Source organism: Bombilactobacillus mellis (genome assembly GCF_000967245.1).
Taxonomy (GTDB): Bacteria; Bacillota; Bacilli; order Lactobacillales; family Lactobacillaceae; genus Bombilactobacillus; species Bombilactobacillus mellis.
The window spans coordinates 708,325-793,281 of record NZ_KQ033878.1; the positions used below are offsets into that span (position 1 = coordinate 708,325).

General features: G+C 36.9%; 67 protein-coding genes, 2 riboswitches and 1 other annotated feature. Of the genes, 24 read left to right on the plus strand and 43 right to left on the minus strand.

Features of this window, described 5'->3' with window-relative positions; all coding sequences use genetic code 11:
• Positions 1-16: 16 nt before the first annotated feature.
• From JG29_RS07560 to JG29_RS08790, 8 genes are all read right to left on the minus strand, one after another.
• Positions 17-1,558, minus strand: coding sequence for an ABC-F family ATP-binding cassette domain-containing protein (locus JG29_RS07560; protein ID WP_045923340.1), 1,542 nt, complete (start codon positions 1,556-1,558; stop codon positions 17-19).
• Positions 1,559-1,634: 76 nt separating this feature from the next.
• The gene (locus JG29_RS07565; protein ID WP_052696338.1) at positions 1,635-2,768 is read right to left on the minus strand and encodes an LCP family protein; all 1,134 of its coding nucleotides are present in this window, start codon (positions 2,766-2,768) and stop codon (positions 1,635-1,637) included.
• A gap of 39 nt (positions 2,769-2,807) precedes the next feature.
• Complete coding sequence (locus JG29_RS07570) at positions 2,808-3,551, minus strand: aspartate/glutamate racemase family protein (protein WP_045923341.1); 744 nt, start codon at positions 3,549-3,551, stop codon at positions 2,808-2,810.
• A 10-nt stretch (positions 3,552-3,561) separates the two neighbouring features.
• Complete coding sequence (locus tag JG29_RS07575; RefSeq protein WP_045923342.1) at positions 3,562-5,094, minus strand: UDP-N-acetylmuramoyl-L-alanyl-D-glutamate--2,6-diaminopimelate ligase; 1,533 nt, start codon at positions 5,092-5,094, stop codon at positions 3,562-3,564.
• Positions 5,095-5,106: 12 nt separating this feature from the next.
• The gene (locus JG29_RS07580; protein WP_045923343.1) at positions 5,107-6,174 is read right to left on the minus strand and encodes a sensor histidine kinase; all 1,068 of its coding nucleotides are present in this window, start codon (positions 6,172-6,174) and stop codon (positions 5,107-5,109) included.
• Between the two features lie 3 nt (positions 6,175-6,177).
• A complete protein-coding gene (locus tag JG29_RS07585) occupies positions 6,178-6,861 on the minus strand; it encodes a response regulator transcription factor (RefSeq protein WP_045923344.1) in 684 nt (227 codons plus the stop codon).
• Between the two features lie 65 nt (positions 6,862-6,926).
• A complete protein-coding gene (locus JG29_RS07590; protein WP_045923345.1) occupies positions 6,927-7,898 on the minus strand; it encodes a zinc ribbon domain-containing protein in 972 nt (323 codons plus the stop codon).
• 189 nt (positions 7,899-8,087) lie between these two features.
• Positions 8,088-8,246, minus strand: a complete 159-nt coding sequence (locus JG29_RS08790) for a hypothetical protein (protein ID WP_156961648.1) — start codon at positions 8,244-8,246, stop codon at positions 8,088-8,090.
• A gap of 957 nt (positions 8,247-9,203) precedes the next feature.
• Here JG29_RS08790 and JG29_RS07595 point away from each other — a divergent pair.
• Together JG29_RS07595 and kynU are read left to right on the plus strand one after the other, a co-directional pair.
• A complete protein-coding gene (locus JG29_RS07595) occupies positions 9,204-10,394 on the plus strand; it encodes an MFS transporter (protein ID WP_045923346.1) in 1,191 nt (396 codons plus the stop codon).
• Positions 10,391-11,662 carry a kynureninase gene (kynU, locus tag JG29_RS07600; RefSeq protein WP_045923347.1) on the plus strand — a complete coding sequence of 424 codons (1,272 nt, stop codon included), beginning with the start codon at positions 10,391-10,393 and terminating at the stop codon, positions 11,660-11,662. Before JG29_RS07595 ends, kynU begins: the two co-directional genes overlap by 4 nt.
• Before the next feature lie 131 nt (positions 11,663-11,793).
• On the opposite strand, the gene JG29_RS07605 is transcribed toward kynU, so the two are convergent.
• From JG29_RS07605 to JG29_RS07640, 7 genes are all read right to left on the minus strand, one after another.
• Entirely contained in the window at positions 11,794-13,713 is a 1,920-nt protein-coding gene (locus JG29_RS07605) for a copper-translocating P-type ATPase (protein ID WP_084232645.1), read from the minus strand.
• 168 nt (positions 13,714-13,881) lie between these two features.
• The gene (locus tag JG29_RS07610) at positions 13,882-14,256 is read right to left on the minus strand and encodes a cupredoxin domain-containing protein (RefSeq protein ID WP_045923348.1); all 375 of its coding nucleotides are present in this window, start codon (positions 14,254-14,256) and stop codon (positions 13,882-13,884) included.
• Between the two features lie 185 nt (positions 14,257-14,441).
• A complete protein-coding gene (locus tag JG29_RS07615) occupies positions 14,442-15,890 on the minus strand; it encodes a glycoside hydrolase family 1 protein (RefSeq protein ID WP_045923349.1) in 1,449 nt (482 codons plus the stop codon).
• A gap of 157 nt (positions 15,891-16,047) precedes the next feature.
• Complete coding sequence (locus tag JG29_RS07620) at positions 16,048-19,935, minus strand: pectate lyase-like adhesive domain-containing protein (protein WP_045923350.1); 3,888 nt, start codon at positions 19,933-19,935, stop codon at positions 16,048-16,050.
• Positions 19,936-20,213: 278 nt separating this feature from the next.
• The gene (locus tag JG29_RS07625) at positions 20,214-21,623 is read right to left on the minus strand and encodes a DHA2 family efflux MFS transporter permease subunit (protein WP_045923351.1); all 1,410 of its coding nucleotides are present in this window, start codon (positions 21,621-21,623) and stop codon (positions 20,214-20,216) included.
• 292 nt (positions 21,624-21,915) lie between these two features.
• Positions 21,916-23,133, minus strand: a complete 1,218-nt coding sequence (gene coaBC, locus JG29_RS07635) for a bifunctional phosphopantothenoylcysteine decarboxylase/phosphopantothenate--cysteine ligase CoaBC (protein ID WP_045923353.1) — start codon at positions 23,131-23,133, stop codon at positions 21,916-21,918.
• Positions 23,134-23,196: 63 nt separating this feature from the next.
• The gene (locus JG29_RS07640; protein WP_045923354.1) at positions 23,197-23,982 is read right to left on the minus strand and encodes a DUF4931 domain-containing protein; all 786 of its coding nucleotides are present in this window, start codon (positions 23,980-23,982) and stop codon (positions 23,197-23,199) included.
• A gap of 183 nt (positions 23,983-24,165) precedes the next feature.
• Positions 24,166-24,268, plus strand: a riboswitch (TPP riboswitch).
• A 57-nt stretch (positions 24,269-24,325) separates the two neighbouring features.
• Between JG29_RS07640 and thiM the strand changes: the two genes are divergently transcribed.
• The 4 genes from thiM to JG29_RS07660 all read left to right on the plus strand — a co-directional run bounded on the left by thiM (position 24,326) and on the right by JG29_RS07660 (position 27,363).
• On the plus strand, positions 24,326-25,147 hold the full coding sequence (gene thiM, locus JG29_RS07645) for a hydroxyethylthiazole kinase (protein ID WP_045923355.1): 822 nt from the start codon (positions 24,326-24,328) through the stop codon (positions 25,145-25,147).
• A complete protein-coding gene (gene thiD / locus JG29_RS07650) occupies positions 25,131-25,964 on the plus strand; it encodes a bifunctional hydroxymethylpyrimidine kinase/phosphomethylpyrimidine kinase (RefSeq protein WP_045923356.1) in 834 nt (277 codons plus the stop codon). The genes thiM and thiD overlap by 17 nt, the downstream gene beginning before the upstream one ends.
• Positions 25,951-26,607, plus strand: coding sequence for a thiamine phosphate synthase (gene thiE / locus JG29_RS07655; RefSeq protein WP_045923357.1), 657 nt, complete (start codon positions 25,951-25,953; stop codon positions 26,605-26,607). Before thiD ends, thiE begins: the two co-directional genes overlap by 14 nt.
• A gap of 63 nt (positions 26,608-26,670) precedes the next feature.
• Positions 26,671-27,363 carry a GTP pyrophosphokinase gene (locus JG29_RS07660; RefSeq protein ID WP_045923358.1) on the plus strand — a complete coding sequence of 231 codons (693 nt, stop codon included), beginning with the start codon at positions 26,671-26,673 and terminating at the stop codon, positions 27,361-27,363.
• Between the two features lie 94 nt (positions 27,364-27,457).
• Here the strand turns inward: JG29_RS07660 and JG29_RS07665 are convergent, their stop codons facing one another.
• Both JG29_RS07665 and JG29_RS07670 read right to left on the minus strand, forming a co-directional pair.
• On the minus strand, positions 27,458-29,923 hold the full coding sequence (locus JG29_RS07665; protein WP_045923359.1) for a YhgE/Pip domain-containing protein: 2,466 nt from the start codon (positions 29,921-29,923) through the stop codon (positions 27,458-27,460).
• Positions 29,920-30,519: a TetR/AcrR family transcriptional regulator gene (locus JG29_RS07670; protein ID WP_084232647.1), complete on the minus strand. Its 600-nt coding sequence runs from the start codon at positions 30,517-30,519 to the stop codon at positions 29,920-29,922. Before JG29_RS07670 ends, JG29_RS07665 begins: the two co-directional genes overlap by 4 nt.
• A 309-nt stretch (positions 30,520-30,828) precedes the next feature.
• Between JG29_RS07670 and JG29_RS07675 the strand changes: the two genes are divergently transcribed.
• Positions 30,829-33,300, plus strand: a complete 2,472-nt coding sequence (locus tag JG29_RS07675) for a glycoside hydrolase family 3 protein (protein ID WP_045923361.1) — start codon at positions 30,829-30,831, stop codon at positions 33,298-33,300.
• 77 nt (positions 33,301-33,377) lie between these two features.
• On the opposite strand, the gene JG29_RS07680 is transcribed toward JG29_RS07675, so the two are convergent.
• From JG29_RS07680 to asnA, 10 genes are all read right to left on the minus strand, one after another.
• Positions 33,378-34,127 carry a DUF1129 family protein gene (locus JG29_RS07680; RefSeq protein ID WP_045923362.1) on the minus strand — a complete coding sequence of 250 codons (750 nt, stop codon included), beginning with the start codon at positions 34,125-34,127 and terminating at the stop codon, positions 33,378-33,380.
• Between the two features lie 12 nt (positions 34,128-34,139).
• Positions 34,140-35,240 carry a redox-regulated ATPase YchF gene (gene ychF, locus JG29_RS07685; protein ID WP_045923363.1) on the minus strand — a complete coding sequence of 367 codons (1,101 nt, stop codon included), beginning with the start codon at positions 35,238-35,240 and terminating at the stop codon, positions 34,140-34,142.
• Between the two features lie 11 nt (positions 35,241-35,251).
• Entirely contained in the window at positions 35,252-35,503 is a 252-nt protein-coding gene (locus tag JG29_RS07690; protein WP_045923364.1) for a DUF951 domain-containing protein, read from the minus strand.
• A gap of 16 nt (positions 35,504-35,519) precedes the next feature.
• Positions 35,520-36,383, minus strand: coding sequence for a ParB/RepB/Spo0J family partition protein (locus JG29_RS07695; RefSeq protein ID WP_045923365.1), 864 nt, complete (start codon positions 36,381-36,383; stop codon positions 35,520-35,522).
• The gene (locus tag JG29_RS07700) at positions 36,376-37,140 is read right to left on the minus strand and encodes a ParA family protein (protein ID WP_045923366.1); all 765 of its coding nucleotides are present in this window, start codon (positions 37,138-37,140) and stop codon (positions 36,376-36,378) included. The genes JG29_RS07695 and JG29_RS07700 overlap by 8 nt, the downstream gene beginning before the upstream one ends.
• Positions 37,133-37,966, minus strand: coding sequence for a nucleoid occlusion protein (noc, locus tag JG29_RS07705; protein ID WP_045923367.1), 834 nt, complete (start codon positions 37,964-37,966; stop codon positions 37,133-37,135). The genes JG29_RS07700 and noc overlap by 8 nt, the downstream gene beginning before the upstream one ends.
• Positions 37,967-37,977: 11 nt before the next feature.
• Positions 37,978-38,694, minus strand: coding sequence for a 16S rRNA (guanine(527)-N(7))-methyltransferase RsmG (gene rsmG / locus JG29_RS07710; protein WP_045923368.1), 717 nt, complete (start codon positions 38,692-38,694; stop codon positions 37,978-37,980).
• Positions 38,695-38,927: 233 nt separating this feature from the next.
• The gene (locus tag JG29_RS07715) at positions 38,928-39,530 is read right to left on the minus strand and encodes a stage II sporulation protein M (protein ID WP_052696339.1); all 603 of its coding nucleotides are present in this window, start codon (positions 39,528-39,530) and stop codon (positions 38,928-38,930) included.
• Positions 39,531-39,543: 13 nt separating this feature from the next.
• A complete protein-coding gene (locus JG29_RS07720) occupies positions 39,544-41,478 on the minus strand; it encodes a cation:proton antiporter (RefSeq protein ID WP_232297103.1) in 1,935 nt (644 codons plus the stop codon).
• Positions 41,479-41,738: 260 nt separating this feature from the next.
• A complete protein-coding gene (gene asnA / locus JG29_RS07725) occupies positions 41,739-42,746 on the minus strand; it encodes an aspartate--ammonia ligase (RefSeq protein ID WP_045923370.1) in 1,008 nt (335 codons plus the stop codon).
• A 44-nt stretch (positions 42,747-42,790) separates the two neighbouring features.
• Positions 42,791-43,039 (minus strand) — a binding site (T-box leader).
• 271 nt (positions 43,040-43,310) lie between these two features.
• On the opposite strand from asnA, the gene JG29_RS07730 reads away from it, so the two are divergent.
• On the plus strand, positions 43,311-43,982 hold the full coding sequence (locus JG29_RS07730) for a type 1 glutamine amidotransferase (RefSeq protein WP_045923371.1): 672 nt from the start codon (positions 43,311-43,313) through the stop codon (positions 43,980-43,982).
• A gap of 99 nt (positions 43,983-44,081) precedes the next feature.
• Here JG29_RS07730 and JG29_RS07735 read toward each other — a convergent pair whose 3' ends face one another.
• Positions 44,082-46,625 (minus strand): TIM-barrel domain-containing protein, encoded by a 2,544-nt coding sequence (locus tag JG29_RS07735; protein WP_052696340.1) that lies wholly within the window; start codon positions 46,623-46,625, stop codon positions 44,082-44,084.
• A 265-nt stretch (positions 46,626-46,890) separates the two neighbouring features.
• On the opposite strand from JG29_RS07735, the gene JG29_RS07740 reads away from it, so the two are divergent.
• The 3 genes from JG29_RS07740 (at position 46,891) to JG29_RS07750 (ending at position 51,090) form a co-directional block, all read left to right on the plus strand.
• Positions 46,891-48,072, plus strand: coding sequence for a galactokinase (locus JG29_RS07740; RefSeq protein WP_045923372.1), 1,182 nt, complete (start codon positions 46,891-46,893; stop codon positions 48,070-48,072).
• A gap of 16 nt (positions 48,073-48,088) precedes the next feature.
• On the plus strand, positions 48,089-49,558 hold the full coding sequence (gene galT / locus JG29_RS07745) for a UDP-glucose--hexose-1-phosphate uridylyltransferase (RefSeq protein WP_045923373.1): 1,470 nt from the start codon (positions 48,089-48,091) through the stop codon (positions 49,556-49,558).
• A 95-nt stretch (positions 49,559-49,653) separates the two neighbouring features.
• Entirely contained in the window at positions 49,654-51,090 is a 1,437-nt protein-coding gene (locus JG29_RS07750) for an MFS transporter (RefSeq protein ID WP_045923374.1), read from the plus strand.
• Here JG29_RS07750 and JG29_RS07755 read toward each other — a convergent pair.
• Complete coding sequence (locus tag JG29_RS07755; protein ID WP_045923375.1) at positions 51,087-51,680, minus strand: ECF transporter S component; 594 nt, start codon at positions 51,678-51,680, stop codon at positions 51,087-51,089. The two genes, JG29_RS07750 and JG29_RS07755, sit on opposite strands and share 4 nt — an antisense overlap.
• Before the next feature lie 305 nt (positions 51,681-51,985).
• Positions 51,986-52,165, plus strand: a riboswitch (Lysine riboswitch).
• Between the two features lie 78 nt (positions 52,166-52,243).
• Here JG29_RS07755 and JG29_RS07760 point away from each other — a divergent pair.
• Positions 52,244-53,677, plus strand: coding sequence for an amino acid permease (locus tag JG29_RS07760; protein WP_045923376.1), 1,434 nt, complete (start codon positions 52,244-52,246; stop codon positions 53,675-53,677).
• Positions 53,678-53,732: 55 nt separating this feature from the next.
• Here JG29_RS07760 and treC read toward each other — a convergent pair whose 3' ends face one another.
• Entirely contained in the window at positions 53,733-55,391 is a 1,659-nt protein-coding gene (treC, locus tag JG29_RS07765) for an alpha,alpha-phosphotrehalase (RefSeq protein ID WP_045923377.1), read from the minus strand.
• A 12-nt stretch (positions 55,392-55,403) separates the two neighbouring features.
• The gene (treR, locus tag JG29_RS07770) at positions 55,404-56,120 is read right to left on the minus strand and encodes a trehalose operon repressor (RefSeq protein WP_045923378.1); all 717 of its coding nucleotides are present in this window, start codon (positions 56,118-56,120) and stop codon (positions 55,404-55,406) included.
• 338 nt (positions 56,121-56,458) lie between these two features.
• Here treR and JG29_RS07775 point away from each other — a divergent pair, with 338 nt between their 5' ends.
• The 4 genes from JG29_RS07775 (at position 56,459) to JG29_RS07790 (ending at position 61,835) form a co-directional block, all read left to right on the plus strand.
• Positions 56,459-57,154 carry a Bax inhibitor-1/YccA family protein gene (locus JG29_RS07775; protein ID WP_045923379.1) on the plus strand — a complete coding sequence of 232 codons (696 nt, stop codon included), beginning with the start codon at positions 56,459-56,461 and terminating at the stop codon, positions 57,152-57,154.
• Between the two features lie 63 nt (positions 57,155-57,217).
• Positions 57,218-58,396 carry an MFS transporter gene (locus JG29_RS07780; protein WP_045923380.1) on the plus strand — a complete coding sequence of 393 codons (1,179 nt, stop codon included), beginning with the start codon at positions 57,218-57,220 and terminating at the stop codon, positions 58,394-58,396.
• A 13-nt stretch (positions 58,397-58,409) separates the two neighbouring features.
• Positions 58,410-59,270 carry an NAD(P)-dependent oxidoreductase gene (locus JG29_RS07785; protein ID WP_045923381.1) on the plus strand — a complete coding sequence of 287 codons (861 nt, stop codon included), beginning with the start codon at positions 58,410-58,412 and terminating at the stop codon, positions 59,268-59,270.
• A gap of 228 nt (positions 59,271-59,498) precedes the next feature.
• Positions 59,499-61,835 (plus strand): ABC transporter ATP-binding protein/permease, encoded by a 2,337-nt coding sequence (locus JG29_RS07790; protein WP_045923382.1) that lies wholly within the window; start codon positions 59,499-59,501, stop codon positions 61,833-61,835.
• A gap of 55 nt (positions 61,836-61,890) precedes the next feature.
• Here JG29_RS07790 and proC read toward each other — a convergent pair whose 3' ends face one another.
• A complete protein-coding gene (gene proC / locus JG29_RS07795) occupies positions 61,891-62,655 on the minus strand; it encodes a pyrroline-5-carboxylate reductase (RefSeq protein WP_045923383.1) in 765 nt (254 codons plus the stop codon).
• Positions 62,656-62,830: 175 nt separating this feature from the next.
• Between proC and JG29_RS07800 the strand changes: the two genes are divergently transcribed.
• From JG29_RS07800 to cydC, 5 genes are all read left to right on the plus strand, one after another.
• Complete coding sequence (locus JG29_RS07800) at positions 62,831-63,787, plus strand: DUF308 domain-containing protein (RefSeq protein ID WP_045923384.1); 957 nt, start codon at positions 62,831-62,833, stop codon at positions 63,785-63,787.
• A 356-nt stretch (positions 63,788-64,143) separates the two neighbouring features.
• Positions 64,144-65,607 (plus strand): cytochrome ubiquinol oxidase subunit I, encoded by a 1,464-nt coding sequence (locus tag JG29_RS07805; RefSeq protein WP_045923385.1) that lies wholly within the window; start codon positions 64,144-64,146, stop codon positions 65,605-65,607.
• Positions 65,607-66,620, plus strand: a complete 1,014-nt coding sequence (gene cydB / locus JG29_RS07810; protein ID WP_045923386.1) for a cytochrome d ubiquinol oxidase subunit II — start codon at positions 65,607-65,609, stop codon at positions 66,618-66,620. The genes JG29_RS07805 and cydB overlap by 1 nt, the downstream gene beginning before the upstream one ends.
• A 3-nt stretch (positions 66,621-66,623) precedes the next feature.
• Entirely contained in the window at positions 66,624-68,354 is a 1,731-nt protein-coding gene (cydD, locus tag JG29_RS07815) for a thiol reductant ABC exporter subunit CydD (protein ID WP_045923387.1), read from the plus strand.
• On the plus strand, positions 68,354-70,087 hold the full coding sequence (gene cydC, locus JG29_RS07820) for a thiol reductant ABC exporter subunit CydC (RefSeq protein WP_045923388.1): 1,734 nt from the start codon (positions 68,354-68,356) through the stop codon (positions 70,085-70,087). Before cydD ends, cydC begins: the two co-directional genes overlap by 1 nt.
• 94 nt (positions 70,088-70,181) lie before the next feature.
• Here cydC and ubiE read toward each other — a convergent pair whose 3' ends face one another.
• Both ubiE and JG29_RS07830 read right to left on the minus strand, forming a co-directional pair.
• A complete protein-coding gene (ubiE, locus tag JG29_RS07825) occupies positions 70,182-70,892 on the minus strand; it encodes a bifunctional demethylmenaquinone methyltransferase/2-methoxy-6-polyprenyl-1,4-benzoquinol methylase UbiE (RefSeq protein WP_045923389.1) in 711 nt (236 codons plus the stop codon).
• A 66-nt stretch (positions 70,893-70,958) separates the two neighbouring features.
• Complete coding sequence (locus tag JG29_RS07830) at positions 70,959-71,930, minus strand: polyprenyl synthetase family protein (protein ID WP_045923390.1); 972 nt, start codon at positions 71,928-71,930, stop codon at positions 70,959-70,961.
• 68 nt (positions 71,931-71,998) lie between these two features.
• Here JG29_RS07830 and JG29_RS07835 point away from each other — a divergent pair, with 68 nt between their 5' ends.
• Positions 71,999-72,904, plus strand: coding sequence for a 1,4-dihydroxy-2-naphthoate polyprenyltransferase (locus JG29_RS07835; RefSeq protein ID WP_045923391.1), 906 nt, complete (start codon positions 71,999-72,001; stop codon positions 72,902-72,904).
• Here JG29_RS07835 and JG29_RS07840 read toward each other — a convergent pair.
• On the minus strand, positions 72,890-73,870 hold the full coding sequence (locus JG29_RS07840; protein ID WP_045923392.1) for a LacI family DNA-binding transcriptional regulator: 981 nt from the start codon (positions 73,868-73,870) through the stop codon (positions 72,890-72,892). The genes JG29_RS07835 and JG29_RS07840 overlap by 15 nt on opposite strands.
• 95 nt (positions 73,871-73,965) lie before the next feature.
• Positions 73,966-75,174, minus strand: coding sequence for an acetate/propionate family kinase (locus JG29_RS07845; RefSeq protein WP_045923393.1), 1,209 nt, complete (start codon positions 75,172-75,174; stop codon positions 73,966-73,968).
• A 205-nt stretch (positions 75,175-75,379) separates the two neighbouring features.
• On the opposite strand from JG29_RS07845, the gene JG29_RS07850 reads away from it, so the two are divergent.
• Both JG29_RS07850 and nagB read left to right on the plus strand, forming a co-directional pair.
• The gene (locus tag JG29_RS07850; RefSeq protein WP_045923394.1) at positions 75,380-76,567 is read left to right on the plus strand and encodes an NAD(P)/FAD-dependent oxidoreductase; all 1,188 of its coding nucleotides are present in this window, start codon (positions 75,380-75,382) and stop codon (positions 76,565-76,567) included.
• A gap of 124 nt (positions 76,568-76,691) precedes the next feature.
• Entirely contained in the window at positions 76,692-77,396 is a 705-nt protein-coding gene (gene nagB / locus JG29_RS07855; RefSeq protein WP_045923395.1) for a glucosamine-6-phosphate deaminase, read from the plus strand.
• Positions 77,397-77,466: 70 nt separating this feature from the next.
• Here the strand turns inward: nagB and mnmG are convergent, their stop codons facing one another.
• From mnmG to rpmH, 7 genes are all read right to left on the minus strand, one after another.
• Positions 77,467-79,368: a tRNA uridine-5-carboxymethylaminomethyl(34) synthesis enzyme MnmG gene (gene mnmG / locus JG29_RS07860; protein ID WP_045923396.1), complete on the minus strand. Its 1,902-nt coding sequence runs from the start codon at positions 79,366-79,368 to the stop codon at positions 77,467-77,469.
• Positions 79,369-79,389: 21 nt separating this feature from the next.
• On the minus strand, positions 79,390-80,775 hold the full coding sequence (mnmE, locus tag JG29_RS07865) for a tRNA uridine-5-carboxymethylaminomethyl(34) synthesis GTPase MnmE (protein ID WP_045923397.1): 1,386 nt from the start codon (positions 80,773-80,775) through the stop codon (positions 79,390-79,392).
• A gap of 130 nt (positions 80,776-80,905) precedes the next feature.
• Complete coding sequence (gene pgtP / locus JG29_RS07870; protein WP_045923398.1) at positions 80,906-82,252, minus strand: phosphoglycerate transporter protein PgtP; 1,347 nt, start codon at positions 82,250-82,252, stop codon at positions 80,906-80,908.
• Between the two features lie 138 nt (positions 82,253-82,390).
• The gene (jag, locus tag JG29_RS07875) at positions 82,391-83,050 is read right to left on the minus strand and encodes an RNA-binding cell elongation regulator Jag/EloR (RefSeq protein WP_045923399.1); all 660 of its coding nucleotides are present in this window, start codon (positions 83,048-83,050) and stop codon (positions 82,391-82,393) included.
• A gap of 28 nt (positions 83,051-83,078) precedes the next feature.
• Positions 83,079-83,918 carry a membrane protein insertase YidC gene (gene yidC, locus JG29_RS07880; RefSeq protein WP_045923400.1) on the minus strand — a complete coding sequence of 280 codons (840 nt, stop codon included), beginning with the start codon at positions 83,916-83,918 and terminating at the stop codon, positions 83,079-83,081.
• Positions 83,919-83,931: 13 nt separating this feature from the next.
• Entirely contained in the window at positions 83,932-84,282 is a 351-nt protein-coding gene (gene rnpA, locus JG29_RS07885) for a ribonuclease P protein component (RefSeq protein WP_045923401.1), read from the minus strand.
• Between the two features lie 60 nt (positions 84,283-84,342).
• The gene (gene rpmH, locus JG29_RS07890; protein WP_025085419.1) at positions 84,343-84,483 is read right to left on the minus strand and encodes a 50S ribosomal protein L34; all 141 of its coding nucleotides are present in this window, start codon (positions 84,481-84,483) and stop codon (positions 84,343-84,345) included.
• Positions 84,484-84,957: the final 474 nt, after the last annotated feature.

Consider the following 84,957-nt stretch of genomic DNA (forward strand, 5'->3'; position numbering starts at 1 on the left):
ACTTGTCAACAATAAATCAATATTTTTTTTCAATATTCAATATTTTATTAATCCAGGAATCATCATAAAAACTTGTTTCATGTGTCACAAGAATAACAGCCCCCCGATAATCTTTTAAGGCCTGCTGCAATGAAGCTTTACTATCATCATCTAAATGATTAGTTGGTTCATCTAAAATAAGAAAATTAGCCTGTTGGAGCATCAGTAAAGCCAATTTAACCTTTACTTGTTCTCCTCCAGACAATGTTTTAACAGCGGCCACCATTTGTTGAGCAGTCAAACCAGCTCTGGCAAGTGTGCGCCGAATAACACGTTGTGCCTGTTCAGAAAATTGCTGCTGCAAAATATCTATCGGGGTAACTAGCGGATGTGGCCAAAGCAAATCTTGTTGATAATAAGCCACCTTCGCTGTCTGTGCTAAATGCACACTGCCACCGAGTGAAGGGATTTGATTTAAAATAGTTCGAATTAAAGTGGTCTTTCCAATCCCGTTAAAACCTGTAATCACTACCTTTTCACCCATTGCTACTGAAAAATTCAGTTCTTTTTGTAACAGTGGTTGTTGATAACCGATTTTCAGATCATTAACCTCTAAAACGATTTGACTAGTATTATCTAAGTAAGGAAAGGAAAAATTTGGTTTATTGCGATTGGCAGGCGGAGCCAATACTTTCATTTTAGACAGTTGTTTTTCACGACTTTTGGCACTTTTAGAACGTGATCCGGCCTTATTTTTTTGAATATAGGCCTGCGTTTTAGCAATCTTTTTTTGTTGACTAGCATAGGATTTTAAATAAGTCTGTTGATTAGCTGCCTTTTGGCGTAGAGCTTGCTGCAAAGACCCACTATAACGTGTCAAACGACCTAATTCTAAATCGTATACCACATTAACAATTTTCCCCAAAAAATCAAAATCATGCGAAACCACTACAAAAGCGCCCGTAAAATTCTGTAAATAATCTGCTAACCAACTAATGTGTTGACTATCTAAATAATTAGTCGGCTCATCTAATAAGAGAATATCCGGATTTTTTAAAAGTAATTTCGCCAAAATTAATTTAGAACGTTGCCCACCACTTAGGTCCATAACATCATGATCATAACCTAAAGCATCTAAACCCAAACCTGTAGCCACTTGTTGAACTTTAGTATCTATTTCGTAGTAGCCATTTTCTTCCAACCAAGCTTGAATATTACCGGCACGCTCTATTAGATCTGCATTAGCATCAACACTCATTTGCTGATAAAGACTAGTTAACAATTGCTGTTGTATTAATAACTCTGCAAAAGCACTCTGTAAAAATTCTTTAATTGTCTGCCCTGCTTTCAAACTGGCATACTGATCCAGATAGCCGACTTTAAGTTTTTTCTTCCAAGTAATCTGCCCATTATCCGGAACTACTTGTTTAGTTAAAATTTTAATTAAGGTACTTTTACCGACACCATTTTGGCCGATAACTCCAACATGTTCCTGATCATTAACTTGAAAATTCGTATCATCATAAAGAACCTTATCAAGATAAGCATGTTGTAAGTGTTCGATTTTTAAGATACTCAAAATTTACTCCTATCAAATTCTTATTAATTAGAAAAAGACTAGGCAAGAATCTATCACCTAGTCCTTAGTCAACTATTTAATTATCATCATTGGTAACATATTCACTATTAATGTTGTTACCATAGATTTGATAATCCTGTTCGGCTTTAGAATCAAAGTCAAAGGAATTATAACGTTCGTTTAACTTATTTAATTTTGTTTCTTTATTAACTAAATTAATTGGTTCTTGACCGACACCTTGCCGCATTTTGGCTGAAACTCGGCGCAGTTCGGCAGTGGGAGCAATTTCATAAGAAAGACCATTAATCGTGGCACTATGGCCGTGTAAATAGTCTGATTCCATCTTTTTCGAAGCGCCTCGATAAGATTGCATTAAAGTCATAATGTCATCAAAAGATAAATCGGTACTCATCGAGCCCGAAATACTATTCAAGAGTTTTTGCATATTAGGCAAAGCACTCAAAGAGAGGGCTTTTTTAACAATTGCCATTATTACCTGACGTTGCCGTTTCTGGCGGCCATAATCACCTTCGGGATCTTCATAACGCATGCGGGCGTAAGACAAACTTTGTTTGCCGGTAATGACTTGCTTGCCTTTAGTGAAACTGCTGCCATCATAACTAAAAGGAAAAGGAGAATCAACTGTAATGCCATCTACTGCATCGACAATTTTAGGCAAAGAATGAAAATCCATCGTGACATAATGATCAATATGAATGCCTAATAATTTTTCTACAGACTTCATCGCTGCTGCTTCTTTACCTAAATTATAAGCAGAGTTAATTTTTTGAATAATTTTTTTACTGGATTTAATACCATAAATTTCAGCCAAAGTGTCTCGCGGAATACTCATCAAAATTGTCTTCTGCGTTTGCGGATTAACTGTTGCTAAAATCATAGTATCAGAATTACCCCGATCAGTTCTGCCCTCATCACCTGTATCAACACCCAAAAGTAAAACTGTCACAGGTTTTTTCTCAGCAATAGCATGAGAAATATGAGTCCTATCAGTAGGACGGTAAGCATTGCCTAAAGCGTTGCTAGCTTGTGAATATATACGAAAACCATAAGCTCCAGCAACAAATATAAACATTAAAGCGATCAATAAGATACTTTTTAGTACTGTATAATGATATTTTTGATGTTCATTGCGCACAAAAATACGTTGATTTCGGTGCAAAAATTCTTTATTTGGATCTTGATTATCCATTATCAAACCTCAATATATTACAGCTTTAGATTGCCTCTATTATTGGGCTAAGCCTTTTTCTATTACTAGTGGTCGACCTGCGCGGGCCTTGAGTGCCAATTCAATACTCTGGTCTACAATAATGCTTTGAGCATCAATGACACGATAAGGATGATTAAAAGCCTTCTCTTGTGCCAAAGACAGCTCGGTGCACCCTAAAATAACCGCCTGCGCTCCAAATTCATGAGTCATTCGTTTTAAAATCTGATAATAAAGTTGAGCGTCGACTTTACCACTGCGTTTAATATTATCATAAATTAAAGTCATAACATCACTTTGTAATTGAGCATCTCCCAATGTATAATCATAACCACTTTGTTGTAATTCCGCTTCGTAAATTCCATCAGCCAAGGTGCCTTGAGTTGCTATTAAACCAACTCTGTGAACTTGCGGATATTTTTTTTTCAAAGTAGCAATAGCTGTTCGGGGCATATGCAAAATCGGAACCGTAGTAGCCGCCTGTAAATCCTGATAAAAGTAATGGGCAGTATTACAAATAATAACCATAAAGCTCGGATGCAAAAGGCTTTGCTGCTTAATATCTTCTAATAAGGGCGGATAAAAACTCGGCTGATGATGATCTAGAATATAACTGGTACGATCAGGAATAGTTGCATGATTAACTAAAATATAGTTGAGATAATCTTGATCTTTACGAGCATGTGTACGTTGATTTAATAATCTTAAATAACTTTCAGTTGCTGCTGTACCCATACCACCGATTATTGTAAAGAAATTTTGCATAAGCTTCTCCCTATTCTAATTTCCGAACTACCTGTTGAGCTACATTAAAATCATTAGGATAAGGTGTATCGATACCTCTAATTTTTTGATAAGCATCCTCCCCTTTTCCTGCCAAAACTACTAAATCACCCGGTTGACTTTGACTAATAGCAGTCTTAATTGCCATTTTACGATCTAAAATGATTTGCACCTGTACCCGTTTATGATCGATATATTGATCGATTTCTTCGGCAATTTTTTGGGGATCTTCAAATCCGGGATCATCTGTAGTTAAATAAGCCGTATCCGCGTATTCACTTAAAGCCTTGCCAAAACCCGAGCGTCTTGATACGCCTTTATTGCCGGTACTGCCCACTACCACGATTACTTTAGAGTGTGGATTTTTACGTTTTAAAAAACTTAAAAGAGCTTTCATACTACCATAATTATGTGCATAGTCAATATAAATGGTCCCATGTTTTTGAGTAAAAATGGTTTCCATTCTTCCAGGAATATGCACATTATTAATCGCCGTTTGGGCTAATTGGTACGGCACACCGGCTAAGCCGGCTCCGATAATTGCAGACACAGCATTAGTTTCGTTGAAATCTCCTGCTAAATCTAATTCGTATTGACCATCAATATTCAGCTGTTTAGCTTTACTACTAATTCCCTGTAAGACAAAGGCACTTTGAGCCAGCGTACTTTCCGTACTATGATAAATAAAATCAGCCTGTTGGGACGCCTTATCTGTTTGCCGTTTAAAAGTATAAATATTTTCCGGATCAGTAGTAGTTTTAGCCGCCTGATAAACATCTAAGAACTGATCACTGTCAGCATTTAATACACAGATATTAGAGTTCACTAAAAGTTGCAACTTGCAGTGTAAGTAATCCGCAAAATTAGGATGTTCATTCGGTCCAATATGATCAGGCGTGATATTTAAGAAAAATCCGACATCATAATGTAATCCATAAACCCGATTGCGTTTATAAGCTTGTGAAGAAACTTCCATGACCAAATGCGTCATCCCATTATCCACTGCTTGTCGCATTTCACGAAATAAATCCAAAGATTCCGGAGTCGTCAAACTAGATTTAAAGGTTTGCTGCGGCTGCGGTCCCAAAATTCGATTAATGGTTGAAAAAAGGGCCGCTTTTTTATTAGTATATGCTTGCAATATTCCATGAGTAAAGTAGGCAGAAGTAGTTTTGCCCTTGGTTCCGGTGAATGCGATAATAAATAACTCGTTTTGGGGATAATCATAAAACGCTGCCCCTAATAAGGCCATCGCTTTTTGCACATCATTAACAATTAAAGCATTCATACCCTTAATTTCAGGATATTCTTGTTGAGCCACATAGGTTGAAGCACCATTTTGTTGAGCCTGGCGTAAATAATCTTCTTTGAAATGTGTACCTTTGCAAAAGAACATGCCATCTTTTTGAGCACGGCGTGAATCATAAGTTACAGCAGTAATTTCATTATCAAAGACAATATCTGCCTTTTTTAATAAATGATGTTCTTTTAAAAGCAAAACGCACCCATTTAAAATTAGTGCCATGTTTGTTCTCCTTTATTTTGTATCTTGGGTAAAATTTTTCGGTAAAATAATATCAAAAGCTGTCAAATTAGCATCAGATTGAACGCTGATTTTTCCACCATGAATTTTAATAAGACTCTGCGCAATGGCCAACCCCAAACCAGTACCAGAATGAACGGGGGATCGTGCTTGATCACTGCGATAAAAACGTTCAAATAAACGGGGTAAAGAGGCTTCCGGAATTGGTTCACCATCATTGGCCACCTGTAACCAAACGAATTGTCCGCGATCCTGAGCTTTTAACCAAATATGATGAGCACCTTGACCGTATTGCAAAGCGTTAGTAACTAAATTATTAAAAACCCGGCCCAGCTTCTCAGTATCAGCACGCATTACCAGTGTTTTTTCCGGACTAGTAACACTAATTTGAATGTGTTTTTGTTGAGCTTGCAGTTCAAATTCAGCATCTACTTGTTCGAGCATTTGGATCATATCAAATTTGCGATAATTCAATTTCGTACTAGCAGAACTGGCACGAACATATTCAAATAAATCATTGACTAATACTTGCAATTGTTGAGCTTTTTGAAAAGCAATATGCACGTACTTTTTAATATCACTATTAGAAGTATGCGGGTTCTGTTCGATTAAACCCAAAAAGCCTAAAATAGAAGTGAGCGGCGTCCGCAAGTCATGACTAACATTAGTAATTAATTCATCTTTACTTAATTCGCTATTTTGTTCTTGTTGAATCGTAGTTTGCATGGCTTTGGTAATCAGCAATAATTGCTGTAATACTCGGTGCAACCAATGATTATGCACCTGCAAATGTCCCAGTTGTTGGACATGGGCCGGTGTTACATCCTGAAATTGAATTAAAAGCTGCAGCACTTGATAGCGCAAATATTGCTGATAGGTGACAATTGCCCATAAAATTAAATTTAAAACGGTAATGATCAAAAAATATTTAGAATCAGCAGTAGAAAAGTGGGCGCCATATAAGACTCCTACTTCCAAGATCAGCAGCACTATTAATACCAAAAGTCCTCTGGCTGCTATTTTCAACCACTGTCTAACATTTAATTTTATTTTATTTGCCATTCATTAGGCCTCCACCTTGTAGCCTACACCCCAAACTGTTTCAATAACCTTTTCGCCATTAGTAGCTGCCTCTAATTTGTCCCGCAAATGACTCACATGCACCATCACGGTTTTAGCAGAGATAATACTTTCCTGTTTCCAAACCCGTTCAAAAATTTCATCTGCAGAAAACACTTGATTAGGATGACTAGCCAAGAGATATAAGATTCCAAATTCTAATGCGGTTAATTGTACCTTTTGTCCACTCGCTGTTACTACTTCATGAGATTTTTTGTTTATAGTAAGGGGACCAATGGTTAATTGATTAGGAATATTCTCTTCTCCAGCATGTGTCCGGCGCAAAAGTGATTTAATTCGCGCCATTACTTCCAGAGGATTAAAAGGTTTGACAACATAATCATCAGCACCGGAAATTAGGCCCTTAATCTTATCCAGATCACTAGTTTTAGCCGAAACAATAATAATAGGTATTTGTGAAGTTGCTCGAACTTTCTCCAAAACCTCAATCCCCGACATATCCGGCATCATAATATCTAAAATCATCAAGTCAATATCAGGATTTTGTTCGAGCTTTTGCAAAGCGGCCGTTCCCGATGTTGCCGCAATTGCCTCGTAGCCTTCATTGCGAATATAAATACTTAGTAATTCTACAATATCGTGATCATCATCTACCACCAAAATTTTCATAATTTCTCCCCCAAAGCATTACACTTTCCATTATACTAAAGAGAATCGCGAAAAACCATTCACTCTTAATGCCGTAAACGAGCCACAATAGTGAAAACCAATAATAAAATAATACAAAATAATGCGGCATAACCACTGCTGCCTAAAGCTAACGGTGGTAATTGAGCATAATGGCTGCCCCAGTCCAAAGCGATTTTTAAGACAGCAAGACCGCCAAAATAGATGACAGCACTAATTACCGCCCCCCGAAAAGCTAACTTGCGGCCAAAATGACTGGGCATTAAAGAACCTAAAAGAATAATAATCGGACCTAAAGCTAAAAGCCATAGACCTAAAGACGGATTAATCTGTAAATGAAAAGTAAAATTCAAATACATAATTCCCTGCCGAATCATTTGCGCTAAAGAAGGTACCGTGGGGCTATTCCAGCCAATGGCCGTGCCCAGCAGATTATTAGCAAAAAAACCAGGCCAAAAACTAGTACTCCAAGTTATAATTGCTAAAATCATCACTATCCAAGAACGCTGTCCAGTGGTTTTGGCAGGTTGGTATTTTTGAACGGGCCGCTCTATGACTACCGGCCGTGGTTGTTGCCTTTTTATTTGTGGCTGCGCTTTAATCACGCGCTGCACTTTTGTCTGTTCTTCATATTCTACATGACGAAACATTGCCTTAATTTTTTTATCCAAGGGGGTTGCTTGGCGGTTAGTAAATACATAACCCCAAATAAGCATGACTAAGGCCACAATAAAACTAATAATCTTACCCACATAAATATAAGTCAAAATTACTAATAAAACTACTAATAAAAAGCTAATGGGATTGGATTTTAACCACATTAAATATTGAATTATTGAATTATGCTGCTTCAAACGCGTATCCTGATGCGACTGCACACGTGATAAATGTTGCTCTTGCTTATCGCCACTTTGAGCAGATCTTTTATCTGCTAAAGAGGTATTCAACTGATAACCACAATTAGGACAGACTTTATAATCCGCTGCTAATTTAAAGCCGCAGTTGGGACAATATTTCATGGCTGATTCTCCTTTAAACAACCAATTTCAATTTAGGGAAACTATAGTATACCCTAATTCTTTGCAAAATTATACTATAAAGTATGTTAGCCTAAACATGTGAATTTTTTATGATAATTAGTATTTATCTTTACAAAAAAGCTGGGATTTTATCCCAGCTAATCAAATAATTAATTACTATTTTAGTAATCAATTCCGATTACTCCATAAGTAAAAAATTGTAGTTAAAGCTAAACCTGCATTACTAACAATGAGCGCGATCGACTGCTGGCGTAGAACCCAACAAATTAAAGAAACTACTAAACATAATATCGCAATCGTTCCTATCAAAAGGTTTCTTCTCTCCATTATATAGTTCCCCCCATTTATTAAAACTTTGCCAATTTTTTTGGATTTTTGTTAATTCTCGAGCATCATAATTTTGATAGCGACTACTTACAGACAAAATTTTTTGATTTCATGTAAAGCTGATTTTTCAGCAAACCCTTTTCATTTCATGTTGAGCTGTCACCGGCTCTTTTAACTGTGCGATCTGAGTTAGGTTTGTTCTAAAAATAGCCTGCACTTGGCCTGTATTGGCCAGTCATCATATCCCCCCTCTGGTTTCTCATTATACAATAGATGCACTCTAATCTGATAAATGCTGAAATGATAATGCACTTGTTATTTTGCGATCACGAATATTCTATCAGTACTAAGCCCCAGCAAACAAACTACAAATAGCAGTTTCCCCTCAAGCTGCAGTCACGACATGAAACAAGCTTTTAAGCTAAAAATAATTTAACGTTTAATCAATTCCAGATCTTGATGATAATTTTCCACTTCAGATTGAAATAGTTGATTTTGGAAAATGTAAACTATCATCGCACCCCAAAAATCCTTAATATCTCCAGCGGACTCAATTGCTGATTAATCTCCGAAAAATTATCTTTTAATTTTTGTAAATCAGAAAAAATGCCTTGCTAATCGTTAAGAATATTGTCTAAAATATCTGTTATCGAACTTTGAATTAAAACCTCTTGGATAAATAATTGAAACAAGGAAAATTATTAAAGACAAATTACACCAGATCTTCCACAAAAAATGAGACCAATTCTGTTAAATGTTGATCATAAATAATAATTTGGCTCAACGTAGCTCCACTCAAAATCTTACCAATTTGCTTAATAGATAACGACTGCCAAAAAGCACCACTTTCTACTTTTGAAATTGGCGATAATACCTGCCCTTAATAAATAAAAACTGTTGTCCAATTATGCACCATGATGATAAAATATAAGAAAACGATTACTTGAGGACAGAACAATGAAACAAAAACCTTGGTTTAAGTTCTTTTTACTTTATTTGGGAGGCGTGACAATTTCTTTAAGCCAACTCAAAATTGTTCCTATTTTAACTACTATTAATCGTAATTTTCATTTATCTCTTTCTGCTTCCGCTTGGTTGATGTCTATTTTTACTTTTTCCGCTGTTTTTTTGGCCTTACCCGGAGGCAGTATTATTGATAAATTAGGTCCTAAAAAATTACTGCTGGGACTTTTCGGCTGTTTAATTTTGGGTAATTTTTTAGGAATTATCGCTCACAATTATTTCTGGTTATTATTCTCTCGTTTCATTGAAGGAATACCTTTTGCTTTAATTATTATGGTGGGTATTGTTTTGATTAATAAGTGGTTCCCAGAAACAGGCAGTGGTTTGGCTACTGGTATTTGGGGTACTTTTTCTGCCGCCGGTTCTTTAATCGCTATGAATATCTTTCAACCACTGGCACAAAAAGGCGGCCTGAAGGCTCCTTGGATATTTACTTTGTGCTTAGCTCTGTTGTTATTAATCCTTTATGCCTATTTTATTGAAAGCGATTCAACCAATATCCAAGCAAAGCAAAAAATTTCTTTTCACCAGCAGCTCCAACCTTTATTAAAGAATACACGTATTTGGACTTTAGCCCTCGCTCAAGGTGCAATGGCTTTTGTTTTATATGCCTTTATTACTATCTACCCTTTATTATTTACTAGTTTTTACCATCTGGCGAATAGTCAAGCTAACTTTTTAGCCAGTTTATTTGGCCTGTTCGGAGTTCCTTTTGGATTATTAGCCGGTTATTTAATGGATAAATTTCCCCATCATGGTCCCGTAATTACTTTAACCGCCTTTATTTTAATGACCCTCTCCTGTTTACCTATGCTGAATCTGCAGGGTTTTGCAAGCTATGTACTGCAAGTCTTTTGTTTATCAGCCACAATTATGATGGCTTCCTCTTGTGTCATGGTATTGGTGCCGAAAACGGTCAACAGCAATCAACTAGTGGGCTATGCGGTATCTTTTGTCAACTTTTTATATTACATTGGTATTATCATCGGCACACCCATTGTTACTAAAATGATTGAAATTTCATGGTTAACAGCATGTTTATTGTTAGGAGGTGTTTGTTTACTAGGGACGATCAGTATTTTCATATTTATAATTTTGACAAAGAGAAAGGAATTAAATTCATGAATTATCAATTTACTAGTAATCTACAACAGGCTCAACAATTAGATCAAGAAGATCCTTTAGCTAAAATTCGTGATCATTTTTATATTCAACCTGGTCAAATCTATATGGATGGTAATTCTTTAGGACTAGCTTCCAAAGAAGCCGAAACGGCTCTTTTAAAAATGATGAATATTTGGAAAACTCAAGGGATTAATATGTGGGATGAATATTTTCATTATGGCCTGGAATTAGGCGCTCAATGTGCTACTTTAATTAATGCCCGAGCTAACGAGGTTCTCATTACCGGCAGTACTACTTCTAATGTGCACCAATGTATCAGTACTTTGTATCAACCTACTGCCGAGCGTTATAAAATCTTAGTAGATGATTTAAACTTTCCTACTGATCGCTACGCAATTGATAGTGAAATTCGTCTACGCGGCTACAATCCTGAAGAAGCAGTAAAAGTTATTCCTAGTCCCGATGGCAAATATATTGATGAAGATGCAGTTATAGCAGGGATGAGCGATGATGTTGCTTTAATTCTGTTGCCCACAGTTTTATATCGTAGTGCTCAAGTGCTAGACATGGAACGTTTAACCAAAGCAGCTCATGAACGCGGCATTATTATTGGCTGGGATCTTTGTCACGCTATTGGTGCAATCACTATGGACTTTCAAAAAATCCAACCCGATTTTGCTATTTGGTGCACTTATAAATATTTGGCTGCTGGTCCTGGTTCTATTGCCGGTATGTACCTGAATCAAAAACATTTTGATAAACAACCAGGTCTTGCTGGTTGGTGGGGTAACCGTGATGATACCCAATTTCAATTAAAGCAAAATTTTGAACACCAAAAAGACGTTAGCGGTTGGCAAATCGGAACGCCTTCCATGTTATCTATGGCTCCTTTAGAAGGAACATTAAAATTAATCAATAGCATCGGCATGGAAGCAATTAGAACGAAATCGCTGAAAATTACGGCTTATTTGATGTATTTAATTGATGAAAAATTGACTCAATATGGTTGTAAAGTAGGTAATCCACGCGAAGACAGTAAACGCGGCGGCCATGTTTGCTTGGAACATCCCCAAGGTTATCAAATTTCTTTAGCCCTCAAAGATCGTAACGTGATTCCTGATTTCCGTGAACCTGATGTCATCCGCTTAGCCCCAATTGCACTTTATACTTCTTATGAAGAAGTTTATCAAATGGTAGATATCTTAGAAGATATCTTAAAAACTAAAAGTTATGAAAAATACAGTGCTAAACGGGGATTAGTAGTTTAAAATCTTAAAAAAATAGCCAAAAATGTCGATCAAAAAGACCGACATTTTTTATTTACCTAATTTTTAAAAGTAATACATCCTACTTCAAAACGCCACCAATTTCAATGCAAAATAATAAGAGCAATAGAATTCTAATCTACTGGTGTGAGTTTTACTTTATTTAACAATAAGGAGCTCAGCACGACCGAAATAGAACTTAAAGCCATCGCTAAACTGGCTAATTCTGGACTTAAAACCAACCCCCAACCTACAAATACTCCTGCCGCAATCGGAATTCCTAAAGCATTATAAATAAAGGCCCAAAACAGATTAAATTTAATTCGTTGAAAAGTTTTGCGACTCAATTCCAAGGCTTGCACTACGCCGCGCAAATCATTCTTCACTAAAACAATTCCTCCCGCTTCAATCGCGATATCTGTCCCTGAACCCATAGCAATACCAACATTAGCCAAGGTCAAAGCTGGGGCATCATTAATACCATCACCAACAAAAGCTACATTATTATGTCGCTGTAATTGTTGCACAATCTGGGCTTTATCGTTGGGCAAAACATTAGCAAACACTTGATCAATACCTACTTTTTGAGCAATAGCTTGTGCGACTTGTTGATTATCGCCCGTAAGCATTACGGTTTTTAAGCCCTGACGTTTCAAAGCTGCTATTGCTGCAGCTGCACTGCTTTTTGGAGTATCTTGAATAGCAATTAAGCCTTGCGCAGCTCCCACTTCACCGACGATTACTACTGTTTTAGCCTCATTTTGCAATTGTTCTTTTTGCTGCCTTAACTTCTCCGATATAGAATTTTGAGAAAAAAGTTGCTCGCTACCAATATAAAACTGTTTATCTTGTAACTGGGCGCGGACCCCTTTACCAACAATTGTTTGAAAATCAGCTGCCGGAATTAAAGATAGTTCCTGCTTTTGAGCAGCTTGAACAATGGCCTGTGCTAAAGGATGTTCCGAAGCAGTTTCTATAGAAGCTGCTATTTGGAGAATTTGCTTGGGCTTTGATCCCACAATATCAGTAACTTGCGGTTGACCGTGAGTAATTGTTCCGGTTTTATCGAAAACTACCGTTTGAATATTATCGGCTGCTTCTAAAACCTCACCATTTTTTATTAGTATTCCAGCTTTGGCACTACGTCCTGTTCCAACCATTAGAGCAGTTGGAGTAGCTAACCCTAAAGCGCAAGGGCAAGCAATAATAACCACTGATACCGCAAATAGCAGCGCCCGCACCGTAGATGCTTGTAAAAATATATTCCAAATGACAAAAGTCAGAATAGCAATAATTAAAACGGCAGGTACAAAAATATTAGAAATTTTATCCGTTAGTTTTTGAATAGGGGCCCGGCTGGTTTGCGCCTTTTTAACCATTTCTACAATCTGCGATAATAAGGTATCAGGTCCTACTTTTTGGGCTTGAAATAGAAAAGTACCGGTTTTATTAATAGTAGCCCCAATTACTTGATCACCGACCTTTTTAGTAACCGGCATACTTTCGCCAGTTACCATGGATTCATCAATACTAGAAGTGCCTTGAGTGATGACACCATCTACGGCAATTTTTTGTCCCGGCTTAACCCGAAGAATATCATCAACTTGAACTTCTTGAAGGGGAACTTGCACAAACTGGCCAGCGCGCATAACTTCTGCTGTTTTAGCTTGTAAATTGATCAGTTTTTTAACGGCACTTGAAGCATTAGTCCGCATTTTTTCTTCTAAAACTTGCCCCAATAAGATAAAGGTTATTATAAAAACCGCACTTTCAAAAAATACTGCTCGGTGAGTAAATAAGGCATAGACACTATATAAATAAGCCGTCAGCGTACCAATCGCCACTAAAGTATCCATATTGGCTTGATGGTTTTTAAAAGCCGCCCAGGCGCTATGCAAAAACGGACCTGCGGCAACTACCATTTCGACAGTTGCTAAGCCAAACATCAGCCAATCACCGCCAGGCAGCATCCATCCCCAAGGCATTAATATCATTTGCACTAACATCGGTAAAGAAATAATTAAAGAAAAAATAAAACGATTTTTTATACTCATTAGTCAACAATCCTTCTCCATAAGTTATTTCAGATTTTCATTAATTATTTAAAAATATTTTAGATTAGTTCAAACTAATTAATGAAATTAAAGATGGCTTCATAGTAAATCCGTCATTGACAATGAAGAACTCTGCAATTAAAAAAGTGAATAGTGCTTCTAAAGTTTTTATTTCACAATCACTTTACCGTGAAACATATTCATACCACAGGCATAATCGTATTCACCAGTGTGGCTGGTATCAATGGCAATTATCTGATCCTTTTTTTCTGGTAAAAATTCATCTATTCCTAAATCGGGAAATACTACTCTTTCTAAACAGCTGGAAGGATCCTGGCGATGAAAAATCACCTGCGCTGGAATATTCTTTTTTAAAATAACTGTCTGCGGCCGATAACCACCGTCAACAATAACCTTAACTTGTTGTTGTTTGTTATTTTCAGTTTGAGCTTCACTCACAGATTCTTGATGCTTACCAAAAAACCACCAGAGAATAAAACCAATTAAAAGAACTGCGACTATTAACACTAGAATCTTAGTCATTATATCCTCTCCTTTTTGTTTACAAATGTAAACTTTAAAATCAGTATAACACTTAATTTACATTTGTAAACATTATTATCCTTATTTTATTTTTATAATTTCTATTTCTTTAGTAAAAACAAAATTTATTCCAAAGTAAAAGGATGGAAACTTATCTAAGTTTCCATCCCTTATCGATTACATTTTTAATCTAAATTAGCACCATTGGAAGCAATAACTTGTTGATACCAATTGAAGGATTTCTTTTTATAACGTTTGAAAGTTCCCTGACCTTGATCATCAACATCAACATAAATAAAGCCATAACGTTTAGACATCTCTCCAGTAGAAGCACTGACTAAATCAATACAGCCCCAAGGAGTATAGCCCATCACATCTACTCCATCAGCTAAAGCTTGGCCAATAGCTTGAATATGTTGTCGTAAATAATCAATCCGATAATCGTCAACCACATAGTTATTAGCATCTAATTTATCATGCGCTCCTAAACCATTTTCCACAATAAATAATGGTTTTTGATAACGATCATAAAGCTGATTTAAAGCTATTCTTAAACCATCGGGGTCAATTTGCCAGCCCCAATCACTTGTTTTAAGGAAGGGATTGCGAACACCGCCCATTAAATTACCGTTAACACTCTCGTGGTCTTTTTGTGTTACTTCTTCCACTGAAGACATATAATAGCTAAAGCCAATATAGTCTACCGGATAATGAGCCAATAATTCCAATTCTTCTGTCGTGTAATCAAGATCTGTAAACTGTAAATTATATTTAGCTAATAAACTCTGAGTATAAGCCGGATAATGACCGCGAACTTGCACATCTGCACAGAAGAAATTATTTTCCTGATTAGCCTTCATTGTAGCTACCTGATTCACCGGATTAGCATCATAACTATAAGTAGTAGCATACAAAATCATGCACCCAATTTGTAAATTGGCATCTAATTCATGACCAATTTTAACAGCCTTAGCACTAGCGACAAATTGATTATGCCAAGCTTGAAAAATATTCTTTTTATCATTAGCCCCATTAGCTGCTGCTAAACCTTGACTCATAATAGGGAAATGAGCCGCACTATTAATTTCATTAAAAGTCATCCAATATTTAACCTGTTTATAATAACGGGTTAAAACTGTCCGAGCAAATTTTTCATAAAAGTCGATTAATTTCTTATTTTTCCAGCCGCCATATTGCTTAACAAGATGAAGAGGCATTTCATAATGAGAAATAGTGATAACTGGTTCAATTTGATACTTCAAACATTCTGCAATTAAGGCATCATAGAACTTCAAACCTGCTTCATTTGGCTGAGCATCATCGCCATTAGGAAAAATCCGTGACCAAGCAATTGAGAAACGATAACATTTAAATCCCATTTCTGCAAAAAGAGCAATATCCTCTTTAAAGTGATGATAATGATCAATGCCAAGATGATTAGGATAAAAATATTTCTGCTCATCAATGGAAAAATCAAAATCAGGCTGATTAACAATTTGCATCCGCTGTTTGCCAGCGGGTAAAACGTCTGGTAAAGATAGACCCTTACCGTCAGTTTGATAAGCTCCTTCTAATTGATTAGCGGCGGTGGCACCACCCCATAAAAAGTTAACTGGGAATTGTTGTGTTGTCATAATTAACCTCCTTATATTACTCTAATAGTATACAGCATTTCTTGTTTCTTCGTCACATCTAGTACTAGTGAACAATTACCTTATTATACTGACAAGCCAATACTTAATTATTGCAAAAGCCTAAGAGTTTTGAGCTCTTAGGCTTTGAAAACTAAACTTAAATACTATTAGTAACTGTCCAATCTGCAATCGTATCAAATTTGCCCCAATGGGGTTGATCTTTATTGGTACGTAAAAACATTCCTCCTACCTGTTGATCTTTATCATTCCACCAAGATGTTGTTAATTGCCTGTGAACATCTTCATTAGATGTGATCACATCAGGTACTGTATCATTAAAAATTGTCGTTTCAGATAGCAAATTCTGCTCCATACCTGTAGCTGGATCTTTGTATAATAACCATTTAGTTAGAGGATTATCAGTACTATTTTCCCGTAATTGGATCGTTACTTTGATATTGTTCTTAGCTATCGGTGTATAAGTTAAATTCAAACTATTTCGGACCTCTTCTTTATTAACTATCGGATAATCTTTAGTTACAAATTTTCCAAGATGATGTTGTCCAAAATCAATTTTAGAAGGTATCATAAGTTGCAAATTATAAACATTACCAATTTTAATGGCTCTACTTTCACCTAGTGCCAGACTTTCCAAAGTATTATCTGTATGTTGATATTCAGTGCTCATATGCATTGATGCCAGATTTAATTCTTTGGCTGCCTTTAAGACTTGTACATTGGTATCAACTTCAAAACGAATACCGGAATTAAAATGCCCTGCACTTGCTAGCTCCGGAAAATCTTTTGGTTCAAGCTTAAGCGTATTATTTTGAAAAGAAAAACTTTTAGTCTGACTATTATTATTCTTATCCGTCGCAATAACTTGTACTTGCGGATCAGCTTTAATTTCTGGTGAATCATAATCACCTGCTCCAGGATCTCCTCGGGTAAAAGTAACGTTAGAAATAGTGGCTGACTCTTCTTTCGGTTTGAAAAAATTCTTTTCTTGATACTTACCCATACCCAAATTATCAGGATTAGTGAACCCAGCCTCATTACTAAAGTGCAAACTATTCTTTTGCCATAATTGCTTATATCCAGAATAACTCGGCACGTTGAAGACCTTATAACTATATGATAATAAATATTTAGGTATTAGCTGGCCTTGTTCATCAAAAGCATTAGTGGGACTTTGGCTGCCTGCTTCATCAGTCCCATAGAATTTAATTGTATAATCTTTTGCATCTGCTGTAACTTTATTAGTTGGTTGAGCAGGTATTTTCCAGACAGTATTACGAAGTTTATTGTCATTTATCATTTTTAATTGGCCATTAACATCGGCAGCTTTTGGATCTAAACTGGCTCCTATAGGATTAATATAGCCTTTAACATTTAACATCTTATTAGTAGACTGATTATCTTGAGGTAAATTATCTTGATAAATTAAAGGAATTTCAATATCATCACCCAACAGATAATATTTACGAGCTTTTGGTTGATCCAATTGCAGATATAAACTGCTAATTGAGATATTTCTAGTTGCTGAAGCCTGATAATTATTGACCGCTGTCACCTGAATCTTATCACTGGGTACAAGTGTTCCGATCTTTTGCTCATGTTGAGCATCATAATTTTTTAATAATTGATCAATATCAATTGTAAATTCATTTTTATTCCAGCTGATCACTTGAGCGTCATTAATATAACGCCAAGGCAAAGTTAATTCACTTCCGGGTCCGGTTAATGTATTTAAAACTACCCCTTGCTCGTCATGATGATCTGCAAACCAGGTATCATTATCTGGTGCAACAGCTGTTAGAGCTGTTTGTGTTAGATCTGTATTTACATCTTTCAGATAAACAGCATCTAATTTCCCATCTAAGGGATCATTATTATTTCCCTTATCTCCCAAATCTATAGCAGTTGCAGAATCAGCTCGTTGTAAAGCAACATGTAATCGAGCATCTGTCATAGGATCTCCACTTTCAATATCAGTAACCTTACCCGTAATTTTTCTTTGTTGTGGATCCAAAGCCGTTAAGTTTTTATTTAATTGTGGGCCATTATCAATAGCAGTAAAATTAACGCTATCAAACTGATTAAATTGTGCTTTATTAGAATTATCAACTAATTTATTTAATTCCCTCTGTAAAAGTGCCGTGTATTGTTTCCCTGTCTGTGCTTGTAAAGATGCAGCAAGAATATGATTCCCGCTAAAAGGAAAATTCAAATATTGAAAAGGAATAGATGTTGTACTATCAAAAATTTGCTTTACACCATGAAGTTCTACTGTTCCATTACCAAAGATAATATTGGAATCCTTATTCGGACGTGTAATTTTTAAGGATTTAGGTTTATACACGTTAACTTTAAAGGTCTTGCCAGAACTATAAACCATATTTACCACCCCAGTTGCACCAGGGGCAGCCACGTTAAAAGTTCCATTTTTATTAACAAAAACTTGACCATCAGAACCCAATTGAATTAAATTAGCCGGCTTAGAGTCAAGATTATTTGCTTTAGCTATCAGACTACCTTCACCAATATCGACAATGCCTCCTTGAACATATGCTAAACCGTATTGAGACAGGGGTCCTTCAGAAGTAAGATTGATTTCGGAATTGGAATGATCAACATATTGGATTTTACTAGCCTTACTACTCAAAATTAAAGCAGTTCCTGGTGTATAATACCCCGTTTTCATGGGAATATCATCGGCAGCATCTTTGATAACGTCAGGCTGAATTTTATTTACCTCTGATTTAAACGAATCTAAATTAGTTTTTACATTTAAAGTAGCGTTTTTTCCAATCTTTAAAACTGGCTCTGCATTTGCGTCGGTAGCCCCTCCTCTTAAATAAAGACCACCAGCAGTAGAACTGCCATAAGAATTTTCTGGGTTATTTCCAATATCTGTACCTTTTGTTCCTGTTACGGTGTGTGGATATAAATTAACGGTAGCCCCATTATGAACAGTTGCACTACCAGTCAACTCTAATACATTACCAGAATAAGTATATCCGTTATAGATACAATCTTCACCAAAGTCGACATTTTGCGCCTGCATATTTTGTTGATTGCCATTACCTTGACAGTTATATTGTTTATTATCATTTGGAACGTAATAAGAACGCAGAGAAAAAGCATTAATAGTTCCATAGGTTTCAATATTGACATCTCCCCTGCTATAAAGAAATTGGGCCCCAAAATAGTTTATATTTTTATAAATCTCTGTGGTAGTGCCATAACCTTTGATGAAACCATAATAGCTACTATTATAAATAGTGGCATTTTCCAAACAAATAGTGGTTTGAAACCCTTTTTTATTTATAGTTCTAATATTCAAATTGCCCACATTAATATAATGATTATTAGCATCAATAGTTAAAGTATTATTATTAGAAGGGCGTTTTATTGCTAGATAACGATCTAAGGTTGTCCCCGAATACGTCCCATTAGTATTTATACTTGATGCAACTGCACTCAGAATCTGTGACCAAGCGGGCACCTCAGACGTTCCATTAGCCGTGGTAACTTTAATTGTAGGATTAGACACAGAATTTTCTTGGGCATTTACTAAATCAATATTGTTCATTAAAACTATTTTAGTAATATTTGAATCCTTAATGTTATTTATGGTATTACTAGTACTCAAACCATCATAATTGCGGGGATAAGCATCTCCCGTTGTGCTATAGCCATAAATAGCATGCAAATATTGATTAGGAGTTCTAACGTAAGCTATGTAACCACCTGGAACATCTGGATCAGGCTCCAATGCGTAGTCATTATTTTTTGGCCAAATAATAGTGTCGGATATTTTAGTTAAGAAATTAAAATTATTAGCAGAATTAGAAGCTGAAAAAACTGAAAAATCAGCCTTCTGTGATGTCTTAGGCTGTGACAATGATTCGATACTAGGGTATTGACTCATTAAACTCGAAGCAGCTTGTACATTCTGCTTTAGATTAAAAAACAAAGTTATAAAACTGATAATTATTAATACACCATATTTCCAAATCCTATTTTTATTTAATTGGATCATTTTTACCTCCCCCGGTTTTCCAAAATACAATTATTATGTCGCCAATTGTATCATTCCTTTTGCAAAATTAGTTTAAACTTATCATATCTTTATTAATTTTTATAATAATATGCTTATTATAAACATAATAATAATTATTTAACTATTAAATTATTCTTATAAATAACATTAATTAACACAAATAAAAAAGCTTGAACTTCATGTTCAAACTTTTTTAATTGTACATTGAATCAGATTAACAATTTTTATAAATCTATCCATTTAATTCGTGACTATTATTAAAGATCTTCAGATTTAGCTTCAGGTTTTAAAGTTACAGCTATCAAAAGCCCAATTATCGCTAAAATCAAAGTAAAGTATAAACCAAAATGGACGCCATTAGTAAATCGAGCTGCCTGATTGACGCCATGATAAGAATGCTGTCCCCAGCTTAAAAAACTAGTGGCTAAAGCTGTTGCCACCGCCCCAATAATCTGCTGCATAGTATTTAAAATCGTACTGCCATCAGCCGATTGCGGCCCTGATAAAGCATTTAAAGCATGTGTTTGTGCGGGTGACATCGCTAAAGGGCATCCAATCATGAGAATGATATGAGCCATAATAATATAACCCACTGCGGAATCATTATGTGAAAAAATCAGCATCACAATTCCTATAATAGCAATGATAAAGCCACTAATAGCAGGTTTTTTAGCTCCCCAAGAATCAAATAAACGCCCGGCAAAAGCTGAAACACAAGCGTTAATTATACCTCCCGGCAGCATAATTATACCAGTCAAAGCGACAGGTAAGAGCAAACCCCGTTGTAGATACTGCGGCAATAAATACATGGCAGACAGAATAATCGCAAAATCCAACATCACACATAAAGCCCCTTGTGTGAAAGCCGCTTTCTGAAAAACACGCAGGTTAATAATCGGAGTTGATAAATGTAATTGCCGGTAAACGTAAAAAATGAGAACTACTATTCCTAACACCAATAAAATTAAAACCAACGGTGCTTGCCAGCCGAAATCTGAAGCAAAACTAACTCCCATTACTAGGCAAGCAAAACCAATAATAGATTCTAATAAGGACAGTAAATCAATTTTCGGCTTAGTAATCTTCCCAACATTTGGTAAACCAGTGATGGCAAATCCCAAAGCAATAACTAAAAACGGAATAAACAACCAAAAAATCCATTGCCAGGATAATTTACCTAAAATAATCCCTGTCATGGTCGGACCAATTGCAGGAGCTAACATAATAACCAAAGCACAGACTCCCATAGCACTGCCCATTTTATGAGGCGGAAAAATTAACATAGCCACCGTAAACATAAGAGGTAATACTAATCCTGTACCTAGGCCCTGTATCATGCGGCCGAGTAATAAAATTCCGAAACTGGGAGCCAAGGCAGCGATCAAGGCCCCGATAATAAAACTAACCAATCCGGTAATTACAATTTGACGAGTAGTAAACCATTTAGTTAATAAACTGGAAAAAGGTAGAATAATTCCGATAACTAACATATATCCCGTGACTAACCATTGAACAGTACCAGAATTAATCTGAAATGCCTGCATTAATTGAGGTAAAGCAATATTTAAAGAGGTTTCTGAAAGCATTCCTACAAAAGCCCCGATCATCATACTTAACATCGCTAACCAAGGTTTTTGGACTTGAACTCTTGCTTGATTCTTATTCATTAAGATTCACATCTCCAATTTTATTTTTGAGCAACCTGATTATCTTAGCAAAATAAAAATGGTGACGTAAGTCTTTTAATAACTTTTCTGAAAATTTTTTACTATAAACTCCAGTATAATAAATAAAAAATGTAAATGATCCTTTATTCTTTCTGTTTGTTTTCTTAAAACGGCTTCCAGTAAACACCGCCCTTAATGATCTTGAGGTAGAGTAAAACATTGCTGTTACAACCGCTTTTACATAAAACACCATAAATTCATTAAATTTTTTATTGCTTCACTAAAATTATTCTTATTTTATAATTGATTTTTGCTGCATTAAAATCTCTAATTGATCGACAATTTGTTCTGCAATTTGCACTTTAGGTAAAATAGCCGTCGTCCAAGGCTTTTGTCCCTGTTTAATAAAGGTAACTTGATTATTATCGCTATTAAATCCTACATTAGATTTAGAGACATCATTAGCAACTACTAAATCCAGCTTTTTATTTTCTAACTTCTGCAATGCATTAGTCATGAGGTTTTGAGTCTCAGCAGCAAAGCCGATCGTTGTTTGTGAAGAATGTTTTATTTGGGCCACTGCTTGAAGAATATCGGCTGTTTTAACTAATTTGAGGTCCCAAGCACTATCAGTGCTAGTTTTTTTGATTTTTTGCTGTGCTAAATGTTCCGGTCTAAAATCTGCGACCGCCGCGGCCATAATTAAAGCCGCACTAGACTGAAATTCTTGTACAACTGCAGTTAGCATTTGTTGAGCACTAGTGATGGGAATTCTTTGAACTCCTGCAGGCGGTGTTAAATTGGTCGGTCCGGAAATCAATACCACTTCGGCGCCACGCTGTTGTAAAACTTGCGCTATAGCATAGCCCATTTTCCCGGAAGACTTATTAGCCAAAAAACGGACTGGATCTAGGCGTTCTCTAGTTCCTCCAGCAGTTACAACAATTTTTTTATTTTTCAAAGTGGAAGATACAAGTAAATTAGAAAACAGTTCGGCAATAATGTGATCAGGTTCTGCCATCCGACCAAGCCCTTGAGAACCTTCCGCTAAAAAACCAGTTCCCGGTGCAATTATTTGCGTGCCATCATTTTGTAAACTATGTAAATTTCTTTGCACAGCTGCATTGGCTAACATATGATTATTCATTGCCGGAGCAATGAACTTCGGCGCGACAGTGGCCAATAAGGTCAAACTAGCAAAATCATCTGCTCGCCCCTGCGCCATTTTAGCAATAAAATCAGCACTCGCCGGAGCTACGATAGCTAAATCTGTCCACTCGGCCAATTCGATATGTTGAACTTCAGGATTTTCAGTGCTAAAAGTTTGGGTTAAGACCTTATGTTTTGATAAAGTTTGAAAACTTAGCGGTGTGACAAATTTCTCAGCAGCTGCTGTCATAACCACTCGTACATCTGCTTGAGCTTGGACCAATAATCTGGTCAGGATCAGAGCTTTATAAGCCGCAATACTTCCCGTCACATATAGTGTAATATGTTTATTTTGCAGCAATTTTTTACCTCCAAAAACCGTATTTTTTACCTGAAAGAATTAATTAAAACTAAAATACTAGTCTTATTCTAATAAATCCGCAGGCAAAAGTTGTCGCAATTCGTGCCTAATTGTCTGCATCTGCTGGTGATCATTAATTTGCGGAATTAAATAACCGACAAAATAAGGAGAAGTCACAAAACGCGGCACAATTTTCACAGCAATTTGTGAACCAAACTTATAGAAAAATAAATTATACGAATTGCAGCGCCCCTGCAAATAATCATTTAACAAGTACCGCACTACAACTTGGATGATATCAGCTAATTCAAAAAGCTTGGAATCATTAGATAGAAGGACATTAATTTCTACAAAGCCAATCAGCGGTTGAGTGGAGATATTGACTGTTACAAAATCATTTTGCCCGACTGTTAGTCCTAAAACATTTTCGCGACTGACATTATCTTGAACCGCAATGTTTTGTAAGCCGACAATCTGCATGTGGGGATGACTTAAGCTGCCTCCTGATAACGGGCCAAAATTTTTATATAATAAAACACTACGATATTTTTGAGTAGCTATAACTTCTTGCCACTTATTAACTGCAAAACTAATAATTTGTCGATTTTGTTTAGGAGAATAATTGCTAATATCACCATTATGTTGCTGAGATTCAATAATAATAGTTTGCCAAGTATCTTGTAAAGTCCGATATTTATTAACTAACCAAATTCGATCTTGCTCACGAGCTAAAATATTAGTTAAATTCTCAACATCACAAAAGGGACAATAATTATTTTGATGATGAATCGTTTCTGGTTTATTTTGCGCAATCTGAGGATGAAATATTAGATTTTTCGTTGGTTGCATAGTCTACCCCGCTTATTATTAAATTAGCTAATTAGCTGCCATTTAGCTAGCCACTAATCACTTTACTATTATTATAGGCAATTTTTTTAATCTTAACACTAGAAGCAGATTGACTAAATATTTTTGCGTGCCTAACTTTCTTTTATTTAACAATTGCTTTATACTGAAAGCGTATACCTATAAAGATTACGCGAGGGGTGCTTGCCTAGCTGAGATTAAGCGTAAGCTTAAAACCCTTTAAACCTGTTAAGTTAAGACTTGCGAAGGGACGTGTACACAGCTAAAGGCAATTTTTTGGCAACCATCTCTTAGTAGATGGTTTTTTTACTTTAAAGGAGGAAAAATGAATTTTCAACTTTTGGATACTTTACGTCAAATCAAACCAGTGGTGCTCAATATTTCTAATTTTGTTACTGTTCAAGATGTTGCAAACGGTTTAAGTGCGCTTGGAGCTTCCCCCATTATGTCTGAAGAAAGCGCCGAAACTGAAGATATAGTTCAAATTAGTCAAGCTATTCAGTTAAATTTTGGCGCTTTTACTACTGAACAAGTAGCCCACATTAAAAAGACGGGACAATTAGGTAACCAGTATCAGCTGCCGGTAGTAGTTGATCCGGTAGCTGTGAGTTCTATTAACTATCGTCACCAAATTATTCCGCAGTTACTGCAGGAATTTCATGCAGATATTATTCGGGGCAATACTAGTGAAATTGCCACTTTAGGCGGCTTTTCTTGGCAGGCTAAAGGAATTGATTCTGCTGATGGTAAAGGTGATCGCCGTTTTATAGCCATGCAAACCGCCCAAAAATATCACTGTATCATTATTATGAGCGGAGCAACAGATATTATCACTAACGGAACAGCCGTTACACAAATTACCAACGGGACTCCGCTTTTACAAGTGCATGTCGGCTCTGGCGACCTGCTTTCCAGTATTAGTGCTGCTTTTGCCGCCGTATCTCCCCATAACCTTTATCAAGCAGCCCAAATGGCTGCTTTGGTAGTAGCTGTTAGCGGTGAATTAGCAGCTCAACAGCAATCAACTTTGGGTCCGGGAACTTTCACCGCAGCTCTTCTAGATGAATTAGCCAATATTAATATTCAAGATTTACAACAAACAGCTCATTACCAAACACAGGAGGAAAATAATGCCGCAACAAATTAATTCATTTCCCCAAGTAGCAACCATTGCTGGTACTGATTCCGGAGGAGGTGCCGGAATTATGGCTGATTTAAAAACCTTTCAAGCCCGTCATGTTTTTGCCACAGCAGTAGTTGTCGCAGTAACGGCACAAAATACTTTAGGTGTCCAAGCCTCTAAATTAATGCCGCAAACTTTAATTGACGCTCAATTCCAGTCTTTAGCAGCTGATTTTCAAATCCGAGCTTGTAAAACCGGAATGTTAGGTGATAGTAACCATGTCCGTGCAGTAGCAGCTAATCTTAAAAAGTATGACTTCGGTCCGATTATTGTTGATCCAGTAATGATCGCCAAAGGTGGTGCTACCTTATTAAATGCTGAAGCCATACATACTTTAAAACATGAACTGGTACCTTTAGCCACTTTAATTACTCCTAATGTTCCTGAAGCGCAAACCCTAACGGGACAAAAGATAGAAAAGAAAGCTGATTTTATTACTGCTGCCCAAATGTTACAAAATTTAGGAGCCAAAAATGTTTTAATCAAAGGAGGCCACCTGGATCTTCCCCAAGCTAATGATTACGTCTTACTCTCTGATCATACCGGCTTTTGGTTAACCGCCCCTAAAAGTGCTACCAAAAGAACCCACGGCACTGGGGATACTATTTCGGCATGTATCACTGCTGAATTAGCCCGCGGTGCTGATCTTGCTACAGCCATTAGTATCAGCAAAAAATATGTTACAGCAACCATTGCTCATAGTATTCAAGTTGGACATGGACATGGTCCTTTAAATCATTGGGCCGCACAAAAGGAGGGGCTTAGCTTTGAAAACATTTAATCCTGCAATTTTACAGGCGTATTTTATTTGTGGCAGTCAAGATTTGCCGCATTCTAATCTTTTTCAAGTTGTTCAAACAGCTTTAGATGCGGGAATTACTGCTTACCAATTTCGGGACAAAGGTCCTAATTCTCACTTGTCGCCACCTCAAAAATTAGCAGCTGCTAAGCAGCTGCGCCAAATGTGTGCTCAGGCTGGAGTTCCCTTTTTTATTGATGATGATGTGCAGTTAGCCCAAAAAGTTCAGGCTGATGGTGTTCATATTGGACAAAATGATCAGAATATTCATCAGGTGATTCAAGAAGTGGGTTCGCAAATGCTGATCGGTTATTCTTGTTCTAATATGGCTGAGGTCCAAGCGGCTAATCAAATTAAGGGTATTAATTATTATGGTTGCGGCCCTGTTTTCACTACTAGTTCCAAACCTGATGCCAGTCCCGTCATTGGTCTTTCCGGACTGAAAAAATTAGTCCAAGCCGCCCAGCGCCCGGTAGTAGCTATCGGTGGTATTAAAGCTTCGGATCTCCCTGCGATTGCTCAAACACAAGCATCGGGAGCGGCAGTTATTTCACTTTTAACTCAAAGTAATGATCGCTTTGCCATCATTCAACAATTACTCCAAGCCGGCTGGTCGACTGATTAATTAATATTTAGCTCCAATTCTTCATCAAATCCAGTATAATAGTTATTATACTTGGAGGTTATTATGATTTTAGAACGCAATAATTTATTCAATGTTACACAGTTAGAAATCCAATTACGCAATTCTCCTTTACAAGACCGCATTCAAGATCTCAAACAACTAACTTATTTATATATGCTTAGACGAGCAGCAATTAAAGAAATCGGCACCAAACTAGAAAATTTAGATGACGAATTTTCCATTATTCATCAACATAATCCGATTCATTTAATTGAAGAACGCATTAAAAGCCCCGCAAGTTTATTTGAAAAGTTACAGCGTAAAAATCTCGACTTTACTATTGAAAGTATTAATAAAAATATTCTGGATATTGCCGGTATCAGGGTTATCACTAATTATCTGGATGATATTTTCCGCGTAGTTCAGGTCTTGATTGATCAAGATGACGTCAAGCTAATTAAACGCAAAGATTATATTAATCATCCCAAAGCTAATGGCTATCGTAGTGTTCACATCGTAGTATCGGTTCCCGTCTTTTTATCTAATAACACTCATAAAGACGTCCCCGTAGAAATCCAAATTCGGACTGTAGGTATGGAAATGTGGTCGAGCCTTGAACATAAACTCCGCTATAAAAACTTCCACAGTAAAGACACTGCTAATCAGCATGCGGCCAAACTCAAAGAATATTCTCAAAAACTCTATGATATTGAAGTCGGCATGCAACAAATATCCAAAGATATTGAAAAAAATTAAACTAATTAACTATCCAAAAAACCACTCTACAAAAGTATTCTCTAAATTGAGAAACCTAAGTGAGAGTGGTTTTATTTATTATCTATTTGTTATTTTAACTTTCAGTTTTTAAATTCTTATCAGCACCTGTATCCAGAGCATGTTTTGGAGTGCCATAATATTCTTCTACATCTTGTAATTTTTGATTATCATCTAATTGTGAAATTCCATCCAAATGAATTTTCTGTAAAACAATCATCGTTAACCACAGTAATAAAAGGGCCCCGATCATTACAGCTAACAAAATCACAATTGAATTTACAAAAGTAGCGGTGCCTAAACCGGAACTAATAGCTTCCCGGAAACTTAAAATCGAGTAAGTCATCGGTAAATACGGATGAATAACATTAAAGAAATGATTCGTAATTTCCATTGGGAAAGTACCGCCTGAACCACCTAATTGCAACATTAAAAGTACCATTGCCACAAAGCGGCCGGGGTTATCAAAGGCCATTGATAAGAACATGATGATAAACATAATACATAGTGAAAAGACAATGGCAGTAGTGAAGAATTGGAAGACATGATCAATTTTCAAGCCTCCCACCATAATCAAACCGGCTTCCATCACACCCATTGCCACAGCAACTACAGTGCCGACACAAACCTTACTTAAGAACCATTCTGTTGCTGATTTACCAGCTTCAGAGACTTTGCGAATTGGATAAGCAAAGTTAAAGACCAAAGCGCCAATATAAAGAGCTACTGATAAAACATAAGGTGCTAAAGCATGGCCATAATTAGGCACATAACTATAATTGCTGTGCTTGAGTTTGGTTGGAGCGGCAAACATCTGAGCATTTTTGCGACCGGATTTGATGCTATTAACTTGCTGAGCTCCATCGGTTAAAGCCAAACCTAATTGGTCACTGCCATTGGCTAATTGCTGAGCTCCACTAGTTAAAGTACCTGAATTTTCTTGCAGGGCTGAAGCACCGGCAGCCAATTGTTGAATTCCATCAGTTAATTGAGTACTACCCGCACTTAATTGATCAATTCCTGAGGTCAAAGTAGGAACCATTTGATTCATTTGATTTAAACCAGTTGATAACTGTTGGGCTCCACCAACTAAGCCAGGTTGCGAACCGCTGCCGTTAACAGCCACTTGAATATTACTTAAACCTGAATTCAATTGGTTAATAGCCTGATTAGCACCAGGTAAAGCCACGTTAGAAGCTTGAGCTAACTGAGCCACACTGGATTGTAATTGTGCAATTTGACCATTAAGTTGTTGTAATTGCGGAGCTGCTTGTTGAATAGCTTGTAAATTAGCAGCAATTTGTTGATCAGCCGCACTGGCAGCCTGTAAATTAGCAGCTACACTTTGCAAAGCACCGGCAATATCTGCTTGGCCGCCTTGACTGGCTGATTGTGCTACTGCTTGTTGTACAGTGCTAGTAATAATCTGTTGTTGTTCTGCCGTTAGACTATCTGGTCCTAAAGCATTAATGACCGCTTGGGAAATACCATTGGCCACAGCAGTAGGATCTGTTTGTGTAGCACCAGCGGCCTGACTGACATTTTGTAAAGTTGCTCCAGCCTCTTGTAAATTAGCGCCAATAGTTTGGGCTTGCGTACCAATCCCAGCAACTTGACCCATCAGACTATCCATACTACCTAAACTGCCGCTGCTGGCTTGTAGTTGTTGATTTAACTGCTGTAAACCACTATTAATTTGTGGTAAGGCAGCTGTTAACTGATTTAATTGTGCTTGCTGATCGCCAGAATTGCTGGCCGCCAAAGCTGCTTGCAATTGTTGTAAACCACTACTTAATTGATTAGACCCATTGGCTAATTGATTAACACCAGAAGCTAATGGTTGAACACCCTGTTGTAATTGTTGAATCCCACCAGCTAAAGGTGCTACTTTGACATTCAAAGTTTGAATCCCATCATTAACTTGAGAAACGCCTGCCGTATATTGGTTTAATCCATCACTAAGCGTAACTGTTCCATTATTTAATTGATTAGCCCCACTGGCAGCTTGCTTCATTCCTGCGCCTAACACATGCAGCTGCTCAAACATTGCACTGGCGTAGGCATCAGTGACAGCAGAACGAATTTGCTTTTCCAAACCGCTGGCTCCTACCTGACTAATAACTTCTCCGATATAATTTAAAGAATCATTAGTCTTATATTTGAGCTGCATTTTCTTTGGATGTTTCGATAACACCGTGGCTGCATTTTTCGAAAAATTCTGCGGAATAGTGATTACTGTATAATATTTTTTATCTTTTAATCCCTGTTCAGCCTGTTTTTTAGTCACAAAGTGCCAATCCAGCTGGTGATTCTTTTTTAATTTTTTAACTGCTTGCTTGCCGACATCTAATTTTTTACCTTCATAGTGTATCGGGCGATCTTCATTAACCACAGCTACAGGTAAATCTTCTGTACTACCATAAGGGTCCCAAACTGATTTTAAGAAGAAAATTGAATATAAAAAAGGAATTATAGTCATGACCACAACAGAGATTAAGAGTAGTCGGTTGCGGCCAATGAATTTCCATTCTTTTTTGATCATTGTGTTGCTCTCTTTCTTTCCATTTTATTTGGTAATTCGACAATTTCACTGAGCTGCAAATCTAACAACTCTTCAAATTGTTGTTGTCGTTTGACGCTATCTAGTGGTAAAAATCCCATAATTTCAATGACTGTAAATCCTAGAACTGAACTAATTAGAGTCTGCACATATGAATCATTGTGCATATGCCGCAAATGAACACTTGCAACCAATTTATTGAGTAAATCCAACACTCGGGCCATTGCCTGGTAAAATTGACTATCATGGCTAAAATTATGCACATCATAAATCAATTCCACCATTTTGCCTTGGCTCTCAAAATAGTTATGGGCAATTTCAGCATAACGACGAAAGGCAGCCTTGCCAGAAAGTCCTACTAATCCTTCAATTACTTGCTGATAAAGATTATCCATAAAAATAGTCCCTACCTGATCAATCAAATCACTTAAATTACGGAAGTAATTGTAGAGTGATTGTGAACGAATTTGGAGAGCCTTAGCTAAGCTTTGAAATGTTAAAGATTTTACCCCCTTATCAAAAATAATTTGCTGTGCTGTTTGCAGAATTTGCTCTTTACTAATTCGCTGATTACTCATGTTCATCCCCCCTTTAGCTTGTAATCTCAAATCTACAAGTTGTAATTTTAGTACGATCCAAAGTAGTTTTCAAGTGGAAATGCTTATTTTTTTCAGAAAATTTTGATTAAAATAAAAATTTATTTTTCACTGCTTTTTCAAGCTATTACAGCCTACTCCAGAATTTATTATTGCTGAATAAATTGAAAATTTTTTAAAACTACTCTTAGTAAAGTACCTAAACAAAATTATCTCTACTCTTATTTTTTAATGATATTATTACTTTAATGTAGTAAAGAAATTAATAGAGATTATTTAGGAGAATAAATAATGAAACAAAAAATTAGTTCTTTTGAGCCCCAACCATTTGAACAAGCTCATATTGACACAGTGCGCCAATTAGCTCCTGAATGTATGGTTCTTTTAAAAAATGACGGAACACTTCCTTTGTCCCAAGTCGGACCTTTAGCCTTATACGGTAACGGAGCCAGACAAACCTTAAAAGGGGGCAGTGGCTCCGGCGATGTCAATGTCAGACACTTTGTAAGTGTGGAAGAAGGCCTTGAAAATGCAGGTTTTCAAATCACCACCAAAAAGTGGCTCAATAGTTACGAACAACTAATTAATAAAGTGCAACAAGATTACTCTGCTTCCTTAAAAAAGGAGGCCAGGCAAAAAGAAATTGATCCTACCTTTTTTCTTTTAGGTAAAAAGGCTTCAGAACCGGAATATAATTTTCCTTTAGATGGAGCAGGCGACACCGCCGTCTATGTCCTAGCAAGAAGTTCAGGGGAAGGAACAGACCACAAACCTCAAGCTGGGGATATCAATCTGACTACGACAGAAATTCGCGATATTTTAAATTTAAATCACAAGTATAAACACTTTATCCTAGTGCTTAATGTCGGCGGCTTGGTTGACCTCTCTCCTGTGCAAGAAGTTCAAACTGTTTTATTATTAGGACAATTAGGAACTCCTACAGGTGACGCTTTGGCTGATGTACTCTTGGGTAAGAGTTATCCTTCAGGTAAACTAACTATGACTTGGGCTCCCATTAATTCCTATCCTTCAACTAGAGGCTTTGGCGCGGCTGATGAAACTAATTATAGAGAAGGAATTTATGTTGGCTACCGCTATTTTGATACAGTCCAAACAACAGTGACTTATCCTTTTGGTTTTGGACTTGGTTTCACTTCTTTTCAAATTCATGTGGATCAAATATCCGTAAATATGGACATCATCTCTGTAGATGTCAGTGTTCATAATTCTGGCGCTAAACCGGGTAAAGAAGTAGTTCAAGTTTATTATTCAGCCCCTCAAGGTCAATTAGATAAGCCTTATCAGGAATTAGCGGCCTTTGCTAAAACTCCTGAGTTGCAAGGTGGTCAAAGTACGAAACTTCATTTAGAGTATAATCTGCGTCAAATGGCTTCTTATGACTCGCAAAATAATAATTGGCTTTTAGAAAAGGGTAAATACCTTATTCGCGTGGGTAATAGTTCTCAAAATACTACAATTGCTGGAGTAGTGATCTTAGATGAGAATATAATTAGTGAACACGACCTCCAAATCAAAGGGACAGATTACTTTAGCGACTGGAAACCAGAAACAAATAATATGATACCAGCGACTTCTAACTTAGATTGTCCAACTTTCACAATCAAAAATATCAATTTAAATAAGAAGACCGCTACTGCTGTTCATACACCCGCTGCATCAACTTTTCACTCAGTTGCTACTTGGGCTGACCTCAAACAAAAGCGGGTTACCTTCGAGGAATTTGTGAGTGGTTTAAGCGATGAAGAATTAATTCAAATCTGTCTAGGAGCCTATAAAGAAAGCCACTCCCAGAGTGCTTTAGATGTTATCGGTAATGCCTCTTCTCAAGTAGCGGGAGCTGCTGGCGAAACTACTCATGCTCTACAGCACTTAGGGGTCCCAGCCTTAGTGATGGCCGATGGCCCGGCGGGTTTACGGCTTAGTCCGCAATACTCCATGACTAAAAATAATGCCCAAAGTATTACCACGGACTCCCCTGTAAAAGCTGACAAAAAGCAACCTGTCTATTATCAATATTGTATTGCCATCCCTATTGGAACTGATATCGCCCAAAGCTGGAATGAACAATTAGCAGAAACCTGCGGTAATATTGTGGGCCAGGAAATGGAAATTTTTGGTATTGATATTTGGCTTGCACCTGCACTTAATATTCAGCGTTCGCCACTATGTGGTCGCAATTTTGAATACTTTTCTGAAGATCCTTATGTTAGTGGAATTATGGCAGCCGCTATCACTCAGGGGGTTCAAAAACATCCCCATAAAGCTACTACGATTAAACATTTCGCTTGCAATAATCAAGAAACCAATCGTTTCTTTTCCAATAGTAATGTGAGCGTGCGGGCCCTTCGGGAAATTTATTTAAAAGGCTTTGAAATCTGTATTAAAAAATCACAACCACACTTTTTAATGACTTCTTACAATTTAGTTAATGGTGAACATTCCTCGAATAGAAGAGATTTACTCACCAACGTCGTTCGCCAGGAATGGGGATTTCAAGGAGTTATTATGACTGATTGGCTGGCTACCGGCGGCACAGGTGAAAAGAGTACTAAATGGCCTAGTGCTTCTGCTGCTGGTGATGTTAAAGCCGGTAACGATTTAACCATGCCCGGAACTGCAGCTGACAAAGAGAATCTGGTTCAAGCCCTAAATAATGAAAATCATCCTTATAGTTTAAACAGAGCTTATTTACAACAAAGTGCCCAAAGAGTACTTGCTATGATTTATCAATTAACTGCTTAGCTACTCAACTAATATTAGTATAAAAAATACCCCATCGTATTTTCCTGATACGACGGGGTTATTTGTTATCTTTTCAATTATCTACCTGATAATGTATTAATAGTAATATGATAATAATAACGGAAAAGCCATCTGATACCATAAACTACTACTGCTAGAATAATATTAACAATCGGCGGCAAGATTGGATTAATAGCTGGCGGTAAAATATAAGTTAATAAAGAAACCATCCAAATAACAACCAAAGCTAAGACAGAATAAAGAATAATTTGCCAAGCAGATTTACGTTTCTTTTTGGTTTCCATCATTTGCTGATTAAACCAGGCAAATAAAATACCCCACAAAGCGCAAATCACAATTGTGGTTAGAATACCCATTTGGTTACTACGGTCAGGATGCTTGGTAAAAAAGCCCATAATTCCAAAAACTACTAGAAACATGGCGCCCCATAACAGCGCCCCATCAACACTTAATTTCCAAAATTCCACTTGCTTATTAGAAGTTTCTTTTTTATGGAGCAGAGTATCAACTTCAGTCGCTACCGTTCCATATAATTGCCGGGCCGGAATTCCCTTAATTTGATTATCGATGACTTCTGACAATAAATCATCTACTTGTCGTTGAGCCTGCTGATCACTTTTACCATTTTCGACCAACGCTTTATGCAGTTTAAATAAATAATCTTCATTACGCTTGCTCAATTTTGCTCGCAGCTGTTCTGGTGATGCCGCTGCTACTTGTTGAGCTACAAGGGCTTGTTCGTGCCTTTTAGCTGCTTTAGCTTGCTGTTTTTTTTGTGCTTGTTTATTTTTTTGGCGTGGATCCATTCTTTCCCCTTTCTAGACATTAAACCTAAATTCAATAATGTCGCCGTCTTGTACTTGATATTCTTTGCCTTCTAAGCGCAAGCGCCCAGCTTCACGTACGGCTTGGACGCTACCATATTTGTCTAAATCGGCAAAAGAAATAGTCTCTGCACGAATAAATCCCCGTTCAAAATCAGAGTGAATAATCCCGGCTACTTGTGGCGCCTTCATTCCCTGATGAAAAGTCCAAGCTCGAGTTTCCGGACCACCAGCAGTAAAAAATGTGGCTAATCCTAATAAATGATAGCTAGCCCGAATTAAACGATCCAAGCCTGACTCTTCGACTCCCTCAGCTTCTAGGAAATCCTGCCGGTCGCTATCGTCTAATTCTGCAATTTCTTCTTCAGTTTTAGCCGAAATAGCAATAACTTCTGCGTGAGCCTGTTTGGCATAATCTTGCACTTGCTGATAATAAGGAGAATTTTCAGGATGGGCCATATCTTCTTCTGCAATATTGGCTACATATAAAACCGGCTTAGAGGTTAATAAAAATAAATCATGAACAATCTTTTTCTCAGCCTCATTAAACTCAATATCCCGGACAGCTCCTCCCGCTTCTAAAACAGGCTTAATCTTTTGTAAAACTGCCAGTTCTGATTGGGCACTTTTATCTTTAGTTCGAGCAACTTTTTCTACACGAGCATAGCGTTTATTAACACTATCCAAATCGGCAATACTTAATTCCAGATTGATTGTCTCAATATCATCTACCGGATCAATTTTTCCGTTAACATGAGTAATATTATCATCAGCAAAGGCCCGCACGACATGAACAATAGCATCTACTTGACGAATATTTTCCAAAAATTTATTGCCTAATCCCTCGCCCTGACTGGCACCTTTGACAATACCGGCAATATCAGTAAATTCAAATGTTGTATGAACAATTTTTTTGGCGGGAATTAATTCATCAATCCGTTGCAAACGTTTATCAGGAACCTCAACCATCCCGACATTAGGATCGATCGTGGCAAACGGATAATTGGCCATTTCTGCGCCAGCTTTAGTAATTGCATTAAATAAAGTAGATTTTCCGACATTGGGCAAACCCACAATTCCTGCTGTTAGTGACATAAATAAACTCCTTAATTCATTAAATGTGGTAAACGCAGCTTCTGCGGATCCAGATAAAATTTTTCCTGTTCCGTTTTCACTTCATGCGCTTGGGTAATTATTTTTTTAAAGCGCTTATTAAAATAGGCGCGCTTAAGCATTACGTCATGACCACACCCCAAACAACGCACTTTAATGTCCGCACCTAAGCGAGTTACTTCCCAGCGATTTTGTCCACAAGCATGCTGCTTTTTCATCATGACAATATCACCTAGATTATACATCGTAATCGGGCCTCCTTTAATTCAGTGAGATATCTAACAAATCTAAAATCCGGTTCAAATCTTGAGTGGAAGAAAAATCAATTTGAATTTTACCCTTCCCATCTTTGGAACTAATGACGTGGACACTCGTTCCCAGTTTTTCAATCAACTGCTCTTCTGTCTCTTGAATAAATGGAGACTTTTTTCTCTTATTTGGCATCGTAGTTGTTGTTTGCGGATGAGATACCATTTTTTCTAACTGACGAACAGTTAATCCTTGATCCACCACTTTTTGTGCCACTTGATCAATTTTACGGGGATCTTTTAAAGTCAACAATGTCCGGGCTTGCGCCATTGTTAATTTGGACTCCATTAATAATTGTTTTGTTTTATTGGGTAAGGATAATAAACGTAAATAATTTGCAATATAAGGTCGACTTTTGCCTAATTTTTCTGAGATTTGTTCTTGTGTTAAATGCAGTTTTTCAATTAAAGTTTGATAAGCTTGTGCTTCTTCAATTGGGTTTAAATCTTCCCGCTGCAAATTCTCTAAAACCCCGATTTCCATCATTTGACTTTCATCTAAATTACGAATAATTGCGGGAATAGTAGGCCTTTGAGCGATTTTACTAGCACGAAAACGCCGCTCACCTACCACTATTTGATAACCATTAACACTTTTACGAACAACAATAGGTTGAAACACACCATTTTCCTTAATTGATTGAGCTAACTCATTTAAAGCATCTTGGGAAAATTCTTTCCGTGGTTGATAAGGATTAGGCCGAATATCATTTAAATTAATATCAACAACATTTTCTGAATTAATTTCATCAGTCTCAAAATCTGAAAAAATCGCATCAATTCCGCGTCCTAATCCACTACGCTTTTTGTCAGGCATCGTTTTTTACTACCTCCTCAGCTAACTGTAAGTAGGTCTCCGCTCCCCGCGACTTACGATCAAAATCAATAATAGGTAAACCATAACTAGGGGCCTCTGCTAAACGTGTATTACGGGGAATGATAGTTTTGTAGACCCGATCGCCAAAGTAGCTTTGAACCTCTTGGACAACTTGAGTGCCTAAATTGGTCCGGGCATCAAACATTGTCAACAATACTCCTTCAATAGCTAAATTGGGATTAAAATGTTTCTGGACTAGTCGAATAGTATTCAATAACTGGCTTAAACCTTCTAAAGCATAATACTCACTTTGAACCGGAATAATAATAGAATTGCTGGCAGTAAAAGCATTAATGGATAACTGACCCAAAGAAGGTGGACAATCAATTAAAATATAGTCATAATCTTTTTGAATCGGTAAAAGAGCTTCCTTTAAACGCGTTTCGCGCGCCATCATAGAAGTCAATTCCATCTCGGCTCCGGCTAGTTGAATAGTAGCAGGTACAATATCTAATCCAGAATGCTCTGTTTTCATAATTGTCTTTTGTAAAGGCAATTCATTAATAATTACATCATAAATATCTTGAGCAACATCTACTTTTTTAATTCCCAGACCACTAGTAGCATTACCTTGAGGATCAATATCAATCACCAGCACCTGTTTACCGATTTCTGCTAAACAAGCTCCCAAATTGATTGTTGTCGTGGTTTTACCCACGCCTCCTTTTTGATTGGCCAAGGAAATAACTCTAGCCATGTTGATCCTCCTTTTTTACTGTAATGATCATTTGATATTGTTGATCGGTGTCAATTTCTTGATAGTTAAATTGGGCTCCATTTTGTTGGGCTAAACTAACTGATTTACGAATCGTATTAATACTTAACTTTGCATTCTTAGATTTCAGTGCCCGGATTTGTCTTGTGGCGGAAGTTGGGGGTTGCTGCAATTGCTGTACTAATTTTTCCGTAGCTTTAACAGTTAATTTCCGCTTCATAATTTTCGCCAAAACTTCTTCTTGTTGTTTTGCCGATAATTTTAAAAGAGCGCGTCCATGACGCTGAGAAATTGTCCCGGTAATAATCGCCTGCTGCACCGGTTGTGCTAATTTCAGCAATCTTAACTTATTAGCCACGTAGGACTGACTTTTACCTAATTTACGTGCCAGATCTTTTTGCGGCAACTGCTCCATTTGTTCTAATTGCTGATAAGCTTGCGCTTCTTCAATCGGATTTAAATCTTCCCGCTGCAGATTTTCAATCAAAGCCAAGGCCGCGCTCTCTTGATTAGAATAGTCCCTAACAATGGCAGGAATTTTTTCCCAATTTAAAAGTTCGACCGCTCGAAAACGTCTTTCTCCGGCAATAATTTCATACTTTTGATCGTCATTCAACCGTACAATAATGGGCTGCAGCAGTCCGTTGACCTGAATTGATTGGGCTAATTCATTCAATTGAACATCATCAAACTGCCGGCGCGGCTGATAAGTATTAGGAATAATTTGTTTTAGTGGAATCTCTTGAATTTGATCTTGATCAGAGGCCATTGCAGACTTATCATCTACGAATCGGTCGAAAATTGACATAACTTTTCCTCCTAAAGGGGCTGACGGGTTGGAGTTCCAGGCTTTCTGGGAAACTTAGCAGGTGTTTCCTTTATTTTTTTAATAAAAAGCAATTGCCGTTCTCCTGCCTGCTGTGGCAGCATTAGCTTCTCCACATGCTCAATCTGTCCCCCTAATTTCTCTAAAGCTACTTGAGATGCTGCTACCTCAGCGGTGGCCTGACTACCCTTAAAGGCAATAAAATATCCTCCTAGTTTCACCGCCGGCAAACAAAGTTCTAATAAAACCGGCAAACTTGCTACCGCCCGCGCAGTAACGTAATCAAATTGCTGGCGATATTGACTCATCTGCCCAAATTGTTCTGCTCTGGCATGTACTAATTGTACGGAAGATAATTGTAATTGATCTACAACTTGCTGTAAAAAATTCAGCCGCTTATTTAATGAATCGACTAATGTCAGCTGTAGTTGAGGATTGACAATTTTTAACACCAGTCCCGGAAAACCAGCTCCGGTACCAATATCAGCTAAACAAACTGAATGTAATAACTGCCGATCATAAAATAAAGGCGTTATGGAATCATAAAAATGTTTCACATAGACCGCAGATTGCTCGGTAATATTAGTCAAATTCATGACCTTATTTGTCTGAACTAATAGTTGGAAATACTGCTGTAACTGCTGCATTTGCTTAGTTGACAAAAAGATATTTTGGGAAATCAAACTTTCTTGTAATTCTTGGGGACTCATCTTAACTCCTTACGTGAAACAGTAATATTGTTTCACAGTTAATCCTAACTTAAACTTAGGTGCAAAGCAATAATCTAACGGGATAATTTTTGGCTTCTTAGTTTTTGTGGTTAGTATAAAAATTTTTTCCCAAATTACAATTATGAATACAATCTGGTAGCAGCTGCTTGATTATTTTTGAACACTCAGCCCAAAATGCACCATCACTTTTAACAATTTTTATAGTTGTATGATTAAAATCCACCCCATTTAATCAAGAGAGGCGTAATAAAACTTTCGATCATAGCTGCTACTGCAATTAAGGGAACTACTAAAATGACATATTGTAAGAGGATACTTTTAAGACTAGTATTATCATGAGTATGTTTTTTAGAAAATAAAAATCGACGCCACTGTTGATTCAGCTGAGCTGCTAAAGCTACTGCAATTAACAAAGCCGACATTTCTATAATTCCATGAGGTAAAATGCCTAACACAAAGGCTTTAACCGCTAAAAACCAATTACCGTTTTTAACAGTCAAGCCTAAAACAAGGCCGACAGAACTAGAAGTTGCCAGAAAAGTTAACCAATAAATTCCAGGTATAGGAATTAAAGCCAAAAACAAAATCATTAAGGCCACTTTTTCATTATTTAATAAAATAGCTCCAAATAATTGAACATTATTCCTACTAGGCGGCAACATCTGCCTGATTTCAATTAACAATTGCCGCACCAGCTGGGGCTGTTGGTGTTGCAGTTGGATAGTTAAAAGAGTAAAAACCACGGTAATCACAATAAAAGCCAGCCAGCCCCATTTTAAATACTGCTGTAAAATTTTTTGTTTCTCTTTTATCATTGTTGCTCCTTTATTAATCAGAAGTCATATAAACAAACTGATCTGTAGAAATTTTTTCATTGAGCGCTTGAATCAGATCTAAAGGCAATTCTTGTTTTTGGGAAATTTGCTGTAAATAAGAATATTCATATTGAAAAGCCGCAATTAACAATTCACTTTCATCAGTAGTCTCTTCAGCTGGTCGGTTAAAGCGTTGATGACGCAGTTCATAGTAATGTCGTAAAATTCTAATTTCTGCTTTGTTATCTGAACGCCGCATCCGTCGTAAATATTTTAAAACTGCATGATAACCCCAATTTTCCATTTTTTTAGCATCCTGATGATAATTCTCCGGTTCAGGCAATTTATTTTTCTTTAATTGATAGGCTTTTACTAATAATTGCCGGTTATTTTTAATTAAACGCCACAAAATATCCCAACCTAATTTCAAACGCATTCCGGGACGGAGCATAATCCGTCGCAAATAAAATAATTGCCGCAATTCATAACGTTGGGCACTGGCCCACTTTACTTGACCATTATGAGCATAGTCATTAATAATAGCTATTTCTAAGCTTTGTGTCCGCTGAAATAAATGGGAAATCTTTTTTACACTGGCATGTTCACGATGCCCTCTTTGCGTATTTAATAAGGAAATTACTCGGCTTAAAGTTAAATAGTCTTGATCATAATGGGCTTTCAATTGTTGAATCGCATAATCTACCATACTTGATAAGGTCCGATTAAATTGTTGTGTAGTAAAATTATTTTTCTTACGAGGCAAAATGCGTGGCAGAATTAAAGTTGGAACAATTAGACTAATCACAATCACGGCCTCAGCGATAAAAATAAGGTCAGTACGAAAAGGTAATAACTGCGTTTTTACCACTAAAGGTAAACTAAAGGCCATTGCCAAAGTAATAGTTCCGTGCACTCCGCTTAAGGCTAGGACCCAGCTGTTACGCCAGTGCTGTTGCGAAGTTTTTGCAGGTACATGTACTAAATTACATTGTGCCCAAATAAGACGTAAAACTGTCATTACTACATATAATCCAATAGCTAATACCAATAATTTTGAAAAATGACTATTGCTAAAGTCGGCCAAATCAGCCATATTTCTTGGTAAAGTTACACCTAATAAAACAAACACAAAACCATTTAACAATTGGGAAACAATTGTCCAGCCTGTCGAAAGAATCACCTGATTCCCGGTGGAAGTCAAGCGTAATTGTTTTTGGTAGATCCCATGTATAATCCCCGCAGCCACTACTGCTAAAATACCTGATAGATGCAATTCTTCTGCTACTAAATAAACTAAAAAGGGAGCTAATAAATTTACCGGCAATGTTACCGAAGCCACACTAAACAAATGTCTTTGGAAAAACAACTGCAGCAAAACTAATAAGCCACCTAAAATAATTCCGACTAATACGCCGCCTAAAAATACTACGATGAAACGACCGACGCTCGCAGTCACAGAAAAATCTCCGGTACTAAAAGCGGCCACTGCTAAATTTAAAGCCACGATACCAGAAGCATCATTAAATAAAGACTCATTTTCCAATGTTTCCATTACGTTTTGCGGAACTTGGACGTTGGCCGTAATCGAAGAAACGGCTACCGCATCAGTCGGAGTGACAATCGCAGCCAAACTCATGGCCAAAGCAGTAGGTAAAGCCGGCCACAGCCAAGAAGTTAATCCTCCGGCTATAAAAATAGTAAGAATAGCTAGAACAATTGCTAAGGAAATAATAGCTTTAAAATGGCGTCTTAAACTTAAATAAGAGGTATTTTGCCCTTCATTAAACATCAGTGGTGCCAAAATAATTAAAAAGAAGATTTCCGGTTCTAGTTGAAAATGATTAAATTGAGGTAACCAAGACAAAATAAAACCCGCACCAATTTGATAAAAAGCCAAGGGAACTCGGGGAAATAATGAATAAATAATATTAGCTACTACTGTTGCCATAACAAGTAGTAACACACTAAAAAATAATTCCATAAAAATATCCCCACTTTCACAACTATTCTTTTTAATTATAATTTAAATCCTGCTTTTCGTCAGCTTTGATGATAGCCAGTGTCCGAGTTTGGCTTCTAAATTACAGAAACAGCAAACCGTAAGAGAGAAATTATTCATAAAAAATGAGAACAAAATTTGTTCTCATCTTTATTTTAAAATAGTAATTATTATTTAATAATTTTAAAACGTCTAGCAAATTAACTAATCTATAGAATTTGAATCTGATGAGCTAAACATTCATCAATCATGGTCTGCGGCCAAGCACTAGCTTGCACTTCACCAATATGGGCTTTGCCTAATAGCAACATACAAACGCGGGATTGACCAATACCACCGCCGATAGTGTAAGGCAGTTCTTTTTTCATTATCATTTGGTGATAAGGGAATTTTAAGCGCTCATTAGCGTGAGCGGCCTCCAATTGTGATTTCAAAGCCACAGCGTCCACACGAATTCCCATACTGGAAACTTCTAAAGCACACTGCAGCGGTTCATACCAAAACAGAATATCCCCATTTAATTGCCAATCATCATAATCGGGAGCTCGACCATCATGACGCTGGCCACTTTTTAGAGGACCACCAATTTTCATTAAAAAGACTGCTCCCAACTTTTGACAAATAGCATTTTCCCGTTCCGCCGGTGACAATTGTGGATAACTATCTTCCAACTCTTGCGTAGTTATAAAATGAATTTTATCCGGCAAACGATAGACGGCTTGCGGATATTTATACCAGACTTCATGCTCCATATGCTTAATTACTTTAAATACTTTTTGAACTGTAGCTTTTAAAGTCTGTTCATTACGTTCATCTTGAGTGATGACTTGTTCCCAGTCCCATTGATCGACATAACTAGAATGTAGATTATCTAAAGTTTCATCTTTTCTAATGGCATTCATATTAGTATATAACCCTTCGTGGACACCAAAGCCGTATTTCTTTAAAGCGACTCGTTTCCATTTGGCTAAAGAATGAACAATTTCTAAAGTTTGTCCAGGTAAATCATGCATTGTAAAGGCAACTGGTTCTTCCACACCATTTAAGTTATCATTTATGCCGGTAGAACGTTCGACAAACATTGGCGCTGAAAGTCGAGTTAAATTCAATTCTTTCCCCAACTCATCTTGAAATGTTTCACGAATAAAGCGAATTGCTTCTTGGGTTTGACGAACAGTCAATTTAGGATCATAGTGTTCTGGAATTGTTAAATGCATAATTAGTTCCTCCCTTATAATAAAAAAAAGTCCTTCATCCCTGAATCAGGGACGAAAGACTTCGCGGTACCACCCTAGTTGCTTATCAAAAATGATAAACCACCTCCTCAGCGTACAAACATACACTGTCGTTAGTAACGCTGCGATGGCGTCTTAGCTTACTAATAATTAACGTTCGGCCAAGAAACTTCAAAAAGTGTTATTCAAATGATCGTTTTCTGTTATTGAGTTCTCACTATCCTCAATTCACTGTCAGAACAAATCATTTTACTAGTCTTTTTGTTTGTTTTTAATTTATTAAAAGTTATCTTACCATATTTATTTAATTTTTCAACTATGAATTTTAATTTTTTCTCATTTTTATAATCTGGGGACAAATAGCAGCAGCCTGAACCCAGGTATTAGGAAAAATTATTATCTGACAGCCCTTGCCAAACTCTTTGGTTTATCTATTTTTCTATTAGCAAGAGCTCACAAAAACAGACCGAGAAACTAGACTTTTTCCCCTAGAGCGTTTAAACTGAGTGCAGTCAAAAGAAATCGTTTAATGAGGAATTATTAATTATGACAACCATTAAAATTGCTTATCTCTACGAGGATTTAATGAATACTTATGGTGATTGCGGCGATGTGAAAATTATCCGCTATCTTTTACAAAAAAAAGGTTATGACTGTCAAGTCGTGAATATCAGCCTAGAAGATGATTTACCAGCTTTTGATTTTGATTTCATCTTTTTTGGTGGCGGTCAAGACTTTGAACAATCTGTTGTCGCCCAAGATATTCAACGTCACCGATCAATTCTGCAGCAATATTTAGAAGCTGGTGGGCCTATGTTATGCATTTGTGGCGGTTATCAATTTTTAGGTAGTTATTATCAAACCAGCAGTGGTCAAACTATTAAATGTTTAGACTTACTACCGTTACACACGGTTTTTAATCCCGATAAGCGCATGATTGGTGATACGAGATATCAAACTGAATTTGGGGAAGTAAAGGCTTTTGAAAATCATAGCGGCCAGACTTTTTTTGATGATCCCCACAAGTTAAAACCTTTTGGCAAAATGCTGCAAGGTTATGGTAATAACCCGACCGATGGTATCGAAGGTATGCAATATAAAAATGTTATCGGCAGCTATTCTCATGGACCACTCTTAAAAAATCTTAACGTGGCCCAAGCCCTTACTCAAAGAATTATTACTTGGCATCAGCGGCCAGTCAAAGTTCCTAGCGTGTGATGATAAAATTTTTATACAAATCATTTGTCTCAATTTCATAAAAACTCTTGCTTAAATTATCAATACAAAAGCAAGAGCTTTTTTGATACTAAATTTTACTTAAGAAATAATAACAATGTCTAATGCAGTTTGGGTTATATCCTGCCGAGCAATTTGAATAGTCAAAAAATTTCCTAAATAAACTGTCACACTGGGCTGTAATTCAACAAATGCGGGCAAAATTTCTTGAGCATATTGATAATTTGTTGTCGCTAATAATTTTGAATTAACGAAAATTTGCTGCGGAGCTTGGGCCAGCTGAACTTTAAGAAGTGTTTGTTTATAGGGATTGAAGCCCTGATAGTTGCCTGTGGTGGGTTGAATTTGAATCAGAATTTGGTTGTCTTTTTGCTGACAACTCACCACAGTATGGATACCGTTGCCTTGTAAATAATCTTCGCTGACACCATCATCATCATAAATATCAGTTTGGGTTTTTTGTTTTCCCGGATAAAAACGCAATATTCGCAGTTGTTCATTAATCTCCTGAGGATTGTTGTTTAAATTATTTTCCGGAATAATGGCTCCTTGTTTAACAAAAACTGGAGTTTTCCAAAGCGGCGCTGCAAAATTATTCAATACTTGCCCTCCCTGATAGGTCTGGCCAGTAAAATAATCCTGCCAAAGATCTTTTTCCCCGGGAAGATAAATCCCGTTTCGAATATCATTACCGTGGACGTCCATATTGGTATTTTGATAGATAGGAGCCACCAGTAAATTATCTCCTATCAAAAATTCATGGTTCAAATCGGGAGTTTTGGTGAGATGCAAATTATCTGTATAGGCAGCCGGTCGCAATAAGGGTTTTCCCGCAAAAGTATTTTGATAAGCTGCTGTATAAAAATAAGGTAATAACTGACTTTTTAATTTTAAATAACAGCGATTAATTCGTTCATAGCGCCCGCCAAACGTGAAAGGAGTTTTATTTTCCGTACCCCAACCGTCCATATTTAATTGTAAAGGTGTAAAAGATTTCCATTGTAAGTCTCTTGTTTGAATAATAGGATGGCCTCCGCCATAAATCCCATCAATATCACTACCAACATTAGCTAATCCTGATAAAGAACTACTCAGGTAAGTGGGAATTTGATAACCAATATTCTCCCAGGTCCCTCCAGCCTGATCTCCTGTCCAAACTGCTGCATATTTTTGCGTGCCTGCCCAGCCATCAACGGTTAAAACTAACGGTCGTTGATTATGACCATATTTGCGCAAATAAAAAATAGTATCATATAAAGCATTAATTCCCGCCTGATAACCGCTGCCTACCCAAGCCACATCAGTCTTAACTGCAGCAATCTGGGCTTGGTCTACTTCTTTTTGCAGGTCCCGTTCATCGGCTGTGGGATGGAGCGGATTTTGGGGATGCAAATTTTCCTGTGTCCATAAACCGGTTTTTACACCGTATTGGCTGGCAAATTGGGAAAATTGTTTTAAGTTAAAAATATTTTGATCTAAACTCTGGGTCTGACCATAACCGGCCCCATAACCATCATTGGGTATAAACCAGCCTAAAGGCATCTGATGTTGACGATAGCGTTCAATAATTTGTCGAGCCGAAAATTGATAATTATCCTTTTCCCCATTTAAAGATTCTTTTTTCCAGTTGAGCTGACCTTGGCTATCTCGAATAAAATTGACTTCCCCATTCCCCCGAACAGCAGGTACCAAATTTTGTTGGCCAATCTGAATCTGCCCAGCACGCTGTTCATTAAAACTTTTCGGGTTCACTGGCTGATATTCTTTATAATATTTACCATCTTCAAACAGCCGCGCCCCGGCCGAATTGGCCGTCACCTCCACCCAAATATCACGATTATAGGCATTCAAATGTGCTGGATACCAGGCAAATTTGGGTAGTAGCAGCGGTAAGCCGGTTAATTGAAAATAGGACTGTAAAATTTCTTGGGGATTTTTTCCCAGCAAATAATAAGTATCCAATTTATCATCAACAAAATTGACAATCATTGTTTGAGGCTGTTGCAAATCATAATAACCTTTACTATAAGTATTGTTAACAATACCAAAACCCGCAGTTGACCACACAAAAGGCACTGGCGAAGTTATTCCCCGCTCCAGCCAATCATTGAGATTTTCAATCTTTAAAATCCGACCAGTTTGGTCATAATGACCATTTTGCATACCGCCACCAAAATAATGTGCCGCAGCATCATTTACCTTAATTACTGCTTGCAGATGATCGCACTGTTGTTGCGGTGGCAATTGCGTAAATAATAACTGGTGCTTGGGCTCAGTGAAACAAGTAATCTGACCTGTAGTAGTAATTTTTAAAGTAAGAGTTTTAGTTTGTAACAGATAACCATCTTTTTGAGACTGTACTTGAAAGTGTTGCAGAGGTAAAGTTTCAATAAAGGGAATTACTTTTTTCGTATCTAAATGACCGGTAGCAATAGTTCTATCACCGCCAGTATCGACTACATTATTTTTTAAAATGGAAGGTTGATGACTGGGATAAGGACCTTGATAGTAAACCACATGAAAAATATTCGCCGCTTTAAAAGATACTTGTACAGACCACTGATTCCTTAATTGTAAAACCAACGAGGAATGATAACGATTAACTGAAAGAGTCTTTTTTTTCATCTTAGTTTAACTGAATTACCACTTTTTTGGGAGCGTCACTCAGTTGTTCTCCTTTCTAATAATTAAGCAATAGCATTACACTTACGCTTATTCTACCTTAAAAATCACCAGATCACAGTTACAGATAATAAATTTTCATTAAGTCTCACATCAATAATTTTTTAAAAAATACAGCATTCTTGCAAAATCTTGAATTACTTATCCGTACAATAGCTATAATGGAGATTGTATTGTCATATTATTTTATTACAAGGAGAATTTCATTATGAATACGGCTAAACCGGAACTCACGCTTTCGGATCTCCAAACAGAGTTTAGTAAAATCTATCACACCCAACCCTGTGCCTATTATTTTGCCCCCGGACGAATTAATCTCATCGGGGAACATACAGATTATAACGGCGGTAAAGTCTTTCCCTGTGCCATCAGCCTTGGCACCTATGCTGCTGTAAAACCGCGCTCTGATCAAACTATGCGGCTTTATTCGGCCAATTTTGCAGATCAGGGTGTTGCTTCTTTTAATCTGAAGCAATTACATTACCAACCTAATGCTTGGATCAATTATCCGCAAGGAATGTTTAATTTTTGGCAAAAACACGGCTACAACTTAACCCATGGTTTTGATATTCTTATTGCGGGTAATATTCCAGCAGGTGGAGGCTTATCTTCTTCAGCTTCAATTGAAATGTTATTTGGCAAAATTCTCAGTGACTATTTTCCCAATTCGGCTACCGCTTTAGAATTAGTACAGATGGGACAAGAAGTAGAAAATGATTTTATTGGTGTTCAATCAGGAATCATGGATCAATTTGCTGTCGGTTTCGGACAAAAAGACACCGCTATTTTATTAGATACTAATACTTTGAAATATGAAATGATACCGCTTAATTTACAATCATATCAAATTGTGATTATGAATACTAATAAAAAGCGAACCTTAACCAATTCAAAATATAATCAGCGCCGTCAAGAATGTGAAGAAGCACTGCATCGTATTCGACAAGTTATTCCGTTGGCCAATCTAGGAGACCTAACTAAAGATCAATTTGATACTTATACTTATACGCTTCAAGATGAAATCTTAATTAAACGGGCTCGACATGCCGTTTTTGAAAATCAGCGCACTGAACAGGCAGCCTGTGCTTTGAAAAATAAGCAGTTACGGACTTTTGGACGTCTTCTCAATGCTTCTCATATTTCGTTAGAATATGATTATGAAGTAACAGGTCGTGAATTAGATGCTCTTGTTCATAGCGCTTGGCACCATGGTGCTTTAGGCGCCCGTATGACTGGGGCCGGTTTTGGGGGCTGTGCTTTAGCTTTAGTTCAGCAAAACCATTTGCAAGATTTTATACAAGCAGTCAATACTGATTATCAAGCACAAATCGGCTATCCTGCTGCTTTTTATCCTGCCAAAATTGTTTCTGGACCACACAAACTTAATTAAAAAGAAGACTGGAATATTGAAAAATTTAGCTCAACTTTTTGCAGATCAAATTATTGCCCAACATCGTAACTTTGAACCTTTAGACCGTACTTACTTAATTAATAAAATCTACGCTTTAGTCGGAGAGAAGAATTTGCAAGCACTGACCGCGCAGCTTAATTTACTAGAATTAGTGCATGCCTTAGTTCAAAGTGCGCAAAGTAATCATAAAATTAATAAAACTAAGGCGGCAGCAGATATTTTAGCCGCTCAACTCACAGACTTATATACTCCCCGCCCCAGTCAGATAAATGCTGCTTTTTGGAATTTTTATCAAATCAGCCCACAAGCAGCTACTGATTATTTTTATCAAATTTGTCAGCAGAATAATTATATTCAAACTGCAGCCAATGCTAAAAATATCTCTTACAATACGCAGACTAAATATGGAGAACTAGAAATTACTATTAATTTAGCCAAACCAGAAAAAGATCCTCAAAAAATTGCCCGCGCCAGCCGGCAAACCACCCACACTTATCCTGCAGATCAACTGTGTATGGATAACGAAGGTTATTTAGGCCGCGCCGATTTTGCAGCTCGTACTAATCACCGCATTATTCGCTTAAACTTAGGAGGAGAAATTTGGGGTTTTCAATATTCTCCTTATGCTTATTTTCCCGAGCATTGCATTTTCCTCTCACAAACGCAACGGCCGATGCATATCGATAGTCTGACGTTTTCTAATTTATTTGAAATAGTCCAATTATTCCCGCACTATTTTGTCGGCAGCAATGCTGATTTACCCATCGTAGGTGGTTCAGTATTAAGTCACGACCACTATCAAGGCGGGCGCCATGTTTTCCCGATGATGCAGGCTCCTCTACGAAAAAAATTTCACATGAACGCTTTTCCCAATATTCAAGCAGGCATTGTTCAGTGGCCTTTAAGTACGATTCGTTTAACTAGTGACGAGATTAGTCCTCTGATTCAAGCCAGCCAGCAGATTCTCACCCAATGGCAGCATTATAGAGATGAAACAGTAGCAGTGCGCGCGTGGTCCGGTAATGTAGCCCACCATACCATTACACCCATTGTTTATCGCTCATCACAACAATGGGTGATTGATTTAGTTTTGCGGGATAATCAAACTTCAAAGCAGTATCCAGATGGTATTTTTCATCCCCATGCAGATGTCCAACATATCAAAAAAGAAAATATTGGTTTGATTGAAGTTATGGGTCGGGCCATTCTTCCTGGGCGCTTACAACCAGAATTATTAGAAGTGAAAAAATTTTTGTTACAGCAGCCTAATCAGATTGCCGATTACCATTTACCATGGGCGCAACAATTGCAGCAAACTACTTTAATTACCCCGAATAATGTAGATGAAATTATTAAAAAATCTTTAGGGCAAATTTTTGCTCGGGTTCTAGAAGATGCTGGTGTCTTCAAAGACGACAAACGCGGGCATTTAGCCTTTGCACGTTTTATCCAGGCTCTTAATTAACGATAATTCAGCCAAATAGTAACAAAAATACTTTTTTTCCGGTTGCAGTGTGTATATAATAAGCGTTAACTTTCCAACGTAAAGGAGTCAAGTTAATGACGAGTTCAACTCCCAGCTACCAAGATAATGTCTCAGTTCAAAAACATCGCTGGCTTATTTTAACTGCGGTGGGTTTGTTTACTTTTATGTCTACTTTAGATGGCAGTATTGTTAATATTGCTTTGCCCATAATCAGCCGTGATTTGCATATTCCGATGAATCAGGCTGAATGGGTAGTTTCACTTTATTTAATTATTATTTGTTCTCTCTTACTGTTCTTCGGTAAACTCAGTGATAATTGGGGTAAAATTAAAATATTTCGGTGGGGAACGCTTTTATTCATTTTCGGATCTTTATTATCCGGCTGGCGAATTAATTTAATCTTTCTACTGATAGCCAGAATCATCCAAGCTATTGGTGCCGCTATGACGATGGCCACTAATAATGGTATTATTACCGAAATTTTCCCGAAAACTCAACGGGGTAAGGCTTTAGGACTTATCGGCTCTTTTGTGGCCTTGGGTTCAATTGCCGGACCCGGAATTGGCGGTTTACTGCTAGCCCATTTTAATTGGAGTTTTATTTTTTGGATTAATGTCCCTATTGGTTTAATAGCAATTATCGTTGGTTATTTTGTCTTTCCGCCAGATATTACCATCAATCACGGCGCACTAGACAAATTAGGCGCTGCGAGTTTTGCCATGACGATTATTGCTTTTTTTGGGGGGATTTTTCTGGGCCAACAAATAGGTTTTAAGCAAATTAGTATTCTGCTCTTGTTTATTTTTGCTTTGATTATGTTCGCTATTTTCATTAAGAATGAACTTCGCCAAACTTCTCCGTTACTTTCCTTTAGTCTGTTTAAAAATCTCAATTTTTCACTTAGTTTACTCTGTGCTCTGCTTATTTTTATTACTAATTTCTTCTTTAATGTAGTAACACCTTTTTACTTAGAAAATGCCCGTCAATTACCACCCAATCAAACCGGTTATATTTTGATGGTTTTCCCTATCATTCAAGTCATTGCTGCCCCATTAGCCGGTAGTGCTTCGGATAAAATTGGTCCTAAGCTGATTACTTTTATCGGTTTAATTTTTATTCTGCTCAGTCAAATCGGCTATACTCTCTGTAATCTGCACACTTCCATCTGGCTGTTCATAATTAGTGTTGCGCTAATGGGTTTAGGCAATGGTATTTTTAGTTCACCAAATAATTCATTAGTTATGAGTTCGGTAGCACAAAAAGATTTAGGCATTGCTGGTAGTATTAACTCGCTTGCCCGTAATTTAGGAATGGTAATCGGTATTTCTAGCGCCACCACCATTTTATTTGCTGCTATGAGTCACTATCGGGGTATGCATGTTACTAATTACTTACCCAAACATCCGGAAGTTTTTATTTATGGCATGCATACAGTTTTCTTTATTTCTTGCCTTATTTGTGTCATTGCAACTGGAATTACCGGTTGGCGACTTTTCACAAAAAATAATTAATTTTCTAAAAATCTATTAGCCCGAAAAACTGCTTTACAAATTAAAGGCACCAACACCGCAGCAGCTAAGCATTCCGGAAGGCCATTAGTCGCAACTAAGGCCAGCAAAATTCCGTTTAGAGCACTCGAAGCTACTTTATAGACGCTGACTAATGCAGAGGCAAAAAATACACGCATTAAAACTAAGACCGTTATTGTATTAGTCAATGATCCGATCACAGCAGCTACAGCCATCCTTACTGTTTGAGAATTGATGTGCGCTTTGGTGGATCGATAAACTACTCCTGCTAAATATCCTACTAAGACTCGTGGCAAAACAGCGATAACCGGATTAGTAAAAATCATAGTATCAAGAGGACTCGTTGGCGCCGTATACGCCCTAATAATTGTCCCAATTCCCCAAATTAGGCCAATTAAGGCTCCATCTGCCGGTCCTAAAATAATTGCCGCCACAATTACTGTTAAATGAATAATAGTAATATTCACTAAACCTAAGGGAATAAAACCAAGAAAAGGAGTTAACGATTGAATTAAAATAATAGCAATCAAAATAGCGCGAATAGCTAATTTATAAGCTTGTGTTTTTTTCATAGTTTCACCTAAAATAATTATTTAGTTAATTATATTATAAAAATTCCTTTCAATAATATAGCCAAAATCTTGCTTAAGCAAAACTTAACACATAAAATAGGTTAAAAATAAAATTGGCCGGTTATTTTAATCAAGGCCAGCTTTATAAGTCAGAAGAAAATCAATGAAGTGATAAAGCTGGCATTGTAGAAAAACTGATTAGAGCTAGCCTCAGTACCAATTTATTAAGGATAATTTTCGTATACAGGTGCTCTTTGTAATACAATCTTGACTTTACTCAGAATTACTTTAAAATTATTTTGTATAATCTAAGAAGAGGTTGCCTAACTTATTAGTAGATTTGTGAAGATAATGCTATATCTATGAAGCAAATTCAAAGGATTTTAGGCCGAAATTAACAACTGTAGCATCAGTAGTTAATTGGGACTAGACTAAATAAGCCTAGGACTGTCGCAACTAAAAGGTTGCGGAGCGCTATCGACGATTGTTTTACACGGCCTCTTAAATAAAAGAGGCTTTTAATCGTTTTTAGAGTTCTTCTTATCGAAAAGGGAGAATGATACATGTCGCAAACAAATTCAGTTCAACGTAATTTAAAAACCCGCCATGTCACAATGATTGCTTTAGGCGGTTGTATTGGAACCGGGTTATTTATGACGTCAGGTTCTACTATTTCCAAAGCGGGTCCTGGCGGCGGTTTAGTCGCTTACATCGCAATGGGATTAATGGTTTATTTTTTAATGACTAGTTTAGGCGAACTAGCGACTAACTTGCCGGTTTCGGGTTCTTTTGCTACATATAATGCCCGGTATGTTGATCCGGCTTTAGGCTTTGCCATGGGTTGGAATTATTGGTTTAACTGGGCAATTACTGTTGCCGTGGATATTTCTACAGCAGCTTTACTGATTCAATATTGGCTGCCGAAATCTCCTGGGTGGATCTGGAGTTTATTAGTTTTAATAGTAATTTTTCTCATTAACGCCCTTACAGTCTCCACGTTTGGAGAAACGGAATACTGGCTTTCTATCATTAAAGTGACGACCGTCATTATCTTTTTAATTATTGGTTTTGCCATGATTTTTGGGATTATGAATGGTCCTGCCGTTGGTTTAAAAAATTTCACTTACAAAAAAGCCCCCTTTGTTGGTGGTATTCCTGCAATTATTAATGTCTTTTTAATTGCCGGGTTCTCTTTTCAAGGAACTGAATTAATTGGTGTAACAGCTGGTGAGTCGGAAGATCCGACAAAGGCTGTTCCTAAAGCCATTAATGATGTTTTTTGGCGTATTTTATTATTCTACATTCTTTCCATTTTTGTTATTGCTGCTCTGATTCCTTACACCAGTCCTAATTTACTGAGTGCTGCTAATGGAAATATTGCCGTTTCACCTTTTACTTTAGTTTTTAAAAGAGCCGGATTAGCTTTTGCTGCCAGCTTTATGAATGCTGTGGTTTTAACTTCCGTTTTATCTTCAGCTAATTCTGGAGCTTATGCTTCGACAAGGATGCTATATTCTTTAGCTCAAGATAAATATGCTCCACAAATTTTTGCTAAGACCACTAAAGGTGGTATTCCTTTTTATGCCTTATTAGCAACGATTCTTGTTTCTCTGCTGACTTTTACTACTAGTATTTTTGGGCAAAAAATTTATATGTGGTTGGTAGCTGCCTCAGGCTTAACTGGTTTTATTGCTTGGGTAGGGATTGCTCTGAGTCATTATCGCTTTCGGCGCGCCTTTATTAAACAAGGCCATCAATTAAGCGAATTAAAATATCATGCAAAATTATTCCCTTTGGGACCTATTATTGCCTTAATCCTTTGTATTATTGTCATCGGCGGCCAAAATATTGAAGCTTTTGTTAAATGGGATTGGCAGCAGATTGGTATTACTTATATTAGTGTTCCGTTAGTTTTAATTTTGTACTTTGGTTATAAATGGAAACATCATACTAAAATTATTCCGTTAGATGAAATTGATGTATCAAGTGAGATCTAACCTATATAAAAAATCCCGTAATTAATATTATGGGATTTTTTATATAGTCATAGTTTTAATTAGAAATCAAACAGGCTACAGCTTCATAAGGACGTAACGTAATTTTTGAAGGTATTGTAGTTAAATGCAAGTGATAATTACTAATTAGTACCTGTGCTGGTTGTTGTTGATACAGAAGAGGTATTTTAAAAACCGTCTGTTGAGCAAAAAAATTATTGAAAACTAAAAGGACTTGTCGTTGATATTTACGCACATAAGCAAATACTTGTGGATGATCCAAATTTAAGGGGTGATAATCACCCTGAACAATTACAGGATAAGTTTTACGTAACTTAATTAATTTTTGATAATAATTAAAAATTTCCCCATGAGCTAATTCTGCGGCAACATTTATTTGCTGCTGTCCAGTAGGACGTAACCACGGCTGTCCCTTAGTAAAACCAGCCTTAGGACTGGCATCCCAATGCATGGGTGTGCGACTATTATCGCGTGATCTTTCATGAATAATTGCTAATGCCTGCTGTTTGGAGCAGCCCTCTTTTAATAATTTTTTATAAGCATTTTTGGTTTCTACATCAACGTAGTCTTCGATAGTCCGATAATCAGGATTAATCATCCCAATTTCTTCACCTTGATAAATATAAGGCGTTCCACGCAATAAATGTATACTAGTAGCCAACATTTCTGCAGATTTCTCTCGATAATTTATTGGATCACCAAACCGGCTTAAGGCCCATGGCTGATCATGATTATTCCAAAATAAAGCATTCCACCCGCCTTCTTGATTCATCCGGAGTTGCCAAGTATTAAGGGTTTTTTTCAGTTTGGAAAAATCAAACAGAGGTTTCGTCCATTTTTGATTATTTTGATAATCAGCTTTTAAATGATGAAAGTTAAAGACCATATTTAATTGATGTTGATCAGCTCTGGTATACATAATAGAAGATTCGATATTAGCTGAAGACATTTCTCCAACGGTTACTATCTGTTTGTCTTGGCCAAAAGTTGCTTGATTTAATTCCTGCAGATATTGTTGCACAATTGGGGTATCCGTATACATAGTTTTGTTATCAATTCCCGCAGGTGCATCCTGAAGTTTTTCGTCTTTACCAATAACATTTATAACATCAAAACGAAAGCCCTTTACTCCTTTTTGCCGCCAAAAATTGACAACTCGGAATAATTCTTGACGTACTTGGGGATTATGCCAATCAAGGTCTGCCTGAGATGAATCAAACAGGTGTAAATAATATTTACCTGTATCTCCGAAAGAAGACCAAGCAGGACCTCCAAATTTGGAAGTCCAGTGATTAGGTAAATCACCGTTGGCCTTGGGTTCGCGGATATAAAAGAATTTTTGATATTTTTTATCTCCTGCTACTGCCTTTTGAAACCACTCATGCTCTGTAGAACAGTGATTTAACACCATATCTAGCATTACTCCGATGTTATGAGCGGACAATCTACGCACCAGCTCTTCAAAATCAGCCATAGTCCCAAATTTAGGATCGATGGCATAATAATCAGAAATATCATAGCCGTTATCATTCTGGGGGGAAACATAAAATGGATTAAACCAAATCATATCAATATTTAATCTGGTTAAATAAGGTATTTTAGCAATAATTCCCGGTAAGTCACCAATACCATCATTATTACTATCATAAAAAGACTTGGGATAGATTTGATAAATGACTTGCTCTCTAAAATCCACAGAAAAACCTCCTTACAATTTTTTACGATGTGCAAAATCCACAAATTTAAACTTATCAGGACGATGCATGGAAATAGTATATTGAAAAAAGGATGTATCTTGTAAATAAGTAAGACTTCGAACAAAAACTACTAAATCTGTAGTCGCCAGTTTTAAAAGCTTAGTAATATCTGCTGGGGCAGTTTCTACAGTAATCATTTTCGTTGCATACGCTATTTTTAAGCCTAAATCATTTTCAAAATAAGAATATAATGAATTTTGTGCTTGCTCTTCAGTAATTACAGGCACAAATTTTTTTAAGATATAATCTTCGTCCACTATTACCGGTTCTTCATTAACAATTCGCAAACGCTGGATAAAAGTAGCTGGCGGCTGCCTTAAACGCATTCGTGAACTGATGTCTGCAGGTAGTTGCTGATTTTTTAGCTGTAATACTTTAGTTTGAGCGCGCATTTGCTCACTTTGATTCAATTCATTGAAAGTTACAATATCAGAAACGGGAAAAGCAAAACGCGCCGTATTCAAAACTATAGAGCCTTTACCTTTAACTTTTTGAATCAGACCAGCTACGCTTAATTCAGCAAGCGCTTTTCTGATGGTTTCACGTGAGGTGTTATAAAGGCGGGTTAAATCAGTTTCACTAGGCAGCAATTCCCCCGTAGCATATTGTCCATGCTTTATTTTCTCAGATAAATCTTGTGCAATTTGCCAATACTTGCAAACTACCATATATCAAGCCTCCTTTTTAAATTATTATATCATACTTGTATATACATGTTTAAATAATAAAATTATTGCTATTTTAAAGCTAATGTGCCATTTATTTAACATATATGTACATGTAATCGATGATTAATCAACACATTTTCTAAACTGTTAACATCAAAAACAACTGTAATTAGACAGCAATATTTTTTAGTGATAAATTACATTGCAAAAGACTTTCTCGCCTTTTCATTAGTCTCACAAGCTATTTTCTTTGTAAATTGAAGTAAATATGATTTAATGGAAAGAAGAGAATTTTCTTTGGAAATTATTATTTTGTTGAAATTGGAGGTAATTTTTGTATGCCGGCAATAGAACGAGTGAAAGATAAGGCTCTTTCTAAATTTACATCATTAGTTTATCTGTATACGGGATTAGGAATTACTTTTTGGCTCTTAGCTGCTTTCGCTTTGGCTAAAAATCAAGCATTCACGGTTCCGCTACTATCTTGGGGCGCTCAGCACCAGATTCTCTTTACTATTTTAGCTGTTGCAGTTCCTTTAGTTTTTTTAAGCCTCTGTCAACGTTTTGCTCAACGTTCTTATTTTTTAACTTTTGTCTGTTATTTGGCCTTTTTAGCTGCTTTTTCGATACTAGGCGTTCCTATTTTCTATTCTTATTCTGCTAAAAGTATCGTTCAAGCTTTATGTATGAGCGCCATTGCTTTTATAGTGATGGCTGGTTACGGCTATGTAACAAAAACTGATTTAATGACTTGGAGCAGAACATTAATGACAGGCTTAATTGCTGTCATTATTGTATCTATTTTAAATTTGGTACTATTTAAAAGCACTATTATGATGTTAATTATTAGTGCTGTGACCACAATTTTATTTCTTGGTTTAATTGCTTGGGATTCGCAAAATTTAAAAAGAATTTATTATCAAAGTCAAGGAGCTAATTTAGGAGCGATCGCATTAGTAGCTTCTGTCAATTTGGTACTAGATTTTATTAATTTATTCTTAAGTCTGTTATCTCTTTTCGGCAATGATAACTAAAAAATAAAACTTAGAAACTGCTCTTTTTTAAGGGCAGTTTTTTTAATTTAAGGAGGAATTTTCTTGTCCCGTAAATTAAAAAGTTGGACAACTTTAGTCGGTATTATCGCTCTTACTAGTGTAACTCGGTTAGATTCAATCATGGCCCCTTCGCTAGTCAAAATTCAGCAATCATTTCCACAGGCTGATCCTACTCAGGTAGAATCGATTGCTTCCATTGGTGATGTAGCTTCTATGGTAGCTTCTTTTATTTTTGGCTTTATTCTAACGCGCATTACCTATAAACAAGCTGCTGTTTTGGGCTTATCACTCTTAGCTGCGGGCGGCTTATTACCTCTGTGGATTCATCAAAATGTTTCGCAATTAATTATTTTTGCCTTAATAGTGGGCTTAGGTAGTGGTGCTATCACTACTGTTTTGCCTAGTTTATCAGCTGCAGCTTATCAAGGTGAACGGCGATCGGATCAATTTGGCTTTAACGTAGCTTTAGAAGATGGTTTTGCGATGGTTTGGATTGTTATAGGCGGCTATTTAGCCAATATTAGTTGGTTGCATAATTACTATGTCTACACTATTACCATTATCGCGTTAATTTTAGCAATTTTATTTGTACCCAATATTCACCCGACTGATAATGAGGTCACTAATAATAAAATGAATGTTTCCCAAAAGAATCAATGGGGTTTAATCATTGCTTTAGTTATTATCTCTATGTTGGTGGAAGTTTTGGTTGCTGTCATGACCAACAAAATGGCGCTGTATCTGCATTACTATCATATTGGTGGCCCTAGTACTGCTGGCAAAGCTTTATTATTCGTACGCGCAGCTTCCATTGTCGCTGGTATTGGAATTAGTGTTTATCGTAAAACTTTTGGTCATTATCTTTTAGCTGCCGGTTTTAGTTCAATTATTTTAGGAGCAGTAATTCTAATTTATGTGCATACTTTTTGGACCAGTGCGCTAGCGGCATTTTTGATCGGTACCGGTGGATCTATTGCTTTAATTACTATTCCTTTTCTTCTATCTAATTTAGCTTCCGCGAAAGTTTACCCCATTGTCATGGGAACTTTTTCGGCTTTAACTAGTTTAGGCTTTGCCTTTTCTGCTTGGTTCTTTAAATATACTGCTCCAATTTTTAGCAGCAATAATTTAATAGGAACTTTTTGGGCAATGATCACTTTGAGTGTTATTATTATCTTAGTATTATTGTTTTCTCAAATTCAAAAAAAGGCAAGTGTATAAGGAGGGTTTTTAAATGAAACTGGGTTTTATTGGAACTGGTGTTATGGGTAATGCCATTGCTTCTAATCTGCAAAAAGCTGGTTATGAGCTCTGGGTTTATAATCGAACTAAAGCTAAAACTGATAATTTGGTTGCCGCTGGAGCTACCTGGTGTGCTACCCCTCAAGAAGTAACTGAAAAAACTGATATTATTTTTACAATGTTAGGCTTTCCCCAAGATGTCGAACAGGTTTATTATGACAGTCAAGGTATTTTTCAAGCCGATGTTCAAAATAAAATTCTGGTAGATATGACTACCTCTAAACCCCAATTAGCGCAAAGAATTTTTCAAACTGGTCAAAAAAAGGGTGCTCAAGTTTTAGATGCTCCAGTATCTGGTGGTGATATTGGTGCCAAAAACGGTACTTTAACCATTATGGTCGGTGGCCAACAAGCGACCTTTGACAAACTTCAACCCTTATTTCAAGCTGTCAGCTCTAAAGCCCAACTCTTTGGTCCTGCCGGTGCCGGCCAAAATACCAAAATGGCTAATCAGATTATGATTGCCGGTACTATGACTGGTATGAGTGAGATGTTAGTGTACGCTAAAGCTGCCGGCTTAGATTTAAATAAAGTTTTAGAAACTGTTGGTGCCGGCAGTGCAGCTAATTGGAGTTTAACTAACTATGGCCCCCGGATCTTAAAGGGTGATTATAACCCGGGATTTTTCAGTAAACATTTCTTAAAGGACTTACGGATTGCCCTAGATACAGCTGCGGAAATGAAAATTGATTTACCAGCTACAAAACAGGCGAAAGAACTCTACGAAAAATTAGTTGATGACAAGAAATTAGGCGATTTAGGTACTCAGGCCTTAGTAAAATTATGGTGGTAATTAGTTTATATCCGTTTTAATTTAAAAATTATATAAGATAAATTGGTGATAATTTAAGAAAGTAGCGCAAATCAAAAAGATTTTGCTACTTTCTTCTTTTTTAGAGACAGCTGTATAAAATGTCATTAGTTGGAAATGGGAAAATTTTGTTTTCACAACTTTATTAACTCTCTTTTTACCCTCTGGTCTGTTATGATATTAACTAAGAAGTGTATGAGGTGATCAGCCATGCTGAATTTACAACATTTAAAAAAATATTATCAAGTCGGAGATACTACCACTAAAGCACTCGATGACGTCAATGTGAATTTTCGTGATCGTGAATTTGTAGCGATTTTAGGGACATCAGGTTCTGGAAAAACTACTTTGCTAAATGTCATCGGTGGCTTAGATCGCTATGATTCAGGTAATCTCATTATTAATGGCAAATCCACCCAAAACTTTCAAGAACAAGATTGGGATGCTTACCGTAATAATACTGTAGGCTTTATTTTCCAAGATTATAATATTATCAGCCATTTAAATATTTTGGACAATGTTACTTTAGGCATGACTTTGAGTGGTGTTGATGCAGCTACGAAAAAAAAGCGGGCACAAGAAGCTCTCACCCGCGTTGGATTGAAAAATCACATCCATAAAAAACCTAGCCAATTATCAGGTGGTCAATTGCAACGAGTTGCCATTGCCCGGGCTTTGGCCAACGATCCTCAAATTTTACTAGCTGATGAGCCGACAGGTGCTTTAGATACTAATACTAGTCAAGAAATTATGGCTCTAATTAAAGAGTTGGCTCAAGATCGTTTAGTTATTATGGTTACCCATAATCCACAGTTAGCAAAACAGTATGCTGATCGGATTATTAACTTTTCCGATGGTAAAATTTTAACTGACTCTAACCCGGAACAAACAGTTCTGGACTCGGAAAGTTTCCATCCGCGACGTACAAAAATGAGTTTTGCTACTGCTTTAAAACTCTCCTTTACCAATATTATTACCAAAAAAGGGCGGACCTTTTTAACCATGTTGGCTTCCAGTATTGGTATTATCAGTATTGGTATCGTCTTAGCTTTGTCTAATGGTTTTCAAAAACAAATTGATAAAACTCAAGCTGAGGCCTTGTCTCAATTTCCGGTTACCATTTCTCAAGTCACTTCAGATTCCAAGCAGTATCAAAGTGAAGCTAATCAAAACAGCAATAAATCATTTCCTAAAAATAATCGTGTCATCGCCAAAGTCAATCCGGTTAACGCCGCACAACATTTTAATCAGATTACTCCTGCTTATGTACGTTACGTTAATCAAATTAATGCAACCGATGCGCGCAATATTGCTTTGACTTATACAACTGGATTTAACTTACTGCGGCAAGTTCACGGCAAGTATCGTCCCATAACTTTTGCAGTTTCTCGTAACGACACTATTAATAATTCGCAAAATCTCATGTCGGCTAGTGTCGGTGTCGGCGGCAGTGTTTATCCGGTAAATCGCAATGGTCGCCAAACTTTTCTACGCAAAAATTATCATGTCTTAGCTGGTCGTTATCCGCAGAAAGCAAATGAAATTGTCCTGATTGCCAATAAACAAAATGCGGTTAACTTAGATGCACTGAAAAACGCTGGTTTTACTTTTCAAAATAAAGAAAAACTAGACCCTGATCAAATTCTCAAAACTAAAATCAAACTAGTGGCTAATGATGATTTTTATACAAAGCTGCCGACAGGAAACTTTATTCCTAATCAAAACTATCAACAGCTGGCCCAGGCTCCAAAAACTAAAACTTTAAAAGTAGTTGGTATTTTACGTACCTCCAATAAAAATTCCGACGGCTTATTAGCAGGTGGTTTCGCTTATTCTGACCATTTGACTAAAGAAGTAATGCAGCTTAATAAAAATTCCGCTATCGTGCAAGCCCAAAAAAGCAGTTCGATCAACGTTTTAACTAATGAGCAATTGAACAGTGAGCAAAAAGCCCTTTTGTTAACCACTTTAGGCGGCCGCAAAACTCCTAGCATGATTCAAATTTATCCTAACAGCTTCGATGAAAAAGATCATATTACTAGTTATCTTGACCGTTACAATCGTGGAAAATCTAAAGCTCAAACTGTCATTTATAACGATTTAGCTGGTAACATTACCAGTATTACCGGCGGCTTAATGAACGCTATTACTTACGTCCTTGTAGGCTTTGCAGCTATTTCTTTAATTACATCAATTATTATGATTGCTATCATTACTTATACTTCCGTAATTGAACGTACTAAAGAAATTGGTGTTTTAAAAGCCTTGGGTGCTCGTAAAAAAGATATTACCCGTGTCTTTGACGCTGAAACTACTATTCTGGGCTTAGGATCCGGCATCCTCGGTATCGTTATTGCTTGGCTTTTAACTTTTCCAGCTAATGCTATTTTATATAATTTAACCAACCTGACTCACGTTGCTCAACTTAATCCGCTCCATGCTGTTATCTTAGTTATTATTAGTACGATCCTAACTGTTTTAGGCGGACATATCCCTGCGCGAATGGCCGCTAAGAAAAATGCTGCTATTGCTCTTCGTTCTGAGTAATAAAAAAATAAATCCCACAATGCAGTTCTTCTTATCATTACGGGATTTATTAGAATTATTTATTAGCAGCCTCAACTGCTTGAATAAGAGCATTACGAAAACCTGTAGCTTCTAATTCTGCGACCCCTCTAATAGTGGACCCGCCCGGAGTTGTAACTTCATCTTTTAATTGCCCCGGATGTTGTTGGGTTTTCTGAGCCAATTGAGCTGTTCCTAATAGCATTTGTGTAATAATTTGATAAGATTGCTGTCGGGGTATACCATTAATTACAGCAGCATCACTCAAAGCTTCCATCATGATATCTACAAAAGCTGGTGTACAACCGGCAACTGTTCCGTAAATTCCTAATAGCTTTTCGGGAACAACGTAAACCTGCCCTAATTTTTGAAAAAGATTAATTACTAAATTACGATTGGTTTCTGATTCTTGATCAGCAAAACTTAAAGCCGTGATTCCGGCATTTATTTGCACCGGAGTATTCGGTACCGCTTTGACAAAACTGGTATCTACTGGTAATTCAGCATTAACAGCCGTTAAGTCTCCTCCAGAAGTAGAAACGATTAAACCATGATAATGGGCTTTTAACTGTTCTAAAATGGCTTTTAGTGCACTTTGAGGAACAGCCACAATTACTATTTCATTAACATTTAAAGCGGAATAATCATTGGCTAGGAAAAGATGATACTTTTGAGCAACTTTTTGTGCTGTATGATGCTGACTTTTCAAAACCATGATATCCTGATTATTCACTTGGGAGCTTAACAAACCTTTGATGATAGCTTGTCCAATTTTTCCCACACCGATAAAACCAATTTTCATAATATTACACCTCTTTATAATTAAATCTAACACATTTTTTCTCAATAATTTACGGATAATTCAGGCCTTTTTCTTAAAAATTTATTAATTATTGGTTTCAAAGCGGCTAATGCGTTAAAATGCTAAGTAGTGATATATGAATTTTTAAAATGTAGTTTCAGGGGGTTTTCCACGTATGAAAGTAACTAAATTATTAACTGGTGGAGTCTTGGTAATTATGTCAATTATAGTTGTTATCCAATTTAAATTTGACAGTTTTATTCAAGCGCTCTTAGGTTATGCTGATCTAGGGGCAACTGCCAGTATTTTATTGGCAATTGCCTTATTAGTAGCTGGAGCTATTTATATTATCTGTCATTCCAGCACTAGTATTGTGCCCCCGATTATTAGCTTCATTATTTTACTACTGGGCGGTATTATGGGTATTTTTAATGCCACCCGTTTCCCAGGGCTAATGTTGTGGTCTTGGGCGGCAATCGCTATTGGTTTAATAATGGCTATTATTACGATCATTATGGATTATTTCTTTGAACCGGCAATCGATCAATATGGCAATTCCCATAGTAATAGTTACTATGACAATAATTACCAGGCACCTAATAACTTTAATTCCAATAATTATCCTAATCAACAGTCCAATATGAACCCGCCTGTCGCCCCACCTAATAATCAAGCCCAGGCCTATAATAACAATTATTCTAACAACTATCCTAATAATCAGAATTCTTTAGACGCGGCTAATAATTCTTATAATAACTACGCTCCTAATTATAATAACTATCAAAATCCTTCCGCTACCCCCGAACAGCAACAATCACCCCAGGTGCCGCCGCAAAATAATTATCAAACTCCCCCCCAGAATTCTAATAATTATTACCCGCCGCAGCCTCCAGTGGACTCTAATCAGCCTAACTATGCCCCGAATTCTAATTATGAAAATAATATTCCATCTTCTCAACAATCAAACCCGGGCAATAATGGTTACCCATCGAACAATTATGGCAATACCCCTTATCCGCCGCAAAATCAGATGCCTGCAGCTCCCAACTCTAGCCAAAATGTTCCTCCAAAAGCGCCGCAACCTCCTAAAACCTATAAAAGACAATTTAAGGCTCGTGATCGCCAGCGTTAATTTTTAAAAAAATACCAATTTAAAGCAATTTTTCTTCACAATTTCATCATAATTTATTACTATACTAGCGCTGTAGTCAATTGAGAGATTGATTATAACATATAAATTGTATTCACATCCTTACTCCTCCGAAAGTGCCAGTGTTACTGGTACTTTTTTTAATCGAACAAATAAGCGGTTTCATATTTTGTTAAAGGTTCTAAAGCGAATTAAATATTTTTATTAATTTATTTTCAAATTTGTTTTAAAATGTTGCTCTGTCGGGATTCTTTCTTCGGTTTTAATTTGTAATTCCCACCATTTACAAGTATGATAAGAGATGTATAAGTACATAAATTTAAGGAGTGTGAGTATTTATGTGGAGTATGGGAATTTCACTGCTGTCTCTGGCTCGTTTTCAATTTGCCATGACAACAGTCTTTCACTTCTTTTTCGTACCGCTTTCTATCGGCCTCGGTTTTTTAGTTGCTATTATGGAAACAATTTATGCGGTTAAAAAAGATGAAACTTATAAAAAAATGGCTCAATTTTGGGGCAAAATTTTTCTTTTAAGTTTTGCTGTTGGTATCGTTACTGGTCTGATCCAGGAATTTCAATTCGGAATGAACTGGTCTAACTATTCTCGGTTTATGGGTGATATTTTCGGAGCACCTTTGGCTATTGAAGCATTATTAGCCTTCTTCTTAGAGTCAACCTTTATTGGTGTTTGGATGTTTACCTGGGATCGTTTTAAACCAGGCATTCATGCATTGTTTATTTGGTTAACTGCTATTGGAACAATGTTATCAGCAATTTGGATTTTGGCAGCTAACAGTTTCATGCAGCATCCGACAGGTTTTGTCATTAATTCACAGACTCATCGGGCACAAATGAGCAGTTTTGCTGAATTAGTCGGTAATCCGCAACTCTGGAAAGTTTTCCCACATTTAATTTTGGGTGCCTTTTGTGCAGCTGCATTTGTTGTAGCCGGAATGAGTGCTTGGGCGTTATGGCGTAAACAAAAAGATGGCACTTTCTTTCAAAAATCCTTACGGTTTGGTCTATGGGTTGGTCTAGTAGCATCTGTCGGCGTAATTTTAGCTGGAGATTTACAAACCCAAGAAATAATTAAAGACCAACCAATGAAATTTGCCGCTACTGAAGGCGAATACGATGATACCGGATCCCCGGCTTCTTGGAAAATTGTAGCGACTTTTGATACTAAAAATCATAAAACGACCCACGAAGTCTCAGTTCCTTATGTACTAAGTTTGCTTACTTATCATAAACCTAGTGGCTCTGTAAAGGGCATGAATACTATTAATAAAGAACTTAAACAAAAGTTCAGCAATAATCAAAGTAAAAGCATTCGCAACATTAAAGATTACTATGTGCCGGTCAATACTCTGTTTTGGAGCTTTAGATTCATGACTGGTTTTGGGGGATTAATGTTGTTGGTATCTATTCTTGGATTAATTTGGACTCGGCCTAAGAAAAACACCATTACTAACAAGCGCTGGTTCTTGTATGTCTTGGGATTAATGATCTGGGTTCCATTCTTAGCTAATACTTTTGGCTGGTTTATTACTGAATTTGGACGCTATCCATGGATTGTTTACGGACTTTACACGATTGCTGATGCGGTTTCACCATCAACAACTGTTGGCCAATTAATCTTTAGTAATATTGTTTACTTCTTATTATTTACCATTTTAGGGGGCGTGATGATTTATTATTCACGGCGGACCTTACATCATGGATTAGATGCAATTGCCGGCCCAAGTGCTACTGCTGGTTCTCATCTGGGGTCTGATCCATTTGCAAAGGAGGCTTTTAACTAATGAGTGCCTTACAATTTATTTGGTTTGTTTTAATTTGTGTTCTGTTTGTTGGCTTCTTCTTTCTCGAAGGCTTTGACTTTGGTGTGGGGATGGCTAGTGGTATCATCGCTCGAACTGATGAAGAAAAGCAAACCATGCTTGATATTATCGGCCCGCACTGGGTTGTTAATGAAACTTGGCTGGTAACTGCGGGTGGAGCTATGTTTGCTTCTTTTCCAATGTGGTATGCCAGTTTATTCTCCGGTTACTATATTATGTTTTTCTTGGTCTTAGTCGGCTTAATCATTCGGGGCGTATCATTTGAATTTGCCAACCATGCTGAAACTGCTCGTGGTCGCCATCTTTGGTACAATACCTTTGTAATCGGCAGTTTATTAGCTCCTTTAATTTTGTGTATGATTTTCTTTAGCATGATTCAAGGAGTTCCTATTAATGCTCATGGTGATTTGAGTTTAGGCTTCTTTGATATTGTCAATTGGTTATCATTAGTCGGCGGTATTGCTGGAGTGCTAATGTCCTTAATTCATGGTTTGAATTATGTCCGTTTAACTACCACTGGGATTCTCAGAGAACGTGCTGAAAATCTAAACCGCTTCTTGTATCCAATTTTATTTGTCGGTGAAGTTGTCTTTGCTTTATTAGTTTTCTTCCAAACCGATTTCTTCCAAAACAAATTAGTATCCAGCACCATAATTACTTTACTGATTGTTGTTATGTCGCTTTTAGGCGCTTGGGGAGTTTACAAACATCACGAGGCTTGGAGTTTAGCTGGTAGTGGATTGTCATTGGCTTTTGTGGTTATTTTAATTTTTAATGGTTTATTCCCACGAGTTATGATAGCTACTAATCCTGCCCATAATATTCTGATCAAAGATGCTTCTTCATCACCAACCGCTCTAAAAGTCATGACGATTGTAGTTTGTATCCTACTGCCAATTGTTTTAATTTACTTTATTTGGTCATACATTATTTTTGCTAAAAGAACTCCTTCAACAAAGAAAGCTATAGGTTAAACAATGATCGATAAGCGTCTATTTCAATTACCAGGAATTAAATCACTATTTCCAATGCTTGCAGGACTAACGGTCTTGCAAGCATTTATGATTTTATTACAAGCCAAATTTTTAGCTACAGCATTAGTCATTTCTTGGCAGCGGCAAAGCTTAAGCCACATCATTCAACCAACAATTTTTTTCATAATGGCCTTTTTAATGCGCCACTTTTTGACGTGGGTGAAAGATGCTATTTTGGATAAATATGCCACACAAACTACTGAAAACATCCGAGCAGACTTACTGGATAAGATCTATACCACCGGTCCGCAAATGATTGCTCAAACTGGCTCGGGTAACATAGTAACCAATGCTTTAGATGGAATGGATGAGATTAATAATTATTTCAATTTAATTCTTTCTAAATTTATGAACATGATGATCATTCCTTGGATCATTCTCATCTACATTTTTTTCAAAGATGTCACTTCCGGAATTGTTTTAGTTCTAGTATTTCCGATTATTATCTTATTTATGATTATCTTGGGCTATGCTGCTAGAGACAAGGCTAACTCACAATATGCTGAATATATTGTGTTATCCAATCATTTTTTAGACGCTTTACGCGGCTTGACGACTTTAAAGATGTTGGGCTTAAGTAAGGAATATGCTCATAATATTTATACTGTGAGTGAACAATACCGAAAAAAAACTTTAAGCACTTTAAGAATTGCTATTTTATCAACGTTTGCTTTAGACTGGTTTACAACTTTATCGATTGCTATTTTAGCAGTATTTTTAGGCTTAGCTTTAATGAAGGGGGATATGCCTTTATATCCGGCTATGGTGACATTAATTTTGGCTCCGGAATACTTTTTACCCTTACGTAATTTTGCCAATGATTTTCATGCTACCTTAAATGGTAAGAATGCCTTCAATGCCACTATGGAAATCTTGGCTTTGCCGACCACCAAGCAAAAGGAACTCTTAACTGATTTTACTTGGCGTCAGGACAGTACTTTACAGTTAAGTCAAATTAATTTTCAATATGAAGGGCAAAAGCAGCCTAATGATCTGCGTAATATTAGTATTGATATTCAAGGTTACCAAAAAATTGCTATTGTCGGGCAATCAGGTGCTGGTAAATCTACCTTATTAGATATAATTAGCGGCTTTCTCATTCCTCAAAGCGGTGAAGTGATTCTCAATGGACAAAAATTGCCGCATCTAGGACAAAATAATTGGCAGACACAATTTACCTATTTACCGCAAAAGCCTTATTTATTCAGTGATACCATTGCCAATAATATTCGTTTTTACTCGCCAACGGCCTCCAACGAGGCTGTCATTCAAGCGGTTCAACAAGCGGGTTTAACTGAATTTATCCGTTCTCTGCCGCAAGGGCTGGAAACTAAAGTAGGTCAAGGAGGCCGCGGTATTTCCGGTGGACAAGCGCAAAGAATTATGTTAGCCCGGTCTTTTTTAGCGAGTGAGCGGCATGTTTTACTTTTTGATGAACCTACTGCTCATTTAGACATTGAAACTGAATATGCTTTAAAACAAACTATGTTACCTTTGTTTGATGATCATTTGGTTATTTTCGCCACTCATCGTTTACACTGGTTACAACAAATGGATTATATTTTAGTCATGGAACATGGACAAATCGTTGAACAAGGACCTGTTGAGCAACTATTGCAAGAACAAGCGGGACCATTTTATGAATTAAGTGCCCATATGCGAGGTGATCAATAATGTGGCGTCATGATACGTGGGTTAAACCTTATCTAAAACAATATAAATTTTTATTAGCAACCGTTCTTATTCTAGGTGTCTTAACCACTTTTTGTGGTGGTGCACTGATGTTCACCTCTGGATATACGATTGATAAATCGGCCACTCATCCCTATAATATTTTAATGATTTATCCAGCCATTTTGATGACTCGGGCTTTTGGTATTGGCCGTCCTGTTTTCAAATATGTTGAACGGCTTAAAAGTCACAATTGGGTTTTACGGGTGACTTCGCAACTACGTACTCGTCTTTATCAAACTGTCGAACAAGATGCTGCTTTTTTTAATGAGAAATATCAAACCGGCAACATTCTGGGATTATTGTCCGAAGATATCGCTCATTTACAAAATCTTTATTTACGAACCGTGTTCCCAACGGTTGTCGGCATTTTACTTTGTTTAATTATGGTCATTGGCATTGGCTACTTTGATGTATGGTTCGGCTTACTAATATTATTATTGTTGGCAATTGAAGTTTTAGTTGCCCCTTTAGTCTCAGTAGCAATTGAGGCGGCACGCAGACAAAAGCAAAAAAATCTTAAAAATCAACTTTACATTAGCTTGACGGATAATATTCTGGGAGCCAATGACTGGATTTTATCTGGTCGCAAAAATGACTTTAAACAAGCAACACAACAAACAGTTGCCCAATTAAATACTTCCAAAAATTTTAGTAAACATTTTCGCTGGCAACGGGATTTTTATTTACAAGCGGTCTTAGGAATTATTTTTATTTTATTATTAGTTTTTACTAACATTTGCTTTACCACGAGTGCTGAACGGGCGAATTATGTTGCTTCATTTGTTTTAGCTCTGGCTCCAGTAGGAGAGACTATCATTCCAATCAGTCAAGGTTTCGAAGAATATCCTACTTATAAAGACTCAGTTATTCGTTTGAATCAATTACATCCTACTCCCATGAAATTACCGCCACAACGACACTTGCAACCACAAGATTTTACTACCTTACAATTAAAACATTTACAGTTTGAATATAATGCTGATGCACCCATTCTTATTAAAGATTTTCAACAAACTATTCATCGTGGTGAAAAATTAGCCTTAATTGGCCCCAGTGGTACCGGTAAAACTACTTTATTACAGCTCATTAATGGCGATTTGGCTCCGCAACAAGGCCAAGTGCTCCTAAATGACATCAACGTTCTGGCTTTACAAGAAGAACGTCAAAAATTATTTGCCTTTTTAAATCAACAGCCTTTTTTATTTAATACTTCTATTATCAATAATGTTCGACTTGGTAATGAAAATAAAACCGATGATCAAGTTAAGGCCGCTATTCAAGCAGTTAAAATGCAAGATTTAATTGCTGCTTTACCCAAAGGATATGATACTTCAGTACAAGAAGCCGGTCGGCGCTTTTCTGGGGGCGAACAGCAGCGTTTAGCCTTAGCCCGCATCCTGCTGCAGGATGCGCCGATTGTGCTCTTAGATGAGCCGACAGTGGGATTAGATCCCATTACCGAAAATGATTTACTTCAAACCATTTTTCAGGTTTTAGCTGACAAAACTATTATTTGGGTAACGCACCATTTACAGGGGATTAAAAATGTTGATCGTGTAATTTTTTTGAATCAAGGACAAATCGAAATGCAGGGTCAACCACAGGAGCTTTATCGTACCAACGAACACTTTCGAGAATTATATAAAATGGATCAAGGCTTTAAACTTAATTAGTTTAAAAATAATTTTTTAGTAATAAATCCTCTAAAAAAGACACTCTTAGGTGTCTTTTTTTATGAAATAGTTAAATTACTAGTGAATAAATATCTTATTTTCTCCCTAAATGTAAGGCTGCTGCGCCCCAAGTTAACTGAGTATAATTACAATGTTGAAAGCCTACTTTCTGCAGCAACTGCAATAATTGGGGTGCAGACAAAAAAGATTGCGTAGTAGTTTGTAAATATTGGTAGTCACGATAATTGCCCCCGCAAATTTGAGCCAGCCGTGGAAAAATTTTTAAATAAAGCTGCCAAAAGATTTTAATAACAGCTGTTGACGGCTGAGACATCTCTAAACAAGCAAATTGACCCCCCGGTTTTAAAACCCGATAACTTTCTCGTAAGACCCGCTCGGCGTCGGGAACATTCCGTAAACCAAAGCCTATGGTTATAACATCGAAACTCTGTTCAGTAAAAGGTAAACTCATCACATCAGCATATTGTAATTTTACGGGAACGTTTACGGCCGCTTGTTGTATTTTCTGCTGAGCAATATTTAACATTTCCTGATTAAAATCTAAACCAACCACAAGTCCCTTAGGCCCAAGCTGCTGTGCTGCTTGAATAGTTAAATCACCCGTGCCGCAACATAAATCCAAACAATGAAAATCGTCCCGAACAGATAATCGTCGCCATAATTTTTGACGCCAGGTTTTTTGTAAACCTAAACTAATAACATTATTTAAGGAATCATATTGGGGAGCAATTCTAGAAAATAGTTGTTGTACTTCTTTTTCGGAATGTTGATTTGTTTTAACCATAGCTTGCGCCTAGTTTCTTTCTAAGATTAAGGTTTTAAAAATTCCAAGAATCAGCTGTGCTGTTGTTTATTGTTGTCGCTTTAATAATCTTTGTGTCAGCTCCTGCAGATAAGAGCGGGCCGGAATATCCGGTAATTGCTTAATTAATGCTAAGGCCTTGGAGCTGTATTTATAAGCCAAATTTTGCGCTTGTTGTACTCCACCGGCTGCAATTACCATCTGAATTACCTGCTGGACTTGTTCATTATTTAACTGTGGATGTAATTCTAAAAAGCGTTTTACTTCGTAAGAAGAATTTAAGGCATAGATTAAAGGCAAAGTATAAATACCATTTTTTAAATCTTCTGATTGTGGTTTGCCCATTTTGGTTGAACCCAAATAATCCAAAACGTCATCTTGAATCTGAAAAGCCATCCCTAAATTATGCCCTATAAAGCGGGCCTTATGCACAATATGTTCATCTGCCTGAGCCAGAATTGCTCCTAGTTGCGCACTCAATTCAATTAATTGCGCTGTTTTGCCCGAAATTTCTCGTAAATACATTTTCACGCTTGCTTGTAAATTATGATTAATTTGTAGTTGGTCCAATTCTCCCTGCAGAATTTTTTTAATACTTAAGGCATTAAATACCACATCGTTTAAATTATTGGCCACTTTACTAATTAATTCAAAATATACTGTTAATAAATAATCACCGGCATAGATAGCATTGCGGTCACCTAAGCGAACTTGAATTGTAGGAACGTTGCGGCGCAAATTAGAACCATCAATAACATCATCATGGATCAAAGTAGCTAAGTGTAACACTTCCATGGCTGCGGCAGCATGTAATTTTTGAGTTAAATTATTATAAGAACCAAACTGATTAAACAATAATAAACAAGCCGGACGAATCATTTTACCGCCACTAGTAACTTGTTGCCGAATTAATCCCGATAGTGGTTCTTTTAAAGGTTTAATTTGCTGCAAAATAATCTCTTGAACCTGTTCTAATTGCTCATTTAACTCAGGAATATTGACCCACAGAGAATTAATCATTGCTACACCTTTTCTTTTAATATTATAATTATAGTATATCAAAAACAGAAACGAGGATTGAAACAATTTTGACACTCTCAGTTTTTTTAGAACTAGTAGAAATTAAAGCCAAAACCGCCAGCATTTTCCCTTTTTTGTTAGGGACTTTTTATGCGCTTTATCATTTTCAGCAATTAAATTTGCTTAATTCCTGTTTATTTTTTATTGCCATGCTGCTCTTTAACATGTCCGTTGATATTAATGACAATTATTGGGATTATAAAAATGCCACAGGACAGGAAAAATTTCGTCAACAAACGAACGTTATTGGTGTTAATCATTTAGATATCAATAAAGTTGGTTGGCTGGGTTTGAGTATGGCCGTAGTAGCCGCTTTAATCGGTATTTATTTAGTGAGTCGCGTAGGTTGGATTCTCTTATTTTTAGGAATTTTTTGTTTTGCAGTAGGATTTTTATACGCTGGGGGACCTTTTCCTTTGGATTCATTGCCTTTAGGAGAATTCTTTTCCGGATTTACGATGGGTTTTGTTATTTTCTTAATTGCAGTTTATATTAATGTAGTACCCACAGTTATTTTTAACTGGCAATTTGTGACTCCGATTTTTATTGCTTCTGGTCTTTCACAATGCGCCATTGGCTCCTTATTATTAGCTAATAATATTTGTGATTATCAAGAAGATATTGACTTAGGACGTCATACTATTGTCCGCTTTTTAGGAGTTTCGAATAGTCTGTGGTTCTATGCCGCTTTATTAATATTAGGTTATGGACTTTTACTTATTTCTATGTTTTTGCATATTTTACCGTGGGCAATGCTTTTAACCTTCTTAGTCATACCCTTGATCTATCAAAATACTAAAAAATTCTTTCAGGTTCATATTAAAAAACAAACCTTTCCTTTGGCTGTGAAAAATCTTTTTATTATTACCCTTACACAAGTCATTAGTCTGGCTATCGGCTTAATATTTCGGTGATAACGCTGTCGCAATCGCATCTAAACTATCATATTTAGTAATAAAATCTGCCGTCAGCTTTACTTTTTGGGTCTCATAGGGTTGAGCGCAAACTAATTGAAATGCTTGGCGGCCTAGTTCGGATAAATGGTAATCAATAGTTGGTAAATTTGCCAAAAAACTTGATATTTCATGGCCTTGGCCAATAATTCCCGGCAAAGATTTTTGATGATCTAAATAATATTGTCGAACCGCAATCGCATTACTATCGCTATTGGTAAAGATATATTGCGTTTGCGGATTGACTTTTTTTACGGCTTGATAAGCACTAGAAGCATCCCTAATATTAGTTAAAATAAAATCTTGTGCTAATTCTTGCTGATAAACTTTTTGATAAGCAGCCAAGGTTAAACGCGTAGTTGCACTAGCTTGAGCATTACGATAAAACATGCAAGTTATGGATTGGATTTTTTGTGCGTGCAGCCATTGAAACATTTGGACAAATACCGCTAAACGATCAGTAAAAACAGCCGCTAAAGATAATTGTTCCGGATCTTCACAACATACAATGGGACCATATTTATTATAGGCAGCTAATTTTTTCAGCGGTAATCCATGTGAAGTAATGATTAGGCCTTCGTATTCCTTGCGACGCAGTTGTTCTAAATAATAAAGCTCTTTTTTTTCGTCATAGTTAGAAGGCAACAGCATAATAGAATAATCAGTTGAAAAAGCCGCTTCCATAATGCCTTCCAGAATTTTAGAAAAATATGGGTTCTTTATTTGTGGCAAAATGACTCCGATTTTATGAGTTCGGCCGTTACTTAAATCTCGAGCAATCGCATTAGGAACGTAGTCCATTTCTTGCATAACCGTTTTAATTTTTTTAGTAGCTTTCGAAGATACGTATCCGGTATGATTTAATACGCGAGAAATAGTAGTGATGGAATAGCCACTACGGCGAGCTACATCACGAATCGTCGGCATATAAAAATTACCTCACTTTTAATGAATCAATATTTTTCAGACAAGTACAAACCTCGACAAAGTTGCAACTCCCCAGATTTTATCCCAGCTAATTTTTAGTCTTTAATTAATGGTTCAGTTAATTGATAAGTATCTCGAGCAATCATTAATTCTTCATTTGTCGGGACTACAAAAACTTTAATCGGTGAATCAGAAGTACTAATCTCAGCTTCTTGGCCTTTAACTTGATTTTTTTGCGGATCAATTTTGACACCTAAATGTTGTAGTTGCTCACAAACAGCCTGTCGCACCGGCTGATCGTTTTCGCCCACACCGGCAGTAAATACCAATGCATCTGGTTTATCGTCCAATAAAGCTAAATAAGAACCCACATACTTCACAATTCGGTTAACAAACATTTCCTGTGCTAATTGTGCTTGCTGATTACCTTGAGCTGCTGCTTCATCAATGTCGCGTTTGTCATTAGAGACTCCCGAAACCCCTAATAAGCCCGATTTTTTATTCAAAATAGTGATCATATCCGAAATATCATGTAAGTGCTCTTTTTCCATAATATAGGGCATAATCGAGGGATCAATATCTCCAGAACGCGTTCCCATCATTATGCCGGCTAGAGGAGTAAATCCCATCGAAGTATCTACCGGCTTCCCATGGGCAATCGCTGAAATTGAGGCTCCACTGCCCAGATGCAAAGTGATAAGGTTCAAATCTGCCAATGGACGCTGTAACAGTTCGGCAGTTCTGCTGGCAACATAACGGTGACTGGTACCGTGAGCACCATATTTACGGACACCATATTTACTATAGTATTTAGTTTCGATGGGATAAAGATAGTTAACTGGCTGTAAACTAGTAAAAAATGAGGTATCAAAGACAGCAACTTGCGTTGCGTGAGGTAATAATTGAGCAAAAACGTTCACATAATAGGCCTCAATATTATTATGCAAGGGAGCTAATTCCGAAAGATTTCTAATTTGCAATAAAACTTCTGCTGTAATTACAGTAGACTTTTTAAAGACCTCTCCACCAGAAACAATCCGGTGCCCGACACCTTTAATATCTTCCAGACGCTGTACTATATTAAGGCTTTTGAGCCGGGTTAAAATTAAGGTTGCCGCTTTTTCTTTAGTTGTAATTGGTTCTTGACACTTGAAAGTCTTCCCATTATCATATTCTGCTTTAAATATCGCATCCTCTTTTCCTAGTCGATCAATTAGCCCTTTAGCAATTCTTGTTTCTGAAGGCATGTCATAGATCTGCCATTTTAAACTGGAACTACCTGCATTAATCGCCATTATATACATACAATCCACCTCTTTCATTTATATATTCAAATTATACGCTAGCGTAATCGCTCACACAAAATTATTTCTTGAGAAATTTTGAACTTGTTTAAAAGCTGAAAAAGAATCATTAAGTGCTGAAAAATAACAGTATATTGGTTTTCAGAAGTTAAGATTAAGCTTATAATATAAGTAGATTACATAGTGAAGAAGGAAGGATCAATTTATGGCTCATATTGTAATTTTAGGTGCTGGTTATGGTGGTTTAGGTATTGCCAGAAAATTAGCGAAGTTAGCTCCTGAGGGAACTATTATTGATTTAATCGATCGCAATAAAAAACATGTGGAATCCATTCAACTTTATCGCGTTGCTGCGGGCACTGCGCAACCTGATGATATCAGTTTTGACATTCAAGCGGTTATTCCCGAAAGCGTTCACTTTATTCAAGCTAACGTTAAAAAAGTAGATTATGAAAACAAAAAAGTCGAATTTACCGATCACGCTGATATTTCTTATGATTATGTTGTTTTGGCACTTGGATTTCGTTCAGAAAACTTCGGTATGGAAGGGGCTAATGAATATTCTTATAAATTACAAGATATTCCGACCGCTCAAAAAATTTACCAAGTTATTAATTCTAACATGCGGGACTATAAACAATCCCAGGATCCTAATGACTTAAATATCGCTGTTTGTGGAGCAGGTTTTACAGGGATTGAATTATTAGGTGAATTGATTGATACGGCTAAAGTTTTAAAGGCAAAATATAATGTTCCGGAAATCAATATTACCAGTATTGAAATGGCTCCCCAAATCCTACCAATGTTTGATTCACAATTAGCGCAATATGCTGTTAATTTCTTGAAGAAAAATGGTATTAAGATTTTAACCGGAGCTAAAATTAAAAAGATTGAACAAAATGCCGTAGTCTATACCAAAGGCGATAGTGACGAAGAACAACGAGTATACGCTAATTCCATTATCTGGACCGTAGGTGTCAGCGGTAGTGACGTTATTAAGGACTCCGGCTTTGATGTCAAAAGAAACCGGATTACTGTTACTGATTATCTCAATATTCAAGATCATCCCGAGATTTATGTTGTTGGTGATGATTCTGCTTCAATTGATCCTAAATCAGGACGTCCACTGCCAACTACAGGTCAGTTAGCTTTAGCACAAGCTCGTGTAGCAGCAGTAAATATTGTCGCTGCTTTGAATAATGCTCCACAAAAGAAATTTAATTATAATTCCGCTGGAACCGTTGCCTCCCTAGGCCCACATCATGGTATTGCCGAAATGACTAAGCCGCATATTAAGTTAACGGGACATGTTGCTTCTTTAGCAAAGAACTCTTCTTTTGAAGTGGTTTTATATGAATGTGCAGGTATTAAGGGACTGAAAAAACCGAATTAAATTAATTTGTTCTTTAAATTTAATTTATGTCAAAAGATTGGAACTCAATTCAATCTTTTTTTATTATTTAAAATTAATTAATCTCACTAATTTGAGCATTGATTAATAGATAGGGGTGATCATAATGAAAATTATTATAGTTGAAAACGCAGCGGTTGGTAGTCACAAAGCTTACAATTTGCTCGTCCAAGGCTTACAAACACAAGCACGGGTTTTAGGCTTGGCTACTGGTAGTACTCCTATTTTACTTTATCAAGAAATGGCTCAAAGCAAACTCGATTTTTCCCATATCACCACAATTAATCTGGATGAATATCTTGGATTAGGACCTAATAATCCTCAAAGTTATCACTATTTTATGAAGCAACATTTATTTCAGTTTAAATCTTTTTCTAAAAACTATCTGCCTAATGGCTTGGCCCCTGATATTAATCAGGAGCTCCAGCGTTATGATCAGGTGATAGCTGATCACCCCATTGCTATTCAAATCTTAGGTATTGGTCAAAATGGTCACATTGGTTTTAATGAACCGGGAACTTCCTTTCATAGTCAGACTCATTGTGTTACTTTATCGTCATCTACCAGAGATGCTAACGCGCGCTTTTTTCCCAATAAGCAAGCCGTTCCGCAAAAAGCGATTTCCATGGGCCTCTTTTCGATTATGCAAAGCCAACGTATCATTTTAATGGCTTGGGGAAAAGACAAAGCAGAAGCTGTCTCACAAATGATTAATGGACCCGTAACTGAGAAATGTCCGGCTAGTATTTTACAAAAACATCCTCATACAACCGTTATTCTGGATTCAGCTGCTGCTGCCAAATTAAATTAATATTTCCCGGGGAATAAAAAAGCAACGACTTGAAAGTCATTGCTTTTTCTTATATTGTTTTATTGCTAACTTATTTAGAAACAGTTTTGGCAATACGCCCACGTTGAATATAAACCATTAAAATACTGATATCAGCAGGATTAACTCCAGAAATTCGTTCCGCTTGTGCAATGGTAGTAGGATTGATTTTTTTTAATTTTTGCAAGGCTTCAGTAGCTAAGCCATGAACATCATCATAATCAATATTATCAGGAATTTTTTTAGCTTCTAATTTTTTTAAATGTGCAATTTGAGCCTCTTCTTTTTTAATATAACCTGCATATTTAATTGAAATTTCTACCTGCTCACATACTTGTTCGGATAAGGTAGGATTAGAATCCAGAAATTGCAGCACATCCGTATAATGAATTTGCGGTCGTTTTAATAAATCAGCGGCCAAAATACCGTCTTTTAAAGGCGGCATTTGTTTTTGCTGCAAAAAATCATTAATCTGTTGATTGGGTTTAATTCTAGTGACTGATAAACGTTGTATTTCTGCAGTAATTTGCTGCTTTTTTTGTTGCAATCGCTGAAAGCGTTCGTCACTAATTAAGCCTAATTCATGTCCCTTGGCTGTAAGACGTAAATCAGCATTATCATGGCGTAAAATCAAACGATACTCAGCACGGCTGGTTAAAAGACGATATGGTTCATTGGTACCCTTCGTAACCAAATCATCAATCATTACTCCAATATAAGCCTCATTGCGCTTTAAAATAAAGGGCGCCTTTTTTTGTACTCTTAAAGCCGCATTGATTCCGGCAATAATACCTTGCCCTGCAGCTTCTTCATAACCGGAAGTACCATTCATTTGACCAGCTGTATATAAATTCTTAATTATTTTAGTTTCTAAGGTCTGCTTCAATTGCCACGGTTCGACAACATCATATTCAATAGCATAACCGGGTCGCATCATTTGAGCATGTTCTAGTCCTGCTACTGAATGCAACATTTGTTGTTGAATTTCTTCAGGCATAGAAGTAGAAAAATCTCCCACATAATACTCTTTAGTATCTTTACCTTCAGGCTCAATAAATAACTGGTGGCGGGGTTTATCAGCAAAACGAACCACCTTATCTTCAATCGAAGGACAATAACGGGGACCTACGCCTTTAATAACCCCAGAAAACATCGGCGCCCGATTTAGGTTATCCCGAATAATTTGATGGGTTTTAGCATTAGTATAAGTCATCCAACAAGGAATCTGCTGTTTCAAATAATCTTGGGGTGCGGTTTCATAAGAGAAAGAACGCGGTGTGGTGTCTCCCGGTTGTTCCTGCATTTGTGAGAAATCAAGCGAATCTTTATTAACTCTAGGCGGAGTCCCGGTTTTAAAACGCTGCAACTTAAAACCTTGTTGTTCTAAATCTTCCGATAATTTAATTGACGGTAAAGAATTGTTCGGTCCCGAAGAATACATTAACTCACCAATAATAATTTTACCGCGAGAAGAAGTCCCCGCAGTTAAAACTACTGCTTGAGCATGATATCTGGCACCTGTATTAGTAATAATTCCATAGCATTGGCCGTTTTTAACAATTAGCTTTTCGGCCAAACCTTGGCGTAAAGTTAAATTGGGTTCGTCTTCCAGGGTTTCTTTCATTACACGATGGTACTCATTTTTATCGGCTTGGGCCCGTAAAGCACGGACAGCTGGGCCTTTGCCGGTATTCAGCATTCTCATTTGAATATAAGTCGCATCGATATTGCGCCCCATTTGGCCGCCTAAAGCGTCAATTTCACGAACGACGATTCCTTTTGCGGGCCCACCAATCGAAGGATTGCAAGGCATAAAGGCTACCATATCTAAATTGATCGTTAATAATAATGTTTTTTCACCCATCCGGGCAGCCGCTAAAGCTGCTTCACAGCCAGCATGTCCTGCGCCGACAACAATAACATCATAATGTTCTTGTACATCATATTCCTGCATTACAACAATCCTTTCATCACACTATTTTCCTAAGCAAAACTGACTAAAGAGTTCTGTTATTAACTCATCCGGTGCACTTTCTCCAGTAATTTCTCCTAAGAGGTTCCAACAATTAGTCATATCAATCTGCACCAAATCAATGGGCATTTGTTGTTGAATTCCGGTTTGTACATCGGTTAATGCTTGTTGCGCCTGCTTTAATAATCCCAACTGACGTGCATTAGTTACCACTGCAGTATTGGTACTTGTCGGCACTCCGGCAAAAAATAACTGTTCAATTTGCTGCTCAATTTGATCAATTCCTTGTTGTCCCAGTGCCGAAATAGCAATCGGTTGTTCTTTATTAATTTCACCAGTTAATTGCTGACGAGATAGGACTTGAGGCAAGTCCATTTTATTGATAATAATAATTCGTTTTTTATTTTGTGTTAATTGGAGTAATTTTAAATCTTGGTCATCTAAGTGTCGACTACCGTCTAAAAGCATTAATACCAAATCTGCATTGTCCAAAGCTTGCAGACTACGATCGACCCCTAATTGTTCTACCTTATCTTCGGTAGCATGAATACCAGCTGTATCGACTAATTGTAAGGGAATACCGTTAATATTAGCCATCTGTTCAATGACATCACGTGTAGTTCCGGCCACATCAGTAACGATCGCGCGCTGCTGATGGGACAAAGCATTTAATAAACTGGATTTGCCCACATTAGGTTTACCAATAATAGCGGTTTTCAGTCCATGGTTTAAGATCTGACCTTCACTGGCAGTTTTAATTAAATCAGTAATTTTTTGTGATATTTGCTGCGCTTTTTCTTGCAGCAGGTTAATGGTCATTTGCTCTGTATCGTACTCAGGATAATCGATATTTACTTCCACTTGGGCTAAAACTTCTAAAATTTGCTGGCGCAAATTCCGAATTAAATGGGCTAAAGAACCATCTAATTGATTAAGTGCTTGTTGTCTGGCCTTGTCGGTTTTCGCGCGAATAATATCCATTACTGATTCTGCCTGAGTTAAATCAATTCGCCCATTTAAAAAGGCACGCTTCGTAAATTCTCCCGGTTCTGCCAAACGAGCACCATTACTCAAAAGTGTTTGTAAAACGGAATTAGTAGCCATAATACCGCCATGAGTATTAATTTCTACGATATCTTCACGAGTAAAAGTTTTAGGAGCCAGCATCACTGAAACCATAACTTCATCAATATCCTGCTGAGTTTGCGGATCAATTACATGAGCATAATTGATCGTATGCGATGCCACTTTAGTAAGATCAATATTTCGTGTCACTTTGTTAGCAATAGCGACCGCCTGATCACCGGAAAGCCGCACTATTGAAATAGCGCCTTCACCAATTGGTGTAGAAATGGCGGCAATTGTATCAAACTCGGTAATTTCTGCCATTTTAACCTCCTCAAACACAAAAAAAGTGCTATTAATCTATCCCTCTGGTCTAGATAAAAAGCACTTTGACTACTTTTTAATAACTAATTAGATAATATAACTTTTTATACTTATTTTGTCAAAGTAAATGCTAGGCTTGTGCTTCTTGCCCACGTAAATTCCAAGTTAAAGCAAAAATAGCTGCCGCTAATAAAGCGGCTATAAAAATAGTTATAAAGCCTACCGACCAACCGAAATGATCCACAATCATTCCCATAAGTGCATTGGCGGCTACAGAGCCGAAAAGATAACCAAATAAACCTGTCAAACCCGCAGCAGTACCGGCAGCTTTTTTCGGAACAGAATCTAAAGCTTGTAAACCAATTAACATAACAGGACCATAGATTAAAAAGCCAATCATAATTAAGGCAATATTTATCATGAGCTGATTTTGAGCTTGCCAATAAAAAATAACAAAGAGACTCACCAAAATCATAAAGGTGAAGCCTGCAGGGCCTCGCCGACCATGAAAAATCTTATCCGAAACCCAGCCCGCAAAGATGGTTCCGGGAATACCAGCGATTTCGTATAAAAAATAAGAACTGCTGGAATTTGTTAAAGTTAGATGTTTGACTTCCGTCAGATACGTCGGCGCCCAATTTTCTACGCCATAACGGACAAAATACACAAAAATATTAGCAAAAGCAATCAGCCAGACCCATTTATTATTTAATACATATTGAAACAAAATCTCTTTGGTTGTCATTTCTTTTTCGTACAGCTTATGCTCCTGGTTCGGAAAATCATTATGGTAAACCTCAATGGGCGGCAAGCCCATAGCTTCAGGAGTATCACGAATTAATAAATAAGCCAACAGAGCGATTACTATGCCTATTATTGCCGGCAGCACAAAGGCTCCGGTAAAAGCCTGTAAATGTGGAAAACAAGCACTCATCCAAATGATGCCGCCAGTAGCTAATGGTGCCATCAAGGCTCCACCGACATTATGCGCAACATTCCAAACTGAGGTCCAACCTCCACGTTCACTAATGGAAAACCAGTGCGTTAAAATACGCCCGGAAGGCGGCCAGCCCATACCTTCAAACCAACCAATCAAAAACAGTAAAACCGCCATTATATTTAAAGATTGTGTCAAAACTGGAATCAAACCCAAACAAAGATTAACCAGCGCTGTTAAGATCAACCCTAATGGTAAAAAGATCCGCGCATTGCTGCGATCTGAGACAGTCCCCATGATAAACTTGCTAAAACCATACGCAATAGACACCGCTGAAAAAGCCCATCCTAATTGGGATTTAGTAAATCCTGCCTGAACCAACTGCGGCAGCGCAATAGTAAAATTATTTCGCAATAAATAATAGCCGGCATATCCAATAAAAATTCCTAGAAATACTTGCCAACGTAGCCGTTGATAAGTACTTTTAATTTGTGCTTGATGAACTTGACTCTGTGATTGTGGTGGTTTAAGAAAATTCATAAAAAACCCTCTTTTTTATGGTCAACGTTTTCATTATCAACTTTCCCCGCTCAGGTGTCAATTAATTACCGCTGCTGCAGTCAATAACGTATTTTAGAACAGAAAAAGTATGCTGCAAAAAGCATACTTTTTTAATTATTATTGCTGGACGGGACGAATAACTACATATCTAGCAGTACCTTTGCCTTGCGTGCGGACATTAACTTGCTTATTAGCGGCTAGGTTTTCATAAATAATCTTTCGTTCCAAAGCCGGCATCGGATCTAGATAGGCCGGTTTTTGAGTAGCTGCCACCTGCTCGGCCTTAAAAGTAGAGAGAGCCAGTAAGGCCTTTTGCCGCCGCTGACGATAGTCGCCGCAATCTAATAAAATCGGCTGTTGGCGAAAATCTAAGTAATAAGCATATTCTTGGATAATGGTTTGTAAAGCATTAATATTCTTACCATGTTTGCCAATCGCCTGTGCTTGATTTTCCGGGGCCGTTTGCAACTCAAATTTTAAACTATCAGTATTTTTAATGAGGGTTGCCGTTTGCAGATAATCAATAGTTGCGACAATTTGATTGAGATAAGCTTGAATTCGGGCGATTTGTTCACTAGTACTTTGAGATACATCAACTAAAGTTTTCACATTTTCCAGTGGTTTAATATCAACAAGAGCTGGTCTTTTGCCTATTCCTAAAAAGCCTTTGCGCCCTTCACTAATGACATCAACTGAAACTTGCTCACGCTGTAGGTTTAGTTGGCGCATACCACTTTCAATGGCATTTTGAATCGTATTTCCTTGAAATTGTGTCATAAATAATCATGACTCCTATAAAGTTAGTCTAACGTTTTTTAAAGGCGCGTTTTTTCGCTTTGCGTAAAGCCTTCTGCCGCTGCTTTTCCCGTTGTAATTTTTCCTGCTGCTGCTTTTTATACTTAAAAGGATTTTGCAAAAGTAAAGTTTGCAAAACTTGAAAAGCGTTAGATACTACCCAATAAACCGAAATTGCCGAAGAAATTGTAATTGCCGGAATTAAAATCATAATTGGCATTATCCACATCATTACTTTCGTTGCTTGTGGTTGCTCAGGCTGCGACAAATTAGCAATCCAAGTACTCAAAAAGGTAAAAATGGCCGCTAAAATCGGTAAAATATAAATTGGATCAGGCTTACCTAGCTCCATCCACAGAAAATGACCATTTCTTAATTCGGTTGTGCGGTAAATAGCCTGATACAAAGCCCACATAACCGGCAACTGAATTAACAAAGGCAGACAACCTGCAATCGGATTAATACCGGCTTCCGCGTATAATTTCTTAGTTTCAGCCTGCAGCTTTTGCTGAGTTTCCATATCTTTAGCTGAATACTTTTCCTGCAGGGCTTTCATTTGCGGCTGCACCTGCATTTGTTTATTCATACTGCGAATTTGCCACCAATTTATCGGTAATAAAATAATTCTTACAATGATGGTAAAAAGTACAATGGCCCAACCGTAGCTATTCTTAACTAAGCTGGCCAACCATAAAATAAAACGTGAAAATTGGTATAAAACATAATGATTCCAAAATCCCGGACTATTTTTGGTAATAGGCTCATTAATATTGGAACAACCGCTAATAACTACAACCACTACCAAAAATAACGCAGCCAATAACAGAAGATGCTTTTTTTTCTTCGACATAATTAATTTTCCTTTAAGTAGATTCTGATAATATTTTACCTAATTTTAGAAGATGTAACAGATTTTTTTTCGTTTCCGCCATATTTAATTGCGTTGCCGGTTTACGAGCAATAATTAAAAAATCAATTTCCGCAGGCAGCTGTGGTTTTATTTCCAGCAAAGCCTGACGTATATAACGTTTCATTTGATTACGTTGCACGGCCGTGTGGGCTATTTTTTTACCCACAGAAATGCCTACCCGAAAATGTTTCTGGTGTGATTTAGGCATTTGATATAAGACAAAGGCTTTATTAGCCACGGATTGATGATAATCAAAAACCGCCTGAAATTCGGCCTCTTTTTTGATACGATAACTTTTTCTCATAACTAATCCTTTAATTTTGGTTCTGCCAATAAAAAAACCACTGAATAATTTTTCAGTGGCTTAAGCAGATAAAACCTTGCGACCCTTTTTACGACGTCGTGCTAAAACTTTACGACCATTACTGGTACTCATGCGCTTCATAAAGCCATGTACTCGCTCACGATGACGTTTCTTAGGTTGGTAAGTTCTCTTGGTAGTCATGTTTTTCACACCTCCATAACTTCTTCAAGCGTATTGTCACTGTACTAGTCTAAGATAATCACCATGATAGTTTATCACAAATATTGATTAAAGCAAAGATAATTTGTTAATCTTTCTATAGCCTCAGTTATCCACCTGTTGAAAAAGCGGTGAATAACTTTTTTATTAGGTTTAATCAAAAAATTTTGCACAAAGATAAAAACTCTTTCTCCACAAATCTACAAGTTGTTAACAGCTTTTCCACAATTGTCGAAAACCCATTTATTTTGTTATCACAGAACAGTTTAGAGCGTATAATCAGTTGTGGAAAGCTTGTAAAATCAGATCTTTTCCACAGGAAATTTAAACAATATTTATTATCCAAGTGGATAACGGGAAAAGTTATTAAAAATAATCCAACTGTGGAAAACTTTTTTAAATCATGCTAGAATATCACAGTTAATCAGTTTATATTTCTCGGGGGAGGAAAAGATC

What these genes read in the sequence shown, in the direction of transcription:
- JG29_RS07565 (WP_052696338.1), bottom strand. Translation starts at nt 2,768, where the DNA reads ATGGATAATCAAGATCCAAATAAAGAATTTTTGCACCGAAATCAACGT.
- nagB (WP_045923395.1), top strand. Translation starts at nt 76,692, where the DNA reads ATGAAAATTATTATAGTTGAAAACGCAGCGGTTGGTAGTCACAAAGCT.
- thiD (WP_045923356.1), top strand. Translation starts at nt 25,131, where the DNA reads ATGCCGCAACAAATTAATTCATTTCCCCAAGTAGCAACCATTGCTGGT.
- mnmG (WP_045923396.1), bottom strand. Translation starts at nt 79,368, where the DNA reads ATGCAGGAATATGATGTACAAGAACATTATGATGTTATTGTTGTCGGC.
- JG29_RS07585 (WP_045923344.1), bottom strand. Translation starts at nt 6,861, where the DNA reads ATGAAAATTTTGGTGGTAGATGATGATCACGATATTGTAGAATTACTA.
- JG29_RS07790 (WP_045923382.1), top strand. Translation starts at nt 59,499, where the DNA reads ATGCTGAATTTACAACATTTAAAAAAATATTATCAAGTCGGAGATACT.
- rnpA (WP_045923401.1), bottom strand. Translation starts at nt 84,282, where the DNA reads ATGAGAAAAAGTTATCGTATCAAAAAAGAGGCCGAATTTCAGGCGGTT.
- JG29_RS07850 (WP_045923394.1), top strand. Translation starts at nt 75,380, where the DNA reads ATGGCTCATATTGTAATTTTAGGTGCTGGTTATGGTGGTTTAGGTATT.
- JG29_RS07670 (WP_084232647.1), bottom strand. Translation starts at nt 30,519, where the DNA reads ATGAGTAATCAGCGAATTAGTAAAGAGCAAATTCTGCAAACAGCACAG.
- kynU (WP_045923347.1), top strand. Translation starts at nt 10,391, where the DNA reads ATGAATTATCAATTTACTAGTAATCTACAACAGGCTCAACAATTAGAT.
- JG29_RS07570 (WP_045923341.1), bottom strand. Translation starts at nt 3,551, where the DNA reads ATGCAAAATTTCTTTACAATAATCGGTGGTATGGGTACAGCAGCAACT.
- mnmE (WP_045923397.1), bottom strand. Translation starts at nt 80,775, where the DNA reads ATGGCAGAAATTACCGAGTTTGATACAATTGCCGCCATTTCTACACCA.
- yidC (WP_045923400.1), bottom strand. Translation starts at nt 83,918, where the DNA reads ATGTCGAAGAAAAAAAAGCATCTTCTGTTATTGGCTGCGTTATTTTTG.
- JG29_RS07680 (WP_045923362.1), bottom strand. Translation starts at nt 34,127, where the DNA reads ATGGATCCACGCCAAAAAAATAAACAAGCACAAAAAAAACAGCAAGCT.
- JG29_RS07640 (WP_045923354.1), bottom strand. Translation starts at nt 23,982, where the DNA reads ATGCAACCAACGAAAAATCTAATATTTCATCCTCAGATTGCGCAAAAT.
- JG29_RS07700 (WP_045923366.1), bottom strand. Translation starts at nt 37,140, where the DNA reads ATGGCTAGAGTTATTTCCTTGGCCAATCAAAAAGGAGGCGTGGGTAAA.
- ychF (WP_045923363.1), bottom strand. Translation starts at nt 35,240, where the DNA reads ATGTCACTAACAGCAGGAATTGTGGGTTTGCCCAATGTCGGAAAATCT.
- JG29_RS07590 (WP_045923345.1), bottom strand. Translation starts at nt 7,898, where the DNA reads ATGAAATATTGTCCCAACTGCGGCTTTAAATTAGCAGCGGATTATAAA.
- JG29_RS07750 (WP_045923374.1), top strand. Translation starts at nt 49,654, where the DNA reads ATGACGAGTTCAACTCCCAGCTACCAAGATAATGTCTCAGTTCAAAAA.
- JG29_RS07610 (WP_045923348.1), bottom strand. Translation starts at nt 14,256, where the DNA reads ATGACTAAGATTCTAGTGTTAATAGTCGCAGTTCTTTTAATTGGTTTT.
- JG29_RS07760 (WP_045923376.1), top strand. Translation starts at nt 52,244, where the DNA reads ATGTCGCAAACAAATTCAGTTCAACGTAATTTAAAAACCCGCCATGTC.
- jag (WP_045923399.1), bottom strand. Translation starts at nt 83,050, where the DNA reads ATGACACAATTTCAAGGAAATACGATTCAAAATGCCATTGAAAGTGGT.
- JG29_RS07595 (WP_045923346.1), top strand. Translation starts at nt 9,204, where the DNA reads ATGAAACAAAAACCTTGGTTTAAGTTCTTTTTACTTTATTTGGGAGGC.
- JG29_RS07830 (WP_045923390.1), bottom strand. Translation starts at nt 71,930, where the DNA reads ATGATTAATTCTCTGTGGGTCAATATTCCTGAGTTAAATGAGCAATTA.
- JG29_RS07660 (WP_045923358.1), top strand. Translation starts at nt 26,671, where the DNA reads ATGATTTTAGAACGCAATAATTTATTCAATGTTACACAGTTAGAAATC.
- JG29_RS07575 (WP_045923342.1), bottom strand. Translation starts at nt 5,094, where the DNA reads ATGGCACTAATTTTAAATGGGTGCGTTTTGCTTTTAAAAGAACATCAT.
- JG29_RS07720 (WP_232297103.1), bottom strand. Translation starts at nt 41,478, where the DNA reads ATGGCAACAGTAGTAGCTAATATTATTTATTCATTATTTCCCCGAGTT.
- rpmH (WP_025085419.1), bottom strand. Translation starts at nt 84,483, where the DNA reads ATGACTACCAAGAGAACTTACCAACCTAAGAAACGTCATCGTGAGCGA.
- JG29_RS07775 (WP_045923379.1), top strand. Translation starts at nt 56,459, where the DNA reads ATGCCGGCAATAGAACGAGTGAAAGATAAGGCTCTTTCTAAATTTACA.
- JG29_RS07845 (WP_045923393.1), bottom strand. Translation starts at nt 75,174, where the DNA reads ATGTATATAATGGCGATTAATGCAGGTAGTTCCAGTTTAAAATGGCAG.
- JG29_RS07580 (WP_045923343.1), bottom strand. Translation starts at nt 6,174, where the DNA reads ATGGCAAATAAAATAAAATTAAATGTTAGACAGTGGTTGAAAATAGCA.
- cydB (WP_045923386.1), top strand. Translation starts at nt 65,607, where the DNA reads ATGAGTGCCTTACAATTTATTTGGTTTGTTTTAATTTGTGTTCTGTTT.
- JG29_RS07625 (WP_045923351.1), bottom strand. Translation starts at nt 21,623, where the DNA reads ATGAATAAGAATCAAGCAAGAGTTCAAGTCCAAAAACCTTGGTTAGCG.
- JG29_RS07665 (WP_045923359.1), bottom strand. Translation starts at nt 29,923, where the DNA reads ATGATCAAAAAAGAATGGAAATTCATTGGCCGCAACCGACTACTCTTA.
- pgtP (WP_045923398.1), bottom strand. Translation starts at nt 82,252, where the DNA reads ATGAATTTTCTTAAACCACCACAATCACAGAGTCAAGTTCATCAAGCA.
- asnA (WP_045923370.1), bottom strand. Translation starts at nt 42,746, where the DNA reads ATGCATTTAACAATTCCAGAACACTATGATCCTAAATTGACTGTTCGT.
- JG29_RS07675 (WP_045923361.1), top strand. Translation starts at nt 30,829, where the DNA reads ATGAAACAAAAAATTAGTTCTTTTGAGCCCCAACCATTTGAACAAGCT.
- JG29_RS07620 (WP_045923350.1), bottom strand. Translation starts at nt 19,935, where the DNA reads ATGATCCAATTAAATAAAAATAGGATTTGGAAATATGGTGTATTAATA.
- JG29_RS07785 (WP_045923381.1), top strand. Translation starts at nt 58,410, where the DNA reads ATGAAACTGGGTTTTATTGGAACTGGTGTTATGGGTAATGCCATTGCT.
- JG29_RS07740 (WP_045923372.1), top strand. Translation starts at nt 46,891, where the DNA reads ATGAATACGGCTAAACCGGAACTCACGCTTTCGGATCTCCAAACAGAG.
- JG29_RS07615 (WP_045923349.1), bottom strand. Translation starts at nt 15,890, where the DNA reads ATGACAACACAACAATTCCCAGTTAACTTTTTATGGGGTGGTGCCACC.
- proC (WP_045923383.1), bottom strand. Translation starts at nt 62,655, where the DNA reads ATGAAAATTGGTTTTATCGGTGTGGGAAAAATTGGACAAGCTATCATC.
- JG29_RS07730 (WP_045923371.1), top strand. Translation starts at nt 43,311, where the DNA reads ATGACAACCATTAAAATTGCTTATCTCTACGAGGATTTAATGAATACT.
- JG29_RS07690 (WP_045923364.1), bottom strand. Translation starts at nt 35,503, where the DNA reads ATGTATAATCTAGGTGATATTGTCATGATGAAAAAGCAGCATGCTTGT.
- noc (WP_045923367.1), bottom strand. Translation starts at nt 37,966, where the DNA reads ATGTCAATTTTCGACCGATTCGTAGATGATAAGTCTGCAATGGCCTCT.
- JG29_RS07840 (WP_045923392.1), bottom strand. Translation starts at nt 73,870, where the DNA reads ATGCCGACGATTCGTGATGTAGCTCGCCGTAGTGGCTATTCCATCACT.
- JG29_RS07605 (WP_084232645.1), bottom strand. Translation starts at nt 13,713, where the DNA reads ATGAGTATAAAAAATCGTTTTATTTTTTCTTTAATTATTTCTTTACCG.
- JG29_RS07800 (WP_045923384.1), top strand. Translation starts at nt 62,831, where the DNA reads ATGAAAGTAACTAAATTATTAACTGGTGGAGTCTTGGTAATTATGTCA.
- cydC (WP_045923388.1), top strand. Translation starts at nt 68,354, where the DNA reads ATGTGGCGTCATGATACGTGGGTTAAACCTTATCTAAAACAATATAAA.
- JG29_RS07735 (WP_052696340.1), bottom strand. Translation starts at nt 46,625, where the DNA reads ATGAAAAAAAAGACTCTTTCAGTTAATCGTTATCATTCCTCGTTGGTT.
- JG29_RS07805 (WP_045923385.1), top strand. Translation starts at nt 64,144, where the DNA reads ATGTGGAGTATGGGAATTTCACTGCTGTCTCTGGCTCGTTTTCAATTT.
- JG29_RS08790 (WP_156961648.1), bottom strand. Translation starts at nt 8,246, where the DNA reads ATGGAGAGAAGAAACCTTTTGATAGGAACGATTGCGATATTATGTTTA.
- treR (WP_045923378.1), bottom strand. Translation starts at nt 56,120, where the DNA reads ATGGTAGTTTGCAAGTATTGGCAAATTGCACAAGATTTATCTGAGAAA.
- JG29_RS07715 (WP_052696339.1), bottom strand. Translation starts at nt 39,530, where the DNA reads ATGATAAAAGAGAAACAAAAAATTTTACAGCAGTATTTAAAATGGGGC.
- JG29_RS07755 (WP_045923375.1), bottom strand. Translation starts at nt 51,680, where the DNA reads ATGAAAAAAACACAAGCTTATAAATTAGCTATTCGCGCTATTTTGATT.
- JG29_RS07695 (WP_045923365.1), bottom strand. Translation starts at nt 36,383, where the DNA reads ATGCCTGACAAAAAGCGTAGTGGATTAGGACGCGGAATTGATGCGATT.
- ubiE (WP_045923389.1), bottom strand. Translation starts at nt 70,892, where the DNA reads ATGGTTAAAACAAATCAACATTCCGAAAAAGAAGTACAACAACTATTT.
- thiM (WP_045923355.1), top strand. Translation starts at nt 24,326, where the DNA reads ATGAATTTTCAACTTTTGGATACTTTACGTCAAATCAAACCAGTGGTG.
- rsmG (WP_045923368.1), bottom strand. Translation starts at nt 38,694, where the DNA reads ATGAGTCCCCAAGAATTACAAGAAAGTTTGATTTCCCAAAATATCTTT.
- cydD (WP_045923387.1), top strand. Translation starts at nt 66,624, where the DNA reads ATGATCGATAAGCGTCTATTTCAATTACCAGGAATTAAATCACTATTT.